The organism is Sphingomonas sp. GM_Shp_1 (assembly GCF_026540895.1).
In the GTDB taxonomy this organism is placed as follows: domain Bacteria; phylum Pseudomonadota; class Alphaproteobacteria; order Sphingomonadales; family Sphingomonadaceae; genus Sphingomonas.
Genome location: NZ_JALNUR010000014.1, coordinates 1 through 85,167 on the forward strand (window position 1 = coordinate 1; position 85,167 = coordinate 85,167).

Consider the following 85,167-nt stretch of genomic DNA (forward strand, 5'->3'; position numbering starts at 1 on the left):
CGCCGGGCGCGCCGCCAGGTCAGCAGCGCGAGGAATAGGGTGACGGCGGCGGCCAGCGCGGCGACCAGCCGGAAGACGTCGTTATAGGCGCGGATATTCGCCTCGCGCGTGGCGGCCTGGGACAGGAGGGCCGCCCCCTCGGCGCGGGCCAGCATGGGGTCGCCCACCACGCCCGAGACCCGCGCGCCGCCCGCCTGGATACGCTGCGCCACCTGCGGGTCGGTGGGGTCGATATTCTGGACGATGGCGGCGCTATGCGCCTTTTCGCGGATCACCTGGTAGGTGCCGAGCAGGGCGGTGCCGCCCAGCCCGCCGACCGAATTGAGCATTCCGAACAGCGCGATGAAGCTGATGACATGCCCCGCCCCCTGTTGCAGCGCGCGGGTCATCCCGAACAGCAGCGACGGGCCGAGGAAGAAGGTGGTCGAAAAGGCGATCAGCGCCTGGGTCGCGTACAGTTCGGGCGCGCGGGTGAGGTTGGTCGAAAAGCTGTCGATATAGGCGGCGATGGCGACCAGCCCGATCGCGAACATGACCGGATGGGTCAGCTTGGTCGGGTTCAGCGTCACCGCGCTCAGGACGACGCCCGCGACCGAGGCGATGAAGGCGATGGCGAACAGCGTGCGGAACTGATCGTTGTTCTGGCCCAGCGCGGTGAGCAGGCCGACCGCGCCGAAATTCTGTTCGGACAACACGATGCGCGCCATGATTGTGACGATGGCGAAGCGGACGATGTCCATCGATCCCAGCCAGCGCGTGTTGAGCAGCGGATTGGCGCGGTGATGCTCGATCCACAGGGCGGCGGCGAGCAGCGGGATGGCGATGGCCAGTGACCAGCCGATCCAGGCGGCCTGCGTCCACCACACCAGTCGCCCCTGGCCCAGCACCGCACAGAACAGCCCGATCGCGGGCGCGTAGAGCGAGAAGGTCAGGAAATCGAGCGGTTCGAACGCCTTGACCCGCTGCGTCGGGGGTAGGCGCAGCGCGATGATCGCGGCCAGGCTGACCGCCGCCAGCCCGAACTCGAACAGGTACAGCGTCCGCCAGTGCGACATGGCGAGCAACTCGGGCGAGAAGAGGCGGGCGAGCGGTGTCGCGCATTGCGGCACGCCGATGCCCAGCACGATCGCCTTCAGCCGCCATTTCGCGGGCAGCGCCTGCATCATGTAATAGAGGCCCAGCGACGACAGCGCTGCCGCCGCCATGCCGCTCGCCGCGCGCACCGCGATGGCGGTGGAGAAGTCGCGCACGAACAGATGGGCGAAGGTCAGGATCGTATAGAGCCCGGCGAACAGCAGCGCGAAGGGCCGGAGGCCGAATTGCTGGCGGAACTTGATCAGCAGCAGGTTGATCGAGGCGTTCGTCATCACATAGACGATGGGCAGCCAGGCGATCTCGGTCGGGTCCAGCCCCAGCGCACCCTGCAACTGCACCGTATTGACCTGGACCAGCGCATTGCCCAGCCCGCCGGTGATCCCGATCAGCACCGCGATCGCGCCATAGGCGATGCGCCGGCGATAGGGATGCTCGAAATTGCCGGGCGATCCGGGAATGGTCGGCTTTTCATGGGGAGCGAAGGCCCATTCCTCCTCGCTCCAGAATTGCCGAAACCGTGATGCCATCCCCCGTCCTCTCTTGGCGCACGCCCCAAACGCGCAAGCGACCGTTTCGGGTGCGTGACGCTATGGCCGACGCGTCGATCGCCGGGGCGATGCGAAGCGCTTTTGTTGCGATACAACCGACATATCCCCGTTACGGAGCTGCCCGTTCCTGCTATTTTCCCGGCGTCGCGTCGAATAATCGCCCTTATGCGCGAAGGTGAGGAAGAGGTGCCGATGGGCAAGCGCGATCCCCGAATGCCGATCAGCCATGATCTGCTCCAGGCGACGATGGATGCCTCCACCGACATGATCCAGGTGTTCGAGGCGATCCGCGACGATGCCGGGCGGATCGTCGATTTCCGCTGGGTGCTCAACAACCACCGATCGGAAAGCCTGTATGGCGAGGTGCGCGGCCAGAGCCTGCTGGAACGCAATCCCGGCGTGGTGGTGGAGGGGATTTTCGACACCTTCTGCCGCGTGACCGAAACCGGCATCGCCGAGCAGAGGGAGCGTCATTACGTCCATGAGCAGTTCGACGGCTGGTTCTACCAGACGGTCGTGAAGCTGGGCGACGGCGTGGCGACGACCACCCGCGACATCACCGAGTGGAAGACGTCGCAGGCCGAGGTGATCCGCCTCCGCGAGGAAGTGGTGCGGATCAAGCTGGCCGATAGCGAGAGCCAGTTGGCGGCGATCTTCGCGACCGCGCCGGTCGGCCTGTCGGTCATCGCGCCCGATGGCCGCTTCCTGCGGGTGAATGACGAACTGTGCCGGATCCTGGGTCGCTCGCGCGACGAGGTGCTGGCCTCCGGGATCGCGGACCTGACCCATGCCGACGATCTGGCCCCCAGCCTGGACGCCCTGGCCCGCGCCGCCGGGACGGGGACGCCCAGCACGCTGGACAAGCGCTATCGTCGTCCCGACGGGACGTTGGTATGGGCGAACAGCACCATCTCGCTGCTGCCCGATGGCCAGGGGCAGGCGAGCCGCTTCCTGGTGGTCACCTCCGACCTGACCGAACGGCGCAAGGCCGATGCGCTCCAGCGGGTGCTCATCGCCGAATTGCAGCATCGCACCAGCAATCTGATGGGCGTGGTCCGCTCGATCGCGAACGACAGCGTGCGCGCCAGCAGCGATCTGGCGGGCTTCCATGCCCAGTTCAACGACCGGCTGGAGGCGCTGTCGCGGGTGCAGAGCCTGTTGTCGCGGCTGAGCGAGCATGATCGGGTGTCGTTCGACGACCTGATCCAGTGCGAGCTGGCGGCGATGGGCGGCGATGCGAAGCGCGTCACGCTGCACGGGCCGGCCGGGGTCCGTCTTCGCTCCTCGACCGTCCATACGCTGGCCATCGCGCTGCATGAACTGGCGACCAACGCGGTCAAATATGGCGCGCTGGGCCAGCCGGGGGGGCGTCTGTCGATCCGCTGGACATGGGAGCCGGACGGGCTGGACGGCAAGCCGTGGCTGCATATCGACTGGCGGGAAAGCGGCGTCGACATGCGCGCCGCAGGCCCCGCCTCGCGCGGCGGCGGGCAGGGGCGCGAGCTGATCGAACAGGCGCTCCCCTATCAACTCGGCGCGCGCACCACCTATGAACTGGGGCCGGAAGGCGTGCACTGCACCATCGCGATGCCGGTTTCGACCAGCGTGGCGGCGGGAACGGGCTAAGCTACGGCTCCCACCCTTCTCCCCCAGCGGGAAAGGTACGGAGCACCTGCCTCACCCCGCTCAGTCGTCCAGCATCGCCCGGATACGCGCCGCCAGATCGGCGAAGTCGAACGGCTTGGTGATCAGCGCCACGCCCGCGTCCAGCCGTCCGCCATGGACGATCACGTCGCGGGCATAGCCGGTGGTGAACAGCACCTTCAACTCGGGGTGGAGCGACCGCGCGGCGGAGGCCAGGTCGGCCCCGGTCATGCCGCCCGGCAGCACCACGTCGGAAAAGAGCAGCGCGATCCGCGTCGCCTCGGGCGCGTCCAGCAGGGCGAGCGCGGAGGCGCCGTCCTCCGCCTCCAGCACCTCATAGCCCAGTTCGCGCAGCGCCTCGGTCGAATAGGCGCGGACATCGGCATCGTCCTCGACCACTAGGATCGTCTCCGACCCGCGCATCGGGCGGGTGGCGGCGGATACCTCGGCGACCGGTGCCGCCTCGCCATGGTGGCGCGGCAGGAACAGGGTGACGCGGGTACCCTGGCCGGGGTGGGACTCGATATTCACCTGCCCGCCCGACTGCTTGGCGAAGCCATAGACCATCGACAGGCCCAGGCCGGTCCCCTTGCCGACCTCCTTGGTGGTGAAGAACGGCTCGAACACCCGGCCCAGCGTCGCGCGGTCCATGCCGATGCCGGTGTCGCTGACCTCGATCGCGACATAATCGCCGGGATCGGTGGCATAGGGGGCGGGGCCCGCCGCCATCGTCGTCAGCCCGTCCCGCGTGGCGTTGCGCATCGCGATCGACAGGGTGCCGCCATGCGGCATGGCGTCGCGCGCATTGACCGCCAGGTTCAGGATCGCGCTTTCCAGCTGGTTGGGATCGGCCTCGACCGGCCAGAGATCGGGCGCGGCCTCGATCGCCAGCGACACCTGCTCGCCCAGCGTGCGGGTCAACAGGTCGGACAGTCCGTCGACCAGCCGGACCGCATCCACCGATTGCGGGGCCAAAGGCTGCCGCCGCGAAAAGGCGAGCAGCCGCTGGGTCAGCGTCGCGGCCCGCTTCGCGCCCGTCATCGCATGGGTGGCGGCGCGCCGGGCGCGGGGATGCTCGTCGATCGGCAGGAAACGGTCCAGCATCTCCAGATTGCCGACCACGACCTGGAGCAGATTGTTGAAGTCGTGCGCGATACCGCCGGTCAACTGGCCCACCGCCTCCATCTTCTGGCTCTGGCGGAGTTGCGCCTCCATATCGGCCAGCCGCTCCTGCTGGGCGAGGCGTTCCGACACGTCGGTCGCGAACTGATAGGCGCCGAGCGGCGTACCCTCGGGCGAGACCAGCGGGCTGAAGCGCAACTCATAATGCCGCCGATGGCCGTCCAGATCCTCCAGCGCCTGGATGACCGAAAAATCCTCGCCCGCCAGCACCCGCGTCCAGTAATCGCGCATCACCGACAGGATTTCGGGGCGACGCGCCATCGCCTCGCTCTTGTGCTGACCGATCTGGGGACGGATGCCGAAGATGCGCTCGAAATCGTCGGCGGCGGCGCGGTTGATCGCCAGATAGCGGTGATCGAAGCCCAGCACCTGGACCATGGTGCCGGTCGAATCCATGATGTCGGCGAACAGCCTGCGCTCGGCCAGAGCCTCGACCACGCGGCGTTCCAGCACGGCGTTGACGTCGCGCAGCGTCTCCTCGGCCCGGCGGCGTTCGTCGATGTCGAACACCGATCCGACCATGCCCAGATAGGTGCCGTCCTCGTCGGTGCGCGGGATCGCCGTCACCATCGACCAGCGATAGGTGCCGTCATGATGCAGCAGGCGGAATTCCAGGCTGAACGAGACCTGGTTTCCGGTCGCGTTGCGGAACGCCGTCTCCACGGCGCATCGGTCGTCGGGGAAGATCGCCTTCAACCACTGGAAGTCCAGGCCCTGCTCCATCGGCAGTCCGGTCTGCACGCTCCAGGCCCGGTTGATATAGACGCAGTGGCCGTCCGCGCGCGTGACCCACATGATGATGGGCACATGGTCGGCGACGTTGCGGAACCGCGCCTCACTCTCCCGCGCGGCGGCGATGGCGATCTCCCGCTCCTGCCGATCGCGCATCCGTGCGCTGCTGTCGATCACCGTCGCCAATATGCCCGAAGGCTGCCCCGTCTCGTCCGCGATCGGCGTATAGTCCAGGTCCAGCCAATGCTGTTCCGCCACGCCGCGATGCGCCAGCAACATGGCCTGGTCGCGATAGGCCAGCGGCTCTCCGCCGAGCACGGTCGCGATCACCTGGGCATTGAAGACCGCCGCCTCGGGCCAGCTGTCGAGCAGCCGCCGGCCCAGGATCGCGGGGTGCCGGTCGCCCGAGAAGGCCGCATAGGCCGCATTGTAGATCAGGATGCCCTCCGGCCCCCAGATCGTCGCCATCGGGATGGAGGAGGACAGCGCGATACCGATCGCGGTCAACCGGCTCTGCGGCCAGTCGGCGATCGGCCCCAATGGCGTCGCGGCCCAGTCATGCCCCGCGATCAGCCGCCCCATCTCGCCGTTGCGCGCCAAGATGGCGGCAAACCCGGCAGGGATGTCGGCTCGGTCGTGGGTAGTCGCGATCATGCTCGGTTCCTCCCCCCTCGAAACCCGGCGCAAGAGATGCTGTAGCGTTGCTTTCGTTCGAGGAACAGAGGCGCGCACCCGTATCTTGCTCTGGGTAGGTGAAATTATTCCAAATCCGTTCCTTTTGTTTGTCGGGGCCATCGTTACGCTTGCGATCTCTACCGGCGCCGCGGCCCGATCCGGTCGGTCGCCCGCACGCATCACTTTGTCACGGACCCGATAGGCATTTGCCATGTTGGACTGCTAAAGCTGAGCGAAAATAGGAGAGACAGGCATGAGCGGACATCTTCACCCTGTACCGGACTGGGCCGACAGCGCGTCCATGACCGCCGACGGTTATGCCCAGGCCTATGACGCGGCACGCACCGATCCGGACGGCTATTGGCGCGAACAGGCGCAGCGGCTGGACTGGATCACGCCCTTCACTCGCGTGAAGGACACCAGCTTCGACGAAGCGGATTTCCGCATCCAATGGTTCGCCGACGGGCAGCTCAACGTCGCGGCCAATTGCATCGACCGGCATCTGGAAACCCGCGCCGATCAGGTCGCCATCCTGTGGGAAGGCGACACGCCGGGGACCGAGCGGCGGATCACCTATCGCGAGCTTCACGAACAGGTCTCGCGCCTCGGCAACGCGCTGAAGGCATTGGGCGTCGCGCGGGGCGACCGCGTCACCATCTACCTGCCGATGATCCCGGAAGCCGCCTTCGCGATGCTCGCCTGTGCGCGGATCGGGGCGATCCATTCGATCGTGTTCGGCGGCTTCTCGCCCGAAAGCCTCGCCAACCGCATCGTCGATTGCGATTCGCGGATCGTCATCACCGCCGACGGCGGTTGTCGCGGGGGCAAGGCGGTGCCGCTCAAGGCCAATGTCGATGCCGCGCTGGAGCATCACGGCGTCGCGGTCGATCATGTCGTCGTCGTCCAGCATAGCGGCGTCGACGTGACGATGAAGCAGGGCCGCGACGCCTGGTACGGCGATCTGGTCGACGCCGCCTCGCCCGATTGCCCGCCCGAGGCGATGGGGGCGGAGGACCCGCTGTTCATCCTCTATACCAGCGGTTCGACCGGCAAGCCCAAGGGCGTGCTGCACACCAGCGGCGGCTATCTGCTCTGGGCGTCCTGGACCCACAGCCACGTCTTCGATTACCGCGAGGGCGAGGTCTTCTGGTGCGCCGCCGATGTCGGCTGGGTCACCGGGCACAGCTATGTCGTCTATGGCGCGCTCGCCAACGGCGCGACGACGCTGATGTACGAGGGCGTGCCCAACTATCCCGATTTCAGCCGCTTCTGGCAGATCGTCGACAAATATCAGGTATCGACCTTCTATGCCGCCCCCACCGCGCTGCGCGCGCTGATGCGCGAGGGCGACGAATGGGTGAAGAAGACCGACCGCTCGTCCCTGCGTATCCTGGGATCGGTGGGCGAGCCGATCAACCCGGAAGCCTGGGAATGGTATTATCATGTGGTGGGCGAGGGGCGCTGCCCGATCGTCGACACCTGGTGGCAGACCGAGACCGGCGGCCACATGATCGCGCCGATTCCGGGCGCGGTGGCGCTCAAGCCCGGTTCGGCCACCCTGCCGCTGCCCGGCGTGCTGCCGCAGATCGTCGATGCCGAGGGCAAGGTGCTGGACGGCGCGGTCGAGGGGAACCTCGTCATCGCCGATAGCTGGCCGGGGCAGATGCGCACCGTCTGGGGCGATCACGACCGTTTCTTCCAGACCTATTTCACCACCTATCCGGGGAAGTATTTCACCGGCGACGGGTGCCGCCGCGACGAGGACGGCTATTACTGGATCACGGGCCGGGTCGATGACGTCATCAACGTCTCGGGCCACCGCATGGGCACCGCCGAGGTCGAATCGGCCCTGGTCGCCCACGTCAAGGTCGCCGAGGCCGCCGTGGTGGGTATGCCGCACGATGTGAAGGGGCAGGGCATCTATGCCTTCGTCACGCTGAACGCCGGGGTCGACGAGGACGAGGCGCTGCGCGCCGAGCTGATCCAATGGGTCCGCCGCGAGATCGGACCGATCGCCACCCCCGACGCGCTGCAATTCGCGCCCGCGCTCCCCAAGACGCGTTCGGGCAAGATCATGCGCCGCATCCTGCGCAAGATCGCCGAGAATCAGGTCGATGCACTGGGGGACACCTCCACCCTGGCCGATCCGGCGGTGGTGGATCATCTGGTCGCCAACCGGATCGAGCCGGGGAAGAAGGCGGCGTGATTTGAGGACGGGGGGCCGCTGGCTTGGCGGCCTCCCGACGCCCCTTGGCCTTCGACTTCGCTCAGGCCGAACGGAGCGAGGGAACAAGGCCTCTCATACCCACCATCCGTTCAGCCTGAGCGAAGTCGAAGGCCACTCCCCCATGCAAGGGAATCAGGGCGCCTTGCGCACCGGCGGCAAGGCGGCGCAAATATCCACACCCCCCGCCGGCACGGTGAAGAAGTCGTTCTTCCGATTCTCCCGCCCCTTGATCCAGGCGGCGAAGCGCGGCGACGCCGTCTCGCGATACTGGTAATGCGGTCGCTCAGCGGCGGGCAGTTCGCTCGCCAGCCGGGCCGAGACGATCGGCAGACGCTGCGCCACTTCCTTGTAGAAGCCTAGATCCCCCATCCCGCGCGGCAGGGTGGACAGCGCCTCCATCCCGTCGATCACCCGCCCCGCCACCGCGATATTGCGGTCCAGCCCGCGCGGCGAATGGCCGATGATCGTGTAGAGTTCCGCCCCGGTCCCCGTGCTCGGCGCCAGGTCGCGCGCGACGCCGACCATGCCATAGCAATGCGGAAGCCATTCCGACGACGCATCCCCCGCCAGCGGCCAGCCATCGCGGCTATAGCCCGCCCAGGCGGCATAGGGATCGGGTCTGCTCAACCGCGCGACCGCGCTGTTGCCCGCGCGGACATACTCGGCGGGCGGATTGGCGACGATGCCGGGGGGCAGCGGCTTCTTCTCGGTCGCGTCGCCCCATTGCGCGACATAATTTTCCTGGACCCGGTAGACGCTGGTCCCCGCATCCCACCAATGCGCCCGCGCCAGCGCGCGGATGTTGGCTACATGGACCGGCGTCTGCGCGGCGGCGAGGCGCACCGTCACCGTCTTGCCGTTCGACAGGGTGAAGATCAGCACCTCGTCATCCGGCACCGCGATCCAGTCGGACGGCAGGGGATCGCTCGCCTGCGCGACGGCAGGAGCGGGAGCGGGCGAAGCCTGCGCGAAAAGCGCGGCGAGCAGAAGCGCGATCGTCATGATGGAACAGACTGCCCCAGCCCGATCCCCCACGCAATCGCTTGCGCGGGGCGCAGAAGCGCATTAGGGGCGCGTGCTCCAGGCATGAACTCATGCGGAGCGGTGGCCGAGTGGTCGAAGGCGCTCGCCTGGAAAGTGAGTATACGGCAAAACCGTATCGAGGGTTCGAATCCCTCCCGCTCCGCCATATCTCGTCGATTTTGCTCAGCGCCTGAAGTCGCGAACGGCGCCATCCCGTGGTTATCCGGTCGGGCGGTCCGTCGGACATCGCGGTGCAGTTTTGCGCCTGCTCGAAGGTTATCACCGGGCCGTTGCGGCGTGGAGAAAACGGAGCGATCATGCGATGACGATCCCCTCATGACCAAGACCCGCAACCGCTATTATGACGGTCCGCCGAGCGACCATTTCGATGGGACGCGCTTTTTCAATCCGGGGCAGGCCGGTACCGATCGCGGGCTGCGCGCGGTGCTGCGGTGGAAGCTGGCGGGCGGGGCCGCCCGGTGGCCCCGATCGGTGCCGGTGACGCCCGCCACGCCGCTGGCGCGGGTCGATGGGCTGATCGTTACCATGGTCGGCCATGCGTCGCTGCTGATCCAGGTCGCCGGGGTCAATATCCTGACCGACCCCGTCTGGTCGGAGCGTGCCAGCCCCTTTCGTCGTATCGGCCCCAGGCGCGTGACCGCGCCGGGGATCGCGTTCGAGGACCTGCCGCCGATCGATATCGTCCTGCTCAGCCATGGGCATTACGACCATCTCGACATCGATACGCTCCGGCGGTTGCAGGTGGATCATGATCCGCTGATGGCGATGCCGCTCGGCAATGATGCGATCGTGCGCCGGGCGATACCGGATGCGCGCTGCGTGACGGCCGACTGGTGGGATCGCCTGGATCTGGGGCAGGGCGTCACCTCGACATTGACGCCCGCCTATCACTGGTCGAACCGCTGGCCGAGCGACACGCGGATGATGCTGTGGGGTGGGCATTATCTCGACACCCCGGCGGGATCGCTGTGGTTCGTCGGCGACACGGGCTATGGCGACGGTCGCATCTTCGGCGAGGTCCGCACCCGGCTGGGATCGCCGGACGTGGCGCTGATCCCGATCGGAGCCTATGCGCCGCGCTGGTTCATGGCGGCGCAGCATGTCGATCCGGCGGAGGCGGTGCGGATCTTCACCGATGTCGGCGCGAACAGGGCGCTGGGTATCCATTGGGGGACGTTCCAGTTGACCGACGAGGCGCGGGATGCGCCGGTGCGGGAACTGGCCCAGGCGCTGTCGTCGGCCAGCATCCCGCCGGAGCATTTCGTGGCAGCGGAGCCGGGGCGGGCTTACTCCTTTCCCTGATCGCGAGCGGGGTTGCTGACGACACAGGTTTCCGACTGGACAAGCTGTTCGGCATAGCTCAATCTTCGTATACGAAATACGAGGTGAGCTTATGATGAATGGGCGTGGGTGGACCCGAAAAGGACGTAGCGAGGGTCCGCGAGCCAGGGGGCACGTCCGCATCCCATCGCTCACCTTCGGCCTGTTGATCGTTCTGGGAGCCAGCGCCTGCGCGTCCATGGGGCCGCCGCCCGCCGCGTTGAAACTCGCGCCATTCTATACCCGGTATCTCGACGCAGGGGGGATTCCGATCACCGCATCCAGCCAGGTCTCTCCCGCGGCCATGCGCCGGGCGCGGAAGATCGCCGTCCAGATGCTGGCGCACCGCCCGGACATCCTGCTCGCGTTGCGGAAGAGCGGTGCGCGAATCGCGATCATGGCGGAGACGGAGGGGACGACCGATCTCCCCGAACAGGCCGACTGGAAGAAGCCGGAACGCGACGACCCGGTCCTGACCTTTTGCGAACGCAAACATTATGACGAACGCATCGGGCGGCTGAGCGACCGCGACTATTGGAATGGTCGCGCACGCGGCATGGGCGGGTTGCTGACCAGCGGCGCGGAGGAGAATCTGCTCGGGCGGCCGGGCACCCGATATTTTGGCGAGAACATCTTCGTCCATGAATTCTCGCACGAGATCATGACCGGGATCGAGGTCGCGGACCCCGACCTCTTCGCGCGGATCAAGGCGCGCTATGCCGAGGCGAAGGCCAAGGGCCTTTGGAAGGGCGAATATGGCGAAACCACCGCCGAGGAATATTGGGCGGAGGGGACGCAATTCTGGTTCAACTCCAACAAGCTGGCGGTGGTCGACGGACAGCGCATCCTGTCGGACCAGGATCTGCGCGCCTATGATCCGGCGCTCTATGCGCTGCTGGCCGAGGTCTATGGCGATCGACATCATCTCGATGCCGATGTCTTCTACGATCACCCGGCGCGCGTACCGTCCGGGCCTCTCCCCCGTTCCACCGCCGAGGTTTGCTGATGCGCACCAGACGGACGCCGAGCCGGGCGGTCACTCCCGCGCGCCTGCGCCGCTGGATGGTCCTATGGCTGGTCACGATGCCGGCGCCGCTCGCCTGGCCGGGGCTCGTCGCGGCGGAGGTTCGGCCGGTGGGGGCCTGGGTCTTCGACGATGTGGCGGACTATCCGGGCATCACGATGATGCGGGTCGAGCCGAAGGGGCGCGGCATGGTCGGGCGGCTGACCAGCCGCTGGTATGGCGATGTGGAGATGCTTGGCATCGTGCTGCGCGGGGCCACGCTGCACTTCGATACCCGCAACATCAACGATCGCGATCGCCCGACCCGCCACTGGACCGCGACCTTCGACGGCAAGCGGGGTGTCCTGCTGAAGGGCGGTATCTGGCATGGCGATATCGCCCAGCACGGTCGGCGCGGCACGCCGCAAGAGGTGCGTCGCCTGGCCTTTCGGCCCGCCGCCCCGCTGCCACCGCTGGGGACGCTCGCCCCCGATGGCCTGGCCGCGACGCCGCCCATGGGGTGGTCGAGTTGGAACAGGTTCGCCGACAGGATCGATGACGCCACCATCCGGGCGATGGCCGACGCACTGGTGACCAGCGGTCTGCGCGATGCGGGCTATATCTATGTCAATATCGACGATGGCTGGCAGGGGACACGCGGCCCGGACGGAGCGCTGCGGTCCAATGATCGCTTCCCGGACATGAAGGCGCTGGCCGACTATGTTCATGCCAGGGGGCTGAAACTCGGCATCTACAGCGCGCCGGGACCGCGCACCTGCGCGGGCTATGAGGGCAGCTATGGCATGTCGGACAGGACGCCCGGACCTTCGCGGCCTGGGGCGTGGATTATCTGAAATACGACCTGTGTTCGGGCGAATGGTTCTACGACACGGCCGAGCGCGTGAAGCAGGCCTATCACGCGATGGGCCAGGCATTGCGCGCGACCGGGCGGCCCATCCTGTTCTCGCTGTGCGAATATGGACGGTTCGACGTCGCCGACTGGGGCCGGTCCGTCGGCGGGCATGTGTGGCGCACGACCGGTGACATCACCGACGATTACAAGACGATGGCGGATATCGGCTTCGAGCGGAATCCACGCTTTCCCCATCACGGCCCGGGCGGCTGGAACGATCCCGACATGCTGGAGGTCGGCAATGGCGGGATGACGCGCGACGAATATCGCGCGCATATGGCGCTATGGGCGATGCAGGCGGCGCCGCTGATCATGGGCCACGACCTGCGACGGATGACCGACGATACCCGTCGCCTGCTGGCCATGCCCGCGGTGATCGCCATCGACCAGGACCGGCTGGGCGAGCAGGGCCGCCGCATCCGCCGCGCCGAGGGGATCGAGCTATGGCGCAAGCGGCTGTCCGACGGGTCGGTGGCCGTCGCGATCTTCAACCGCACCACCCTGGCGCAACGCGCGCGCCTTCTGCCCGAGGATAGCGGACTGGCCGGTCCGGTCCGGGTGCGCGACCTGTTCGAGGATCGCGTACTGGCAGGGGGCGAGGTGGCACCGACCGTCGCGCCGCACGGCGTCGTCCTGCTGCGGGTCGAGCCGGTCACGGCGCGATGAGCCGCGCCGCCGCGCCCCTATAAGCCATCGTTCCGCTGGACCGGGAGGTCCATGCCGGGCGGTTTTCATTTCCCCCCGGCCGGCGGCTTTATGCAGCAAAAGCAGCCTTGCGGTTACCTTTGGAGGCGCCAGAGGTTAAGCGGCGCTATGGAACAAAAAGCTCTCGTCATGGCGCTGATCGGTGTTCTGGGGATCGGCGCGCAGTGGATCGCGTGGCGGACGGGGTGGCCGGCCATCGCGCTGATGCTGGCCGCCGGGGTCATCGCCGGGCCGATCACCGGCGTGATCATCCCCGAACACACGTTCGGCGATCTGCTCGAACCCATGATATCCGTCGCCGTCGCGCTGATCCTGTTCGAGGGTGGCCTCAGCCTCAACTTCCGCGAGTTGCGCAAGACCGAAGGCGCGGTGACGCGGCTGATGATGATCGGCATCCCGCTGGGCTGGGTGCTGGGCTCGCTCGCCTGTTACTATGTCGCCGGGCTGGTCTGGCCGGTGGCGATCCTGTTCGCCGGTATCCTGGTGGTGACCGGCCCGACCGTGGTCATCCCCCTGCTGCGCCAGAGCAATATCGCCGCGCGCCCCCGCGCGATCCTGAAATGGGAGGCGATCGTCAACGATCCCTTCGGGGCGCTGTGCGCGGTCATCACCTATGAATATCTGCGCCGCGTCGACCAGGGCGGGACGCTGGTGTCCGTCGTCGTCGCGCTGCTCGGGGCGGCGGTGGTGTCGGGGCTGATCGGCTATGGCATGGCGCGCGCGATCGCCTGGGCCTTTCCGCGCGGCCATGTGCCGGAATATCTGAAGGCGCCGGTGCTGCTCGTCGCGGTCATCGGCACCTTCGTCCTGTCCAACCTGATCCAGCAGGAAACGGGGCTGCTCGCGGTCACCGTTATGGGCGTGGCGGTCGCCAATATGCGGCTGGATTCGTTGCGCGACATCCATCCCTTCAAGGAGAATGTGACGGTCCTGCTGATCTCCGGCGTGTTCGTCCTGCTCTCGGCGTCGCTGGACCTGAACGTGCTGCGCCTGTTCGAATGGCGCTTCGCCGCGTTCCTCTTCGCGCTGTTGTTCCTGGTCCGCCCGGCGACCGTGCTGATCGCCCTGGCCTTCAGCAAGATCCCCTGGAACGAGCGGCTGCTGGTCGCCTGGATCGCGCCGCGCGGTGTCGTCGCGGTCGCGGTGTCGGGGCTGTTCGCGCTGCGCCTCGACCAGCTGGGCTATGGCAACGGCAATATCTTGGTCTCCCTGTCCTTCGCCGTGGTGGTCGCGACGATCATCGCCCATGGCTTCAGCATCCGCTATGTCGCGCGCTGGCTGAAGGTCACCGGGGCGACCCAGAAGGGCCTGTTGATCGTCGGCAGCACGCCGTGGAGCATCTCGCTCGCCCAGCAGATCCAGTCGCTGGGGCTGCCGGTGACGATCGCCGATACCAGCTGGCAGAGGCTGTCCGGCCCGCGCCAGGCGGGGATCGAGACCTATCATGGCGAAATCCTGGCCGAGACGACCGAGGAGCGGCTCGACCTGACCCAGTTCCAGGTGCTGGTCGCGACGACCGACAACGAGGCGTATAATGCGCTGGTCTGCAACGAGTTCGCGCACGATATCGGTCGCGACTCCGTCTATCAGCTTGGCGGGAGCGGCGACGACGAGGATCATCGCAGCCTGCCGGAAGCGCTGCGCGGGCGGGCCATGTTCACCACCGGCCACGGGGTGGAGGATATCCTGCAACGCGAGGCGGCGGGATGGGCCTTCCGCAAGACGCGGATCAGCGAGCAGTTCAACTTCGACCATGCCCGCTCGACGCTGCCTGACGAGGCCGACATGCTGTTCGTGCTGCGCAAGGACGGTCGCATCCGCTTCTTCACCCATGCCGCGCGACCGACCCCGCAGACCGGCGATATCGTCGTGTCCTACGGGCCCTCGCGCCACGGCGATCCCGACGCTAAACAGTCCAGTCACATCGGAGGGGATGTCGCATGACGATATCGACATGGAGCAACCGGACCGCGCGCGCGATCGCGGCGGGCATGATCGGCCTGGGCATCACCGCCTGCCAGCCGGGCGGCGGCGCGCCCGCCGGGAACGAGGCGGCGGCGGTCGCAGCCGATGATGCGGTCGAGAACAATGTGGCGATGCCCGGCAACGACCTGGCAGCGGCCGAGCCGGAAGAGGCCAAGAAGTCGATCATCCGCCCGGATATCGCACCTTCGCCGACCCCGACGCCGCCCGCCGAACCCGTCGAGATGACCATTCCCTTCCCCGCCAAGGGGGCGCAGATGGACCAGGCGGGGATGGCGCAACTCGATACGCTGCTGGCCGATCCGGTCCTGGCGCTGGGCGGACCGATCACGATCTGGGGGCATAGCGACTCGACCGGCTCGGATGCGGCCAACCTGCTCGCGTCGCGCCACCGCGCGGAGGCGGCACGGGATTATCTGGTCAAAAAGGGCGTCGCCGCCGACCGGATCACCATCGTCGCGCTGGGCGAAGCCCGCCCCGTCGCGCCCAACCGCAAGCTCGACGGCTCGGACGATCCCGAAGGTCGCGACAAGAATCGCCGCGTCGAGATCAAGGTGGACCTGCCCAGGACAGCGCCGGTCGCGGAGGCGAATAAGGAGCCTTGACGCCGCCCGACCCGGACGCTCGCTTTTAAAAGCCGGACGCCCGAAAGCGGGCAAGCGTTCGGCACATTCTGGGCCCATCCCCCCCCCGGGGGCCGATCGACATTCCCTTATTCCTCCCCTTGCAGGGGAGGAATAAGGATTGTGCAGCCTGAATGTCGACTGGTCCTAAGACGCGACTCTGTTTCGTCAATTGGGCGAGTCCGCTTTGGCCCAGTTGGGTATGCTGCGTCCGCATCCCCATATCGTCTTGGGGAGAGGTTTTCCTCCCAACTCGGTAGGGAAGGGATAGTCCATCAGCGCCTGTGCAACGACGGAGCATCGTCCGCCGGGCATGCAGCTGATCGAGGTTCGGGCCAGGAGCCCGGCGTCGTTTTCGAGAGAATAGAGAATGGCCACGCCGCGATCCCGCAACCGGTCAAAATTCCACCCATAGCGACAGCGGCCGACGAAGCTGGCGACCATGCGCTCCTTCGCGAGATCGGGCGACGCCGTCGAGGCCGCCGCGCTAATCAGCGCATTGCTGGGCACGTAGCGGGGGACCATCCACCCGATGAAAAACAGTATCGCGAGCAGGGGCCACCCGAACATATGGGCAAGGAACATCTTTTTGCTCATGGCCGATCGGTACGCCGATATTCTGTGCAACCGCTTAACCCGAAGCGCTGCCGTGCCGACGACATCGTCCGCTTGCCACCCAATTCGGACACCCGCCGCTGAAACGCGGTATCCCATTTATCCGCAGCGGAAAAAGGCGTGAACGGCGATGGCGTCGACTGGCCCCTTCGTCCCATCACGTGAGCCATCAACCCCGACCGCATGGTCGTCGGGGCGGCAGCGAGACTGCCGCCGCCCCGACATCCCTCACTTCTTGCTGCGCGCGCGCTTGGGCGTGGCGGCGGCTTCGAGGTCTTCTTCCTCATCGGCCTGTTCCTCGCCCGCTTCGGTCAGCGCCTGGCCGAGGGCCTTGAGCTTGTCCTGCGACTTGTCCGCCCGGTCGGCGATCTTCGTCGTCGCGGCGCCCAGGCGGTGGAGAAGGTCGTGGATGCGGTCGGCGTCGGGCTCGTCCTTTTCCAGCTGCTTGCGGAGCGAGGCGAGGTCGCGAAGAATGCCCTTCGCACCCGGCGTGTCGACTTCCGCCAGCGCGGCTTCCCAGTCCTCTACCATCGTGGCGCCCTTGGCGGCCTTGGTATTCTCTATGCCGCGGTTGATCGCGTTCATCGTTCCGGCGAATTTGACAGCCATCGCATGATCCTTTCCACACCGGCTCGTGCCGGCGTCCATCAACGAGGCATGCCGCGAAAAGAACCCCGTCGATCCAAGGATATTCCGCTATTTCGCCCCTTCGATCAGGCAATTGATCAGAAGGTCGCTGGCCGGCTTCACCTCCTCCTGATGGAGCGTCCGCGCACAGACCGAGCCGAGCGAGATGATCATGAAAGCCTGGGCGAGGGTGCGGTGTTCGCTCTCCACCGTGTCACTACCCATCAGTCCGGCGAAGGCGCGGCTGATATTCGCGAACGCCTGGGCCCGAACGTCCTGGAAGATCGCATTGATCCGGTCGTTGCGCGCCGCCTCCGCCGCGATCTCCAGGAATAGCCGGTCGCCGCATTCGTCCTTGCGGCAGGGGGTCGACGCGAGCCAGGCAATGATCCCCGCACGATTCCTGTCGGCCAGCGCCGTGTTGAGCGTGTCCTGGTCCGCGATGCGTTCGCAGTCCGCCGCGACGATCGCGGCGATGATGTCCTCTTTCGACGGAAAGTCGCGGTAGAGCTGCTGAACGGCGACGCCCGATTCCTTGGCGATCGCGGCGATCCCCGTGGCGTGGAAGCCATTCTCGACGAACAGGCGCCGGGCCACCTCCTTGATATTATGTCGGCGCATATCGGCGCGCGACCGGGGCTGGCAGTCGGTATTCAACAAGCTAGGGCCTCTCTCATTCCAGGTTGACGCGCTCGAACGGCGGGTCTAACGGCGCTATTTGTGAGTGATCGCTCTCAAACAATTTTTCAAGCGGGAAATGATATGTCCTCCAATCGGCTTATCGGTCGTGTGTTGGCATCCGGCGCCTTGCTCGCACTGGCCGCCTGCGGCAGCGGTGGCAAGCAGCAGCAGGCGCCCCAGGGGCCGGCCCCTGTCGGTTATGTGGTGGCGAGCGAACAGCCTGTCACCCTCACGACCGAGCTGCCGGGCCGGACCACCGCATTCGAAACCTCCGATGTGCGGCCGCAGGTCAACGGGCTGATCACCCAGAGGCTGTTCGTCGAGGGTGACGTGGTCCGTCAGGGGCAGCCACTATACCGTATCGATCCCGCGCCCTACCAGGCTCAGGTCGCCAGTGCCCGCGCCGCGCTGACCCGTGCGCAGGCGAGCATCGCGTCGAGCGCCGCGCTGGCGCGCCGCTATGGCGAACTGGTCAAGATCAACGCGATCGCCCGCCAGGAATATGAGAACGCGCAGACCAGCGCGGCGCAGGCGCGTGCCGATGTGGCGGCCCAGCAGGCCGCCTTGCGGACCGCGCAGATCGATCTGGGGCGCACCACCATCCGGGCGCCGATCACCGGCCGGATCGGGCGTTCGGTCTTCACGACCGGCGCGCTGGTGTCCGCCTCGCAGACCGAGGCGCTGGCCACCATCCAGCGGCTCGACCCCATCTATGTCGACATCCAGGAGCCGAGCGCCGAGCTGCTGAAGCTGCGTCGGCAGATCATGAGCGGTCAGTTGACCCGCGACGGCAATGCCCGCGTCAGGCTGACCCTGGAGGATGGCAGCGACTATGGCCCGCAGGGCACGTTGCGCTTCGCCGACGTCACCGTCGACCCGACGACCGGATCGCAGGTGATCCGCGCGCTGTTCCCCAATCCCAACGGCCTGTTGCTGCCCGGCATGTTCGTGCGCGCCTCGCTGGTCGAGGGGACGCAGTCCAAGGCGTTCCTGGTGCCGCAGCGCGCCGTCAGCCGCGATGAAAAGGGGCAGGCGACGGTGCTGGTGATCGGCGCGGGCAACAAGGTCGAGCCGCGCACGCTCCAGACCGGCCGGTCGGTCGGCGATAACTGGATCGTCACCAGCGGTCTGAAGCCCGGGGACAAGATCATCGTCGAGGGCGGCATGATGCTGCGTCCGGGCATGCCGGTGCAGGGCAAGCCGTGGGATCCCAACGCCAAGCCCGCCGGCGCATCGCCGGAAGCGGGCCAGGCCCAGGCACAGGCGAAGTAACCAGCCATGTCACGCTATTTCATCGATCGCCCGATCTTCGCCTATGTGCTGGCGGTGCTGGTCGTCATCGCCGGCCTGCTCTCGCTGCGCACGCTGCCGATCGCGCAGTTCCCGGCGATTGCGCCGCCCGCGGTGTCGATCACGGCCACCTATCCGGGCGCCGACGCCCAGACGCTGGAAAACACCACCACCCAGATCATCGAGCAGCAGATGAAGGGGATCGACCACCTTCGTTACTTCTCGTCCTCCTCCTCCTCGGCGGGCAGCGTGACGATCACGCTGACCTTCGAACAGGGGACCGATCCCGACATCGCGCAGGTGCAGGTCCAGAACAAGCTGCAGGCGGCGACCCCGCTCCTGCCGCAGGAGGTGCAGCGTCAGGGCATCATCGTCGCCAAGGCGACGCAGAATTTCCTGCTGTTCGTCGGTCTCTATTCCGAGAATGGCAAGCATGACGCGGACGATCTGGCCGATATCGTCGCCTCGCGGATTTCCGATCCGCTGTCGCGCGTCACCGGCGTCGGCGACACCCAGATCTTCGGTTCGCAATATGCGATGCGCATCTGGGTCGATCCGATCAAGCTGAACAACTATGCGCTGACCATGGCGGACGTGACCAATGCTGTCACGGCGCAGAACGCGCAGGTCTCGGCCGGCCAGATCGGTGCGCAGCCCGCACCCAAGGAACAGATGCTCAACGCGACCGTCTCGGTCTCGTCGCGTCTGACCTCCCCGGAGCAGTTCGCGCAGATCCGCCTGAAGAGCAACACGGACGGATCGATCGTCCGGCTGGGCGACGTCGCCCGCGTCGCGATCGGCGCGGAGAATTACGCCTTCTCGGCGCAGTGGAACGGCAAGCCCGCCTCGGGCATCGGCATCAAGCTGGCCCCCGGCGCCAACGCGCTCGACACCGTCGTCGCGGTCAAGGAGCGGGTGAACGCCCTGGCGAAGGAGTTCCCGTCCGACGTCAAGGTCATCTTCCCCTACGACACCTCGCCCTTCGTTCGCCTGTCGATCGAGCAGGTCATCGAGACGCTGGTCGAGGCGGTCGTGCTCGTCTTCCTCGTGATGTTCCTGTTCCTCCAGAACTTCCGCGCGACGCTGATCCCGACGATCGCGGTGCCGGTGGTGCTGACGGGGACGTTCGCGGTGCTGGCGGCGTTCGGTTATTCGATCAACACGCTGACCCTGTTCGGCATGGTGCTGGCCATCGGCCTGTTGGTCGACGACGCGATCGTCGTGGTCGAGAATGTCGAGCGCCTGATCACCACCGAGCATCTGTCGCCCAAGGAGGCGGCGCGCAAGTCGATGGACGAGATCACCGGCGCACTGATCGGCATCGCGGCGGTGCTGTCCGCCGTGTTCCTGCCGATGGCGTTCTTCGGTGGGTCGACGGGCGTCATCTATCGCCAGTTCTCGATCACCATCGTGTCGGCGATGGTGCTGTCGGTCGCGGTCGCGCTGATCCTGACGCCCGCGCTCTGCGCCACCATCCTGAAGCCGCACGACCCGAACAAGGCCGAAGGTCATGGCCCGCTGGCGCGCTTCTTCCGCTGGTTCAACGACAAGTTCGACCGCGGCCGCGACCGGTATGAGAAGGGCGTGCGCTCGACCGCGCGGCGCTGGGGGCGTTCGCTGATCGTCTATGCGCTGATCGTCGCGGGGATGGCGTTCCTGTTCATGCGACTGCCCAGCGGCTTCCTTCCCGACGAGGATCAGGGCGTGATGATCGCGCTGGTCCAGGGCCCGCCGGGGGCGACCACGGCGCGGACCCAGAAGGGCCTCGACCTCGTCCGCGACCATTTCCTGAGCGATGCGGGCAGCGCCATTCGCGGCGTCTATACGATCAACGGCTTCAGCTTCGCGGGGCAGGGCCAGAATAGCGGCATCGCCTTCATCCCGATGAAGGAATGGAAGGACCGTCCCGGCGCGGAGAACAAGGCGCAGGCGATCATCGGCCGCGCGATGGGGGCGTTCGCCCGCTATAATGACGGCCTGATCTTCGCGGTCATACCGCCGGCGGTGCAGGAGCTGGGCAATGCCACCGGCTTCGACATGCAGCTCGTCGACGAGAGCGGCATCGGCCATGACAAGCTGCTGGCGGCGCGCAACATGTTGCTCGGCATGGCGTCGCAGAACAAGTCGCTGGTCGGCGTGCGCCCCAACGCGCTCGACGACGCGCCGCAGCTCAAGGTCAATGTCGACCAGGACAAGGCGGGTGCGCTGGGCCTCGACCTGTCGACCGTCAACAGCACGATCGCGACCGCCTGGGGCGGGTCCTATGTGAACGACTTCATCGACCGGGGCCGCGTGAAGCGCGTCTATATCCAGGCCGATGCCGCCTATCGCATGGCGCCCGAGGATATCGGCAAACTCTATGTGCGCGGGGCCACGGGCACGATGGCGCCGTTCACCGCCTTCTCCGACGTCTCGTGGAATCAGGGGCCGATGCAGCTCACCCGCTATAACGGCCAGCCCTCGATGGAAATCCTGGGCCAGGCCGCGCCGGGCGTGGCGTCGGGCGCCGCGATGAAGGCGATGGAGGAGATGCAGGCCAAGCTGCCGCCCGGCACCCGGCTCGACTGGACCGGCCTCAGCTATGAGGAGCAATTGTCCGGTGGTCAGGCGCCCGCGCTCTACGGCCTGTCGCTGCTGATCGTCTTCCTGTGCCTCGCCGCGCTGTACGAAAGCTGGTCGGTGCCGATCTCGGTCATGCTGGTGGTGCCGTTGGGCGTCGTCGGCGCGCTGCTCGCCGCCATGCTGACCGGGCTGAACAACGACATCTATCTGCAGGTCGGCCTGATCACCACGATCGGTGTGTCGGCGAAGAACGCGATCCTGATCGTCGAATTCGCCGAGGAGAGGATGCGCGAGGGCTATAATGCCTTCGACGCGGCGATCGAGGCGGCCAAGCTGCGCCTGCGGCCCATTCTGATGACCAGCCTGGCCTTTATCTTCGGCGTGTTCCCGCTGGCCATCGCCAATGGCGCGGGCGCGGGCGGCCAGAACGCCATCGGTCGCGCGGTGGTGGGCGGCATGTTCTCGGCGACGGTCCTGGCGATCTTCTTCGTGCCGATGTTCTTCGTCGTCGTCATGCGGCTGTTCGACCGCAGCAAGAACCGCAGGGCCGAGGGCGATACGCAGCCGCACGACGATGGCCGTCCCGATACGCCGCCCGTGCCGCAGGGAGTTTGATCCATGATCCGTTCCAAATCTGCCTTGGCCCTGCTGGCGGCGACGACGCTGGCCGGGTGCAATCTCGCCCCCAAATATGTCCGCCCGGTGGGCGCCGTCCCCGCGACCTTGCCCCAGGACGGCATTTATCCGGCGGCGGTGTCCGACGCGCCCGATGTGACCAAGATCGGGTGGCAGCAATTCTTCACCGACGACCGCCTGCGCCGCACCATCGCGCTGGGTCTTGAGAACAACCGCGACCTGCGCATCGCAGCGGCCAATGTGTTGCAGGCACGGGCGCAGTATCGGGTGCAGCGTGCGGATCTGGTCCCTTCGACCACCCTGTCGGGTTCGGGAACCTATACCAACAACATCCAGGGTGCGGCGGGCGCGCTCGGCGGCGCGGCGGGCGGCGGTGCCGGGGCGGGTACCGGCACCGGCACAGGAACCGGTGCTGGCGCCGGGGCCGGTGGCACGGGCCTGGGCGTCGGTGTGGGCTCGTCCGCGTCCAATCTGGAATTCTATTCGGTCAATGCCGGTTTCTCGGCCTTCGAACTCGATCTCTTCGGTCGCGTCCGCAACCTCAACCGCGCCGCGCTGGAACAGTATTTCGCGACCGAGGAGGCCCAGCGTTCGACCCGCATCAGCCTGATCGCCGAGATCGCGACGGCCTGGCTGACCTATGCGTCGGACCAGGACCAGTTGCGCATTTCGCAGGAGTCGTTGAAATCCTTCGCGCAATCGCTGGAGCTGACCCGCGCGCAGTTCCGGATCGGCGTCGCCTCCGAACTCGAGGCGCGACAGGCCGAGACGACCTATCAGGGTGCGCGCAACGACATCGCGGTGTTGAAGACGCGGGTGGCGCAGGACAAGAACGCGCTCGACCTGCTGGTCGGCGCACCGGTGCAGGTCGATCTGCTGCCGCAAGGATTGGGCGAAAGCGGTGCGGCCTTGCCGGTGCTGCCCACCGGCCTGTCGTCCGAGATATTGCTGCGCCGCCCCGACGTGTTGCAGGCGGAGCATCAGTTGATCGCGCAGAACGCCAATATCGGCGCGGCGCGCGCGGCGATGTTCCCGCGCATCTCGTTGACCGCGACGCTGGGCACGATCAGCACCGCGCTCAGCGGCCTCTTCGCGGGTGGCAGCTTCACCTATACCGGCGCGCCGTCGGTCTCGCTGCCGCTGTTCGACGGGGGACGGCTTCGTGGCAATCTGGACGTCGCGCGTGCGCAGCAACAGGCTGCCGTCTCGACCTATGAGAAGACCGTCCAGACGGCCTTCCGCGAGGTCGCCGACGCGCTGGCGCAACGCGGCACCATCGACGAGCAGATCGCGGCGCAGACGGCCCGCGTGGAGGCGGCGAATGTCGCGCTGAAAATCTCGGATGCGCGGTACCGGACGGGCGTCGAGTCCTTCCTGACGACGCTCGATTCCCAACGCACCGCCTATTCGGCGCAGCAGTTGCTGGTGACCACCCGCCTCAATCGCGAGAGCAACATGGTGGAGCTGTACCGTTCGCTGGGCGGCGGGCTGAACTAGCCGATATGGGCGATATCCTGGTTTCGCCTCCGGGCGGTCGCGATCCCGTCCCACGGTCGCGCGGCCGCCCCAGCGTCGAGCGCGCGGCGGAGATCGGCCATCTGGTCGTCGAAGCCGCGATCATCGCCTTTGTCGAGCAGGGCCTGGACATTTCCATCGACCAGATCGCCCAGTCGGTCGGGGTAAGCAAGCAGGCGGTCTATCGGCGCTGGTCCAGCAAGATATCGCTGCTGATGGACGTGATGGACCGGGTCATGGAGACGGTCCATTTCCGTCTGGCCGACGGTCTGCCCCGACATCCCGTGCTCGCCCTGAAGGAATTGTCCTGGCGCATGTGCCGGCCGGATGGGGGCGTGCGCGAGCGGAGCGTCACCATCCTGATGTCCGAGGCGCTGAACGACAAATCCATGCACCAGTGGTTCGCCCTGTGGCGCAAGGCGCATTTCGATTTCTATCGGGCATTCGTCCTGACCGCCGCAAGGTCGGTGGGCCGGGAGGAACAGGCGATGGTCATCGCCCGGATATTGCTGGATATGGTCGAGGGGGTCAGCCGAGCGACCTATTGGGAAAATCTGTCCGACGCGGACTGTGCGGCGCTGTTTTCGCAAAAATGGGATCGGATGACGCCGATGCTGCGCTGACCGGCGATCGCGCCGCGTCAGGCTCGATCGAGGAAAGGCCGCCCCGTCAAGGGAGCGGCCTTTCGCTTTTCGATGGGCGGGTCATGGCCCGCGAGATGGCGCGACGATCAGCTCGGATGGGCGGCGCTGACCATGGCGGCTTCATCCTCCTCGGTCGGGATCGACGCATCGAGCCCGTCCGCCGACGATGCGGGATCGCCCTGGGCCAATGCCATCTGCTCATAGGCGATCTCCAGATCCTGCACCCCCGAGCCGGTCGGCTGGATGGGGAGATCGGCAAAGCTGGCGGGCTCTTCTGTCGCAACGGTTTTTTCAGGCACGTCGTTCTCCTTCCTAAGCGGAATGAACGCGCGGCCCGCGATTTCGACCCAGACCGATCGTGTCGCTGGGCGGCCGGATCAGCCCGCATCACCGTCAGAGGAAGGGAGCGGGGTGATCGGTCCACCCCGCCCCGGTCACGCATCAGAAGGAGAAACGGACGCCCGCATCATAGCGCGGCCCGAAATTCTGATAGCGCAGCAACTGGTTGTCGAACCGCCCGGTCGCGAAATACTTTGCGTTGAACAGGTTCGTCCCCTCGACGAAGACCTGGGCGAAGGGGGTGACGTTCACCGCCACGCTGCCGTCGAACTGGCCGTAATCGCGCACGAACACCGGCTCGTTGCCCGGACCGCCCGCGAGCTGCTGAAGGAAGCGTTCGCGCCGGTTATAGGCGATGCGCGCCGACACGCCGAACTTCTCGTAGAACAGGGTCGCGTTCTGCGAATTGCCGATGCCCTCCGCCGCGAAGGACTGACCGATCTGGCTGACGTCGAATTCGCGGTTGGTCGAGACGAAGGTCGCGTTGGCCTGTACGCCGAAGCCGCTGAGCACGCCGGGCAGCCAGTCGAGCGTATGGACCAGGTTCAACTCCAGCCCCTTGATCTTCAGCGACTGGGCGTTGCGCGGACGGCGCACGCTGAACTTGGCGGTGTTGGGCCCGACGATCAGCCCGCCGACCGGCAGGTTGCCCGCATTGGCGATGGTGAACAATTCCTCGCCGAAGGTCTGGACGATGAAGTCGTCCACCGTCTTGTGGAACACCGCCGCCGAGAGGGTGGTGGTGGGCGTGGGATACCATTCCAGCGACAGGTCGAAATTGGTCGCGCGATACGGCTTCAGGTCGGGATTGCCGCCGGTCGCGGTCAGCGTCGCGGGGCGCAGCGTCCCGATGTCCAGGCTGGGCGCCAGATCGCCGATCGCGGGGCGGGTCAGCGTCTTGTAGGCGGCGAAACGCGCCTGGAGCTTGGTCGTCAGGTTCAGTTTCGCGTTCAGGTTGGGCAGGAAGTTGCTGTAGGACGAACGCTTGTTGACCGACACCGCCGCGCGGTTGTTGGCGAAGACGCCGGTATAGGTGGTCGGATCGCCCGCCACGGGAAGCAGGTCGGTCAGCTGCAACTGCTGCCCGGACGAGACCAGCTCGGTATATTCATAGCGTCCGCCGATATTGATGAACCAGGGGAGCCCCGCGACCGTGCCTTCCAGGTCCATATCGGCATAGCTGGCGAAGACCTTTTCACGGACCCGTGCCGAGGGCTGCTCGGTCACCGCATAGCCGTTGGTCCGCGCGAAGATCGCGGCGGTCGTCCCCACCGGCTGGCCGCGCGCCAGGTCGAGCGCGGTGGTCGCCGCCGGGCTGGTCAGATAGTTGAAATAGGCCTGCGGGTCATAGGTCAGGAAGGTGGTCGGCACGCTGCCGCCCTTCTGCCCCAGCGAACCGAGGGTGAAGGGCGAGAGGAGCGACGGATCGGCCAGCGTCGGGTAACCGCAATAGAGGCAGCCGATATTCGGGTCCGACGAGAAGGGCACGTTGCTCTTGTCGCGCGATGTGCCGGTAAGGCCGAAGCGGAGCGCCGAGACGATGTTCCAGCCCGGCTTCCATTCGGTGTTCCAGCGATATTCCTGGACCTTCTCGGTCACGTCGTTGCCGCTGCGCCCGGCGATATGGGTGCGGCCCAGCGCCGGGTTGGTCAGCACGCCATTGTCATAGCCGGAGGTGGAGGGGATGCCGTTCCCTTCCGCCGCGCTGAACGAATATTGGGTCGGCACGCCGATGACGGTGAAATAGGATTTGCCGCCGCCCGCATTCTTGGCCTGCGAATAGGTGGCGTCGAAGACCATGCGCACCGTATCGGCGGGCCGCCATTCGGCGTTGAACCCGGCCTCATAGGTCGTCGTCTCGCGCACCCCGCCGGAGGCGATGAAGTCGGCATTGCCGTTGGTGGTCAGCGAGGTGACGCTGCGGTTCGAATCGATCTGCGCGGCGGTATAGCTGGTCGGCTCGAACCAGCTGCCCAGGCCCCGCGTGGTCGTGTCGCTCTTGAACCGGTTGTAGAGGCCGTCGACGGTGAAGGTCAGCTCGTCGGTCGGCGCATATTGCGCGACCAGCGTCGCGCCCAGGCGGGTGCGATCGTCGCGCGTCTCGTTCACGTCCTGGTTACGCGGCGCATAGACATTGGTGTAGAGCGGCGCGCTGTTCGGGCCGACCGAGGTGCCGGGGATATAACCATCGGTGCTGATCGCCCGGATCGAGGCGATACGCTTCTGATAGGACAGCGAGGCGAGCAGGCCCAGCTTTCCGTCGGCAAAGGTGTCGCTGAGCAGGCCGAAGAGCTGCGGCGTGAATTTCTTGCTGTTGCCTTCGTACAGCGCCTTGCCGGTGAAGACGCCCTTGAACTCCTTGAGCGCGAGCGGGCGGGGCGTCTGGACGTTGATCGTCGCGCCGATACCGCCGCCCTGAAGCGGGGCCTGCGAACTCTTATAGACCTGCGCGCCGCTGATCAGCTCGGCGGGGATCAGGTCGAAGGAGAAGGCGCGGTTGTAATTGTCGGACGCGAAGCTGCGCCCATTGAACAGCACCGTGTTGAACGCGGGGCCGAGGCCGCGCACGCTGACCGAGGCGCCTTCGCCATTGCTGCGGTCGATCGCGACGCCGGGGATGCGCTGGAGCGATTCGGCGACGTTGGCGTCGGGGAATTTGCCCAGGTCTTCGGAGGAGATCGCGTCGAGGATACCGGCGGCGTCGCGCTTGATCGCGGCGGCGGATTCGATGCTGCGACGGATGCCGGTGACGATGATGTCGCCCGACGTGCCGTCCGCCTCGCTCTGGCTGGGCAGGGTGGCGGTCTGGTCGGCCGGCGGAGTCTGCGTCTGGGCCAGGGCCGGCGTGGCGGTGATAAGTGCGACAAGTGCGGTGGACAATCCGGCACGGCCGAGCAAACGGCCACGAATGGTTGTTGCAGCGACTTGAGTCATATCTCTCCCCTATGTCAGTCTCGATTTCAGCCTCGGCCGGGCTGCTTGATCGGCGTTTGTTATGCGCTATGTCTGACAAATTCAAATGAAAACGATGCTGCTGTAGATCACCGTGCGGCAATTGGAGGGGAAAGCGATGACGGATCGAGCGGCGGCGGGGGATCGGCCCGTGCGACGGGTGGTCGTGGTGGGCGGCGGCTCGGCGGGATGGATCGCGGCCTGTCGCCTGGCCGCCGGCGCGCGGCGGACCGGCGGCGACGTCGCGGTCACCCTGGTCGAATCGAGGAACGTGCCGACGATCGGCGTGGGCGAGGGGACCTGGCCGACGATGCGCAACACGCTGGCGAAGATCGGCATCACCGAAACCGACTTCATCCGCTCCTGCGACGCGGCGTTCAAACAGGGCGCGCGCTTCGTCGGCTGGACCGACGGGACGCCCGGCGATGCCTATTACCACCCGCTCAATCCGCCCGCCGGGGCGACCGAGATCGACATGGCTCCGCACTGGCTGCACGGGCGCGAGGCAGGGGCGGGCGACTTCGCCGATTGGGTCGATTACCAGGCGATGCTGTGCGACGCGGGGCTGGCGCCCAAGAGCATCGTGATGTCCGAATATGCGGGCCACGCCAATTATGCCTATCATCTGGACGCGGGCAAGTTCGCGACCCTGCTGCGCCATCACGGTGTCGGCGTGCTGGGGGTGGAGCATGTGCTGGGCGACGTGGCGACGCCCCGGATGACCGACCATGGCGATATCGCCGCGCTGGAACTGGCGGATGGCCGCGTGGTGGAGGGGGATTTCTTCGTCGATTGCACGGGCTTCGCCGCGCTGCTGATCGGGGACGTTTACGAGGTGCCATTCCGGCGCTGTGGCGATGTGCTGTTCGCCGACCGGGCGATGGCGTTGCAGCTTCCCTACGAATCCGAGGACGACGCCATCACCTGCCACACCGTGGCGACGGCGCAGGATGCGGGCTGGATCTGGGACATCGGGCTGTGGACGCGGCGCGGGATCGGCCATGTCTATAGCAGCGCGCATATCAGCGACGATGCGGCGGAGGCGGCGCTGCGCCGTTATGCCGGGCCGGGGGCCGACGCGCTGAACGTTCGCCGGATCACCATCGATGCCGGGCACCGGACCCGCTTCTGGCAGAACAACTGCGTCGCGGTGGGGCTGTCCGCCGGGTTCATCGAGCCGCTGGAGGCGTCCGCCCTGATGCTGATCGAGACGTCGATGGACGCGATCGCCGACCGCCTGCCGCGTACCCGCGCCGCGATGGATGTGATGGCGCGGAAGTTCAACGCGACCTTCACCCATCACTGGATGCGGATCATCGAGTTCCTGAAGCTGCATTATGTCCTCACCCGGCGGACCGATACGGAATTCTGGCGCGACAATGTCGCCGCCGCCTCCATCCCGGACGGCCTGCGCGAGCGGCTGGAGCTTTGGCGGCACCATTCGCCCGGCCCGCAGGACTTCGACCATGCGCGCGAGGTGTTCTCCTGGCCCAGCTATCAGTACATCCTGCACGGCATGGGCTTTGCCAGCGCCTATCCCCGGGTCGATCCGGCCTCGCCCGATGCGGCGACGGCGCAGCGTTTCGCGGCACGTAACGCGCGGGCCAAGGACGAACTGCGCGCACGGGCCCCGCGCCACCGCGATGTGTTGCGCGCGATCCGCGAACATGGTCTGCAACGGGTATGACCGGCCCCGTCCCGCTTTGCCCGACCGCGCACGGTGCGCTGCGTTATGACCGTCATGCGGCGGGGGCGACGCGGCGCTTCGTGCGCATCGGCCTGTCCGAACTCGCCTTCGCCGCCGCCGACATGTCGCTCTGCCTGGCCAAAGACGGGCAGACCGGGCGGTTCAACCTGATCGCGCTGATGGCGCTGGTCGAGCCCGCCAATCTGTTCGTCTTCGGCGGCGGGTTCCAGGCGACCTATGTCCCGCGCGCGGCGCTGCTCGGCGGGTTCCGGCTGCATGATGGCGGGGTGGAGGGGCTCGCGATCGACCCTGCCGATCCGACAATCGGCGAAACGGGCGAGCCGCTGTTCGCGCAGGGCGCGCCCACGCCGTTGCCGGGCCGTGTCCGCACCGCGCTGACCGAGGTGATCGCCGATATGCAGGCGGCGCAGGCACTGGTCGACCGCTATGCCGCGCTGCGGTTGATCCGGCCCTTGCCGCTGTCGCTGGAATTGGCGGGCGGTGGGGAGCATGATCTGGCCGGGCTGTACACCATCGACGAGGCGGCGATGCAGGCCTTGCCCGACGCCGCGCTGATCGCGCTTCACCGCGCCGACGCGCTTGCCCCGGCGGCGGTGATGGCCGCGTCGCTGGCGCAGACCGAGCGATTGCGCCAGTTGCACAATGCCCGCTTCACCCCGGCCATCGACCGGGTGACGTTGGGCTGATGCGCAGCCGGGATCGGGGAGGCGGACGGCGGCCTCCGGCTGGTTTTCGATGGCGATCCGAGTGTAGAGGACGGCATATGGCAGACCCCCGATCGGACAATCCCGGCATACGGAAATGGACCCCGGCCCGCTACCGCGCGCTGTTGCGGGCGCAGGGTCCCAAATCCGTCCACTTCCGGACGCGGCTCGCCATCCTGATCGGTGCGGTCGCGGTGGGGCTGGCCGCGACCGTCTTTGCCCAGGCCGCCGATCTGGCGGGCGAGATGTTCGGCCATTTCGCCGCGCGGTGGCGTTGGGCACCGCTGGTGGTGACGCCGCTCCTGTTCGCCGCTTTGGTCTGGATCACGCGGCGCTTCGTGCCGTTGGCGCGCGGGTCGGGCATCCCCCAGGTGATGGCGGCGCAGGCCGATCCCGATCAGGCGACGCAAGGGCTGGTGTCGATCCGCACCGTGATCGGCAAGGCGGGGCTGACCCTGGCGGCGGTGCTGGGCGGCGCGTCGGTCGGGCGAGAGGGGCCGACGGTGCAGATCGCCGCCGCGATCATGGGGCTGACGCACCGGATCCTCGGCGTGCCGTTGCGCGGCGCGGTGCTGATCGCGGGCGGCGCGGCGGGTGTGGCGGCGGCGTTCAACACGCCGCTGGCCGGGCTGCTCTTCGCGATCGAGGAACTGGCCTCCGCCTATGAGCAGAAGGTGACGCTGCTGGTGATCGCCGCCATCGCCATCGCGGGGATGGTCGCCCAGTCGGTGCAGGGCGATTATGTCTATTTCGGGCTGATCGGCGCGCATATGCCCATCGTCACCGCGCTGATCGCCGCGCCGGTGGCGGGGATCGTCGGCGGACTGGCGGGGGGCGGCTTCGCCCGGCTGATGCTGATGATGGCGACCGGGACCAACCGGGTGACGCGGTGGAGCAAGCAGCGGCCGATCCTGTTCGCGGCGCTGTGCGGTTGCGTCGTCGCGGGGCTGGGCGTCGGGACCGGCCTGACCTGGGGCACCGGCTACGGCGCGGCGCGGGCGATGATCGTCGGGGTCGATGCGCCCCTGTGGTTCGGCCCGGCCAAGTTCCTGGCGACGCTCGCCACGGCGGTCGCGGGGTTGCCGGGCGGCATCTTCGCGCCGTCGCTGGCGGTCGGGGCGGGTGTGGGCAATCTGCTCCGCTCGATCTTCCCGGACTCGCCCGCCTCCGCCATCGTGATCCTGGGGATGGTCGGCTATTTCGCGGGCGTGGTCCGCGCGCCGCTGACCGCCGTGATCATCCTGTCGGAAACGACCGCCAGCCGTGGCCTGATGCTGCCCATGTTCGCGACCGCCTTCATCGCCGATGGGGTCAGCCAGTTGGTGTGCCGCGAAAAACTGTACCATGGACTGTCGCGCACCTTCGCGATGGCTCATTCCTCCCCAGCAAGGGGAGGTGGCAGTCCGGAGGACTGACGGAGGGGTGTCCCCCTATCGAGGGTGTGACACCCCTCCACCATGCTTCGCATGGTCCCCCTCCCCTTACAGGGGAGGAAAGCCTTGATGGGCCTTGGCCAGCGCGATCCCGGCGAGATTCTGGGTGCGCTTGATGTGGCGCAGCCGGAAGCGCGGCGGGCGGGGAAGCGTGGACCAAAGCGCGAAATGCTCCCGATGAGCGGGCGGCACCCGCACCTTGCCCATGGCCTGCGCGATCACCGCCGCCGCGTCGCCGAGCAGAAGGACATCGTCCAGCCCCGCCTGCTGCGCCGCCTGCATGGCCGCGATCAGCGCCAGCCACTCGGCGGTCATGCTGTTGCCCGGTCCCAGGTCACGGGTGATATGGGTACGCCCTCCCAGCACCACCGCCCATTCCATGCCGGAGGGACGGTGGCCGCCGTCGAAGAATATCTTCACGGACGCGCGACGATGCTCTGCGCGACCGCTTCGGCGGTCTTGATGCCGTCGACCGCCGCCGACAGGATGCCGCCCGCATAGCCCGCGCCCTCGCCCGCCGGGAACAGCCCGCGCGTGTTGAGGCTGTGCCCGTCCTCGCCGCGTGTGAAGCGGACCGGCGAGGAGGTGCGGGTCTCGACGCCCGTCATCACCACGTCCGGGTGATCATAGCCGGCGATCTGGCGGCCGAAGACCGGGATCGCCTCGCGCATCGCCTCGACCACGAAGTCGGGCAGGCACTCCGACAGGTCGGTCGGCGTCACGCCGGGGCGATAGGAGGGGGTGACCGACCCCAGGATGGTCGAGGGGCGCTTCGCCAGAAAATCGCCGACCCGCTGCGCCGGAGCCTTGTAGTTGGAGCCGCCCGCGACATAGGCGCGCTCCTCCCAATGGCGTTGCAGCGCCAACCCCGCCAGCGGATCGCCCGGATAGTCGCGCTCCGGGTCGATCGCGACGACGAAGCCCGAATTGGCGTTGCGTTCGTTGCGTGAATATTGGCTCATGCCGTTGGTCGCGACGCGGCCCTCTTCGGAGGTGGCGGCGACCACCGTGCCGCCGGGGCACATGCAGAAGCTGTAGACCGTCCGCCCGTTCGAGCAATGGTGCGAGATGTGATATTCCGCTGCGCCCAGGACCGGATGGCCCGCCTGATGCCCGAAACGCGCGCGGTCGATCCAGCCTTGGGGATGCTCGATGCGGACGCCGATCGAAAAGGGCTTGGCCTCGACATGGACACCGGCGCTTTGCAGCATCGCGAAGCTGTCGCGTGCGCTATGGCCGATGGCGAGGACGACATGATCGGCTTCCAGATAGCCGCCGCCGTTCAGGTGCAGCCCGCGCACATGACGCTCGCCCGATCCGTCGGTTTCCACATCCAGCCCGTCGACGCGGGTGGAGAAGCGATATTCGCCGCCCAGTTCCTCAATGGTCGCGCGAATGCTCTCGACCATCGTCACCAGGCGGAAGGTGCCGATATGCGGATGCGCCTCGGTCAGGATCTCCGGCGGTGCGCCCGCCTTGACGAACTCGGTCAGCACCTTGCGGTTCAGGTGGCGCGGGTCCTTGATCCGGCTGTAGAGCTTGCCGTCCGAGAAGGTGCCCGCTCCGCCTTCGCCATATTGGACGTTGGATTCGGGGTTCAGAACGCTGCGCCGCCACAGGCCCCAGGTGTCCTGGGTCCGCTCGCGCACCACCTTGCCGCGCTCCAGGACGATCGGGCGGTATCCCGCCTGCGCCAGCACCAGCGCGGCGAACAGGCCGCAGGGCCCCGCGCCGATCACGACCGGCCGCTTCGCACCCGGCGGTGGGGCGCTGGGCAGGTGGTAGCGGGTGTCGGGCGTCTTCTGCACATCGCGGTCGCGGCGGAAACGCTCCAGCACGGCCGCTTCGTTCTTCAGGTTGACGTCGACCGAGTAGACGAGCTGGATATTGTTCTTGTCGCGCGCATCATGCCCGCGCCGCGCCACGACGAAGCGCACCAGCTCGCGCGGCGTCACCCGCAATCGGCGACAGATGGCGGCGGGCAGGGCCTCGTCCGGATGGTGGAGAGGCAGTTTCAATTCACTGAGGCGGATCATCCCGCGCGCCATACAGAATTGCGCGAGATCCCGCCATCGCCCGCGTGTCAGAGTCCGTTTGGAAACTCGCTTACAGTGAGTTTCGAGCGGGCCGGTGCCGCCGGAAATTGGCTCTTTTGCCAATTTCCCAGACAGTTTCTCAGCCGTCGGGCGTGACGACCAGCATCTTCTGCACGATGCCGTCACCTTCGCGCCAGGTGCGAAAACCCATGGCTTCGTAATAGCGCAGGCCCATCGCATTGTCGGCACCGATACAGGCGTCGATCCGGGGCAGACCCGCCGCGACCGCCGCGGGCCGCGTCGCCGCGAACAGCGCGGTGCCCACGCCCCTGCGATGCGCGCGCGGGCTGATATGGGTGCCGATGATCCCCCAACCCTCGGGCACGTCATAGCGATTGCCGGGCACCGCGCGGACCAGCGACTGAAAGCCCATGACGGTACCTTCGGCGTCGAGGGCGACGCTGCACCGGACGCTGTCGCGGTTCGCGATATAGTGCGACAGGGTGAAGTCCGGGTCGTGCGGACGCATCCGACCGGTGATCGCGATGATGTCGAGGAGGACGCGGCTCAACGCCGGTGCATCCCGTTCGACGGCCGGGCGGATCAGCATGACGGCACGCATTCGGCCGGGCGGTGTGACGTGCTCAGGTCGATGGCGACATGGGACAGCGTTTCGCCTTGCTCGTCCATCGGCCGGAAGGATTTTCGCCAAAATGGGTTGTTCGGCCACGAGCGGCGGACAGCAAGGCCCCGTTCCACCTGTGGCCGCTCAATGGGAAGGTGCAGGCCCGCATTTGACGGCTTTCTCATGAGGGGATCGATAACGAAGGCATGTGAAAACTTGGTTTCCAGCTGACAGGCGCGGACGGCCTCATTTGCGCTTAATGCTCTTGGATTTCTGTCTGTCTGACCATTCCGGTCAGTTTCAGCCCTGGTAAGGTGCTGTGGTTCGCCCGGCAGGAATGGGACGACGTTCGCGTTCAACGACGCCGGAGGGCCTAAGCCGTCACCTTACATGACATTCGTGATAATCACTATCAATCGCATTGACGATGAGAGTGTCTCGCATTAGCGGCGGATGCGAAGGGGAATCATCATGTCACAAACGTTCATCGCCCTGTCGTGCGTGGGCTTCCTGGCGACTGCGCCGCATGTCGCCGCCGCCGAGACGGAGGGACGCGCCGATCCGTCGGGCGTCCATGCGTCCGCCACGCGCGCCCAGGATTCGACCGGCCAGCGCGACACCGTCATCGTCACCGGCCAGCGTGCCGCCACCGAGACGCTGGAGAGCCCGAAGGCGACCGCGCCGCTGCTCGACACGCCGCAGACGATCACCGTGGTCAGCGAGCAGACCATCCGCAAACAGAATCTCCAGACGCTGCGTGACGTGCTTCAGACGATTCCGGGCATCACCTTCGGCGCGGGCGAAGGCGGCGGCGGTTATGGCGACTCGATCAACCTGCGCGGCTATTCGGCGAACAACGACATCACCATCGACGGGGTTCGCGACAGCGCGCAATATAGCCGCACCGACCCGTTCAACCTGCAACAGGTCGAGGTCTATAACGGCGCGAACAGCGTCTTCAACGGATCGGGCTCCGTCGGCGGCACGATCAACCTCGTCTCCAAGGTGCCCACGCCCGAGACGCTGACGATCGCGCAGGGCTCGGTCGGCACCGACAATTATTATCGCGGCGCGATCGACAGCAATGTCCGCGTGTCGGACCTGGTCGCGGTGCGGCTGAACGGCGCCTATCATCATAACGACGTGCCCGGTCGCGACGTCGAGAAGATGGAGCGCTGGGGCGTCGCCCCCTCCGTCACGATCGGCATCACCGGCCCGACCAGCCTGACGCTCGCCTATGTGCATCAGGAGGATCGCAACACGCCCATCTATGGCATTCCCTATTTCGACAACGGCCTGGTCGACGGCTTCGTGCCGGGGGCCAAGCGCAGCAGCTATTACGGGATCGCCAATCTCGATCGGCAGGACACGACGGTCGATCGCTTCACCGCGACCTTCCGCCACCAGATCGACGAGCATTGGAGCGTCCGCAACCTGACCCGCTGGCAGCAGGTGACCCAGTATAGCGTCACCTCCGCGCCGCAGGGGACCTTCTGCCTCGCCTCGACCGGGTTGCAGCCGATCACCGCGACGCCGGGGGCGACGGTGGGCGCGGCCTGTCCGGCGAACGTGCCGGCAGGCTCCTACCTGCCCTCGGGCCCGCGCGGCCTGGTACGCGACCAGCAGAACCAGATGCTCTACGATCAGCTCGACCTGCGGCACGAAGCGGGGAGCAAGGGCGGGTTCCACAATGTCCTGAATGTCGGCGTGTCGGGGATGCTGGAGAATTACCGGATCACCCAGGGCTCGTTGCTGCGCAATGCGAATGGCAGCGCGGTGTCGCCCCTGCCGCTGATCGACATCGCCAATCCCAACACCAACTATACCGGGCCGATCAACTATACGATCACCGCCCAGTCGCGCAGCGAGACGCGCAACCTGGCCGTCTATGCCTTCGACACGCTGGAGCTGAACCGCTATTTCGAGCTGAACGGCGGCGTCCGCTATGAAACCCAGGAGGCCGATTTCCGCGCATTGCCGCTGACGGTGGTGCCGCCGGGGTCGACCCAGCTGACCGCGCTTCAGGCGCGTCCGCAGGTCAGCAGCGAGCGGCTGTTCTCCTGGCGGGTCGGCGGCGTGTTCCACCCGGTCGAGAATGTCAGCCTCTATGCGGGCTATGGCAATGCCAAGACCCCGTCTTCCTCGACCGTGCGGCTGGGCTGCGGCGTGCCGGCGAGCGCCACGGCGGCCGACCCCTGCGCCGTCGCGCCCGAGACTGCCAAGAATTACGAGGCGGGGGTGAAGGCCGGACTGTTCGACCGCAAGCTGGAGCTGACGGCGGCCGTCTTCCGCAACGAGCGGACCAATTACCGCGTGCCCTCCAACGATCCGGCGCTGCCTGCGGGGCTCCAGGTGCTCGACGGACGCAGCCGGGTCGACGGCATCGCACTGGGCGCGTCGGGGACGATCACCCGGGCCTGGACGATCTTCGCCAACTACACCTATCTCGACGGCAAGGTGCTCCAGAGCATCTCCAACCGCGACAAGGCGGCGGGCGTCGCCGATCCGCAGGCGGGCAGCCAGTTGTTCCAGACGCCGAAACATTCGGGCAGCCTGTTCACCACCTACAAACTGCCCTTCGGCCTGGAGGTCGGTTACGGCCTGACCTATCAGGGGTCGTTCGCGACCAATGCGCCGGTCGCGGCCAATCCGGTGCAGTTCAAGGTGGACGATTACCTCATCCATCGCGCCTTCCTGGCCTATACCATCGCGCAGCGCTGGACGATGCAGCTCAACGTCCAGAACTTCACCGACGAGAAATATGTGACGGGTGTGCGCAACAACATCAATGCGACGACCGGCGTCGTCACCGGCGGCTGGGCGATCCCCGGCGACCGGCGGCAGGCGACGCTGAGCCTGTTCTACAATTTCTGAACGGGCTAGGCTTCGCCGATGTTGATCGTCCTCCCCGACATCCTCGATCCCGCCGGGGTCGCCCGGGTCCGCAGCCTCATCGATGCGGGCGCCTGGGCGGACGGCAACGCCACCTCGGGCCCGCAGGCGGCGCTGGCGAAGCGCAACGACCAGTTGCCCGAGGATTCGGCGGCGGCGATCGAGGCGGGGCGGATGGTCTTGGATGCGCTGGGCCGCTCGCCCTTGTTCGTGGCGGCGGCCCTGCCGCTCAAAGTCTATCCGCCGCTGTTCAACCGCTATGCCGGGGGGCAGGCGTTCGACGTGCATGTCGACAATGCCGTCCGGTTGAAGCGGGGCAGCGACTTCCGGATGCGGTCCGACCTGTCGCTGACGCTCTTCCTGGAGGACGCGGCGGCCTATGACGGCGGCGAGCTGGTGGTAGAGGATCTGTACGGCGAACAGCGGGTCAAGCTGTCGGCGGGCAGCGCGGTGCTCTATCCTGCCTCCAGCCTTCACCGGGTCGAGCCGGTGACGCGCGGCACGCGGGTCGCCTCGTTCCTGTGGATTCAGTCGATGGTCCGCGACGATGGCGAGCGGCGCATCCTGTTCGACCTCGACCGCGCGATCCAGCGGGTCGGGGCGGACAAGGGGCAGGGCGACCGGTCGGTGGTCGAACTGACCGGGGTCTATCACAATCTTCTGCGCCGCTGGGCCGACGCCTGATCGCTTGGGTCAGGCACCCGAACCGTCAAACCGTCACGCCAATGCCATGCAGGCTTGCCAAGAGCGGCCATGGCCTGCTCCGATCGGGGCAGGCGGGTGTGTGAGGATTGGCGAGATGATGAAAGCGTGGCGGAACGGGCGGATCGTGATGGCACTGGCGGCGGCGCTGTTGGCCCCGGTGACGGCCATGGCCCAGCCGCTGAAGGTCATGACGTTCAATGTCCGCTATGCCTCCGACGAGGGGCCGCAGCGCTGGGCGGTGCGGCGGCCGGTGCTGGTCGAACTGCTCCGCCGCGCCGCGCCCGATCTGATCGGCACGCAGGAACTGCTCCAGCGGCAGGGTGACGACATCGTGCGGGCGCTTCCCGGCTATCGCTGGTTCGGGCGCGACCGGCGTGGCGGGCATGGCGACGAGCATATGGGCATATTCTATCGCCCGGATCGCCTGACCCTGATCGAACATGGCGACTTCTGGCTGTCCGACACGCCCGAGACGGTCGGCAGCCGGAGCTGGGGCACCGACCTGCCCCGCATGGCGAACTGGGCGGTGTTCGAGACCAAGGGGCAAAAGCCGCACCGCTTCCTGTTCATCGACACCCATCTGGCCCACCGGGAGGAGGATGCCGAGGCACGGGATCGCTCGGCCAAGCTGATCCTGTCGCGCCTGCCCGCGCTGGCGAAGGACTTGCCGGTGGTGCTGGCCGGGGACATGAACGCGCGGCCCGACACCGCCGCCTATCGCACCCTGGCGGCCGCGCTGAGCGATGCATGGACCAGCGCCAAGCGGCGCGAGGGGCCGGAGATGACCTTTCACGACTTTACCGGCACGCCCGACCGGCGGATCGACTATCTGTTCCTGCGCGGGTTCAGGGCGGACGCGGTCGCCACCGATTCATATCATCAGGGCAAGACCTATCCGTCGGACCATTTCCCGATCCGCGCTACCCTGTCGTTCGAGGACGATCGCTGAAATCCTCCCCGGCACGGGGAGGTGGCAGGGCGAAGCCCTGACGGAAGGGGGGCTTCCGCAAGGCATGTCCTGTGTGGGACGCCCCCTCCACCAGCTTCGCTGGTCCCCCTCCCCGTGCCGGGGAGGATCGTTTCCCGATAGCGTTATCATTTCGGTAAACCTATGATCGGCAGGACAGCCGATGGACGCGAACGGGCGGTATCGTCGGCATAGGAGAGGAATGACGATGCAGAAGGGGCAATTGCGTTCGGGCGCCGGGCGGCGGGCGGTTCTGGCGCTGGTTCTCGGCACGGTGGCGGCATGGCCGGTCATGGCGGAGGCGCGGCCCCGCATCCTGACTCCGATGAGCGCGCATGCCGTCCTCCAACGCGACCATCCGATCATCGTCGAGGGGCTCGGCGATGCGGGCGAGCGCGTCACCGTCAGGCTGGGGGACGGGAGCGCCGATGCCACCGCCGACCGTCAGGGTCGCTGGCGCGCGACCCTGCCCGCCATGGCGGCGACGGCGACCCCGCTGACCCTGACCGCGACCGGCAAGGATGGCGCGGTCGATCGGATGGACGATCTGCTGATCGGCGATGTCTGGCTGTGTTCGGGCCAGTCCAACATGGAATATCCGACCAAGCAGGCGCTGAACGGCGAGGGGCTGGTCGGCGGTTCGGCCAATGACCGCATCCGGTTGCTCGATATCGCGCATCATGTCGGACTGTCCGCCGACGAAATGCTGGAGAAGCGCCCCGTCTGGGCGGCGGCGGCTCCCGAGAGCGTCCGCGATTTCTCGGCCGCCTGCTATCTGATGGTCAAGGACCTTGCGATGAAGACGAACGTGCCGATGGGCGCGATCGATTCGAGCTGGGGCGGGACCAAGATCCTGCCCTGGATCGCTGGGGCCGACGCGCGCAAGCTGCCGGGCCTCTCCGCCGATGCCGATCTGCTGGCGCTCTATGCCCGCGACCATGCGGCGGGCTTGCGCGCCTTCGGCGATCGCTGGGGCCAGTGGTGGCGCAAGGCGAGCGGGACCTCGCGCGGGCAGGAACCGTGGAACGCGCCCGATCGGTTGACATGGCAACCGGTGCCGAAGTTCGGCCCATGGGAGGAATGGGGCGTGCCTGCGCTGGCCGATTATAACGGCCTGGTCTGGTTCCGGCAGGGCTTCGACCTGCCCACCGCCCCGAGTGGCGACGGGGTGATCGAGCTGGGCGGCATCGATGAACTCGATACCGTCTGGGTCAATGGCGTGGTCGTCGGCGCGACCTTCGGCTGGGGCGATGTGCGACGCTACACCGTGCCGCGTGCCGCCTTGAAAAAGGGGCGCAACGAGATCGTCATCGGCCTGGGCGACACCTATGGCCCGGGCGGCATGTTCGGGCCAGGCGACAAGATCCGGTTCACGCCCGCCGGCGGTCAGCCGATCCCGCTCGGCACGGGCTGGCGCTATTCCATCTACAAGGCGAACGACCAGAGTTATCCGCGCAGCCCTTGGGAAAGCCATGCGGGGCTCGGCACCCTCTATAACGGCATGATCGCGCCGCTGGGGCCGATCGGGTTGAAGGGCGTCGCCTGGTATCAGGGCGAGTCCGATGTCGGGCGCGCGGATTATGGCGACCGACTCGCTGCGTTGATGACCGGGTGGCGGCGGCAGTTCGGGGACGCGAACCTGCCCTTCCTGATCGTCCAACTCGCCAATTTCGGTGCGCCGCCGGTCAAGATCGAGGATAGCGGCTGGGCGGCGCTGCGAGAGACGCAACGTCTGGCGGTGCTTCGCGACGCGCACAGCGCATTGGCGACCACGGTCGATATCGGGGTACGCAACGACATCCACCCGGCCGACAAGAACGAGCTCGCCAAGCGGCTGGTCTTTGCGGAAACGCATCTGGAGGCGGGCGACCGCGCCAATGCCTCGGGCCCGATGATCGCCTCGGCGACGCGGGGCCAGGGCGAGGTGGTGCTGCGCTTTACGGGTGTGCAGGGGAGCCTGCATGCCTGGAGTGCGCCCGCGCCGATCGGGTTCGAGCTGTGCGATGCGAGCGCCTGTCGCTACGCCAGTGCGACGGTGAACGGCGCGGAGGTGCGGTTGGCCGGTGCGACGCCGGGCGATGTCCGCGTCCGCTATGCCTGGGCGGATGCGCCGGTCGTCAATTTCTATGACGAGGCCCCGCATCCGGTGGTGCCGTTCGAGATGGCGATTAGCGGCCAGTAAAATACCCGTCGCCCCAGAGCAGGCTGGGGCCTTTTGCGGGGGAAGGTTGCCCTCTCCAAAGGCCCCAGCCTGCGCTGGGGCGACGGAACGGGCGGGAGAAATCCCGCCAATTGAGGCGTTGCAGGGGTCAGCGCCCCCAAAAGGCGCTTGAAATAAAGTTCCATCAGGTTGAAAGATAGCAACGACCCGACGGAATCGGGCGAAGCGTTGAGGAGAGAGCATGGCCGTGCCGCCAGAAGGCATTTCGCGCGCCAACCTGGCCCCGTTGCAACTGCACGTGCCCGAGCCGAAATTTCGGCCGGGCGATGCGGTCGACTTCGCCGGTGTCGAGGTTCCGCCCGCTGGCGCGCAACGCCGCCCGGACACCGCCGCGCCCGCCGACAGCTTTCATGAACTCAGCTATACGCTGATCCGCGTGCTGGATGACCAAGGCCGCGCGGTCGGTCCCTGGGACCCCAGGCTTTCGCCCGATGCCTTGCGCCGGATGCTGCGCCACATGGTGCTGCTCCGCGCCTTTGACGAGCGCATGTTCCGCGCGCAGCGCCAGGGCAAGACCAGCTTCTATATGAAGGCGCTGGGCGAGGAGGCGGTTGCCGTGGCCGCCGCCCATGCGCTGGATTATGAGGATATGTGCTTCCCCTCCTACCGCCAGCAGGGGCTGTTGATCGCGCGCGACTGGCCGCTCACCGACATGATGAACCAGATCTACTCCAACAGCGCGGACCGGCTGGGCGGCAAGCAATTGCCCATCATGTATTCGGCCAAGGAGGCGGGGTTCTTCTCGATCTCGGGCAATCTGACGACGCAGTACCCACAGGCAGTGGGCTGGGCGATGGCTTCCGCCGCCAAGGGCGATACCCGCATTGCAGCCGTGTGGTGTGGCGAGGGTTCGACGGCGGAGGGCGACTTCCACTCGGCCTGCACCTTCGCCGCCGTCTACCGCGCGCCCGTCGTGATGAACGTCGTCAACAACCAATGGGCGATCTCCAGCTTTTCCGGTTTCGCGGGGGCGGAGGCGACGACCTTTGCCGCGCGGGCGATCGGCTATGGCCTTGCCGGGCTTCGGGTCGACGGCAATGACGCGCTGGCGGTCTATGCCGCCACCCAATGGGCCGCCGAGCGCGCGCGGACCAACCAGGGCGCGACGCTGATCGAGCATTTCACCTATCGCACCGAAGGCCATTCTACCTCGGACGACCCCACCCAATATCGCTCGGCGGGCGAGCCCACGGCGTGGCCGCTGGGCGATCCGATCCGGCGGTTGAAGGATCACCTGATTGCCCTGGGCGAATGGGACGAGGACCGCCACGCGGCCCAGGATCGCGAAGTCGCCGAGCAGGTCCGCGCCGCGCAAAAGGCGGCCGAGGCGAACGGCATATTGGGCCATGGCCTGCACCAGCCGCTCGACAGTATGTTCGACGGCGTGTTTGAGGAGATGCCCTGGCATTTGCGCGAGCAGCGCCAGCAGATGCTCGACGAGGAACAGGCGAGTGGGCGGCCATGGGCACGGAAATAATGGCCGTCCCCTGTTCCCCGGCGAAGGCCGGGGCCCAGTCGCCTCGCAGCCTGTGGCGCGCCACGCCGCTGCGGGGGAGGCCAACCGCCGCGCGCCGCCGCGATGACACCGCAAATGGACCCCGGCCTTCGCCGGGGAACGGTGCTGGTAAGGGTTCTGTCCTGTGAACTACGTTACCGAAACCGCCCCCGAAACGGGCGAGACCACCCGCATGAACATGATCCAGGCGATCAACTCCGCCATGGACGTGGTCATGGCGCGCGACCCGGATGTGGTCGTGATGGGCGAGGATGTCGGCTATTTCGGCGGGGTCTTCCGCGCGACCGCTGGCTTGCAGAAGAAATATGGCAAGACCCGCGTCTTCGACACGCCGATCACCGAATGCGGTATCATCGGCGTCGCGGTCGGCATGGGCGCCTATGGCCTGCGCCCGGTGCCGGAGATCCAGTTCGCCGACTATATCTACCCCGCGCTCGACCAGCTGGTCAGCGAGGCGGCGCGGTTGCGCTATCGCTCGGCGGGCGAGTTCACCGCGCCGATCACGGTGCGCTCGCCCTTTGGCGGCGGCATCTTCGGCGGACAGACGCACAGCCAGTCGCCCGAGGGCATCTTCACCCATGTCTCGGGCATCAAGACGGTGATCCCCGCGACGCCCTATGACGCCAAGGGCCTGTTGATCGCCGCGATCGAGGACAATGACCCCGTCCTCTTCTTCGAGCCCAAGCGCATCTATAACGGCCCCTTCAACGGCCATTGGGATCGCCCGGCGGAGAACTGGTCCAAGCATCCCGGCGGCGAGGTCCCGACCGGATACTACAAGATTCCCCTCGGCAGGGCGGCGACCGTGCGCGAAGGCGAAGCGGTGACGATCCTCTGCTACGGCACGATGGTCCATGTCTGTGCCGCGGTGGTCGCCGATATGGGTGTGGATGCCGAGATCATCGACCTGCGCACCCTCGTGCCGCTCGACATCGAGGCGATCGAGGCGTCGGTGAAGAAGACCGGCCGCTGCATGATCGTGCACGAGGCGACGCGCACCGGCGGCTATGGCGCGGAGCTGTCCGCGCTGGTCCAGGAACGCTGCTTCTATCATCTCGAAGCGCCGATCGCGCGTGTGACCGGCTTCGACACGCCTTATCCGCACAGCCTGGAATGGGCCTATTTCCCCGGCCCGGTCCGCATCGGCCAGGCGCTCAAGACCTTGTTGAAGGACGCCTGACATGGCCCGTTTCACCTTCCGCCTGCCCGACATCGGCGAAGGCATCTCCGAGGCCGAGATCGTCGCCTGGCATGTGAAGCTCGGCGATCGGGTCGAGGAGGACCAGTCGGTCGCCGACATGATGACCGACAAGGCGACGGTCGAGATGGAATCGCCGGTGTCGGGCATTGTCGTCGAACTGGCGGGCGAGGTCGGGGACCAGGTGCCGATCGGATCGGCGCTGATGGTGATCGAGACGGATGCGGTGGAAGGGGCGGTATCGCCCGCGACCGAGGAAGCCGTGCTGGAAGCCGAAAATCCCGGCGTCGAAGAAGCGCAAACTCCCTCTCCCCTTGTGGGAGAGGGGCGGGGTGAGGGGGAGCCGCAAGCGACGTCCCCCGTGGCCACCCCTCACCCCGACCCTCTCCCACAAGGGGAGAGGGAGCAGAAGAAGGTGCTCGCATCCCCGGCCGTTCGTGCCCGTGCGCTGGACCTGGGTATCGACTTGGCCAGCGTGAAACCGGCCGAGGGCGACCGTGTCCGCCATTCGGACCTCGATGCTTTCCTCCGTTATGGCTCCGCGCAGGGATACACCCCCGCCCGCAGCCCCCGCGCCGACGAGCAGGTGCGCGTCATCGGCATGCGCCGCCGCATCGCCGAGAACATGACCGCCTCCAAGCGCGCCATCCCGCACTTCACCTATGTCGAGGAAATCGACGTCACCGCGCTGGAAGAGACGCGCGCGCAGTTGAACGCCGGGCGGGGCGACCGGCCCAAGCTGACGCTGCTCCCGCTCCTGATCGTCGCGATCTGCAAGACCTTGCCCGACTTCCCGATGCTCAACGCCCGCTATGACGACGAGGCGGGCGTGGTGCACCGATCGGGCGCGGTGCATATGGGCATGGCGACGCAGACCCCGGCCGGGCTGATGGTCCCCGTCATCCGCAACGCCGAGAGCCGCAATGTCTGGCAGCTCGCGACCGAGATCGCGCGGCTGGCCGATGCGGCGCGTGGCGGAAACATCGCCAGCGGCGACATGGGCGGCGGCACGATCACGCTCACCTCGCTGGGGCCGCTGGGCGGGATTGCGACGACGCCGGTCATCAACCGGCCCGAGGTGGCGATCATCGGCCCCAACCGCATCGTCGAGCGTCCGGTCTTCCGTTCGAACGGGCGCGGGGGGGAGACGATCGCGCGGGCCAAGCTGATGAACCTGTCGATCAGTTGCGACCACCGGGTGGTCGACGGCTATGACGCCGCGAGCTATGTCCAGGCGTTGAAGCAGTTGCTGGAGACGCCGGTGATGCTGTTCGCGGATTAAGGGGTTCCCTTGGCCTTCTATTTCGCTCAGGCTGAACGGGGTTAGGGCCAAAGCTCCGTTCACGCTGAGCGAAGTCGAAGCGCACGCGTGAACCTATCCACCGGGCGGGCGTCCTACATCGAAAGCAGGAGGGCGGAATGCGCGGCATGATGGCAGGATCGGTCGATGTCTCTTCGGACGGCGTGGTCAACGGAATGATCGGCGGAGACGTGATCGTGGCGCCCGGTGTCCGCGCCGTCATCAACGGAATGGTCGCGGGCGACGTCGTCGTCGAGCGCGGGGCCGAGGTCCGGATCAGCGGCATGGTCGCAGGGCGCGTGATCAATCGCGGTGGCGTGGTCGAGGTGAGCGGGATGGTCACCGGGTAACGCCCCGGCTTGCCTTCCCGCGTCCAAGCGTGGACATGGGCGGCATGACGACCGACCGCACCGCACGCACCGGCCTGTTGCTCGGCATCGGGGCCTATATCAGCTGGGGCATATTGCCGCTGTATCTGAAGCTGTTGAAGGGGGTGCCCGCGCTTCAGGTGCTGGCGCATCGTATCCTCTGGTCGCTGCTGCTGCTCGCCGTGGTGGTGCTGATCGCCAAGCGTGGAGCCGCGATTCGGGCGGCGGCGCGGGGGCGAACCCTGTTGCTGCTCTGTGCCAGTGCGGCGCTGATCGCTATCAATTGGCTGGTCTATATCTGGTCGGTTCAGCACAATCATGTGCTGGAGGCGAGCCTGGGTTACTTCATCAACCCGCTGGTCAATGTCGGGCTGGGCGTCGCCCTGCTCGGCGAGCGGATTCGGCGGGGGCAGGCGGTGGCGGTCGGCATCGCCGCCATCGGGGTCGCTGTGCTGGCGATCAGCGGCGGCGGGGCCATCGGCATCTCGCTCGCGCTGGCGCTGTCATTCGGCTTCTACGGTTTCGTCCGCAAGATCGCGGCCATCGATGCGCTGGGTGGCCTGACGGTCGAGACCCTGTTGCTGGCGGCTCCTGCGCTGGCGGTGCTGTTCCATGCCAGCGCAAACGGCACGGCGGCGTTCGGGGTGGACCGGCATCTCGACATGCTGCTGATCCTGGCGGGAGCGGTGACGGCGGCGCCCTTGCTGATGTTCGCAGCGGCGGCGCGGCGGATGCGGTATACGACGCTGGGGCTGCTGCAATATATCGCCCCCACCCTGCAATTCGCGCAGGCGGTGCTGCTGTTCGGTGAGCCGCTCAAGCCCGTCCATATCGTCACCTTCGCGCTGATCTGGACGGGTTGTGCGCTCTACGCCTTCGACAGTGTGCGGGGGAGCCGGACGCCGGTTACGGCGGAATAGGTTCGCGCGGAGGCGCGGAGACGCGGAGGTGTCTCGCCCAGCCGCAGGCTGCCTGTTTCAACAACCAAGAGGCTTCGTCTGCCGATCGAGATGAAAGTCGTCAGCACGGCGCGTCCAGACACCTCCGCGTCTCCGCGTCTCCGCGCGAACAAAAACCTAGCGCCGCCCGCTCTGCAATTTCGCCACTGCCCGCCGGAGTACGCCGCGCGGCGCTACCCTGGTGCTGGCGGCGGTCAGGCGGTTGAGCAGTCCCGACACCATCACCGCCTGCCCTCGCTCCAGCGCCGCCAGCCCGTCGCGCACCACCTGTTCGGAATCCGAGGCGAAACGGGTGAACAGCGGCGTCTCGGCCATCCCTGCGACATCGGCGAACTCGGTCCTGGTCGGCCCCGGACACAGGGCGGTGACGGTCACGCCCCGGCCCTTCACCTCCTCGTGCAACGCCTCGGAGAAATGCAGTACGAACGCCTTGCTGGCATAATAGACCGCCATATAGGGCCCCGGCTGAAAGGCGGCGGTGGAGGCGACGTTCAGCACGCGCCCGCGCCCGCGCGCCAGCATGGGTGGGATCAGCGCATGGGTCAGCGTCACCAGCGCGCGGATGTTGAGGTCGATCATCCCCGTCTGCGTCGCCAGGTCGCTGTCGGCGAAGTCGCCCAACGCGCCGAACCCGGCATTGTTGATCAGCGTGTCGACCGACAGGCCATGGTCGGCGACCCCGTCGAGCAGCGCCTTCACCCCCTCCGGCCGTCCCAGATCGGCGGAGACGACATGCACCGCCACGCCCGGTCGCTGCGCCAGTTCGGTCGCCAGCGCCGCCAGCCGGTCGGTCCGCCGGGCGGTCAGGACCAGCGTGACGGGCTTCTTCGCCAGCGCCCGCGCGAAATCCGCGCCCAGCCCGGCGGAGGCTCCGGTGATCAGGATAGTGTCGGTCATCGCCGCGCTCCCAACAGGGGCGGCGGCTATTCGTTCAGCCAGCCGCCGGTAAATCCTGCCCGTTGCAATCCCCGCCGCAGATGCGGGTTCCGTCGCATCGTCTTCCAGATCAGGCCGGTCCGCTGATTCTCGATCATCGCGACGATCGGCCCCTGGTCGATGCCCAGATAATCCTTGTCGACCCAACCGACGCCGGGGACGATCTCGCCGTGCTTCAGCGGCTCGGGCGGGTTGGTCAGCGTCGGGTTGAAGGCGTCGAGGAAGCCGTATTTGCCGTAAATGGCCTGGCCATAGCGGTCGTGCATCGTCCGTATGGCGGGAACGACGATATCGGGCGCGAAGGCGATGGAGGCCGCCGCCGCCGTGGGGGCGAGCGTCCCGTCGTCGCGCTCGCCCGGCCCGCGCGCCGAATAGCTGTAGAATTCGCGAGGGACGCCGTCGATCGTCTGGACGAAATCGCCCGGTCCGTCACAGGCGGTCAGCCCCCAGACATCCGCGCCATAGCCGTGCCAGCGCCCGGCATTCTCGATCGCATATTGCCGCTGGGCATGGACGGCGCGGCGGCTGTTCTCGAAATAGTCGATGCCCTTGGCGGTCATATAGCCGTCGCGGATGCCTTTGAAATCGACCCAGACATGGCTGTACTGATGGCCGAACAGCGGCGCGAAATGCAGGTGCGGCTCGCCCCAGCGATCGCTCCAGCTCGGCTCGAACCGGCTCGACCAGGCCTGCCATGTGCCCTCGGGCAGCGGATGGGTGGGGGAGCCCAGCGCCAGCAGATAGAGCAGCATCCCCTCGTTATAGATGTTCCAGTCGGACCTGATGAACCCCGTCTCCGGGTGCCAGCCCATCGACAGCAGCGGCGCGCGCGGGGTTATCCAGGTCCAGTCGACCGCGGCGTAGATCCGGTCCGCCAGCGTACGGATGCGCGCCTCGTCGGGATGATCGCCGTCGAACCAGCTTTGCGCGAACAGCACGCCGCCCAGCAACAGCGCTGTGTCGACCGTCGACAACTCGCACCGGGCGAAGCGCTGGCCCTTGGTCACGCCCAGGAAATGGTAGAAGAAGCCCTTGTAACCGCTGAACCCCGTCTCGCCCGGCCCCTGCGGCGCGTCGGCGAAGAATTGCAGGGTGGCCAGCGTCCGCACGCGCGCCTCCTCCCGCGTGATCCAGCCATTGACCACGCCCACCGGATAGGCGGTCAGCGCGAAGCCCACCGCCGCGATCGAGGCGAAGGACGGCGTCGGCCAGCGATCGGGGGCGAGGCCGGTCTCCGCATCGGTGGTTTCCCAGAAGAAGCGGAAGGTGCGCTCCTGAAGATCGCGGATCAGGTCGGGCTGGGGCGGCGGAATGATGCGCGGAGGGCGAACCCGCTCCCCCATTCCGGTGCAGCCCGTCGCCAGCGCGGCCAGGCTCAGCCCGCCCAGGGTCAGGACGCGGCGACGATCGTACATGGTCTCTCCTCGCTTCGGTCCGGGATGGGCCGGACCGGGGCCTGTGCGGCACCCGGCCCGGTCGATCGTCAGAAGCGATAGCCGACCCGGAACTGCACCCGGCGGGGCAGGGTGATCAGCTCACGCGGCAATTGCGTCAGCGGGTCGGTGGCATTGGTGAAGTCGTCGAACCCGCCGAAGTTCTTGCTGTTGAACGCATTGAGCAGGTCGACCGCGAGATTGAGCTTGTGGCCGGCGAAAATCTCGATGTCGTTCTGCAACGTCATGTTGACCTCGCAGAAGGCGGCGATGCCCTTGATGCAGTTCTTGGGCGGATAGACGGTATAGACCTGCACCTGGCTGGGCGTGCTGCCCCGCGTCTCGTCGGTGACTTGGTACGCGCTGCCGCTGCCCAGCGTGGTGATGGTCGAGAATTTGAAGCCCAGCGGCAGGTCGACGATCCCCGACAGGACCAGCCGGTGCCGCTCGTCGCCGGGGCGCGGGCGATAGCCATAGGCCTCGGGCGTGGCATATTGCAGGCTGAACAGGTCGTTGCCGTTCTGCTCGCCCTTCGACAGCGTATAGGCCAGGTTGAAGCCCCAGCCCGAGCTTTGCGTATAATTCTTGTCGAGGGTGAAGAAGAGCGCCTTGTAGCGCGTCTTCAGCCCGTCATAGCCGATCAGCACGTTGGAGAAGCCCGCATTGCGCGTCGGGCTGCCGTCTCCGACATTGCAGCAGGTGCCGTCGGCGTTCCGGGTGGCGAACAGATGCGTATAGCCGTTGCGCCCCGCGACATAGCTGCCGCTCAGGCTCGCCTGGAAGATGCCGATCCGCTGGCGCACGCCCAGGGTGAACTGGTCGGTAACGGGCGGGCGGGCGTTGTTCTTCACCGCGAACAGCTCGGGCTGGCCGGTCTGCGCATTGGCGATCAGCGAAAGCAGGCCGTCGCGCGTCAGGTAGCGGTCGTTCCACACCACGGTCGGCGTGCCATCCGCGCGCGGGCGACCGTCGCGCGAGAAGAAGAGCTGGCCATAGGCATATTGCAGGCGGAATTGCTCATCCAGCGTGTTGTTGAACACGTTGCGGTCGTAATAGCGGCCATAGCCGCCGAACAGCACCGTGCTCTGATCCCCCTTGAAGTCATAGGAGAAGCCGGCACGCGGCTGGAACGCGCCCAGGAAGGGCGGGCGGTTGGTCCCGTCGGTGATATAGTCGGTGGGATTGAAATAGGAGGTCTGCGGCAACTGGCGCAGCAGCGCGGCGGCGGCGTCCGGCGTGCGATAGTTGTTGTTGAACAGATTGCTCTCATAATCCCAGCGCAGGCCGACATTGACCTGCAACTTGTCGGTCACGTCCCAGTCGTCCTGGAGATACAGGCCGACCTGCGAGTTGGACGCGGCGATGCGCGGGTTGCCGATGCCGATCTGCGCGGTCGCCGGGAACGAGAAATCCAGCCCGTTGGTCGGATCGTTGCGGAAATCGTAGAAGGGCTGGACGAAGAAGTTCTTCAGGAACGTATAGTCCTGGAAGGCGAAGCGGACGCCACCCTTTATGACGTGGTTGTCGATCCCGGTCCAGGTCAGGTCGTTGCGCAGCGTGTAGCTCGCCTGGCTGATCCGCTGCGTGCTTTCCTTGCCGCCGAAGCGGATCACGCCCTGATAGTTGAACGTGCTGCTGTTCGGATCGAGCGAGGTCGGGTTGTAGGTATAGTTCAGATAGCTGGCGTTGAATTCGTTGATGAAGCTGTCGCCGCGATAGGTCCAGCGATAGATATAGGTGTCGACGTTGTTCTTCTTGTTCAGCGCGTTGGAATAGGCGTTGGTCGACGCCCCGCCAAAGCCGGTGATGTCGGTTTCCACGCGCTTGCTGACGATCAGGTCGAAGGTCTGGCGATCGTCGGGGACGAAGGTCAGCTTGCCGAAATAGAAGTCGCCGCGGAACGGGCTGACGAACGCGCCCTCATACTGGCCGAAGCGCGCGACGTTTTCGGGCGTGCGATTCTGGAGGCGGACGTTGAACGCGCGATTCTGGTCGTTGCCCTCATAGGCGGCGAAGAAGAACAGCTTGTCCTTGATGATCGGGCCGCCCAGCGAGATGCCATATTGCTTGCGCTCGAAGGCGGGCTTGGGCAGCCCGGCCTGCTTCACGAAATAATCGGTCGAGGACAGGTTGCGGTCGGTATATTGGGCGAAGGCCTCGCCATGGAATTCATTGGTGCCCGACTTGGTCGTCGCGGTGATGATCGCGGCGCCGGCCTGTTCATACTCGGCCTTGTAATTCTGGGTCAGCACGCGGAATTCGCCGACCGCCAGCTGGCCGAAGGGATTGCCGCGGCTGTCTTCCTGGCCCGCGACGCCGCTGTCGAGCACGTTGTTCTTGTAGCTGACGCCGTCGATGAAGACGTTGACCTGCCCGGCGGGCGAGGCGCCCGAGGAGAAGCTCTTGTCGGTCTCGCTGTCATTATAGCGGACGCCGGGGGCGAGCGCGGCGAAGCTCAGGAAGTTGCGGTCGGTCTGTGGCAGGGTGCGGATCTGCTCCTGCGAGATGTTGGTGGCGATTTCGCTGGTCTTGGTTTCGACCAGTCGGCCACCGGTCACGACGATTTCACCGCCCTCGACATTGCTGCCGCCGCCGCCGGCGATGTCCGCCGTATCCGCTCCGCCGGGCTGGGCGGCGGTGCCGATCGTCAGGTCGAGCGTCGCCGACTGGCCGATCGCGACGACCACGACCTGCGTGACGGTCTCACCCGAGGTCGCCGTCGCGGTGATGCGATACTGGCCGGGACGCAGGCCGCCGAGCACATAGTTGCCCTGTGCGTCCGCGATCTGGCGGAAGGTCTGGTTGGTGCCGGTATTGACGGCGGCGATCTGCGCGCCTCCGGCAGGGGTGCCGTCCGCGCCGCGCACCTGCCCACGCACCTGCGCGGTGGTGGTCTGAGCGGCGGCGGGGGCGACCAGCATCGTCGCGCTGCCCAGGATCGTGGAGGTCACCAGCGTCGCACGCAGCGCAGCCGTCATCATCGTCTTCATGTCTGTTCCCCATATGCCGACGGCTGAGATGCTGCGTCCCGCGCCGGTCCATGTTTTCTGGTACCGGACCCGGAACGGGTTCCCGCGACGCGAAGGGCGCGCGGGGCGGGTCGGCTGGGGAGGAAAGGGCGACCCGCCATCGGGCCGCCCGGCATCCTCTCCTGGCACGGAGCCCGCCGGCTCCTGATGCCCGATCCCGGCCTGTGCCGACCGATCATCGTGACATGCCGGTCATCTAGTCCGAACGCCACGAAGGGCTCAAGCGCCCCTTCATGGTACCGGTTACAAAGCCCGGCGGGTGTGACTTTCGAGCAACGGGTATGGCGGTGGCAATGGGTCCGAAAACCGCGCTAAAAGGAGGGCATGACTGTGGAAATTCGCCGTGACGGACCCGTCGCGATCCTAACGCTACGGAATGGCCCAAATAATCATTTGGGGCTGGGAACCATTTCCGAACTGGCGGGTGCGTTCGATGCCGCCGATGCCGATCCCGATATCCGCGCGATCCTGCTGCGATCCGAGGGTCGGGTATTTTGCGCCGGAGCCGATCTGGTCAACGCCAATCCGGTCGCCGATCCCCTGCCGCAGGGGGAGCGCAGCCCCTTCTACATGGCGGCGGCGCGGCTGTTCGGGGTGGCGACGCCCGTGGTCGCGGCGGTGCAGGGGGCGGCGGTCGGGGCCGGACTGGGGCTGGCGCTCGTCGCGGATTTCCGCATCGCCGCGCCCGAGGCGCGGTTCGTGGCGAACTTCGTCGCGCTGGGGCTGCATCCGGGCTTCGGCATTTCGGCGGTGCTGGAACGGGTGATCGGGCGACAGCGGGCGGCGATGATGCTGCTGACCGGTCGGCGAATCCGGGGCGAAGAGGCCGAGCGCTGGGGGCTCGTGGACCAGCTCGTACCCGGCGACGCGCTGTACGACACTGCACTGGCCCTGGCGCATGAGATCGCGGCGGGGGCTCCGCTGGCGGTGGCAGCGACCCGGCGGACGCTTCGCGGCGATCTGCGCGCGCTGGTCGAGGCGGCGACGGATCACGAACTGGCCGAACAGGCGAAGCTGATGCGGACCGAGGATTTCGCCGAGGGCGTGCGCGCCGTGAGCGAACGACGGCCGGGGCGGTTCGTGGGGCGGTGAGGGGTGGCCTTTCCCTAAGGTCAGAGCGACATTCCGATATGCCCTTCTTATCCCTCGCCCCTCATAGAGGGGAGAGGGTTGCGCAGACTTGGCCTTTGCGCGAGCAAAGGCTTAGTCGGAGCTGGGTGAGGGGTGAGCGCGCGGAGCGCGCGCGAGCCTTCGGCTCGCTCGACCCCTCACCCAAGCTACGCTAGCCAGCAGGCTGGCAAGCTCCGCTAACCCTCTCCCCTGTCCAGGGGAGAGGGAAAAGGGGGTAGCATGAATGTCGATTGGCCTTCGACTTCGCTCAGGCTGAACGGAGATTGGGAAAACGGGGGGCGTCGGAACACCCGGCCTTATCCCTGGCGCTTGGCCAAGTCCGTCTTGCGCGCGGGCAGGGCCGCCAGGATCGCCTGGCGTTCCTCGGCGGGCTTGGCGCTCCAGTTGGAGATTTCGCGGATCGTCCGCGCGCAGCCCAGGCACCAGCCCGTCGCCTTGTCCATCGTACAGACATTGACGCAGGGGCTGGCCAGACTCGGCGGCTGGGGTTCGACGAAGCTGATGATGTCGAGCGACATGATCGGGTTACAGACCGAACGAGACTTTCAGGAAGTCCGGGATCGGGCCGTTCCAGCCATTGTCCTCCGCCACCTCTTCGCCGCCTGACCGGCGACGGTCGCGGCGCGGAGCCTCGGCACGGGGCGCGCGCGGTTCCTCGAACCGGGGCTCCTCGCGACGCGGGCGCGGCGGGCGGGCGCGGGGTTCCTCCACCACGACTTCGGCCTGGGGCGCGGGAGCCTCCGCCTCGGTCGGGCGCGCGCTCCGGTCGCGACGCGAACGGCGGGCCGGGCGTTCCTCTTCGGCGGGGGCGGGAAGTTCGAGCCGGTCGATCGTCTGGCCGGTCAGCTTCTCGATATTGTCGAGATTCTCCGCATCGTCGGGTGCGACGAAGGTATAGGCGATCCCGGTCGCACCGCCACGTCCGGTCCGGCCGATGCGGTGGACATAATCATCCGGGTGCCAGGGCGCGTCGAAGTTGAACACATGGCTGACGCCCTTGATGTCCAGCCCGCGCGCCGCGACGTCGGAGGCGACCAGGATGTTGACCTCGCCGCGCTTGAACAGTTCCAGCTCGGCCAGTCGCTGTGGCTGTTCCATGTCGCCATGGATCTCGCCCGAACGGAAGCCATGCTGCTTGAGCGACTTGTTCAGCTCGCGCACCGTCGTCTTGCGGTTGCAGAAGATGATCGCGGTGCGCACCTCTTCCTGCTGGAGCAGCTGGCGCAGGCGCTTGCGCTTCTCGAACGACTGGGCCGCGACGGGCACGACCCATTGCTTGATGTTGATATTGGTTGAGGCGGGACGTGCCACCTCGATCGTCTTGGGATTGTCCAGGAACTTGTCGGCCAGCTTCTTGATCGGCGGCGGCATGGTCGCGGAGAAGAGCAGGGTCTGGCGCTGCGACGGCAGCTTGGTGCAGATTTCCTCGATATCGGGGATGAACCCCATGTCGAGCATCCGGTCCGCCTCGTCGATGACCAGCATCGAACAGCCGGTCAGCAGGATGTTGCCCCGCTGGAACAGGTCCATCAACCGGCCCGGCGTCGCGATCAGCACGTCGACGCCCTTTTCCAGCGCCTTGATCTGGTCGCCCATCGACACGCCGCCGATCAGCAGAGCCATCGAAAGCTTGTGGTTGGCGCCGTATTTCTCGAAATTCTCGGCGACCTGCGCGGCGAGTTCGCGGGTCGGCTCCAGGATCAGGCTGCGCGGCATACGCGCGCGGCTGCGTCCGTGCGCCAGGATGTCGATCATCGGCAGCACGAAGGACGCGGTCTTGCCCGTGCCCGTCTGCGCGATGCCGATGATGTCGCGCATCATCAGCACGGACGGGATGGCGGAGGCCTGAATCGGCGTCGGCTCGGTATAGCCGGCGTCGTTGACCGTCTTCAGGAGTTCGTCGGAGAGGCCGAGATCGGCAAAGCTCATGCAGTTTTCCGAGATATGGCGGGATGGGAATCGCCCCGCGCTCGCCCAGCAGCGATCCGGCGCTTGCGGATTCGGCGATAAAAGTCAAGGTTTCTCCCGAATCGGGAGCATCCGGGCGACGCGATTTGGCGTGCGGGCCGCCCGGTCAGGGGATCGGCGTAAGCGCGCGGAATTTCTGGATATCGCAGGTCCGACCGGCGCGGGTGCGGATGGGATCGCGGTCCGCGCAAATCTGTCCGTCGGGGCCGGGGCGGATATAGAAGCTGGAATAATAATCGATCTGGCGACAGGCGCGGGCCAGCTTGGCGCGTACCCGCTTGCCGCCGGTCAGGACGATATCGACCGTCCCGTCCTCGCCCGGCAGGGCCCCGGCCAGTTGCTGCGCGGGAATGCAGCGGGGGCCTTTGCGCTCCTTCCAGCGGGTCGGGGCGATCGGGCGGATCGCCGTGCGCGGCACCCGGATCACGACCCGTTCGCGCAGGATCACCTGGGCATATTGCACTTGCGCAGGCGCATCCGCCGCCCCCAGCAAGGCGGGCGTCGTCAGCGTCATCGACGCGATGGCGGCGAGGTTTCGATAGCGGCGCAACATGTCAGCAGGAGCCCTTCATAAGCCCCATCGTTGAACGCTTTATGAACCTGTCCTAGTCGCATTCGCCATGACCCCCGCCCAGACCGCCTTGCTCGATGCCCTGTCGCCCATCTTGGGGGAGAAGGGGATCGTCACCGACCCCGCGCTGATCGCACCATGGGAAGTGGATTGGCGGCGACGCTTTTCGGGGCACGCCCCCGCCATCCTCGCTCCCGCCGACACGGGCCAGGTGCAGGCGGTGCTGCGCGCGGCGGCCGAGCACCGGGTGCCGCTGGTTCCGCAAGGGGGGAACAGTTCGATGGTGGGCGGCGCGACGCCGCCGGCGGACGGGTCGGCGCTGATCCTGTCCACCCGGCGGATGAACCGGGTCCGGCGGATCGACACGGGGTCGGCGATGATCGTGGCCGAGGCGGGCGTGATCCTGGCCGATCTGCACGCCGCCGCCGAAGGGGAGGGGGCGCGCTTTCCGCTGACCCTGGGGGCCAAGGGCAATGCGACCGTGGGTGGGCTGGTCTCGACCAATGCGGGCGGGACCCAGGTGCTGCGCTTCGGGACGATGCGCGGGCTGACCCTGGGCGTGGAGGCGGTGCTGCCCGACGGGACGCTTTATGACGGGCTGTCCGCGCTCAAGAAGGACAATCGCGGATATGATCTCGGCCAGTTGCTGATCGGGGCGGAGGGGACGCTGGGCATCGTCACGGCGGCGGCGCTGCGGCTGGTCCCGGCGATCGCAGCCAGCGCCACCGCCTGGGTCGGTCTGTCCGACCCCGCTGCCGGGCTGGCGCTGCTCCGCCGGTTGCAGGCGGCGAGCGACATGATCGAGAGTTTCGAGATCATGCCCGCCGAAAGCCTGGCCGCCGCCGTCGCGCATCTGCCCGGGGCGCGCAGCCCGTTGCAGACCAGCCACCCCTGGCATGTCCTGATCGAGGCGGTGACCGGCGATCCCGCCGCCGATCCGGCCGCGATGCTGGAGGCGCAACTGGCCAAGGCGCTGGCCGAGGGTGTTGCCGCCGACGCGGTGATCGCCGCGTCGCAGGCGCAGAGCGAGGCCTTCTGGCTGCTCCGCCACTCGCTGTCCGATGCGGAGCGGGCGCTGGGCCCGGCGGTGCAGCACGATATCGCCGTCCCGGTCGAAGCGATGCCGCGCTTCATGGTCGAGGCGGCGGCGGCGTGCGACGCGCGCTTTCCCGGCACCCATGCCTCGGGCTTCGGCCATCTGGGCGACGGCAACATCCATTTCCACGTCCGCGCCGCCCCCGGCACCGATCGCGACCGATTCTATGCCGAGCAGGCGGCGACCATCACCCGCTTCGTCCATGACCTGGTGATGGCGGCGGGGGGGACCATTTCGGCGGAGCATGGCATCGGCCAGATGAAACGCGACGAACTGCTACGCCTTTCCCCAGAAAGGGTTAGCGCGATCCGCGCGATCAAGACGGCGCTCGATCCGCACGGTCTGTTCAATCCGGGCAAGCTCGTCGCTTGCGCATGAGGCTCCGGGCCCATAGACACGGGGGCACGACGCGCGGCCGGGGGGCTCGCGTGGACGAGTTTTTTGGAGATCATCATGGCCAGCGCGCCGTCCCTTCCCCTTTTCTATAACGGCCTGGAGCCGCTTTCGAGCGAGGCTCACGCCAACTTCAAGGTTCGTCCGCAAGAGACCGCGCCTTTCCTGGTCGGCCAGCACGCGATTCCCGTGACCGTCGATGAATTTCCGCTGGTGCAGCGTTTCATGCCGATCGTCTTCTCGGTCGGCGACCAGCCGATCCCGCTGGCGCTGATGGGCCTGAACGAGGGCGTGAACGTCTTCGTCGACGACGAAGGCCGCCTGACCGAGACGAACTTCTACGTCCCGGCCTATATCCGCCGCTATCCGTACATGCTGGCCAAGCTGCGTCCCGAGTCGGAAGAACTGTCGCTCTGCTTCGACCCGACCTCGCCGACGATCGGCGCGTTCGACGAGGGCGATGCGCTGTTCGACGGCAACCAGCCCAGCGAGCTGACGAAGAACATCCTGTCGTTCAACGAATCGTTCGAACAGGCCGGAGCCCGTACTCAGAACTTCATGACCGAGCTGACCGAAATGGGTCTGCTGATGGACGGCGAAGTCTCGATCCAGCCGGAAGGCGCGGACCAGCCCTTCGTCTATCGCGGCTTCCAGATGATCAACGAGGAGAAGCTGGTCGACCTGCGCGGCGACCAGCTGCGCAAGATGAGCCAGTCGGGCATGCTGCCGCTGCTCTATGCGCATCTCTTCTCGCTGTCGCTGATGCGCGACATCTTCGCCCGCCAGGCGCAGTTGGGCAAGATGCCGCAGCCGCAACTCCAGCCGCTGGGTTGATGTAATGCGCGGGCAGGGCATCTCCAGTCCGCGCTACAGCCAGGTCGCGATCGTCTTTCACTGGACGATCGCGGCGCTGGTCTTGGCCAATCTGGCCATCGGACTGCTTCACGAAAGCCTGTTGCCGGGGACCATCCCGCTGCACAAGGCGATCGGCCTGACCGTGTTGGCGCTGACCGCCGCGCGGATCGTCTGGCGACTGGGTCACCGCCCGCCGCCCCTGCCCGCCGAAATTCCGGTCTGGGCCCGTGGCAGCGCCCATGCACTGCACGCCACCCTCTATTTTCTGATGATCGCCATGCCGATGACCGGCTGGGCGATGGGATCGGGCCGCGACGTGCCGCGCCCGGTCAGCTGGTTCGGCCTGTTCGACGTGCCGCCTTTGCCGATCGGCAAGGCCGCCGCCGGCTTCGGGCATGAGGCGCATGAGATTCTCGGCTGGGTGATGCTGGCCTTGGTGGCGATCCATGTAGCGGCGGCGTTGCGTCACCATTTCCTGCTGCGCGACGGCCTGCTCGCCCGGATGAGTTTTCGCGCGCGCTGATTGTCCCCCGGATAGGGGCTTCCACAAACCAGACCCGGTCAGAAACCGCCGAGGGGCGAAGAGCCCCGCCTATGCCCTTGGCGACCAGTCGTCCGTATCGAAATCGGGATGCTGGAACGAGACGATTTGGGCGAGATAGGCCGCGGCCTTGGGCTCATCCACCGGATGCTCCGGCAGCTTCGTCCATGCGTCAAAGTCCGCAATCCGTTCCGGCGAAGCCAGTTGCTCTTTCAGTTCGATCGATCGCGGTTCGTCCATCGCGCCGATCGCAAAACTGATGCTTTCCCCATATTCAAAGGTGAGGGGCGTCCCGCAATTCCGGCAGAATCCACGGCGCACCTTGTTGGAACTCTGAAAATGAGCAGGCTGGCCCCTGGTCCAGGTCACCGCATCGCGTGGAGCGTTGACATAAGGGCCGAACAATCCGCCCGTGGCCTTCTGGCACATTCGGCAATGGCAGATGGAGGCGTCGCCCAGAGGCCCCGCGACACGAAAGCGCACCGCTCCACACTGGCATCCTCCGGTGCTGGCTTGCATATTGGTGGTCATGGCGGGAGCGTTTCACATTCGTCCGGCCTCCGCAATGGGCGGTCTTCCATCAGCCGTGACGAAAAAATGACGAATTGCGGCGGGCAGGGTTGAACCAAATAGGCCCCTTCCTATTTATATCCTGTACGGCGTCGTGTCCCCCCTTTCGCGATGTCGTATGACACGCTTTCAGCGTGTCTCCTCCCTGAACCTTGGCCACCTCGCGCTCTCCCCCTTGCGCGAGGTGGTTTTTTGTTCGGGCTATTCCGCCGCGAGCGAAACCGGCTGGCCCAGCGCCTCGGCGGCCAGGGCGGCCAGCATCGTGCGGACCAGCGTCACCGTCGCGTCGAAGCCCGCACCGGGTGCCTCCAGCGCGCTGTCGAGATAGAGCGAGCGGTCGAGTTCCAACTGGATTGCGTGGATGCCGCGCCGGGGGGCGCCATGGCGCTGGACGATATGGCCCCCGGCATAGGGCGCGTTGCGGGTCACGGCGATGCCGCAGGCCCGCGCCTCCGCCTCGATCCGGCGGACGAAGCGGGTGTCCGCGGTCAGGCCGTGGCGATCCCCGATCACGATCCGGGGCACCAGGCCGGCGGCCCCCAGCGGCGGCATCGAATGAAGGTCGAGCAGGACGGCGACGCCGAACCGCGCCCGTGCCTCCGCCAGAGCCTGCTCCAGCGCCTCATGATAGGGGCGGTGATCGGTCGCGATCCGCCGGATCATCTCGGCATCGCTGAAGCGGCGCGACCAGATGTCGCCATGCCCGGCGACGCGGCGCGGGACGAGCCCCAGCCCGCTGCGCAGCTTGGCCGAGGCGCGCCCTTGTGGCCGTGCGCCCAGATCGATGACCGGATCCCGCTCGCCCTCGTCGCGGTTGAGGTCGATCCAGGCGCGGGGCAGGGTCTGGACCAGCATCGTCTCGTCGCTGCGGGCCCCCTGCGCGACCAGATCGATCAGCCGGTCCTCCAGCCCCATCACGGCGGACAGCGGCACGCGCAACGCCTCGATCAGGGCATGCGGATAATCGCGCCCGCCATGGGGCACCGAGATTACGACCGGACCTGCGACCGGGCCGCCAAGGCTTTGGAAAGATGCGCCGGGGGTCGGGCTTGCCATTGCCCATGAGCCTAGGTCGGGGCACGGATCGACGCAATGGTCTGGAAATATTAACCACCTTTTCGCTAAGCTGATGGCCAAGATGGATCGGAATCACGACATGTTTCACATTCTGCTGGCCGAAGATGACGAGGTCATGCGCGAATATCTGACGCGCGCGCTGACCCGGTCGGGATACCGGGTTTCGGCGGTCGATCGCGGCACGGCGGCCCTCCCGTTGCTGGAGAGCGAGCGGTTCGACCTGTTGCTGACCGATATCGTCATGCCCGAAATGGACGGGATCGAACTCGCCCAGCGCGCCGCCGCGATCGTCCCCGATCTGCGCGTGATGTTCATCACCGGCTTCGCGGCGGTCACGCTGAAGGCCGGGCAGGCCATGCCAAACGCCCGCGTCCTGTCCAAACCCTTCCACCTGCGCGACCTGGTGATGGAGGTGGACCGACTTTTTCACACGGATTCAGTCGACGGCGCAATTTAGGGGTTGCCAGCCCGATCGAACCTGCTAATTGGCCCACCTCCGGCGGGCGTGTAGCTCAGTGGTAGAGCACTGTGTTGACATCGCAGGGGTCGCAAGTTCAATCCTTGCCACGCCCACCATCGAAAACCCCGCTAGGCCAACGGCTTAGCGGGGTTTTTGGTTTTCAGGCTTCCTAGTTGCGCGTCACGGTTTTGCGTGCCTTTTGCGTGTCATGCCGAGTGGAACATCCGGGCTCACGGGGGCCTCGGGGCACTAGGGCGGCTGCGCCAGCGGATTGGGAGCGGCAGCGATGGCGTGAAAACGACTGGCCATCATACCCGCCGCCGCCGTCCATCGGGACCGACTTGCGTGGGTTTTGCGTGAAGCGGCGTCGCCATCTTCCGGGCCAGCTCGGACGCAATGTCTTCCAGCCCCTGTCGGGTCTCCGACAGATACTCTGGGCTGAAGATCACGTAGTGCCGCGTCGAATGGGGCAGCACCGTGTGGCCGAGTGCCAGCGGGATTTCCTGCTGTGAGACGCCGCGCTGTGCGATCAGGGTCGCCATGCTGTGGCGCATCAGCTTGGGGCCGAAACCGACCGGTACCTTGAAATGCCTTGCCATGACGCGCCACGCCTTTTTGACGTCCGCCACGGGCCGCTGGACCAGCCAACGGTCCTCATCCTTCTCGACCACGCTCTCGTGGCAGACCAGCCGATCGTCCGTCGCCTCCAGCCAATTTGCCAGGAGCGGCGTGACAGGGATCGCTGGGCGATGTTTCCGCGTCTGGATCCGTCCCGCAGGGTTGAGGTCGAGTACGCTGGCGTCGCGGTGCCATTGCCACCGGTCGGGGCTAGCCGAGATGTCGTAGAGCGCATCCGGCCGCGCCAGCGTGCAGATCGCACCGATCAGATAGCGGCGCAGCGGCATCAATCGTGCCGGATGCGCCGGGCTGAGCTTCGGATCTCCTTCCGCCGTATAGTCGAGCATTTCAGCAATCTGATCGAGCGAGAGGCGGAAGTTGCGGACTGGCGTCACGGCGGCGCGCGTCAGATGCTTCAGTTCGGGCAGCGCCTCCATACGCTTCACGTTGAACCGCAAGGCTGCCTTCAACTGAATGATGCTCTCCTCGACCGTGGACTTCGCCCGTTCGCGCCTCGACACGGTCCATTCCCCGGTTTCCCGGTCACGCCGCCGCTGGGTCACCCGATCGATCTCGGTCCCCCATTCTCGAAATCGCGTCAGCCAATCGTTGTCCAGCACCTTTGGCAGCACGGGTTCACGTAGAACTCCAGTCTCGATCTCATGGCCGATAAACCGTCTTACGAGCTTCAGCCGGGCCCGGATCGCGTCGGCGCTGGACCGTTTGGACCCGTGCAGTATCCAATAGTCGATCATCGCCTGATGGACCGTGTAGGACGCCTTGTCGTCGTCGGCTGGCTGGTGACATGCCAGATAGTGACGGTCGAGCGCCTGGATCGCTAGCCGAACATCATCTGTGCGCGTGCTGCGTCGCTGCATTCGGCCGGAGGCCGGGTCATACCAGCAGATGTAGAGGTTCGGGCTGACGACCTCGCCGTCCTTGCCCCGGAGGTGATCGAGGTGGAATTCACCCCGGCGGTAGAGAATTTTCGGTACCGGCACTGCGCTTTTTCCTTCAGGATTTCGCTTCGCGCCTTTCCGAGCAGGTTCACTGCACCCACCAGGGTAAGGAGGTCGAGATCCTCCGACTTGAGGTTGATGCCCCGGTCCGTCTGGATCGCACGGGCGATCTTGCGGTCGAGCCGCAGGATGGCGTCGGCGGTTGCCGCGTCGATCATGTCCTGGGGGAGGACCGAGCCGGTCCCCGGCGTCATCGCGGCGGTGCCGCCGGCGTCCGCGTCGATGCTCATCATGTCTTTTCCTTCCTGACGTGGGTTACCCCACGTGCAGGGCCTTCTTCTCACCCGAAGCGGTCGTCGGTGACCTTCAGGCGATCCGCGATCTCGCGTCGCGAGACAGTGACGCCGACACCGGCGGCGATGACCGGCCATTCGGCCAGCGCGCCGCGCGTTCGGTCGATGATTTGGGCGATGACGCGATCCGACAGGCCATGGCGGCGGCCCAGCGCGAGGACGTGCGCGCGGGTCGGGGTGCGGCCTTCGCCTTCGACCGCGAGATAGTGCTCGCCGCCCGGACCGACCGAGAAGGTCAGGTCATAGGCCGGGGCGAGGCGCCACTCGCCGCTCGGTCCCATCAGATAGCTATGCTGCCGGGTATGGTCGTCGCGGTTGTGCGCCAGGACGTTGAAGACCATGCGGCGGAAGGCTTGTTCGACGTCGCCGGCATGGCGGGTGATCGCCATGGTCGCACGCAGGAATCCGTCATAGTCGAGGCTCGGCATCTCGGATGGGGCTTCGGCTGCCCCGGCGAGCGATACCATGTGCAGCCGGCGTCCGGGGGCCGGTCGGTCGAAGCGGCGCGTCGCGAAATAGCCCGGTCCGTCGCGCTCGGGCAGGACGCGGGATTCCGCGATCGTCAGGCCGGCGACACGGGCCATGCGCGCATAGGCTTCCTCGACCGGGCCGATATCGACGGGATCGCCGGTCGCGCGGAACTTGATGATCCAGGCGTCGTGGCCGTCCGCGGCCTCGCCGACGCTGATCGCGCCGCCGGGGGCGAAGCCGACATGGACCTTGGGACGAGCCCCGCCCGATGCGCCCCCCAGCGCCGCCAGCGTGTCGACCAGCGCGCCCTCGTCTCCCGCGAGGAGCAACCGTGATTCCTCGGCTAGGGCATCGAGGTCGATCGTCCCGATTGTGTCGTCGGGTGTGGTGGCCGGCTGATAGACCAGCGCGCCACGGCCACCAGAGCCGATAATCGCGAGCTGATCGACCGGGTTCAGGGTGTCGAACTGGACGTCAATCCTGGCCAGGCGACGTCGCAGCAACAGCCGTCCCCAGGCATCGGGCAGGCTGTCCGCCAGGAAGCCGTGCAGTCCGCCGAACGACCGGCTCCGCGCGGCGTGCAAGCCCGGCTCGGGAGGATAGAGGAGCGGGGCGACGGGCAAGCCGCTGCGGATGACGTCAGGCGACCATTCGAGCTGGGCGACACCACTGGCCATCACGACTCGGCCGGCCGGCGCAGCGGGCGCGGCATCGTCGAACGCCAGTGCCAGCCCCAGCGGTGCCCCCGGCCTCAGCTTCACGACGTGGCCCTCGACGCGGCCCGGCGGCGGCGCTTCGGCGCGGTGCGTTCGGTCATCCGTTTTTGCTCCAGCAGGGCATCCATCGAACTGGCCACCGGCTCCGGAAAGAGGACGACCAGATCCTGCTCGCACCGCAGCGCCACAGCCGCGCGGACGAGGTCGTCGATCGACGCCTTGCCCTCGGCCTCCAGGCGCCGCCAAGTGCGATAGGAGACGCCAGCACGGGCCGCCGCGTCGACCTGCGTCAGGTTCATCGCCAGGCGGCGATGCTGTATCCTCCGGCCGAGATCGGCCGCGATTTCACCAGGCGTGTGCAACATCGTCCAAATATGGCCTGTAAAGCGAGATCGCGCAACATTGATGGCCATATATGGACGTATGTAGACTCTTGTTATTCTGCGGCCTCAGCCAACGGCTGGTCGCTGTCGGCCGAAAGATCGACGATGCGGATGTTCCCGCGACTGGTATCGATCAACCCCGCCTTGCTCATGAGTGCGAGTTCCCGGGCAAGCGTACCGTGCGTTTTGGCGCGCGAGCCGTCGACGTCGCTGCCGATCGTGCCTAGGACCGGGGACGAGGCCTTGGCGTCGTTGAAGACAGCCCGAAGCGCGTCCCGTTCGATGAGGGTACCCGGCTTGCCGCCATTGAATGACGCAAGAAGGGCGACGACGGCTCGGCGAAGTTCCGGCGTGTGCGCGCTCGCTTTGCCGCGGGATTCGGGCGGCGGCGCGCTGAAGATGCCGGGGAATTTGGGCGTGAGGTCGTCATAGGCGCCATCGGATCGGCGCAGCAGGGCACGTGGCCGCAGGTCCGCGCCCTGCGAGTTTGCCTTGGCGACCTCGACGATGACGACGTCACGATCGGACAGGCTGCCATGGACGGCACGGACCGCTTCCAAGTCTTCGGACGGTCCAGCGAGACGTACCTCGATGACGGTGCGGGGCGTGGTCGACCACATGGCCGAGCCCCGTAGCCGCTCGATCGCGGCGTCGTCAGCCTTCTTCGCTGCGTCCTTCGGCGTATGGCCGATCACTGCCCAGAACATGTTCTGCCGCCGTGCCAGGCGGTTCAGGTAGAACAGGAAGTTCGTCGTCGCCTCGGAATTGGCGAGCTCGAACCCTGCCATTGAGACGGCGGAGTCGAGGATGACGCCAACGATCCGGTCCTCTGGGCGACCGTCGGCCACGACCTGCTGATTCCAGTCGTCGAGGAACGCCTCGACGCCCTTCAGGACGGAGCTTGGCTGCCAGCGGCCTCCGTCTCGCTCGAACAAGCAGGGATTGGGCTCCCCGAACTCGGCGGCGTTCATGCTGAGGAAGGCCATGACATGGATCCGTTGGCACAATGCGGCCACGTCGTGACTGGTGCCGCCGGCATCGGCCGTCATGCGGCGAGCGATCATGCCGATCCGCTTGAACAAATGCTCTTGCAGGTCTTCCGCTGTCAGCACCAGGATATGCCCCCTGGCATGGATGTCGGCACCCAGCCATTGCCGAGGTGCTTTGTCGCCGGTGGCCGCAATGTGCGCCGCCATCCAAAGCAACAGCTGGGTCTTGCCTGTTGAGCCGGCGCCGAACCAGATGGTCGCGCCTGTAGCTGGCATCAGGCCCTCGATGGCGTAATCCATCGGTCGCTCGTACGAGGCAGCAGCCGAAGCGCGATAGCCTCCCTTGCGTGCCCGAACGGTCCAGGATTCATCGGTCATGTCGGTCGTCTCCCTTTAGGCGATACCGTTACGGCCATTCCGTTAACGCAAGGATGACGCGATTCAACATGCGAACAGAACAACTCACCGCAATCCCTGACGGTGGTAACGGGATATTAAGCATTCATTGTGACGAATAGAGGCCGGGTGGGGGTGGAGGCGATGGGCAGTTTTACTGCACAGCGACGCCACCCCCACCCGCTGCTCTAATCGACCGGCTGTAGGATGAGCGGGTTCACGTCGCTGGCCAGAAGATGATTAGAGACCATCGATCGGCGTAGGCGTACGCATAGCTTCGTCGACCGGGACTTGGCCGCCCCGACATTTTCACGTGCTCGCCATTGTCGTTCACCACCATGGCTTCGATGAGCGGCTTGGTCAGTTCGGCACACATCTCGCGCCACAGGGCGTCTGCCTCTTCGTCCGTCATCGTCGGCGGTCTCATTTCATTCTCCTCCACACCCTCGATCCCCTCCGTCTCCCTCCGTGCGAAAGTTCCAACTTTCGCGCCTAGGTCTCGGCAGGCGTCAGCGTAGGTCTAGAAGATAGAAGAAAGGCAATTGAGCTAGGTTCGGAAGTGCTGGGGTAACTTTAACCCCAGGATGAAAAAGAATGAGTGAGATTGCCTATTATCGCGTGTCGACCAGCGGTCAGACGATTGAGGCGCAGCGCAGTGCGTTGCTCGGATCGATGATCCAGTCCTTCGACAAGGAGTTTGTCGATGAGGGCGTCAGCGGCTCGGTGCTGGCCGGCAATCGACCCGGCTTCGGCGCGATGCTCGGATACATCCGCGAGGGCGATAGGCTGCATGTCAGCGCCATCGATCGGCTGGGCCGCAATGCCATGGATATCCATGCGATGGTGCGGGCGCTCAACGACAGGGGCGTCGAGATCGTCGTCCGTGGACTCGGCTCGATCAGCTCGAGTGCAGGTCGGCTGATCGTCGCGGTGTTGGCAGAGATCGCGGAGATGGAGAGTGAGGCCATCCGGGAGCGCACCCAGGCCGGGCGTGATCTCGCCAGGAAGTCGCTCACCGCCACCGGCTTGACGCACCGCGGCAAGACGAGCCTCGGGCGACCGCGCAAGGCGGACCCCGTCGAGGTCATCGCCTGGCGCATCACGAACGGGGCGAGCTTGGCTGTCACGGCCAAGCAGTTCGGCATCAGCGGGGCGACGGTGAAGCGCTATCTAGCGTTCACCGCTCCGCCCCCGACCCCAGTCCCCCCACCCCATGGGGACGAAGGCGCGGTCGTCGTGCAGCCCATCACCACGGTCCGTGCCGAGATCCGGGACGTGGCTGACGGTCGCGTCGCCGGTTCCAACGCTAGTCGATCCCTCGACGATGTACCGGTCTACGTCGGTCCCCCGCCACTGGTGATCGACGTCAGTCAGAAGGGCGTCGAGACTGTCGTACCCGCGCCAGTGGGTGACGAGGGCAGCGAGCCGTTTGTCGGTGAGGTCGACATCCCACTGTTCCCCGACCTTCCGGAGGGGAGGCCGGAGGGAGCCCATCAACGCGGCGTGAAGGTCGGCCAGCAGGCGGTTCCGCTCGATGGCACTGTGGTCAAGCCACGGCGCCGCGTGACGTCGACGCATCGCGTCAAGGACCGCAGGCGCGTCGGCAAAGACGTCGGCGGACACCCGCCAGTCGGGAGCGTCGGCAGTATCGATGACGAGCCCATGCTTCCCTTCGGCAACCCGCAGGGCGGGGTCGGCGAGGAGGGCGGCGGCTAGGGCGGCGATCGCCTCGTCGCGTGGCGAGAGTGCCGCATCCTTGGCCGGTTCCGGGACGGGCGGCTGCGGCGTCGGTTCGATGGGAGTAGAAGGCTGGACCGGCGGATTGTGACCCAGCAGGCCCCCGATGAAGTCCCGCCACGTGCGGCCGGTCTTCTCGGCGGGCGCAGTGACCGGCGGCTCCGTCTTCTGCGCCTCGGCCAGAGCGCGCAGATAGACGGGATGGGCGCCATAGGCGCGGACGTGCTTCAGTGTCCGCGCTGCGCCGGGGTCGCCATCGGCGGCGGCACGCGTCAGGACCTCCGTGCCCACCGACGCAAGGTGCTTTGCGGCAGCGGTCATCCGCTTGGCCTGGATGTCGGCCAGAACGGCAAGGCGCTTCTGCGCCATCTCGGCCAGGGCGGGCGTGGTCAGAGCGGCGAATTCTGCGCGGGTCACGCCGGGCACACGATATCCGGCCACCGTGCCCTCCGGCGGCAGGATCGGCATGTCGTCCGCCATGATCCGGTCGAACAGCGCCTCGAGCGTTGCCCGCGGATCCGGACGGGCTGGCTCGGGCGTGCGAGCCGGTGCAGAGCGATCGATCAGCGGCTTCGCAGCATCTGCGATCGCCTCGACCTCCGCCTGGGCCGTCGTGACCGCCGTCCGGTATTTGGCCAGCTCCGGGGCATGATCGTGCTCGATAGCGGCGATGCTGGCGAGGAACGCCTCGGCCGCGTCGGCGCGGGCGGCGATCGCTGCGTTCGCCCGCTGCTCGGCCGAGTCCGCCTTACCCTCGCCGATGGCCTTCAGGATGCGGCGGCAGACGGTGATCGTCTTGTCCGGCCGGGCACGCGCCATGGCCAGCGTGACGTCGTACTCAGCGCACTCGGCATCATGCTGGCGCAGCACCGTGTCGGCCGCATCGAGCCGGGCGGTCAGATCACGGATGGCGACGACGTGGGCCTGATCGACGACCGTCCCTTCCGCGAACCGACGCTCCGCCTCGGCCAGCCGGCGGCGGAGGGTGGTGCGGGCCTTGGTGCGCTCCTCGGCCGCGGTCCACGCCTCGCGCAGCAGCGCCGACCAGAGGAGTTCGGCATTGTCGATGCTCCGCGCCGTCGGCACGCCGACGGCGTCCAGCGGCGCCGCACGGGTGCCGAGTGGCTTCTGCCCGTCGCGCTCGCACCCCAGCGAGCGCAGCGTGCCCGGATGGAACCTGCGGGTGACGCCCAGCCGGTCGAGTTCCTCGTTGCACCGATCGGCGAAGAAGGTCCGCATCTCGGCCACCATGGTGGTGCCATAGTCGCGATGGTTCCCGCCGGCCGAATCGCGAGACCAATCGGCCACCTTCTTCTGCGCATACGGATAGCGCACCCGGCCATGCTGTCCCGCGACGGTTTCCGCGATCGTGAAGTCCCAACGGTCCCCGATCTTCCTGGCGGGCCGGTCATGGCAGGCGAGGTGCAGGTGGTGATTGCGGCGGTCATTGTGATGATCGGGCGCATGGATCGCGGCGACGTACATGATGCCGAACGAATCCAGCCGGTCGCAGATTGCTTGGGTGACCGTCCGCCGACCCGCGGCATCGAGGCCATCGGGAAACTCCGCCGTCAGCCGGTATTGTGTCCGTCCGCCACGTCCCTTCGAGACCCTGGCCGCCGCCTTCTTCTTGCCGGTCCCCAGGATCGTGGCGAGCGTCTTCGCCAGTTTGCGCGCGGCCGCACCGTTGACGGCCAGGTCATCGAGCGGGATGGTGCGGGTTTTGCGCTTGCCCCTGGCGGTAGCGAAGGCGGCGGCAACGTCGCGCACCGCCTCGGGGGCGTCGGGCGCGCTCGCCAGCGCCTGCCAGGCGCCGCGCGATGCGTTCTCCGGCATCAGCGTCAGACGGTCCACGCCCGGCGTGCGTTCGTGCTCATGCACGGCCTGCCAATAGGCTTTCCGTTCCCACGGGTCGGGCGAGATGTTGGAGAAGACGGCGCGCTCGCCGTCGATTGCCTCCGTCGCGGACGGTCGCACCGCATAGCGGTCGAACCCGTCCGCGGAGATCGTCACCTCCACCGCCTCGGGACGGTCGATATAGGCATCGTGGTGCTTCGGTGCCCCGGCTTCCAATCGCCTGGTTCCCTCCGACGTCTTGATCTGGCAGCCGCCATCGCTGGTCTTGCTGACCGCCTCGAAGGTGAAGTTGAAGGTGACCTTGCCGTCCACCGAGACGAACCGCTGGTGGAAGGCCCCGGGCACCGCGAAGTCGGGGGAGCGCGACCAGCGATTGCCGCGCGGCTTCCGGTCCCTGACCGCGTCACGGACGTTCCGCCGGACCCGCACCGTGCGGCCGAGCGCCTCTTCCTCCTCGATCGCGAGCAGTCGTCGCAACCGTGCAGAACAATGACCGATGGGACCGAGGGGACGCTGGATCGACATAGCCGGGCTCCTGTTGCCAGCTATGGTACAGGACGCGAATCACGCGGTGAATCACCCCCATGTCGCTTTTTCCCGAGGTGGCCCCGCCACCGACGGGCCGCGCCTCCGGCGCGCCCTTAGGGACGCCGACCCCGGCGTCCCGGCCTCGCCTCGCCGCATGGCGACGCACGCAAAGATGAAGGATTCACCTTTGCGGAATTGCGCCTCCCTGAATTACGCTGTTCGCCGCTCCGCTTCCAAGGAGCGTTCGGACCGGTGCCAGCTACTGCTTGAAGCGGTGGTCGCGGTGCCACCGCACGAAGTCCGGGTGCGGTCGGCTCGCCAGATGCGCGGGCAGGATGGCGCGCCCGGACGGGTTCACGATCGAGCGGACGCTGTCGGGATCGTTGACTTGGCGCGACACCAGGATGCGCATGTCATCGTCGAGCCCAATCAGGCCCCGGTCGAACATCCAGTGCGCGGTCCCCGACAGTGCGATGCCGTTGCTGATGATGTCGGGCCCGTTCGCCTCGACGGGGCGGATATGGGCGGCCTCGACCTCGGCGCGGCCGCCGCCGTTGATCAGCTTCAGCCCGGTGACGGCACATCGTTCGTCATAGGCGCGCAGCACGATGCGGCGGAACACCTGGTCCCGGACCACGCGCGAGACCAGCGTCGCGACCCGCTCGCGGGCTTCGTCGAAGACGAAGGGTGTGCGATCCTCCCGGACGGCGGCTGGCTGATCGACGTCGTCGGTGCGCGGCGGCAGCGGGCTGGTGTCGTCGAGACCTGCCGAGACGATGCGGTTGAAGTCCGCCGGTGACAGCGACCGTACGGCAGCTTGTGCGCGGCCGGAGATCCGGCCAGCATCGTTCAGGACGCCACGCTCGATGACCTGACCGTCCGCATCTGCGAAGGGGACAGGTGTTGCGAAATCGAGATAGCTGCCTGGCTCGATCAGTGCGAGGTACATGCCGGGTGCAGTTGGATCCGGCACGATCCGCTCGACCTTGGCGACGGCGAAATAGCCGCGAGTGTCTCGCACCTTGCGGGGCTCATAATAGATGATCCAGTCACCGAGACACGCCTGGGCGCGGCTCAGATACTGGGATGGGAATTGATAGCGTTCCGCCGGCGTATCGTCGTAGATCGAGTCAAATCGGTGGATGAAAACGCCGAACGCCATAGGCGCAGCTTAGCGGGGTGTTGAGGTTCTGCAAATAAGCCGGACCCAATGCTTGATGGCGCAACGCCTTGTAGGTCCGTGACCGCGCCCCAGCCAGCGTTACGACCCACATACGGACATTCAGCCCCGTTCGAACGCTCCCTAAAACTCCCCATTCTTTCAGGCGGATAGGTTCACCCCCCTCGACCAGTTCGCGCAGGCGCATAAAACGGCGGGGATTTGGGACAAAGCCGTCGTTCCCTGACTACCTCTTGAGCGACGGCTTCCGGTGAAAACAGCCGCGCCACCCTATCCCTCAGTCTGCACACAATGCGGCTATTTGCTTCAGCAGCTCCTTAATATCCTCCGGGACCTCATCCGCCTCCATTGCGGAAGCGATCTGAAGAGGCGTGACGGCGCAAACACTTTTGACCGATTGTGGTCCCTTCTGAGTTATCTCCTTCCCCCGGGCATCTATCATCGCGAAAGCAACGTCACGAGCGACGAAGTTATCAGGTACCATCAAGGCATGTTCTCCCATTAAGGCCTCGACGAACTCGATAGTATTTCCACTGGCTCGGGCGATAGCGTCTGGTAGCAATAAATAATTTTCAATGTGCCGTCTCCGCCACACGCGAAGTGAAAGATTCTCGTGTGAAGCGGTGAACGATTTGTCGCATAAAGATTCAGAATCTATTTGATTCAACTCCTGATCGTCCCTGTCACGAATACTGAGCGCCTTGAGTTCTGGGATTTCCTGCTGCAATTGAAGGAATAACTGCTTGCGCTCGCCGCTGCCACCGGTCCAAGGCCACTCAACCAGATTCTTTGGCCAATCCATGCCAAGCTGCTTGGCCCAAGCCTTCAACAAGCGCGCGTCACTCAGATTTTCAATGATGAGTAGCCGGCGGGCACGCCTAAGCGGATCGAGTTTCGGGGCGTAATCACTTCCCAGCCCCAGGAACAAACCAACTTTTTGGTCCGCCTCCTGGAGATATTTCGCTCCCGACCTTGAAAAGCGAAGCACCTGCGAGTGATCAGCCCATCGAAGTATCTCGGTGCTATGAGTAGCGAGCAATACCTGCTTCCCAGTTCGTTGGGCAATGCTCTCAAGCTTTTCTACTAGCTGCGACTGCAACGAGGGATGTAAGTGTGCGTCCGGCTCATCTAATAGAAGCGTCCTCACCAACGGCGAAACAGCTAGCGCATAGACGCTCAGCCATTGGAGGAACCCGCTTCCTTCCGCCATCAAATCACGCGCTTTATAACCGCTGTGACGCGTGAATTTCCGACCGTCTAATTTGCCTTTGATCGTGCTCACCTTGATATAGGTATGGTACAGGTCGTTAAATGGTGCCACATCGAGTTGGAGACCAAAAACTTCCGCCATAGTGTGCTGCAATATCTCCCAAGGGTCTTCGGCCCGTAAACGCTCGAGGTCTGAATTTTTGATTTTGGTCCGTCCCGCTTTCAGTTCAGCACGCCTTCTCTCGTTTTCTTCATGAAGATCGTGCAACAGGTTCCGAATCACACCGCCGGCGAGCCCCCGGCCGATCATGGCTCTCCTTTCAGCTCCCGACATATAGTTTTCACGACTGCTGATGCCCGCAAACGGCGGCAGGTAAGCCAAGGGCGGGAGCAGATCGCCATCCTTGAGGTTCGTACTGTCTGCTTTCAAGAACAGCCGGTCATTGGCAAGCGCCAGGGCTAAAGTCAGATGTTTTTCGGAGCCTGCTACGTCAGTCCAATCGCAGCGGATCGACAATGAATACCCATCTTCTCCTGGGTGCTGAGTAGTCAAATTCGTCCAAAGGTGCTTCAGACTTGGCAATGCCAGGGGTGAGAACTCGTCGTCCGAGAGGCCAAGGCCCTGCCTCCCATAACCGGGGTATAGGCTCTCCTTGCCTCGTTCCATCTCCAACACCGTCCGACAGAAATCCCAAACGGCCATCGCCTGAAGAAAGGTCGATTTTCCGGAATTGTTACCTCCAGCCAAAAACGAAAGTCCAGCCGGGTGGAGTTCAAACTCGGTATTTTTGAATTTCTTGAAATTCAGTAATGATACCTTGCGGATCACGCGCGCCCCCTCGAAGCCTCTAAACCATGATCTTCTCCACGAGCCAAGAATGCAAGGTATGTCCGGCACTTGCCCGCTATGCGAATGTCAGCCGCCGGCACGCAAGATCAGGGACGAAGGATGGCTCCTTCCCGCAGCAGCTGGGCAGAGTTCGTCACGAAATGTTGCGCGAAGCGCTGCTCCCGCTGGGTCGACTGCGTTGCAGCTTGTCCGCTTCGATTGGTCCGAACGGCAGCATCCATCGCGATCTGACATCGGCTTGAGCGTCGCGGAACGATTAAAAATGGTAGGTACCGGGCGTTTCCAGGCGAGCGGTGCCTGAGCTGGCCCCCGTTTTGACCGGACGGATTTAAGCCTAAGAAGGAGGCTTGGGGCTATCCCCTGAGCATAGGCTTATGTCCGTATCCGAGATCATCACCGACGGCGGTCGTCGCCGTCAATGGAGCGCGCCTGAGAAGCTGAGGATCGTCGAGGAGACGCTCGATGGTCGCGAGAGCATATCGGTGGTGGCGCGTCGCAACGGCGTGGCGCCGAACCTGTTGTACCGCTGGCGGCGGCTGATGCTGGAAGGCGGAAGCGTCGCGGTTGCCGGCGACGACGACGTGACCAGCAACCGGCAGGTCCGTGAGATGGAGACCCGCATCCGCGAACTGGAGCGCCAGCTCGGCCGCAAGACGCTGGAGGTCGAGATCCTGAAGGAGGCGCTGGAGCGCTCGCGCCCAAAAAAAGCGAGCTTGCTCATGCACTCGCCGCTGCCGGAGACTATCCGGTGAGCCTGGTCGCCAGCACGCTCGGCGTCGGTCGCTCAACCGTGTACGACCGCCTGACCGGCAGCACCAGGACGCGTGGGCCTTACACCAAGGCCGGCGACGCGGATTTGCTCCCCCGCATCCGTCAGATCGCCGCGCAGCGGCCGACATACGGCTACCGCCGCATCGCGGCGGTCCTCAATCGACAGCAACGCGCCGAAAGGCTCGCGCCGGTCAATCACAAGCGCGTCTACCGCATCATGGCGGCGGACCGCCTGCTGCTGGCGCGGCGTTACACCGAACGGGCCGACTATGGCCATGACGGCGTCGTGGTGGCGATCCGCTCGAACCTGCGCTGGTGCTCGGACGGCTTCGAGTTCACCTGCTGGAACGGCGAGGTCGTGCGCGGCGCTTTCATCATCGATGCCCACGACCGCGAGATCATCGCCTGGCGTGCGGTCGCCAATGCCGGCATCAGCGGCTCGGACGTGCGCGACATCATGCTGGAAGCCGTGGAAGCCCGCTTCGGCGGAATGCGCGCGTCCGGGCCGCTCGAGATGCTGTCCGATAACGGCGCGGCCTATACCGCCCGCGAAACCCGCACCTTTGCCCGGCAGCTGGGCCTCAAACCCTGCTTCACCCCCGTCCGCAGCCCGCCGTCCAACGGCATCTCGGAGGCCTTCGTTCATACGCTGAAGCGCGATTACGTCCGCGTCTCGCCGCTACCCGATGCTCCCACCGCGTTGACATCGCTTGCCGGATGGATCGAGGACTACAACGACAACCACCCACATTCAGGGCTCAAAATGCGTTCGCCGCGCGAGCATCGCGCATTGGTTTCTGCAACCGCTTGAACCCGTCCGGCCAAACGGGGGCCAGATCAGTGCCGAACGTCCGCGCATGAGTTGTCCCGGGTCAACGACGGGGCTACATGCAATCTTCAGATTGGAGAGGAGCGAAGATGAGCAGGGATGATGGACCGCTGGCCCACGCCTGGGCTTACTTCAACCTCCATGCCAGCCAACGCATCACCATCTTCAATTATTTCGTGGTGTTCTCCGGCATTCTCACCACCGGGCTGGCCGCCGCGATCCAGGCGCCGCCGCGCCTAGCGGTAGTCGGCGTTGCGCTGGGCTTGCTGTTGTGCCTGCTTTCATTCCTGTTTTGGCAACTCGACCGCCGTACTTCCTTTCTTATCAAGCACGCCGAAGACGCCATTAAGCTGCAGGAGCCCGTCGGTGCCCGACTGATGACCGAGGAGGTCGTTAAGACCGCGGATGCGAAGAAGGACGAGGGGTTGTGGACGTACGGGAAGGTGTTCCGCTCCATCTTCCTGGTGATGGCGATCGTGGGCTTGGCGGGCGCGATCGTGTCAGGGCTGCGCGGATCGGGCAGGCTGTCGTGGGAAGACCCGAAGCCGCCACGGCAACTAGCACGGCCCGATTATAATGGCGAGCCGGCGCCCGTCCAGTCGAGCCCCCGCGAAACTGACGTCTCAGCGCCCGAAGTCCGAACCCCAGAGAGACCCGGCAACGCCGAGCGCCAGACGAGATAAGCGGTCGACCAGTCGTTCCCCGCCCGCTCATCGACTTCGGGTACGTGACGTAGGAACGGGTCAGAAGCCAAGCGCGGCCTTGACTGTGGCGTGCTTGCGGCAGCCGCCGCACTGGCCGCAGGCCCATTCTCCTGTGTGACACGAGAACGTCCAGCCGAGCAGACTGTGGGGAGCGTTCGATCGCCTCGCCAGCGCGAGCGTCTGCTCGGCGGCGGCCGGTGCACGCAACTCGATAGCGGCCTGGGTCCTGAGCACGCCGCGCATAGCGCGCAGGAAGCGCGCGCGGCCATCGGGATGCTGGCGGTCCGTGCGCACCGTCCCGACCGTTATCTCTACGGCGCCGCGCTGGGCATAGTACATCGCCGCAAGCGTGATCAGCATCTGGTTTCGGAATGGCCAGAATTCCGGGGCCGCCCCCTCGGCGGTGCCTCCCGCCATAAGTCCTCCTCCAAACGGGCGTAGATCCGCCGTGTGGACGTCGAGGGGCAGATCAAGCGCCTCTGCGATAGATCTGCAGGCGCGGAGCTCGCCCTTCGCCGGAATCTGGCCGTAGTCGACGAAGGCGAGACGATCCGGACGCTCGAGCCATGCGATGCAGGTGGAGTCGATCCCGCCAGAGAAAAGCAGGACTCTCATTCCGGCAGCCAGGAAGCTTCGTAGATCGCTTGGGTCAGATCATTAACCGCCCGCACTCCGGGCACCTCCGCGAGCGGCTCAGCGCAACCGGACTCGGCAAAAATGACGGCAGAGTGACCCTGCAGAGATCTATGTCGCGCCACGGCCAGCGCCGTCTGACGATCCTGCACACAGATGAGAATGGCCGCGTCGGATGTTATGGGCAGCGAATCGTCCGCCATCAGCTTGGCTAGCGCAACCAGCTCGACCTCAGCGACGCCGAGGCGGTCAATCGCGTCTCGAACGGTCGCTGCGAACCAAGCGGCGGCGACCGTGTCGAGCGCAGCCACCAGGATCAAGCGCTCGACGCCCGAACTGCGACGCGGCGCCAACGCGGGCAGCAATCGCGGAAACGGCAAGGCAGCGGTGGCGACGTACGCTGCGGTATGGCGTGATGCGCGATCGGCCGCGGAGGCCGGGCTCATGCCGCCGAACCATTCATGGGCGAAGACGGCGGAGAACACGTCCCCCGATCCGATCTTGTAGTTCGAGTGCGATGCGTAGGCGGGAATGCGCTGCTGCTGATCACCCGAGAACACGTGTGCGCCGTTTGGACCGTCCTTGACGACCACCACCTCGGCGCCTTCGGAGGCGAGCACGGCTCGCGCGGCAGCCTCGATTCCCTCGGCGCCCGTTGAAGCGAGCGCCTCGCCCGCGTTCAGGACAATGGCCAGCCGCTCAGCGGCTCCGCCGCCATCGCGGAAGTTCAGGAACGCTGCTCCCTGTGGATCAAACACCGCCTGCGCGGCCTGTACGATGAATTGTCCTTCGGCGCAGCCGAACCGCAGCACGCTTTGACCGGCCACCAGCCGCTCAGCTTGTCGGGGAAAGCCCGTCGGCGTCTGAACGGGCCGTGCCAGTGGGAACAAGTAAGCGAACTCGATGCGCTCCGACGATGCGCTTGGTCGGCAGTCGATACCGTACGGACGGAAGTTCGCCTCCAGGTCCCCCCAGAGCGCCGGGGGATGGAAGGTGTGCAACTCGATGTCGCTCCGCAGGGACGATAGTCCGAGCGCCGCTCGCCCAGCCGACCCAAGCAGCTGTCTCGTTGGGGGCGTGACGCAGGTTTCGAGGTAGACGCCCCCGGCCACGATCATCGGATCACGTCACTGCTTAACTACGGTCACGTCGATGCGCCCGCCGGACACGGCATCAGTATAGGCACGGTAATCGACGCCGTCCTCGAGGCACCGGATCAGCACGTCGAGATTCGGGATGCCCGTCAGCGAGCCCACGACGGTGCCGGCGGTCAGGTCGAACAGGACGACCCGCGGCGGCGAGGAGGTGCGGTCGAGCTTGACCTCGAGCCAGGTTCCGGGACCGATGCCGGAAGCCGGGCTGGTGATGACGGCCCGCAGCTTGACCGGACAGTCATCGGCGCCGCCGCCCGAGTGAGTCGGGCGCGCTTTTCGTCTGATGGAGTTGGTCGTTGATGAGCCGCCCATAGCAAGCCTTTCGTCCAGAAAGTGTCCGATATCTACCGCAAAGTGTCAACGGACCGAATGGCGGCTCGGCGTTTTGCGGATCTCACTCCAGATAACCGCGTCTAGCACCGACGGTTTTACGTCGAGCGCCTTGGAGAAGCACAAGAAGCGCGCCTCGAGCGCCTCGTAGTCCCGCGGCAGGCTGATCTCTCTGGGGAACACGCGCATGTTGGTGCAAGCGCGAATTAGATGCACGTCAATGATTGCCACCTCGTCAGAGCCGAGGCAGTTGCGGACGATCCAAGAAGCGGTCTTCGGACCGACCCCCTCGATCGTCATCAGGGCTTTCCGCAAGGCACCTGCGCTCAAACCTGACAGGTCGTTCAGCGCGAAGAAGGCCAGCATGCCGGCCAGACGCCGGGCGCGCTGGTTTGGAAACCTGTAACGGGTCGGCCGGCCGTCGACGAGTAGCGGCTCCGTGAGCCAACGTCTGATGCAGGTTTCGTCAATGAGGGGCGCTCCCGGCTCGAACAGCCCGTGCGCCTCCATTCGGACGAATGCCGCCTGGTTCACCTCGTAGCGGATCCCGTATCCACCGAGCAGGCAGAACGCGACCTCGCGGACGAGGTCGTCGTTTCCGGCGACGTAGTCCGGATTGTCGCCCTCCCATTGGCACCGCACGGCCCAGTATGCGGGCGTGTTGAAGTAATCGGGAGAGCCCCAAGCGACGCCCGGCACGACCTCGGCGTCGGACGCAGGTAGCCGCACAAGCCGCGCATTGGCGCCGACCCCAGCCCACGCCTCCTGAAAACTGCTTGGTTCCGGTAAATAATTCATTCGACAGCTGTTGCAGATATCTGCAACAAACGCAATTGATGAACCAGCCGTTGAGTCACTTGCGCTTTCTTAGCCTTGCCGAGCGCCTTGGGGGCGGCAACGCCGAACTGGCCGCTGCGCTTGGCGTCGACCGCACCATGGCGTGGCGCCTCAGATCCGGCAAGGTGAAGAAGGTGCACAAATACATCGCGATCTTAGAGAAATGCGTGGACAGAGCAGAAGGTGACTCATTGGACCGGGTGTTTGACGATCTGATTACTTGGTCGCGCCAATCGCCCGACGTGCGCGCCGTGGTAACGTCGCTGCACAGTATGTTGCAGAATAATGCAACGTCATGATGCGCGCAATTGACTCCGCCATGAAGGCGGGCACAGTCGGACCATGAAGGTGCAGGCACGCAGAAGGGAGATCAGGCTCGGTTCGGTGATCCTGCCCACGCCTCTCGTGGTTCCGTCCTTCTCCAGCCGGGCGAAGCCGCCCACGCCGCTGAGCGAAATCGTGAGGGGCGCGATGCCGACGATCGTAGGCCCGGTGCTCATCAGCGCTTACGACGTCGCACACGAACCAGAGCTCAGTGGGTTCGACTTCCGCCAAGAGATCGTCTCTGCTGCCCCGACGTTCGTGCTGATGGACAGCGGAGGCTATGAATCTCTCTGGAACCGGAAGGCTCGGCAGGCGAAGCTGGTCGAGGGCAGCGATGCCCGGAGCTGGTCGCGTGAACTTCACCGGCGCGTCCTGTCGAAGTGGCCGATCGACCTACCGACGATCGCCGTCACTTTTGACACTCCCGAACGCGGGTCGGGTTCTCTCGAGAGACAGATCGCGGCGGGACTGGAACTTGCGGCACGCTATCCGTACATGTCCGTGGAACTGCTAATCAAGCCGCCTCAGCCCAGCCGGCAACCATTCCTAGATGCAGCGCAGATCGCGCCACATGCTAAGGAGCTAGGCAAGTTCGCGATGATTGGCGTAACGGAAGATGAGATCGGTCCATCGATGACCACGCGCCTAACCTTCCTTTCCCAGTTGCGTACGACCCTGGAGGATGCGGGGCTGGAAGTTCCTATCCACGTCTTTGGCGGTCTGGAGCCGATTATGACGCCACTTTACTTCTTGGCGGGCGCAGACGTCTTCGACGGCCTTTCCTGGCTCCGATACGCCTATTCGGATGGACGGAGCGTCTACGCAAAAAGCGTCGTTGCATCCGATTATCCGAACGATCTGGGTCCGGATGCATATCAGGAGATGCGTCGGCGCAACGTGCGTACGTTGACCGATCTGCAGATTTCAATGCAACAGTATCTCCTCAAGCGCGACGTGGCAGTCTTCGGTCCGGCAGCGCATCGCCTGACGGCGACCTGGGCCGCAGCGTTCGAAGAGACGCTCTGACTTTCGGCCCCTCCGCCTGCCCTGCCCGTTGCCTCAAGGAACGGCAGCTTTCCGCGATTGCCGCCAAAAGTCAGAAAGGCCGTTGTCCCCCCAAGACCTTCCGGTCCGCACTTACCCGAACCTCGTCACCAAACCCAGCAATGCCCTCTTTGACGCGTGCACCTGCCATGAGCAAACGCCCTTTTGCGAAAGGAGGCGATCATGCCAGTTTATGCACGCTGAAGAAATCTGCGTTCGCGGCCTCGGCAAACTTCGCCCCCATCCGACGCGCCAGCCAGGCATCCGCTCGCGCGATGCCGTCGACCATATCCTCCGCCGGCTTGCCGTCAATGTGGACCAGTTCGCGCGGCGACATTCGGAAATGCCCGCGCGATTCTTGCCGGGGCAGGATCACGGCGCGGTTGCCCGCCTTGCTCAGCCAGAAGCGGCAGTCGGTCTGGACGTAGCAGCCCTCGTCTCGCGGCAGGTAGACCGTGATCCCGGTCCGCCCGAACCGACCATCCGCGGTGATCCCGAACTCCAGCGCGACGACGTCGGTGCCGGATAGCGCCGCCGTCCGCGCCATCTGGGCGCGCCCTTCCTGGTCGAGCGCCTCACCACCCGTGACGACGACGCCGTCTTTCAGCTTGCGGTTGCCGAGCAGAAGCCGGGTCGCCGCAACGGTGTAGGCGCGGAGGATGGCGTCGTCGTGGTGGGTCATGGTCGCTTACTCCTGTTTTCATCCCGCAATCCGGGATCGCCTTCATCTCCTTCCCCTCAGGGCGGGTGGTCAGTGACCGACCCGCCACCATTTGATCGTGGGCGCGGTGACGCTGTCGATCGCGCCGCGCAATTCGCGCAGGTCCTCCAGGCTGCCGCCGAACCGGTCGGCAGGGGAAGCGCCGCCCAGCGCATCGAGTGGCAGGTCCAGCGCATGGCGGATCGCGCGGCTGTCGTGATTGAGCCGCCATTCCAGCCGCATCAGGATGTTGATGAACAGGCGCAGCCGCTCCGCGCGGGCGGTATCCACCGACGACCACAGCCGACCAACATGAACCATGTCCTCCGCTTCGGCGCGATCGATGTCGAGCAGGCGCATGGCATGGCCGGGATCGATGCTATGGGTCAGCATGATCCGGCCGGCGAGATCGACCAGCGCCGCGCGGTCCCTGTCCCATGTGCCGGTCAACGGAAGCTCGCCAGGTGGTCTGCCCACATCGCCTCTACGATCGCCTGTCCGCGATCGTGGATCATGTCCTCGTCGTACAGACCCTGGCGGATGCCGAGACCGGTGAGGCGCCTGGGCACGATCAACGCGTGGGCATGGAGTGGGAAGGCGGCGTTGATCGTCCCCGGCGCATGCAGGATCAGGACGGAGGCAAGCTCGCGATCCCGGGCGAACCGATCGTGCAGGAAGGCGCGCGCCCGCTCCCAGCCGACGTGCACCCGGTCGACGTCGCCGAGCGGTAGCGTCAGGTAGGTGAGCAGCGCCTTCTCGCGGTCGACGGCATGCGTGTCCATCTGCCCCAGCAGCGTCGCCGGATCGGCGAGGCTGTCGTCGGCGCCTGCGGGGAGCAGCACCTCGATCCGCTCGACGTTCGGCGACCAGGCGGCGAGATCCGCGCCCGCGACGACGGGACCGAGATGCGCCTTGCGATAGCCGAACTCCAGCGCGCTGTTGACGCGACCGGCATAGGCCCGGCGCAGGACGGCAAAGACCGTCCCCGCCGGGGACGGCCCGGACGGGTTCAGATAGAGCCAGCTCTGCGGATCGGCATCGGTCGGCGTCGGCTTGACCGGCAGCTTGCGGGGTTTGCGCGCAGCCATGTCAGCGTCCCTGCCGATAGGTCACGATTCGCACGATCTCGGCGGCGGCTCGGCAGACCCCGTCGCAGCGCTCGTCCCAGGTGACGAAGGGCGGCGTCGTCTGCAGCGCCAGGCCATCGCCCCGGATCTCGACGAACGCGCCGGCCCGCTGCGGCACCAGCCACAGGCTGTCGTCACGCCGTCGCATGAAGACGAGGTCGGTCATCGTGAACGGCCCGTCCGGCCCGACCAGCGCGACGTCGACCGTAACCGGGTTCATCGTCTCCGGGAACAGCCCGGTCCGCACGAGCATGACGTCGCGCCCGAAGCGGGTGCAGGCGTCCTCCATCTTCATGCCGAACAGGGGCGGATCGCAGGGCGTGGCGGCGATCAGGAGATTGGCGGAAGCGATGTCGAGCATGCCGGCGGGCAGACCGGCCAGTGCGCCGATCGGCACGGGCGCTTCGTAGAGTGCGGTGAGCGGCAGCGACAGGACGCGCAGCGAGGGGGCGAGCGACGGTTCGATCGGGGAGGTCAACATGTTGGGCACTTTCGGCGAGAGGATCACCGGCCCGCCTCGGGTCCGGATCAGGCCGCCTGCTTTTTCATTCCACCGGCAGCTTCGCCGTGCGCAGCTGCTCTTCCCTTGGTACGTCTGATTGCACGCGCCGCGACGTGTCATTACCCTCGCGATATGACCGTCCGCCTGCGATCGATCCTTGCTGCGGCTGCCGCGACCTTGTTGGTCGCCGCGGCCCCGGCCGGTTTCTACGCGCGTCAGGCGCGGCCGATCTGGCACAGGATTGGCGGTGCACCGACCGGCTTGCGGCTTGAGGCACCGGATCGACAAACGCATGTTCTCGCCCGCTACACGGAAACGGAGAAGACGGACGGCGAAGTCACCCTGCGCGTGCGCGGCAAGCTCGGAACGGGCACCGTGTCGCTCGGCGCTGGCGTTAATTCAGAACTCCTCTGGGCACCGGATTCCAGAGCGTTCGCGGTGACGACCAGCGATGGTGGGGCGATCGGCCTCTATCGCGCGATCGTCGTCGCGGCGGGACGGAACGGGTTGCAGGTAACGGACCTATCGCCGCTCATCCGCTCGGCGTTCGGGCACCCGGTCAAATGCGGCTGGCGCGAAGATCCCAATGTCGCCGTCGTTCAGTGGCAAGGCGGATCGCAGAAGGTGATCCTCGTCGCCGAGATCATGCCCCACAGCAATTGCGACAGCTTCGGCACCTTCAAGGCCTATGAGGTCGACTGGCGCGCGAGGCGGATCACCCGGACCTTCGGCCAGATCGAAGCCAAGCGGTTGTTCGGGCGGTCGATGGGCATCGAATTACGCAATGCTCCCGACGAATGCATTCGATCGCCCAGGCGGTGCTGGGTCTCCACGAACCATGAGCCGGACCCCAGCGCCAAGCCGTCAGAATCAAAAGCGACGCGACGTCGAGCGCGGCCATGAGGAAATCCTTCGTTCAAAAGGACATAGGCTCGAAAATCGGCTTGCGTGTGTTTTGCGTGGAAGCAACCGCCATTCACGGCCTGTTCTCGTCGCGTTCTCTTGCGTTTGCGCGCTCGGATGGCGCAAAAACAACAGCTTAGCCGGTCCCATCTTCGTTGACATCGCAGGGGTCGCAAGTTCAATCCTTGCCACGCCCACCATCGAAAACCCCGCTAGGCCAACGGCTTGGCGGGGTTTTTGGTTTTTGCGGTCCGGCATAGTTCATTGCCCGGTCTCGGCGGCTTTCCGGTATGATGCCGCCCCTCATTTTAACGCCCCTGGCGCTCCGGTGACGGTCAAAGCTTGGGATGCGCTCCGCAAATGCGGATGAGGGATGCGGGTGGTTTTTGCGTATAACGGCATGATGACCGACCCCTTCGACCGCGATCTTGCCCGGCTGGCCAGCCTCGTGCCGCCCGAAGCCCTGAACGATCTGGAGTGCCGTGTGGCCTCGGCGATCCAACCGGGGGCGTTGGCGGGCGAGGGGGTGTCGTTTCGGGGTATCGCCTTTGCGGGCGGCGTCGCCTTGCTGCTCGGGCTGACCGGGGGTGGCGTGATGGCGGGGCGGATCGAGGCGAAGGCGCGGCCCGTCGCTATGGATGCCGAACTGGCCCCTTCGACCTTGTTGCTGGGGCGGTGATGCGGCGCAGCCTGCTGACGCTGGTGATCGCCTTCGTCGCGGCGCTGGCGGGGGTGGCGATCGGGTGCCGTGTCCTGATGCCCGGCGAGCCGCCGGCGAGCGATCTTCATGCGCTGGTCCACCGCGACATCCGGCTCGACCCGGCACAGAGCATCGCGCTGGACCGGCTGGAGGCGCGGTTCGCCACCACCCGCGCGACGCTGGAGGCGCGACTGCGCGGCGACAATGCGCGGCTGGCGGCGGCGATCGAGGCGGAGCATCGCGACGGGCCGCGGGTCAGCCAGGCGATCGATGCCGTCCATCACAGCATGGGCGATCTGCAAAAGGCGACGCTGGCGCATGTCTTCGCGATGCGCCGGGTCCTGCGTCCCGATCAGGCGGCGACCTTCGATCGGCTGGTCGTGGCCAAGCTGACCGACAGCGATCGTTGAGCCGGGGACGGTGAGCCGCGATCTGGCGGGACTGGCCGATGGCGATCTGGTGGCGCTGGCGCGGAGCGGGCGGCCGGGTGCCTATGCGGTGATCGTCACGCGGCACAAGACGGCGCTGTACCGGCTGATCCTTGCGCATGTCCGCGACGCCGACGAGGCATTGGACCTGGTGCAGGAAAGCTTCGTCGCCGCGCACGGCGCGCTGGCGCGGTTCGACGAGACGCGGTCCCTGCGTGCCTGGCTCAGCCGGATCGCGCTCAACAAATGTCGCGACTGGGCGCGGCGGCGGCGGGTGCGCGCGATGCTGGCACGGGTCCTGCCGGTCGAGGCCGCCGCGGAGATCGCCGACGACCGGGTCGGGGGCGAGGCGGCGGTGATCGACCGCGATTCGCTGGCGCGGACGCTGGCGGCGCTGGACCGGTTGCCCGATGCGCTGAGGGTGCCGCTGATCCTGTGTACGATCGAGGGGTTGAGCCAGGCGGAGGCGGCGGAGGCCCTTGGGCTGAGCGGCAAGGCGGTGGAGCTTCGCATCCGCCGCGCGCGGGCCGCGCTGCGCGATGCGATTCCCTGACCGCTTCATGAGGGAAGGCCGCCGGGCGGGCGTATAGAGGGGTATGAACGACACCGCGATTTCGATCCGCCGCCGGGAGATGCTGGCCGGTGGCATGGGGCTGAGCGCACTGGCCGCGCTGCCCGCCTGGGCGCAGAGCCATGGCGGCGGGATCGCGCACGGATCGATGGCGGTGCCCGGCGCGCGTCCGGTGCTGACGGGGCCGGAAATCACGCTGACCGTCGCGCGGCAGATGATGATGATCGACGGCAAAGCTTATCATGCGATCGGCATCAACGGCTCGACTCCCGCGCCGCTGATCCGCCTGCGCGAGGGGCAGCGCGCGAAGATCACCGTCATCAACACGCTCGACGAGGAGACCTCGATCCATTGGCACGGGCTTCTCCTGCCGTTCCAGATGGACGGGGTGCCGGGGATCAGCTTTCCCGGCATTCCGGCGGGTGGGCGCTTCACCTATGAGTTTCCGGTCGTCCAGGCGGGGACCTATTGGTATCACAGCCATTCGGGGTTGCAGGAGCAGGAGGGGCATTACGGCCCCATCGTCATCGATCCGGCGGGGGCGGACCCGATCGCCTCGGACCGCGAGCATGTGATCCTTTTGTCGGATCACAGTCCGCTCCACCCCCATGCGATCTTTCGGCGGCTGAAGCTGCAGGGCGGCTATTTCAACTATCAGAAGCAGACGGCGGCGGGCCTGCTGGCCGGGCGGGACCAGCCCCTGGCGGAGCGGTTGCGCTGGGGCGCGATGCGGATGGACCCCAGCGACGTGTCCGACGTGACCGGATCGACCTATCGATACCTGATCAACGGCCATGGGGCGGCGGACAATTGGACGGGGTTGTTCGCACCGGGCGAGCGGGTGCGGCTGCGCGTCGTCAATGCTTCTGCGATGACCATCTTCAACCTGCGGATACCGGGCCTGTCGTTCCAGGTGGTGCAGGCGGATGGGCAGGACGTGCAACCGGTGACGGTCGACGAGCTTCAGATCGCGGTCGCCGAAACCTATGACCTGATCGTCACCCCGACCGAGGACCGCGCCTATACGCTGGTCGCGGAAAGCTGGGACCGGTCGGGCATGGTGCGGGGCACGCTGGCGCCGCGGCCCGGCATGGTGGCCGCCGTGCCCGCCTTGCGC

73 protein-coding genes, 2 tRNA genes and 2 pseudogenes are annotated in these 85,167 nt (G+C 66.3%); 41 read left to right on the forward strand and 36 right to left on the reverse strand.

Translation table 11 applies throughout. The features are described from left to right. On the reverse strand, nt 1-1,622 hold a 1,622-nt coding region (locus OXQ33_RS08940; protein ID WP_267434338.1), incomplete at its 3' end, for an MFS transporter. 186 nt (nt 1,623-1,808) lie between these two features. On the opposite strand from OXQ33_RS08940, the gene OXQ33_RS08945 reads away from it, so the two are divergent. Beyond that, complete coding sequence (locus tag OXQ33_RS08945) at nt 1,809-3,269, forward strand: PAS domain S-box protein (protein WP_267434339.1); 1,461 nt, start codon at nt 1,809-1,811, stop codon at nt 3,267-3,269. Nucleotides 3,270-3,329: 60 nt separating this feature from the next. Here OXQ33_RS08945 and OXQ33_RS08950 read toward each other — a convergent pair whose 3' ends face one another. Further along, a complete protein-coding gene (locus tag OXQ33_RS08950) occupies nt 3,330-5,855 on the reverse strand; it encodes a PAS domain S-box protein (RefSeq protein ID WP_267434340.1) in 2,526 nt (841 codons plus the stop codon). Between the two features lie 274 nt (nt 5,856-6,129). Here OXQ33_RS08950 and acs point away from each other — a divergent pair, with 274 nt between their 5' ends. After that, nucleotides 6,130-8,082, forward strand: coding sequence for an acetate--CoA ligase (gene acs / locus OXQ33_RS08955; RefSeq protein WP_267434341.1), 1,953 nt, complete (start codon nt 6,130-6,132; stop codon nt 8,080-8,082). Nucleotides 8,083-8,235: 153 nt separating this feature from the next. Here acs and OXQ33_RS08960 read toward each other — a convergent pair whose 3' ends face one another. After that, entirely contained in the window at nt 8,236-9,105 is an 870-nt protein-coding gene (locus OXQ33_RS08960) for a peptidylprolyl isomerase (protein ID WP_267434342.1), read from the reverse strand. A 96-nt stretch (nt 9,106-9,201) separates the two neighbouring features. On the opposite strand from OXQ33_RS08960, the gene OXQ33_RS08965 reads away from it, so the two are divergent. The 7 genes and pseudogenes from OXQ33_RS08965 (at nt 9,202) to OXQ33_RS08995 (ending at nt 15,676) form a co-directional block, all read left to right on the forward strand. Beyond that, nucleotides 9,202-9,292 (forward strand) — tRNA-Ser (locus tag OXQ33_RS08965). Between the two features lie 170 nt (nt 9,293-9,462). Beyond that, entirely contained in the window at nt 9,463-10,449 is a 987-nt protein-coding gene (locus OXQ33_RS08970) for an MBL fold metallo-hydrolase (RefSeq protein WP_267434343.1), read from the forward strand. A 322-nt stretch (nt 10,450-10,771) separates the two neighbouring features. Then, the gene (locus OXQ33_RS08975) at nt 10,772-11,473 is read left to right on the forward strand and encodes a glycoside hydrolase (RefSeq protein WP_267434344.1); all 702 of its coding nucleotides are present in this window, start codon (nt 10,772-10,774) and stop codon (nt 11,471-11,473) included. Nucleotides 11,474-11,985: 512 nt separating this feature from the next. Further along, nucleotides 11,986-12,716, forward strand: a pseudogene (locus OXQ33_RS08980) (glycoside hydrolase family 27 protein); the annotation flags it as partial. Nucleotides 12,717-12,746: 30 nt separating this feature from the next. Further along, a complete protein-coding gene (locus OXQ33_RS08985; RefSeq protein ID WP_267434408.1) occupies nt 12,747-13,049 on the forward strand; it encodes a hypothetical protein in 303 nt (100 codons plus the stop codon). A gap of 147 nt (nt 13,050-13,196) precedes the next feature. After that, nucleotides 13,197-15,032, forward strand: a complete 1,836-nt coding sequence (locus tag OXQ33_RS08990) for a sodium:proton antiporter (protein ID WP_267434345.1) — start codon at nt 13,197-13,199, stop codon at nt 15,030-15,032. Then, a complete protein-coding gene (locus OXQ33_RS08995) occupies nt 15,029-15,676 on the forward strand; it encodes an OmpA family protein (protein WP_267434346.1) in 648 nt (215 codons plus the stop codon). The genes OXQ33_RS08990 and OXQ33_RS08995 overlap by 4 nt, the downstream gene beginning before the upstream one ends. A gap of 186 nt (nt 15,677-15,862) precedes the next feature. On the opposite strand, the gene OXQ33_RS09000 is transcribed toward OXQ33_RS08995, so the two are convergent. The 3 genes from OXQ33_RS09000 to OXQ33_RS09010 all read right to left on the reverse strand — a co-directional run bounded on the left by OXQ33_RS09000 (nt 15,863) and on the right by OXQ33_RS09010 (nt 17,557). Next, the gene (locus tag OXQ33_RS09000) at nt 15,863-16,291 is read right to left on the reverse strand and encodes a hypothetical protein (RefSeq protein WP_267434347.1); all 429 of its coding nucleotides are present in this window, start codon (nt 16,289-16,291) and stop codon (nt 15,863-15,865) included. A 246-nt stretch (nt 16,292-16,537) separates the two neighbouring features. Further along, complete coding sequence (locus OXQ33_RS09005) at nt 16,538-16,918, reverse strand: hypothetical protein (RefSeq protein WP_267434348.1); 381 nt, start codon at nt 16,916-16,918, stop codon at nt 16,538-16,540. Between the two features lie 87 nt (nt 16,919-17,005). After that, complete coding sequence (locus OXQ33_RS09010) at nt 17,006-17,557, reverse strand: TetR/AcrR family transcriptional regulator (protein ID WP_267434349.1); 552 nt, start codon at nt 17,555-17,557, stop codon at nt 17,006-17,008. Between the two features lie 141 nt (nt 17,558-17,698). Between OXQ33_RS09010 and OXQ33_RS09015 the strand changes: the two genes are divergently transcribed. The 4 genes from OXQ33_RS09015 to OXQ33_RS09030 are packed head-to-tail and all read left to right on the forward strand — an operon-like array spanning nt 17,699 to nt 24,243. Next, on the forward strand, nt 17,699-18,889 hold the full coding sequence (locus OXQ33_RS09015) for an efflux RND transporter periplasmic adaptor subunit (RefSeq protein ID WP_267434350.1): 1,191 nt from the start codon (nt 17,699-17,701) through the stop codon (nt 18,887-18,889). A 6-nt stretch (nt 18,890-18,895) separates the two neighbouring features. After that, the gene (locus tag OXQ33_RS09020; protein WP_267434351.1) at nt 18,896-22,084 is read left to right on the forward strand and encodes an efflux RND transporter permease subunit; all 3,189 of its coding nucleotides are present in this window, start codon (nt 18,896-18,898) and stop codon (nt 22,082-22,084) included. A gap of 3 nt (nt 22,085-22,087) precedes the next feature. Then, entirely contained in the window at nt 22,088-23,602 is a 1,515-nt protein-coding gene (locus OXQ33_RS09025; RefSeq protein WP_267434352.1) for an efflux transporter outer membrane subunit, read from the forward strand. Between the two features lie 5 nt (nt 23,603-23,607). Continuing rightward, nucleotides 23,608-24,243 carry a TetR/AcrR family transcriptional regulator gene (locus OXQ33_RS09030; protein WP_267434353.1) on the forward strand — a complete coding sequence of 212 codons (636 nt, stop codon included), beginning with the start codon at nt 23,608-23,610 and terminating at the stop codon, nt 24,241-24,243. Between the two features lie 107 nt (nt 24,244-24,350). Here the strand turns inward: OXQ33_RS09030 and OXQ33_RS09035 are convergent, their stop codons facing one another. Both OXQ33_RS09035 and OXQ33_RS09040 read right to left on the reverse strand, forming a co-directional pair. After that, nucleotides 24,351-24,563, reverse strand: a complete 213-nt coding sequence (locus OXQ33_RS09035) for a hypothetical protein (RefSeq protein ID WP_267434354.1) — start codon at nt 24,561-24,563, stop codon at nt 24,351-24,353. Between the two features lie 142 nt (nt 24,564-24,705). Beyond that, nucleotides 24,706-27,537 carry a TonB-dependent receptor gene (locus OXQ33_RS09040; RefSeq protein ID WP_267434355.1) on the reverse strand — a complete coding sequence of 944 codons (2,832 nt, stop codon included), beginning with the start codon at nt 27,535-27,537 and terminating at the stop codon, nt 24,706-24,708. A gap of 136 nt (nt 27,538-27,673) precedes the next feature. On the opposite strand from OXQ33_RS09040, the gene OXQ33_RS09045 reads away from it, so the two are divergent. The 3 genes from OXQ33_RS09045 (at nt 27,674) to OXQ33_RS09055 (ending at nt 31,382) form a co-directional block, all read left to right on the forward strand. After that, complete coding sequence (locus OXQ33_RS09045; protein ID WP_267434356.1) at nt 27,674-29,242, forward strand: tryptophan halogenase family protein; 1,569 nt, start codon at nt 27,674-27,676, stop codon at nt 29,240-29,242. Then, nucleotides 29,239-29,949, forward strand: coding sequence for a SapC family protein (locus tag OXQ33_RS09050; RefSeq protein ID WP_267434357.1), 711 nt, complete (start codon nt 29,239-29,241; stop codon nt 29,947-29,949). The genes OXQ33_RS09045 and OXQ33_RS09050 overlap by 4 nt, the downstream gene beginning before the upstream one ends. 77 nt (nt 29,950-30,026) lie before the next feature. Further along, nucleotides 30,027-31,382, forward strand: coding sequence for a chloride channel protein (locus tag OXQ33_RS09055; RefSeq protein ID WP_267434358.1), 1,356 nt, complete (start codon nt 30,027-30,029; stop codon nt 31,380-31,382). Nucleotides 31,383-31,448: 66 nt separating this feature from the next. Here the strand turns inward: OXQ33_RS09055 and OXQ33_RS09060 are convergent, their stop codons facing one another. The 3 genes from OXQ33_RS09060 to OXQ33_RS09070 form a co-directional block, all read right to left on the reverse strand. Further along, complete coding sequence (locus tag OXQ33_RS09060; protein WP_267434359.1) at nt 31,449-31,820, reverse strand: reverse transcriptase-like protein; 372 nt, start codon at nt 31,818-31,820, stop codon at nt 31,449-31,451. Continuing rightward, on the reverse strand, nt 31,817-33,436 hold the full coding sequence (locus tag OXQ33_RS09065; protein ID WP_267434360.1) for an NAD(P)/FAD-dependent oxidoreductase: 1,620 nt from the start codon (nt 33,434-33,436) through the stop codon (nt 31,817-31,819). Before OXQ33_RS09065 ends, OXQ33_RS09060 begins: the two co-directional genes overlap by 4 nt. A gap of 139 nt (nt 33,437-33,575) precedes the next feature. Further along, nucleotides 33,576-34,058, reverse strand: coding sequence for a GNAT family N-acetyltransferase (locus OXQ33_RS09070; RefSeq protein ID WP_267434361.1), 483 nt, complete (start codon nt 34,056-34,058; stop codon nt 33,576-33,578). A gap of 474 nt (nt 34,059-34,532) precedes the next feature. Between OXQ33_RS09070 and OXQ33_RS09075 the strand changes: the two genes are divergently transcribed. The 9 genes from OXQ33_RS09075 (at nt 34,533) to rarD (ending at nt 46,148) form a co-directional block, all read left to right on the forward strand. Beyond that, entirely contained in the window at nt 34,533-36,935 is a 2,403-nt protein-coding gene (locus OXQ33_RS09075; RefSeq protein ID WP_267434362.1) for a TonB-dependent receptor, read from the forward strand. An 18-nt stretch (nt 36,936-36,953) separates the two neighbouring features. Beyond that, nucleotides 36,954-37,637: a Fe2+-dependent dioxygenase gene (locus tag OXQ33_RS09080; protein WP_267434363.1), complete on the forward strand. Its 684-nt coding sequence runs from the start codon at nt 36,954-36,956 to the stop codon at nt 37,635-37,637. 115 nt (nt 37,638-37,752) lie between these two features. Further along, nucleotides 37,753-38,607, forward strand: coding sequence for an endonuclease/exonuclease/phosphatase family protein (locus tag OXQ33_RS09085; RefSeq protein WP_267434364.1), 855 nt, complete (start codon nt 37,753-37,755; stop codon nt 38,605-38,607). A 220-nt stretch (nt 38,608-38,827) separates the two neighbouring features. Continuing rightward, nucleotides 38,828-40,807: a sialate O-acetylesterase gene (locus OXQ33_RS09090; RefSeq protein WP_267434365.1), complete on the forward strand. Its 1,980-nt coding sequence runs from the start codon at nt 38,828-38,830 to the stop codon at nt 40,805-40,807. Nucleotides 40,808-41,027: 220 nt separating this feature from the next. Then, complete coding sequence (locus OXQ33_RS09095) at nt 41,028-42,323, forward strand: 3-methyl-2-oxobutanoate dehydrogenase (2-methylpropanoyl-transferring) subunit alpha (RefSeq protein WP_267434366.1); 1,296 nt, start codon at nt 41,028-41,030, stop codon at nt 42,321-42,323. Nucleotides 42,324-42,534: 211 nt separating this feature from the next. After that, nucleotides 42,535-43,542, forward strand: a complete 1,008-nt coding sequence (locus tag OXQ33_RS09100) for an alpha-ketoacid dehydrogenase subunit beta (RefSeq protein ID WP_267434409.1) — start codon at nt 42,535-42,537, stop codon at nt 43,540-43,542. Between the two features lies 1 nt (nt 43,543). Continuing rightward, nucleotides 43,544-44,842, forward strand: coding sequence for a dihydrolipoamide acetyltransferase family protein (locus OXQ33_RS09105; RefSeq protein WP_267434367.1), 1,299 nt, complete (start codon nt 43,544-43,546; stop codon nt 44,840-44,842). Between the two features lie 137 nt (nt 44,843-44,979). Beyond that, a complete protein-coding gene (locus OXQ33_RS09110; protein ID WP_267434368.1) occupies nt 44,980-45,210 on the forward strand; it encodes a hypothetical protein in 231 nt (76 codons plus the stop codon). 44 nt (nt 45,211-45,254) lie between these two features. Next, nucleotides 45,255-46,148: an EamA family transporter RarD gene (rarD, locus tag OXQ33_RS09115; RefSeq protein WP_267434369.1), complete on the forward strand. Its 894-nt coding sequence runs from the start codon at nt 45,255-45,257 to the stop codon at nt 46,146-46,148. Nucleotides 46,149-46,304: 156 nt separating this feature from the next. Here the strand turns inward: rarD and OXQ33_RS09120 are convergent, their stop codons facing one another. The 3 genes from OXQ33_RS09120 to OXQ33_RS09130 all read right to left on the reverse strand — a co-directional run bounded on the left by OXQ33_RS09120 (nt 46,305) and on the right by OXQ33_RS09130 (nt 51,546). Next, a complete protein-coding gene (locus tag OXQ33_RS09120; protein WP_267434370.1) occupies nt 46,305-47,084 on the reverse strand; it encodes an SDR family oxidoreductase in 780 nt (259 codons plus the stop codon). Nucleotides 47,085-47,110: 26 nt separating this feature from the next. Continuing rightward, nucleotides 47,111-48,538 carry a glucoamylase family protein gene (locus tag OXQ33_RS09125; RefSeq protein WP_267434371.1) on the reverse strand — a complete coding sequence of 476 codons (1,428 nt, stop codon included), beginning with the start codon at nt 48,536-48,538 and terminating at the stop codon, nt 47,111-47,113. A 68-nt stretch (nt 48,539-48,606) separates the two neighbouring features. Beyond that, entirely contained in the window at nt 48,607-51,546 is a 2,940-nt protein-coding gene (locus OXQ33_RS09130) for a carboxypeptidase regulatory-like domain-containing protein (RefSeq protein ID WP_267434372.1), read from the reverse strand. Between the two features lie 363 nt (nt 51,547-51,909). Between OXQ33_RS09130 and OXQ33_RS09135 the strand changes: the two genes are divergently transcribed. Then, nucleotides 51,910-52,677 (forward strand): enoyl-CoA hydratase/isomerase family protein, encoded by a 768-nt coding sequence (locus OXQ33_RS09135; protein ID WP_267434373.1) that lies wholly within the window; start codon nt 51,910-51,912, stop codon nt 52,675-52,677. Between the two features lie 335 nt (nt 52,678-53,012). Here OXQ33_RS09135 and OXQ33_RS09140 read toward each other — a convergent pair whose 3' ends face one another. From OXQ33_RS09140 to OXQ33_RS09150, 3 genes are all read right to left on the reverse strand, one after another. Next, nucleotides 53,013-53,234 carry a DUF1289 domain-containing protein gene (locus OXQ33_RS09140; protein ID WP_267434374.1) on the reverse strand — a complete coding sequence of 74 codons (222 nt, stop codon included), beginning with the start codon at nt 53,232-53,234 and terminating at the stop codon, nt 53,013-53,015. Between the two features lie 7 nt (nt 53,235-53,241). Continuing rightward, on the reverse strand, nt 53,242-54,645 hold the full coding sequence (locus tag OXQ33_RS09145) for a DEAD/DEAH box helicase (RefSeq protein WP_267434375.1): 1,404 nt from the start codon (nt 54,643-54,645) through the stop codon (nt 53,242-53,244). Between the two features lie 145 nt (nt 54,646-54,790). After that, nucleotides 54,791-55,237 (reverse strand): hypothetical protein, encoded by a 447-nt coding sequence (locus OXQ33_RS09150; protein ID WP_267434376.1) that lies wholly within the window; start codon nt 55,235-55,237, stop codon nt 54,791-54,793. Between the two features lie 67 nt (nt 55,238-55,304). Here OXQ33_RS09150 and OXQ33_RS09155 point away from each other — a divergent pair, with 67 nt between their 5' ends. From OXQ33_RS09155 to OXQ33_RS09165, 3 genes are all read left to right on the forward strand, one after another. After that, nucleotides 55,305-56,729, forward strand: a complete 1,425-nt coding sequence (locus tag OXQ33_RS09155) for an FAD-binding oxidoreductase (RefSeq protein ID WP_267434377.1) — start codon at nt 55,305-55,307, stop codon at nt 56,727-56,729. A gap of 75 nt (nt 56,730-56,804) precedes the next feature. Further along, nucleotides 56,805-57,578: a SapC family protein gene (locus OXQ33_RS09160; protein WP_267434378.1), complete on the forward strand. Its 774-nt coding sequence runs from the start codon at nt 56,805-56,807 to the stop codon at nt 57,576-57,578. Nucleotides 57,579-57,582: 4 nt separating this feature from the next. Then, nucleotides 57,583-58,122 carry a cytochrome b gene (locus OXQ33_RS09165; protein ID WP_267434379.1) on the forward strand — a complete coding sequence of 180 codons (540 nt, stop codon included), beginning with the start codon at nt 57,583-57,585 and terminating at the stop codon, nt 58,120-58,122. A 69-nt stretch (nt 58,123-58,191) separates the two neighbouring features. Here OXQ33_RS09165 and OXQ33_RS09170 read toward each other — a convergent pair whose 3' ends face one another. After that, the gene (locus tag OXQ33_RS09170) at nt 58,192-58,671 is read right to left on the reverse strand and encodes a GFA family protein (protein WP_267434380.1); all 480 of its coding nucleotides are present in this window, start codon (nt 58,669-58,671) and stop codon (nt 58,192-58,194) included. 240 nt (nt 58,672-58,911) lie between these two features. Then, complete coding sequence (locus OXQ33_RS09175) at nt 58,912-59,766, reverse strand: N-formylglutamate amidohydrolase (RefSeq protein ID WP_267434381.1); 855 nt, start codon at nt 59,764-59,766, stop codon at nt 58,912-58,914. Between the two features lie 100 nt (nt 59,767-59,866). On the opposite strand from OXQ33_RS09175, the gene OXQ33_RS09180 reads away from it, so the two are divergent. Both OXQ33_RS09180 and OXQ33_RS09185 read left to right on the forward strand, forming a co-directional pair. Continuing rightward, nucleotides 59,867-60,244: a response regulator gene (locus OXQ33_RS09180; protein ID WP_267434382.1), complete on the forward strand. Its 378-nt coding sequence runs from the start codon at nt 59,867-59,869 to the stop codon at nt 60,242-60,244. Between the two features lie 44 nt (nt 60,245-60,288). Further along, a tRNA-Val gene (locus OXQ33_RS09185) sits at nt 60,289-60,363 on the forward strand. Between the two features lie 192 nt (nt 60,364-60,555). On the opposite strand, the gene OXQ33_RS09190 is transcribed toward OXQ33_RS09185, so the two are convergent. The 6 genes from OXQ33_RS09190 to OXQ33_RS09215 all read right to left on the reverse strand — a co-directional run bounded on the left by OXQ33_RS09190 (nt 60,556) and on the right by OXQ33_RS09215 (nt 65,544). Continuing rightward, nucleotides 60,556-61,743, reverse strand: a complete 1,188-nt coding sequence (locus OXQ33_RS09190; protein ID WP_267434383.1) for a hypothetical protein — start codon at nt 61,741-61,743, stop codon at nt 60,556-60,558. Then, the gene (locus tag OXQ33_RS09195) at nt 61,704-62,117 is read right to left on the reverse strand and encodes a hypothetical protein (RefSeq protein WP_267434384.1); all 414 of its coding nucleotides are present in this window, start codon (nt 62,115-62,117) and stop codon (nt 61,704-61,706) included. The genes OXQ33_RS09190 and OXQ33_RS09195 overlap by 40 nt, the downstream gene beginning before the upstream one ends. A gap of 47 nt (nt 62,118-62,164) precedes the next feature. Then, nucleotides 62,165-63,409: a HipA domain-containing protein gene (locus OXQ33_RS09200; RefSeq protein ID WP_267434385.1), complete on the reverse strand. Its 1,245-nt coding sequence runs from the start codon at nt 63,407-63,409 to the stop codon at nt 62,165-62,167. Further along, a complete protein-coding gene (locus OXQ33_RS09205; RefSeq protein ID WP_267434386.1) occupies nt 63,406-63,729 on the reverse strand; it encodes a helix-turn-helix transcriptional regulator in 324 nt (107 codons plus the stop codon). Before OXQ33_RS09205 ends, OXQ33_RS09200 begins: the two co-directional genes overlap by 4 nt. 71 nt (nt 63,730-63,800) lie before the next feature. After that, the gene (locus tag OXQ33_RS09210; protein WP_267434387.1) at nt 63,801-65,114 is read right to left on the reverse strand and encodes an AAA family ATPase; all 1,314 of its coding nucleotides are present in this window, start codon (nt 65,112-65,114) and stop codon (nt 63,801-63,803) included. Between the two features lie 235 nt (nt 65,115-65,349). Further along, on the reverse strand, nt 65,350-65,544 hold the full coding sequence (locus tag OXQ33_RS09215) for a hypothetical protein (RefSeq protein WP_267434388.1): 195 nt from the start codon (nt 65,542-65,544) through the stop codon (nt 65,350-65,352). Between the two features lie 182 nt (nt 65,545-65,726). On the opposite strand from OXQ33_RS09215, the pseudogene OXQ33_RS09220 reads away from it, so the two are divergent. Next, nucleotides 65,727-66,080, forward strand: a pseudogene (locus OXQ33_RS09220) (recombinase family protein); the annotation flags it as partial. Between the two features lie 222 nt (nt 66,081-66,302). Here the strand turns inward: OXQ33_RS09220 and OXQ33_RS09225 are convergent. The 3 genes from OXQ33_RS09225 to OXQ33_RS09235 all read right to left on the reverse strand — a co-directional run bounded on the left by OXQ33_RS09225 (nt 66,303) and on the right by OXQ33_RS09235 (nt 72,472). Further along, the gene (locus OXQ33_RS09225) at nt 66,303-69,251 is read right to left on the reverse strand and encodes a MobA/MobL family protein (protein ID WP_267434389.1); all 2,949 of its coding nucleotides are present in this window, start codon (nt 69,249-69,251) and stop codon (nt 66,303-66,305) included. A gap of 262 nt (nt 69,252-69,513) precedes the next feature. After that, complete coding sequence (locus OXQ33_RS09230) at nt 69,514-70,416, reverse strand: HNH endonuclease (RefSeq protein WP_267434390.1); 903 nt, start codon at nt 70,414-70,416, stop codon at nt 69,514-69,516. Nucleotides 70,417-70,711: 295 nt separating this feature from the next. Next, nucleotides 70,712-72,472, reverse strand: a complete 1,761-nt coding sequence (locus tag OXQ33_RS09235) for an ATP-binding protein (protein ID WP_267434391.1) — start codon at nt 72,470-72,472, stop codon at nt 70,712-70,714. 395 nt (nt 72,473-72,867) lie between these two features. Here OXQ33_RS09235 and OXQ33_RS09240 point away from each other — a divergent pair. Beyond that, nucleotides 72,868-74,075, forward strand: a protein-coding gene (locus tag OXQ33_RS09240) for an IS3 family transposase (protein WP_267434392.1) whose coding sequence is annotated in 2 segments (ribosomal slippage) — nt 72,868-73,192 and nt 73,192-74,075 — 1,209 coding nt in all. Because the reading frame shifts where the segments join, the coding sequence is not laid out codon by codon here. A 107-nt stretch (nt 74,076-74,182) separates the two neighbouring features. Then, the gene (locus OXQ33_RS09245; protein WP_267434393.1) at nt 74,183-74,776 is read left to right on the forward strand and encodes a hypothetical protein; all 594 of its coding nucleotides are present in this window, start codon (nt 74,183-74,185) and stop codon (nt 74,774-74,776) included. Between the two features lie 60 nt (nt 74,777-74,836). Here OXQ33_RS09245 and OXQ33_RS09250 read toward each other — a convergent pair whose 3' ends face one another. Genes OXQ33_RS09250 through OXQ33_RS09265 form a run of 4 tightly spaced genes read right to left on the reverse strand, consistent with a single transcriptional unit; the run spans nt 74,837 to nt 77,712 of the window. Next, nucleotides 74,837-75,412 (reverse strand): 7-cyano-7-deazaguanine synthase, encoded by a 576-nt coding sequence (locus OXQ33_RS09250; RefSeq protein WP_267434394.1) that lies wholly within the window; start codon nt 75,410-75,412, stop codon nt 74,837-74,839. Next, the gene (locus tag OXQ33_RS09255; protein WP_267434395.1) at nt 75,409-76,548 is read right to left on the reverse strand and encodes a PfkB family carbohydrate kinase; all 1,140 of its coding nucleotides are present in this window, start codon (nt 76,546-76,548) and stop codon (nt 75,409-75,411) included. The genes OXQ33_RS09250 and OXQ33_RS09255 overlap by 4 nt, the downstream gene beginning before the upstream one ends. A gap of 9 nt (nt 76,549-76,557) precedes the next feature. Continuing rightward, nucleotides 76,558-76,896: a hypothetical protein gene (locus OXQ33_RS09260; protein ID WP_267434396.1), complete on the reverse strand. Its 339-nt coding sequence runs from the start codon at nt 76,894-76,896 to the stop codon at nt 76,558-76,560. A gap of 45 nt (nt 76,897-76,941) precedes the next feature. Continuing rightward, nucleotides 76,942-77,712 (reverse strand): hypothetical protein, encoded by a 771-nt coding sequence (locus OXQ33_RS09265; protein ID WP_267434397.1) that lies wholly within the window; start codon nt 77,710-77,712, stop codon nt 76,942-76,944. 38 nt (nt 77,713-77,750) lie between these two features. Here OXQ33_RS09265 and OXQ33_RS09270 point away from each other — a divergent pair, with 38 nt between their 5' ends. Both OXQ33_RS09270 and OXQ33_RS09275 read left to right on the forward strand, forming a co-directional pair. Beyond that, nucleotides 77,751-78,050 (forward strand): hypothetical protein, encoded by a 300-nt coding sequence (locus tag OXQ33_RS09270; RefSeq protein WP_267434398.1) that lies wholly within the window; start codon nt 77,751-77,753, stop codon nt 78,048-78,050. 43 nt (nt 78,051-78,093) lie between these two features. After that, nucleotides 78,094-79,101, forward strand: coding sequence for a hypothetical protein (locus OXQ33_RS09275; protein WP_267434399.1), 1,008 nt, complete (start codon nt 78,094-78,096; stop codon nt 79,099-79,101). Between the two features lie 199 nt (nt 79,102-79,300). On the opposite strand, the gene OXQ33_RS09280 is transcribed toward OXQ33_RS09275, so the two are convergent. From OXQ33_RS09280 to OXQ33_RS09295, 4 genes are all read right to left on the reverse strand, one after another. Further along, nucleotides 79,301-79,801: a hypothetical protein gene (locus OXQ33_RS09280; RefSeq protein ID WP_267434400.1), complete on the reverse strand. Its 501-nt coding sequence runs from the start codon at nt 79,799-79,801 to the stop codon at nt 79,301-79,303. Nucleotides 79,802-79,870: 69 nt separating this feature from the next. Further along, the gene (locus OXQ33_RS09285; protein WP_267434401.1) at nt 79,871-80,269 is read right to left on the reverse strand and encodes a hypothetical protein; all 399 of its coding nucleotides are present in this window, start codon (nt 80,267-80,269) and stop codon (nt 79,871-79,873) included. Continuing rightward, nucleotides 80,266-80,907, reverse strand: a complete 642-nt coding sequence (locus OXQ33_RS09290) for a hypothetical protein (protein ID WP_267434402.1) — start codon at nt 80,905-80,907, stop codon at nt 80,266-80,268. The genes OXQ33_RS09285 and OXQ33_RS09290 overlap by 4 nt, the downstream gene beginning before the upstream one ends. A 1-nt stretch (nt 80,908) precedes the next feature. Next, nucleotides 80,909-81,427, reverse strand: a complete 519-nt coding sequence (locus OXQ33_RS09295; RefSeq protein ID WP_267434403.1) for a hypothetical protein — start codon at nt 81,425-81,427, stop codon at nt 80,909-80,911. A 153-nt stretch (nt 81,428-81,580) separates the two neighbouring features. Between OXQ33_RS09295 and OXQ33_RS09300 the strand changes: the two genes are divergently transcribed. The 5 genes from OXQ33_RS09300 to OXQ33_RS09320 all read left to right on the forward strand — a co-directional run. Beyond that, on the forward strand, nt 81,581-82,351 hold the full coding sequence (locus OXQ33_RS09300) for a hypothetical protein (RefSeq protein ID WP_267434404.1): 771 nt from the start codon (nt 81,581-81,583) through the stop codon (nt 82,349-82,351). Nucleotides 82,352-82,751: 400 nt separating this feature from the next. After that, on the forward strand, nt 82,752-83,030 hold the full coding sequence (locus OXQ33_RS09305) for a hypothetical protein (protein ID WP_267434405.1): 279 nt from the start codon (nt 82,752-82,754) through the stop codon (nt 83,028-83,030). Continuing rightward, complete coding sequence (locus OXQ33_RS09310; RefSeq protein WP_267434410.1) at nt 83,030-83,461, forward strand: periplasmic heavy metal sensor; 432 nt, start codon at nt 83,030-83,032, stop codon at nt 83,459-83,461. Before OXQ33_RS09305 ends, OXQ33_RS09310 begins: the two co-directional genes overlap by 1 nt. Nucleotides 83,462-83,471: 10 nt before the next feature. Then, nucleotides 83,472-84,032, forward strand: coding sequence for a sigma-70 family RNA polymerase sigma factor (locus OXQ33_RS09315; protein ID WP_267434406.1), 561 nt, complete (start codon nt 83,472-83,474; stop codon nt 84,030-84,032). Nucleotides 84,033-84,075: 43 nt separating this feature from the next. After that, the coding region (locus tag OXQ33_RS09320) for a copper resistance system multicopper oxidase (protein ID WP_267434407.1) at nt 84,076-85,167 on the forward strand (1,092 nt) is incomplete at its 3' end.

What these genes read in the sequence shown, in the direction of transcription:
- OXQ33_RS08950 (WP_267434340.1), bottom strand. Translation starts at nt 5,855, where the DNA reads ATGATCGCGACTACCCACGACCGAGCCGACATCCCTGCCGGGTTTGCC.
- OXQ33_RS09215 (WP_267434388.1), bottom strand. Translation starts at nt 65,544, where the DNA reads ATGACGGACGAAGAGGCAGACGCCCTGTGGCGCGAGATGTGTGCCGAA.
- OXQ33_RS09075 (WP_267434362.1), top strand. Translation starts at nt 34,533, where the DNA reads ATGTCACAAACGTTCATCGCCCTGTCGTGCGTGGGCTTCCTGGCGACT.
- OXQ33_RS09100 (WP_267434409.1), top strand. Translation starts at nt 42,535, where the DNA reads ATGAACATGATCCAGGCGATCAACTCCGCCATGGACGTGGTCATGGCG.
- OXQ33_RS09110 (WP_267434368.1), top strand. Translation starts at nt 44,980, where the DNA reads ATGCGCGGCATGATGGCAGGATCGGTCGATGTCTCTTCGGACGGCGTG.
- OXQ33_RS09125 (WP_267434371.1), bottom strand. Translation starts at nt 48,538, where the DNA reads ATGTACGATCGTCGCCGCGTCCTGACCCTGGGCGGGCTGAGCCTGGCC.
- OXQ33_RS09310 (WP_267434410.1), top strand. Translation starts at nt 83,030, where the DNA reads ATGCGGCGCAGCCTGCTGACGCTGGTGATCGCCTTCGTCGCGGCGCTG.
- OXQ33_RS09055 (WP_267434358.1), top strand. Translation starts at nt 30,027, where the DNA reads ATGGCAGACCCCCGATCGGACAATCCCGGCATACGGAAATGGACCCCG.
- OXQ33_RS08945 (WP_267434339.1), top strand. Translation starts at nt 1,809, where the DNA reads ATGCGCGAAGGTGAGGAAGAGGTGCCGATGGGCAAGCGCGATCCCCGA.
- OXQ33_RS09130 (WP_267434372.1), bottom strand. Translation starts at nt 51,546, where the DNA reads ATGAAGACGATGATGACGGCTGCGCTGCGTGCGACGCTGGTGACCTCC.
- OXQ33_RS09245 (WP_267434393.1), top strand. Translation starts at nt 74,183, where the DNA reads ATGAGCAGGGATGATGGACCGCTGGCCCACGCCTGGGCTTACTTCAAC.
- OXQ33_RS09270 (WP_267434398.1), top strand. Translation starts at nt 77,751, where the DNA reads ATGAACCAGCCGTTGAGTCACTTGCGCTTTCTTAGCCTTGCCGAGCGC.
- OXQ33_RS09275 (WP_267434399.1), top strand. Translation starts at nt 78,094, where the DNA reads ATGAAGGTGCAGGCACGCAGAAGGGAGATCAGGCTCGGTTCGGTGATC.
- OXQ33_RS09170 (WP_267434380.1), bottom strand. Translation starts at nt 58,671, where the DNA reads ATGACCACCAATATGCAAGCCAGCACCGGAGGATGCCAGTGTGGAGCG.
- OXQ33_RS09210 (WP_267434387.1), bottom strand. Translation starts at nt 65,114, where the DNA reads ATGACCGATGAATCCTGGACCGTTCGGGCACGCAAGGGAGGCTATCGC.
- OXQ33_RS08970 (WP_267434343.1), top strand. Translation starts at nt 9,463, where the DNA reads ATGACCAAGACCCGCAACCGCTATTATGACGGTCCGCCGAGCGACCAT.
- OXQ33_RS09300 (WP_267434404.1), top strand. Translation starts at nt 81,581, where the DNA reads ATGACCGTCCGCCTGCGATCGATCCTTGCTGCGGCTGCCGCGACCTTG.
- OXQ33_RS09025 (WP_267434352.1), top strand. Translation starts at nt 22,088, where the DNA reads ATGATCCGTTCCAAATCTGCCTTGGCCCTGCTGGCGGCGACGACGCTG.
- OXQ33_RS09080 (WP_267434363.1), top strand. Translation starts at nt 36,954, where the DNA reads ATGTTGATCGTCCTCCCCGACATCCTCGATCCCGCCGGGGTCGCCCGG.
- OXQ33_RS09105 (WP_267434367.1), top strand. Translation starts at nt 43,544, where the DNA reads ATGGCCCGTTTCACCTTCCGCCTGCCCGACATCGGCGAAGGCATCTCC.
- OXQ33_RS09265 (WP_267434397.1), bottom strand. Translation starts at nt 77,712, where the DNA reads ATGAATTATTTACCGGAACCAAGCAGTTTTCAGGAGGCGTGGGCTGGG.
- OXQ33_RS09305 (WP_267434405.1), top strand. Translation starts at nt 82,752, where the DNA reads ATGATGACCGACCCCTTCGACCGCGATCTTGCCCGGCTGGCCAGCCTC.
- OXQ33_RS09155 (WP_267434377.1), top strand. Translation starts at nt 55,305, where the DNA reads ATGACCCCCGCCCAGACCGCCTTGCTCGATGCCCTGTCGCCCATCTTG.
- OXQ33_RS09005 (WP_267434348.1), bottom strand. Translation starts at nt 16,918, where the DNA reads ATGGCTGTCAAATTCGCCGGAACGATGAACGCGATCAACCGCGGCATA.
- OXQ33_RS09255 (WP_267434395.1), bottom strand. Translation starts at nt 76,548, where the DNA reads ATGATCGTGGCCGGGGGCGTCTACCTCGAAACCTGCGTCACGCCCCCA.
- OXQ33_RS09040 (WP_267434355.1), bottom strand. Translation starts at nt 27,537, where the DNA reads ATGACTCAAGTCGCTGCAACAACCATTCGTGGCCGTTTGCTCGGCCGT.
- OXQ33_RS09290 (WP_267434402.1), bottom strand. Translation starts at nt 80,907, where the DNA reads ATGGCTGCGCGCAAACCCCGCAAGCTGCCGGTCAAGCCGACGCCGACC.
- OXQ33_RS08985 (WP_267434408.1), top strand. Translation starts at nt 12,747, where the DNA reads ATGCCCGCGGTGATCGCCATCGACCAGGACCGGCTGGGCGAGCAGGGC.
- OXQ33_RS09065 (WP_267434360.1), bottom strand. Translation starts at nt 33,436, where the DNA reads ATGATCCGCCTCAGTGAATTGAAACTGCCTCTCCACCATCCGGACGAG.
- OXQ33_RS09150 (WP_267434376.1), bottom strand. Translation starts at nt 55,237, where the DNA reads ATGTTGCGCCGCTATCGAAACCTCGCCGCCATCGCGTCGATGACGCTG.
- OXQ33_RS09205 (WP_267434386.1), bottom strand. Translation starts at nt 63,729, where the DNA reads ATGTTGCACACGCCTGGTGAAATCGCGGCCGATCTCGGCCGGAGGATA.
- OXQ33_RS09260 (WP_267434396.1), bottom strand. Translation starts at nt 76,896, where the DNA reads ATGGGCGGCTCATCAACGACCAACTCCATCAGACGAAAAGCGCGCCCG.
- acs (WP_267434341.1), top strand. Translation starts at nt 6,130, where the DNA reads ATGAGCGGACATCTTCACCCTGTACCGGACTGGGCCGACAGCGCGTCC.
- OXQ33_RS09120 (WP_267434370.1), bottom strand. Translation starts at nt 47,084, where the DNA reads ATGACCGACACTATCCTGATCACCGGAGCCTCCGCCGGGCTGGGCGCG.
- OXQ33_RS09135 (WP_267434373.1), top strand. Translation starts at nt 51,910, where the DNA reads ATGACTGTGGAAATTCGCCGTGACGGACCCGTCGCGATCCTAACGCTA.
- OXQ33_RS09190 (WP_267434383.1), bottom strand. Translation starts at nt 61,743, where the DNA reads ATGCAGCGACGCAGCACGCGCACAGATGATGTTCGGCTAGCGATCCAG.
- OXQ33_RS09175 (WP_267434381.1), bottom strand. Translation starts at nt 59,766, where the DNA reads ATGGCAAGCCCGACCCCCGGCGCATCTTTCCAAAGCCTTGGCGGCCCG.
- OXQ33_RS09095 (WP_267434366.1), top strand. Translation starts at nt 41,028, where the DNA reads ATGGCCGTGCCGCCAGAAGGCATTTCGCGCGCCAACCTGGCCCCGTTG.
- OXQ33_RS09030 (WP_267434353.1), top strand. Translation starts at nt 23,608, where the DNA reads ATGGGCGATATCCTGGTTTCGCCTCCGGGCGGTCGCGATCCCGTCCCA.
- OXQ33_RS09280 (WP_267434400.1), bottom strand. Translation starts at nt 79,801, where the DNA reads ATGACCCACCACGACGACGCCATCCTCCGCGCCTACACCGTTGCGGCG.
- OXQ33_RS09145 (WP_267434375.1), bottom strand. Translation starts at nt 54,645, where the DNA reads ATGAGCTTTGCCGATCTCGGCCTCTCCGACGAACTCCTGAAGACGGTC.
- OXQ33_RS09045 (WP_267434356.1), top strand. Translation starts at nt 27,674, where the DNA reads ATGACGGATCGAGCGGCGGCGGGGGATCGGCCCGTGCGACGGGTGGTC.
- OXQ33_RS09180 (WP_267434382.1), top strand. Translation starts at nt 59,867, where the DNA reads ATGTTTCACATTCTGCTGGCCGAAGATGACGAGGTCATGCGCGAATAT.
- OXQ33_RS09140 (WP_267434374.1), bottom strand. Translation starts at nt 53,234, where the DNA reads ATGTCGCTCGACATCATCAGCTTCGTCGAACCCCAGCCGCCGAGTCTG.
- rarD (WP_267434369.1), top strand. Translation starts at nt 45,255, where the DNA reads ATGACGACCGACCGCACCGCACGCACCGGCCTGTTGCTCGGCATCGGG.
- OXQ33_RS09015 (WP_267434350.1), top strand. Translation starts at nt 17,699, where the DNA reads ATGTCCTCCAATCGGCTTATCGGTCGTGTGTTGGCATCCGGCGCCTTG.
- OXQ33_RS09160 (WP_267434378.1), top strand. Translation starts at nt 56,805, where the DNA reads ATGGCCAGCGCGCCGTCCCTTCCCCTTTTCTATAACGGCCTGGAGCCG.
- OXQ33_RS09250 (WP_267434394.1), bottom strand. Translation starts at nt 75,412, where the DNA reads ATGAGAGTCCTGCTTTTCTCTGGCGGGATCGACTCCACCTGCATCGCA.
- OXQ33_RS09165 (WP_267434379.1), top strand. Translation starts at nt 57,583, where the DNA reads ATGCGCGGGCAGGGCATCTCCAGTCCGCGCTACAGCCAGGTCGCGATC.
- OXQ33_RS09195 (WP_267434384.1), bottom strand. Translation starts at nt 62,117, where the DNA reads ATGATGAGCATCGACGCGGACGCCGGCGGCACCGCCGCGATGACGCCG.
- OXQ33_RS08990 (WP_267434345.1), top strand. Translation starts at nt 13,197, where the DNA reads ATGGAACAAAAAGCTCTCGTCATGGCGCTGATCGGTGTTCTGGGGATC.
- OXQ33_RS09020 (WP_267434351.1), top strand. Translation starts at nt 18,896, where the DNA reads ATGTCACGCTATTTCATCGATCGCCCGATCTTCGCCTATGTGCTGGCG.
- OXQ33_RS09050 (WP_267434357.1), top strand. Translation starts at nt 29,239, where the DNA reads ATGACCGGCCCCGTCCCGCTTTGCCCGACCGCGCACGGTGCGCTGCGT.
- OXQ33_RS09295 (WP_267434403.1), bottom strand. Translation starts at nt 81,427, where the DNA reads ATGTTGACCTCCCCGATCGAACCGTCGCTCGCCCCCTCGCTGCGCGTC.
- OXQ33_RS08975 (WP_267434344.1), top strand. Translation starts at nt 10,772, where the DNA reads ATGCGCCGGGCGCGGAAGATCGCCGTCCAGATGCTGGCGCACCGCCCG.
- OXQ33_RS09090 (WP_267434365.1), top strand. Translation starts at nt 38,828, where the DNA reads ATGACGATGCAGAAGGGGCAATTGCGTTCGGGCGCCGGGCGGCGGGCG.
- OXQ33_RS09010 (WP_267434349.1), bottom strand. Translation starts at nt 17,557, where the DNA reads ATGCGCCGACATAATATCAAGGAGGTGGCCCGGCGCCTGTTCGTCGAG.
- OXQ33_RS09230 (WP_267434390.1), bottom strand. Translation starts at nt 70,416, where the DNA reads ATGGCGTTCGGCGTTTTCATCCACCGATTTGACTCGATCTACGACGAT.
- OXQ33_RS08995 (WP_267434346.1), top strand. Translation starts at nt 15,029, where the DNA reads ATGACGATATCGACATGGAGCAACCGGACCGCGCGCGCGATCGCGGCG.
- OXQ33_RS09070 (WP_267434361.1), bottom strand. Translation starts at nt 34,058, where the DNA reads ATGCGTGCCGTCATGCTGATCCGCCCGGCCGTCGAACGGGATGCACCG.
- OXQ33_RS08960 (WP_267434342.1), bottom strand. Translation starts at nt 9,105, where the DNA reads ATGACGATCGCGCTTCTGCTCGCCGCGCTTTTCGCGCAGGCTTCGCCC.
- OXQ33_RS09085 (WP_267434364.1), top strand. Translation starts at nt 37,753, where the DNA reads ATGATGAAAGCGTGGCGGAACGGGCGGATCGTGATGGCACTGGCGGCG.
- OXQ33_RS09000 (WP_267434347.1), bottom strand. Translation starts at nt 16,291, where the DNA reads ATGAGCAAAAAGATGTTCCTTGCCCATATGTTCGGGTGGCCCCTGCTC.
- OXQ33_RS09225 (WP_267434389.1), bottom strand. Translation starts at nt 69,251, where the DNA reads ATGTCGATCCAGCGTCCCCTCGGTCCCATCGGTCATTGTTCTGCACGG.